This window comes from Nocardioides daeguensis, from assembly GCF_019192965.1.
Taxonomy (GTDB): Bacteria; Actinomycetota; Actinomycetes; order Propionibacteriales; family Nocardioidaceae; genus Nocardioides; species Nocardioides daeguensis.
The window spans coordinates 110,559-224,231 of sequence record NZ_JAHTKU010000004.1; the positions used below are offsets into that span (position 1 = coordinate 110,559).

At 71.3% G+C, this 113,673-nt stretch carries 110 protein-coding genes and 1 pseudogene (2 of these 111 running past the window's edge); 42 read left to right on the plus strand and 69 right to left on the minus strand.

Annotation, left to right across the window (positions count from 1 at the left end; all coding sequences use genetic code 11):
* The 7 genes from KU893_RS03440 to KU893_RS03470 form a co-directional block, all read left to right on the plus strand.
* Positions 1-342, plus strand: the 3' portion of a protein-coding gene (locus tag KU893_RS03440) for a flagellar biosynthetic protein FliO (RefSeq protein WP_218232920.1). The gene continues 141 nt to the left of window position 1, outside the view; 342 of the gene's 483 nt are visible here — the last part of the coding sequence; the start codon falls outside the window, past its left edge; it ends in the stop codon at positions 340-342.
* The gene (gene fliP / locus KU893_RS03445) at positions 339-1,100 is read left to right on the plus strand and encodes a flagellar type III secretion system pore protein FliP (protein ID WP_257440844.1); all 762 of its coding nucleotides are present in this window, start codon (positions 339-341) and stop codon (positions 1,098-1,100) included. Before KU893_RS03440 ends, fliP begins: the two co-directional genes overlap by 4 nt.
* 12 nt (positions 1,101-1,112) lie before the next feature.
* On the plus strand, positions 1,113-1,382 hold the full coding sequence (gene fliQ, locus KU893_RS03450) for a flagellar biosynthesis protein FliQ (RefSeq protein ID WP_218232921.1): 270 nt from the start codon (positions 1,113-1,115) through the stop codon (positions 1,380-1,382).
* 8 nt (positions 1,383-1,390) lie between these two features.
* Positions 1,391-2,158 (plus strand): flagellar biosynthetic protein FliR, encoded by a 768-nt coding sequence (locus KU893_RS03455; RefSeq protein ID WP_218232922.1) that lies wholly within the window; start codon positions 1,391-1,393, stop codon positions 2,156-2,158.
* 6 nt (positions 2,159-2,164) lie between these two features.
* Complete coding sequence (locus tag KU893_RS03460; protein WP_218232923.1) at positions 2,165-3,301, plus strand: EscU/YscU/HrcU family type III secretion system export apparatus switch protein; 1,137 nt, start codon at positions 2,165-2,167, stop codon at positions 3,299-3,301.
* A 205-nt stretch (positions 3,302-3,506) separates the two neighbouring features.
* Positions 3,507-5,573, plus strand: coding sequence for a flagellar biosynthesis protein FlhA (flhA, locus tag KU893_RS03465; RefSeq protein WP_218232924.1), 2,067 nt, complete (start codon positions 3,507-3,509; stop codon positions 5,571-5,573).
* Positions 5,574-5,584: 11 nt separating this feature from the next.
* Positions 5,585-5,968 (plus strand): hypothetical protein, encoded by a 384-nt coding sequence (locus KU893_RS03470; protein ID WP_218232925.1) that lies wholly within the window; start codon positions 5,585-5,587, stop codon positions 5,966-5,968.
* On the opposite strand, the gene KU893_RS03475 is transcribed toward KU893_RS03470, so the two are convergent.
* The 3 genes from KU893_RS03475 to KU893_RS03485 all read right to left on the minus strand — a co-directional run bounded on the left by KU893_RS03475 (position 5,949) and on the right by KU893_RS03485 (position 9,102).
* Entirely contained in the window at positions 5,949-7,529 is a 1,581-nt protein-coding gene (locus KU893_RS03475; protein WP_218232926.1) for a GAF domain-containing sensor histidine kinase, read from the minus strand. The two genes, KU893_RS03470 and KU893_RS03475, sit on opposite strands and share 20 nt — an antisense overlap.
* A 217-nt stretch (positions 7,530-7,746) precedes the next feature.
* The gene (locus KU893_RS03480) at positions 7,747-8,187 is read right to left on the minus strand and encodes a YiiD C-terminal domain-containing protein (protein WP_218232927.1); all 441 of its coding nucleotides are present in this window, start codon (positions 8,185-8,187) and stop codon (positions 7,747-7,749) included.
* A gap of 102 nt (positions 8,188-8,289) precedes the next feature.
* Positions 8,290-9,102 carry an alpha/beta fold hydrolase gene (locus KU893_RS03485; RefSeq protein WP_218232928.1) on the minus strand — a complete coding sequence of 271 codons (813 nt, stop codon included), beginning with the start codon at positions 9,100-9,102 and terminating at the stop codon, positions 8,290-8,292.
* A 253-nt stretch (positions 9,103-9,355) separates the two neighbouring features.
* Between KU893_RS03485 and KU893_RS03490 the strand changes: the two genes are divergently transcribed.
* Entirely contained in the window at positions 9,356-10,378 is a 1,023-nt protein-coding gene (locus KU893_RS03490; protein WP_218232929.1) for a hypothetical protein, read from the plus strand.
* A 58-nt stretch (positions 10,379-10,436) separates the two neighbouring features.
* Here KU893_RS03490 and KU893_RS03495 read toward each other — a convergent pair whose 3' ends face one another.
* Entirely contained in the window at positions 10,437-10,778 is a 342-nt protein-coding gene (locus tag KU893_RS03495) for a DUF2200 domain-containing protein (RefSeq protein WP_218232930.1), read from the minus strand.
* A 171-nt stretch (positions 10,779-10,949) separates the two neighbouring features.
* Here KU893_RS03495 and KU893_RS03500 point away from each other — a divergent pair, with 171 nt between their 5' ends.
* Both KU893_RS03500 and KU893_RS03505 read left to right on the plus strand, forming a co-directional pair.
* Entirely contained in the window at positions 10,950-12,530 is a 1,581-nt protein-coding gene (locus tag KU893_RS03500) for a fatty acyl-CoA synthetase (protein ID WP_218232931.1), read from the plus strand.
* Positions 12,531-12,576: 46 nt separating this feature from the next.
* The gene (locus tag KU893_RS03505) at positions 12,577-13,587 is read left to right on the plus strand and encodes a TIGR03617 family F420-dependent LLM class oxidoreductase (protein ID WP_218232932.1); all 1,011 of its coding nucleotides are present in this window, start codon (positions 12,577-12,579) and stop codon (positions 13,585-13,587) included.
* A gap of 66 nt (positions 13,588-13,653) precedes the next feature.
* On the opposite strand, the gene KU893_RS03510 is transcribed toward KU893_RS03505, so the two are convergent.
* From KU893_RS03510 to galE, 10 genes are all read right to left on the minus strand, one after another.
* Positions 13,654-14,682, minus strand: coding sequence for a hypothetical protein (locus KU893_RS03510; RefSeq protein WP_218232933.1), 1,029 nt, complete (start codon positions 14,680-14,682; stop codon positions 13,654-13,656).
* Positions 14,683-14,805: 123 nt separating this feature from the next.
* Positions 14,806-15,579, minus strand: coding sequence for an enoyl-CoA hydratase-related protein (locus KU893_RS03515; protein WP_218232934.1), 774 nt, complete (start codon positions 15,577-15,579; stop codon positions 14,806-14,808).
* Positions 15,576-15,956 (minus strand): VanZ family protein, encoded by a 381-nt coding sequence (locus tag KU893_RS03520; protein WP_218232935.1) that lies wholly within the window; start codon positions 15,954-15,956, stop codon positions 15,576-15,578. The genes KU893_RS03515 and KU893_RS03520 overlap by 4 nt, the downstream gene beginning before the upstream one ends.
* Complete coding sequence (locus KU893_RS03525) at positions 15,953-16,522, minus strand: rhomboid family intramembrane serine protease (protein WP_218232936.1); 570 nt, start codon at positions 16,520-16,522, stop codon at positions 15,953-15,955. Before KU893_RS03525 ends, KU893_RS03520 begins: the two co-directional genes overlap by 4 nt.
* Positions 16,519-16,992 carry a class III extradiol ring-cleavage dioxygenase family protein gene (locus KU893_RS03530; protein WP_218232937.1) on the minus strand — a complete coding sequence of 158 codons (474 nt, stop codon included), beginning with the start codon at positions 16,990-16,992 and terminating at the stop codon, positions 16,519-16,521. The genes KU893_RS03525 and KU893_RS03530 overlap by 4 nt, the downstream gene beginning before the upstream one ends.
* Entirely contained in the window at positions 16,989-17,846 is an 858-nt protein-coding gene (gene folP / locus KU893_RS03535; RefSeq protein ID WP_425575334.1) for a dihydropteroate synthase, read from the minus strand. Before folP ends, KU893_RS03530 begins: the two co-directional genes overlap by 4 nt.
* The gene (locus tag KU893_RS03540) at positions 17,843-18,790 is read right to left on the minus strand and encodes a glucosyl-3-phosphoglycerate synthase (RefSeq protein ID WP_218232939.1); all 948 of its coding nucleotides are present in this window, start codon (positions 18,788-18,790) and stop codon (positions 17,843-17,845) included. The genes folP and KU893_RS03540 overlap by 4 nt, the downstream gene beginning before the upstream one ends.
* Before the next feature lie 334 nt (positions 18,791-19,124).
* Complete coding sequence (locus tag KU893_RS03545; RefSeq protein WP_246591748.1) at positions 19,125-19,895, minus strand: baeRF2 domain-containing protein; 771 nt, start codon at positions 19,893-19,895, stop codon at positions 19,125-19,127.
* A 239-nt stretch (positions 19,896-20,134) separates the two neighbouring features.
* The gene (locus KU893_RS03550; protein WP_218232941.1) at positions 20,135-20,992 is read right to left on the minus strand and encodes an N-acetylmuramoyl-L-alanine amidase family protein; all 858 of its coding nucleotides are present in this window, start codon (positions 20,990-20,992) and stop codon (positions 20,135-20,137) included.
* The gene (galE, locus tag KU893_RS03555; protein WP_218232942.1) at positions 20,989-21,993 is read right to left on the minus strand and encodes a UDP-glucose 4-epimerase GalE; all 1,005 of its coding nucleotides are present in this window, start codon (positions 21,991-21,993) and stop codon (positions 20,989-20,991) included. Before galE ends, KU893_RS03550 begins: the two co-directional genes overlap by 4 nt.
* A gap of 224 nt (positions 21,994-22,217) precedes the next feature.
* Between galE and KU893_RS03560 the strand changes: the two genes are divergently transcribed.
* Both KU893_RS03560 and manA read left to right on the plus strand, forming a co-directional pair.
* Positions 22,218-23,645, plus strand: coding sequence for a sugar transferase (locus KU893_RS03560; protein ID WP_218232943.1), 1,428 nt, complete (start codon positions 22,218-22,220; stop codon positions 23,643-23,645).
* A gap of 73 nt (positions 23,646-23,718) precedes the next feature.
* Entirely contained in the window at positions 23,719-24,900 is a 1,182-nt protein-coding gene (gene manA / locus KU893_RS03565; RefSeq protein WP_218232944.1) for a mannose-6-phosphate isomerase, class I, read from the plus strand.
* Between the two features lie 34 nt (positions 24,901-24,934).
* Here manA and KU893_RS03570 read toward each other — a convergent pair whose 3' ends face one another.
* From KU893_RS03570 to KU893_RS03580, 3 genes are all read right to left on the minus strand, one after another.
* A complete protein-coding gene (locus tag KU893_RS03570; RefSeq protein ID WP_218232945.1) occupies positions 24,935-25,234 on the minus strand; it encodes a DUF2516 family protein in 300 nt (99 codons plus the stop codon).
* 110 nt (positions 25,235-25,344) lie between these two features.
* Positions 25,345-26,064, minus strand: a complete 720-nt coding sequence (locus KU893_RS03575) for a hypothetical protein (RefSeq protein ID WP_218232946.1) — start codon at positions 26,062-26,064, stop codon at positions 25,345-25,347.
* Positions 26,065-26,069: 5 nt separating this feature from the next.
* Positions 26,070-26,519: a helix-turn-helix domain-containing protein gene (locus KU893_RS03580; protein ID WP_218232947.1), complete on the minus strand. Its 450-nt coding sequence runs from the start codon at positions 26,517-26,519 to the stop codon at positions 26,070-26,072.
* A 150-nt stretch (positions 26,520-26,669) separates the two neighbouring features.
* Between KU893_RS03580 and cysC the strand changes: the two genes are divergently transcribed.
* Entirely contained in the window at positions 26,670-28,601 is a 1,932-nt protein-coding gene (gene cysC, locus KU893_RS03585) for an adenylyl-sulfate kinase (RefSeq protein WP_257440846.1), read from the plus strand.
* On the plus strand, positions 28,601-29,602 hold the full coding sequence (locus KU893_RS03590; protein ID WP_218232948.1) for a sulfite exporter TauE/SafE family protein: 1,002 nt from the start codon (positions 28,601-28,603) through the stop codon (positions 29,600-29,602). The genes cysC and KU893_RS03590 overlap by 1 nt, the downstream gene beginning before the upstream one ends.
* Positions 29,603-29,679: 77 nt before the next feature.
* Here the strand turns inward: KU893_RS03590 and KU893_RS03595 are convergent, their stop codons facing one another.
* The 3 genes from KU893_RS03595 to KU893_RS03605 form a co-directional block, all read right to left on the minus strand.
* On the minus strand, positions 29,680-29,817 hold the full coding sequence (locus KU893_RS03595; RefSeq protein WP_218232949.1) for a hypothetical protein: 138 nt from the start codon (positions 29,815-29,817) through the stop codon (positions 29,680-29,682).
* A gap of 200 nt (positions 29,818-30,017) precedes the next feature.
* Positions 30,018-31,184, minus strand: coding sequence for a nucleotide sugar dehydrogenase (locus KU893_RS03600; RefSeq protein ID WP_218232950.1), 1,167 nt, complete (start codon positions 31,182-31,184; stop codon positions 30,018-30,020).
* A 75-nt stretch (positions 31,185-31,259) separates the two neighbouring features.
* On the minus strand, positions 31,260-32,036 hold the full coding sequence (locus KU893_RS03605) for a DUF4143 domain-containing protein (RefSeq protein WP_218232951.1): 777 nt from the start codon (positions 32,034-32,036) through the stop codon (positions 31,260-31,262).
* A 162-nt stretch (positions 32,037-32,198) separates the two neighbouring features.
* Between KU893_RS03605 and cysD the strand changes: the two genes are divergently transcribed.
* Positions 32,199-33,113, plus strand: a complete 915-nt coding sequence (gene cysD / locus KU893_RS03610) for a sulfate adenylyltransferase subunit CysD (protein WP_218232952.1) — start codon at positions 32,199-32,201, stop codon at positions 33,111-33,113.
* Positions 33,113-34,372 (plus strand): sulfate adenylyltransferase subunit 1, encoded by a 1,260-nt coding sequence (locus KU893_RS03615; protein ID WP_246591750.1) that lies wholly within the window; start codon positions 33,113-33,115, stop codon positions 34,370-34,372. Before cysD ends, KU893_RS03615 begins: the two co-directional genes overlap by 1 nt.
* A gap of 184 nt (positions 34,373-34,556) precedes the next feature.
* Here KU893_RS03615 and KU893_RS23460 read toward each other — a convergent pair whose 3' ends face one another.
* From KU893_RS23460 to KU893_RS03680, 13 genes are all read right to left on the minus strand, one after another.
* On the minus strand, positions 34,557-35,978 hold the full coding sequence (locus KU893_RS23460; RefSeq protein ID WP_218232953.1) for an O-antigen ligase family protein: 1,422 nt from the start codon (positions 35,976-35,978) through the stop codon (positions 34,557-34,559).
* The gene (locus KU893_RS23760) at positions 35,975-36,790 is read right to left on the minus strand and encodes a polysaccharide pyruvyl transferase family protein (RefSeq protein WP_372449663.1); all 816 of its coding nucleotides are present in this window, start codon (positions 36,788-36,790) and stop codon (positions 35,975-35,977) included. Before KU893_RS23760 ends, KU893_RS23460 begins: the two co-directional genes overlap by 4 nt.
* A gap of 44 nt (positions 36,791-36,834) precedes the next feature.
* Positions 36,835-38,316 carry a lipopolysaccharide biosynthesis protein gene (locus KU893_RS03630; protein ID WP_218232955.1) on the minus strand — a complete coding sequence of 494 codons (1,482 nt, stop codon included), beginning with the start codon at positions 38,314-38,316 and terminating at the stop codon, positions 36,835-36,837.
* Positions 38,297-39,403, minus strand: a complete 1,107-nt coding sequence (locus KU893_RS03635; protein WP_218232956.1) for a glycosyltransferase — start codon at positions 39,401-39,403, stop codon at positions 38,297-38,299. The genes KU893_RS03630 and KU893_RS03635 overlap by 20 nt, the downstream gene beginning before the upstream one ends.
* A gap of 65 nt (positions 39,404-39,468) precedes the next feature.
* Entirely contained in the window at positions 39,469-40,314 is an 846-nt protein-coding gene (locus KU893_RS03640) for a glycosyltransferase family 2 protein (RefSeq protein ID WP_218232957.1), read from the minus strand.
* Positions 40,311-41,465, minus strand: coding sequence for a glycosyltransferase family 4 protein (locus KU893_RS03645; protein ID WP_218232958.1), 1,155 nt, complete (start codon positions 41,463-41,465; stop codon positions 40,311-40,313). Before KU893_RS03645 ends, KU893_RS03640 begins: the two co-directional genes overlap by 4 nt.
* 152 nt (positions 41,466-41,617) lie before the next feature.
* Complete coding sequence (locus tag KU893_RS03650) at positions 41,618-42,985, minus strand: tyrosine-protein kinase domain-containing protein (RefSeq protein WP_218232959.1); 1,368 nt, start codon at positions 42,983-42,985, stop codon at positions 41,618-41,620.
* Positions 42,986-43,015: 30 nt separating this feature from the next.
* On the minus strand, positions 43,016-44,776 hold the full coding sequence (locus KU893_RS03655; protein ID WP_218232960.1) for a DUF4012 domain-containing protein: 1,761 nt from the start codon (positions 44,774-44,776) through the stop codon (positions 43,016-43,018).
* A gap of 96 nt (positions 44,777-44,872) precedes the next feature.
* A complete protein-coding gene (locus KU893_RS03660) occupies positions 44,873-45,247 on the minus strand; it encodes a hypothetical protein (protein ID WP_218232961.1) in 375 nt (124 codons plus the stop codon).
* Positions 45,248-45,421: 174 nt separating this feature from the next.
* Positions 45,422-46,513 carry a CAF17-like 4Fe-4S cluster assembly/insertion protein YgfZ gene (gene ygfZ / locus KU893_RS03665; RefSeq protein WP_218232962.1) on the minus strand — a complete coding sequence of 364 codons (1,092 nt, stop codon included), beginning with the start codon at positions 46,511-46,513 and terminating at the stop codon, positions 45,422-45,424.
* Positions 46,510-46,977 (minus strand): adenylyltransferase/cytidyltransferase family protein, encoded by a 468-nt coding sequence (locus tag KU893_RS03670; protein ID WP_218232963.1) that lies wholly within the window; start codon positions 46,975-46,977, stop codon positions 46,510-46,512. The genes ygfZ and KU893_RS03670 overlap by 4 nt, the downstream gene beginning before the upstream one ends.
* Positions 46,974-47,411 (minus strand): Fur family transcriptional regulator, encoded by a 438-nt coding sequence (locus KU893_RS03675; RefSeq protein WP_218232964.1) that lies wholly within the window; start codon positions 47,409-47,411, stop codon positions 46,974-46,976. The genes KU893_RS03670 and KU893_RS03675 overlap by 4 nt, the downstream gene beginning before the upstream one ends.
* On the minus strand, positions 47,404-47,898 hold the full coding sequence (locus KU893_RS03680) for a heme-binding beta-barrel domain-containing protein (RefSeq protein WP_218232965.1): 495 nt from the start codon (positions 47,896-47,898) through the stop codon (positions 47,404-47,406). Before KU893_RS03680 ends, KU893_RS03675 begins: the two co-directional genes overlap by 8 nt.
* A gap of 35 nt (positions 47,899-47,933) precedes the next feature.
* Here KU893_RS03680 and KU893_RS03685 point away from each other — a divergent pair, with 35 nt between their 5' ends.
* The 4 genes from KU893_RS03685 (at position 47,934) to KU893_RS03700 (ending at position 50,782) form a co-directional block, all read left to right on the plus strand.
* Complete coding sequence (locus KU893_RS03685; RefSeq protein ID WP_218232966.1) at positions 47,934-48,296, plus strand: DsrE family protein; 363 nt, start codon at positions 47,934-47,936, stop codon at positions 48,294-48,296.
* Positions 48,297-48,308: 12 nt separating this feature from the next.
* Positions 48,309-49,181: an SGNH/GDSL hydrolase family protein gene (locus KU893_RS03690; RefSeq protein ID WP_218232967.1), complete on the plus strand. Its 873-nt coding sequence runs from the start codon at positions 48,309-48,311 to the stop codon at positions 49,179-49,181.
* Positions 49,182-49,192: 11 nt separating this feature from the next.
* The gene (gene dtd, locus KU893_RS03695) at positions 49,193-49,621 is read left to right on the plus strand and encodes a D-aminoacyl-tRNA deacylase (protein WP_218232968.1); all 429 of its coding nucleotides are present in this window, start codon (positions 49,193-49,195) and stop codon (positions 49,619-49,621) included.
* Between the two features lie 117 nt (positions 49,622-49,738).
* Complete coding sequence (locus tag KU893_RS03700; RefSeq protein ID WP_218232969.1) at positions 49,739-50,782, plus strand: putative endonuclease domain-containing protein; 1,044 nt, start codon at positions 49,739-49,741, stop codon at positions 50,780-50,782.
* Between the two features lie 33 nt (positions 50,783-50,815).
* Here the strand turns inward: KU893_RS03700 and KU893_RS03705 are convergent, their stop codons facing one another.
* The 9 genes from KU893_RS03705 to KU893_RS03740 form a co-directional block, all read right to left on the minus strand.
* Positions 50,816-51,274 (minus strand): DUF4395 domain-containing protein, encoded by a 459-nt coding sequence (locus tag KU893_RS03705; protein ID WP_218232970.1) that lies wholly within the window; start codon positions 51,272-51,274, stop codon positions 50,816-50,818.
* Entirely contained in the window at positions 51,274-51,891 is a 618-nt protein-coding gene (locus tag KU893_RS03710; RefSeq protein ID WP_218232971.1) for a TlpA family protein disulfide reductase, read from the minus strand. The genes KU893_RS03705 and KU893_RS03710 overlap by 1 nt, the downstream gene beginning before the upstream one ends.
* Before the next feature lie 104 nt (positions 51,892-51,995).
* Complete coding sequence (locus KU893_RS03715) at positions 51,996-52,304, minus strand: DUF1416 domain-containing protein (RefSeq protein WP_218232972.1); 309 nt, start codon at positions 52,302-52,304, stop codon at positions 51,996-51,998.
* Positions 52,304-53,152, minus strand: coding sequence for a sulfurtransferase (locus KU893_RS03720; protein ID WP_218232973.1), 849 nt, complete (start codon positions 53,150-53,152; stop codon positions 52,304-52,306). The genes KU893_RS03715 and KU893_RS03720 overlap by 1 nt, the downstream gene beginning before the upstream one ends.
* A 159-nt stretch (positions 53,153-53,311) precedes the next feature.
* Positions 53,312-53,392 (minus strand): putative leader peptide, encoded by an 81-nt coding sequence (locus tag KU893_RS23765; protein WP_372449664.1) that lies wholly within the window; start codon positions 53,390-53,392, stop codon positions 53,312-53,314.
* 138 nt (positions 53,393-53,530) lie between these two features.
* Positions 53,531-58,012 carry a LamG-like jellyroll fold domain-containing protein gene (locus KU893_RS03725; RefSeq protein WP_218232974.1) on the minus strand — a complete coding sequence of 1,494 codons (4,482 nt, stop codon included), beginning with the start codon at positions 58,010-58,012 and terminating at the stop codon, positions 53,531-53,533.
* Positions 58,013-58,023: 11 nt separating this feature from the next.
* Entirely contained in the window at positions 58,024-58,674 is a 651-nt protein-coding gene (locus tag KU893_RS03730) for a hypothetical protein (protein ID WP_218232975.1), read from the minus strand.
* Complete coding sequence (locus KU893_RS03735; protein ID WP_257440847.1) at positions 58,671-59,492, minus strand: HoxN/HupN/NixA family nickel/cobalt transporter; 822 nt, start codon at positions 59,490-59,492, stop codon at positions 58,671-58,673. Before KU893_RS03735 ends, KU893_RS03730 begins: the two co-directional genes overlap by 4 nt.
* A gap of 97 nt (positions 59,493-59,589) precedes the next feature.
* Positions 59,590-61,431: a DUF4012 domain-containing protein gene (locus tag KU893_RS03740; RefSeq protein WP_218232976.1), complete on the minus strand. Its 1,842-nt coding sequence runs from the start codon at positions 61,429-61,431 to the stop codon at positions 59,590-59,592.
* A 138-nt stretch (positions 61,432-61,569) separates the two neighbouring features.
* On the opposite strand from KU893_RS03740, the gene KU893_RS03745 reads away from it, so the two are divergent.
* A complete protein-coding gene (locus tag KU893_RS03745) occupies positions 61,570-62,985 on the plus strand; it encodes a tyrosine-protein kinase domain-containing protein (protein ID WP_218232977.1) in 1,416 nt (471 codons plus the stop codon).
* A 558-nt stretch (positions 62,986-63,543) separates the two neighbouring features.
* On the opposite strand, the gene KU893_RS03750 is transcribed toward KU893_RS03745, so the two are convergent.
* From KU893_RS03750 to KU893_RS03765, 4 genes are all read right to left on the minus strand, one after another.
* Positions 63,544-64,320, minus strand: a complete 777-nt coding sequence (locus KU893_RS03750) for a class I SAM-dependent methyltransferase (protein ID WP_218232978.1) — start codon at positions 64,318-64,320, stop codon at positions 63,544-63,546.
* A gap of 9 nt (positions 64,321-64,329) precedes the next feature.
* On the minus strand, positions 64,330-65,571 hold the full coding sequence (locus KU893_RS03755; protein WP_218232979.1) for a glycosyltransferase family 61 protein: 1,242 nt from the start codon (positions 65,569-65,571) through the stop codon (positions 64,330-64,332).
* 67 nt (positions 65,572-65,638) lie between these two features.
* On the minus strand, positions 65,639-66,685 hold the full coding sequence (locus KU893_RS03760; protein ID WP_218232980.1) for a glycosyltransferase: 1,047 nt from the start codon (positions 66,683-66,685) through the stop codon (positions 65,639-65,641).
* Positions 66,678-67,694 (minus strand): hypothetical protein, encoded by a 1,017-nt coding sequence (locus KU893_RS03765; RefSeq protein WP_218232981.1) that lies wholly within the window; start codon positions 67,692-67,694, stop codon positions 66,678-66,680. The genes KU893_RS03760 and KU893_RS03765 overlap by 8 nt, the downstream gene beginning before the upstream one ends.
* A gap of 104 nt (positions 67,695-67,798) precedes the next feature.
* On the opposite strand from KU893_RS03765, the gene KU893_RS03770 reads away from it, so the two are divergent.
* Positions 67,799-68,869 carry a class I SAM-dependent methyltransferase gene (locus KU893_RS03770; protein WP_218232982.1) on the plus strand — a complete coding sequence of 357 codons (1,071 nt, stop codon included), beginning with the start codon at positions 67,799-67,801 and terminating at the stop codon, positions 68,867-68,869.
* 435 nt (positions 68,870-69,304) lie between these two features.
* Here KU893_RS03770 and KU893_RS03775 read toward each other — a convergent pair whose 3' ends face one another.
* Complete coding sequence (locus KU893_RS03775; protein WP_246591836.1) at positions 69,305-70,366, minus strand: sulfotransferase family protein; 1,062 nt, start codon at positions 70,364-70,366, stop codon at positions 69,305-69,307.
* A 122-nt stretch (positions 70,367-70,488) separates the two neighbouring features.
* Here KU893_RS03775 and KU893_RS03780 point away from each other — a divergent pair, with 122 nt between their 5' ends.
* From KU893_RS03780 to KU893_RS03790, 3 genes are read left to right on the plus strand one after another with little or no spacing between them, the layout of a single operon-like run.
* Complete coding sequence (locus tag KU893_RS03780; RefSeq protein WP_218232984.1) at positions 70,489-71,190, plus strand: acyltransferase; 702 nt, start codon at positions 70,489-70,491, stop codon at positions 71,188-71,190.
* Positions 71,191-71,198: 8 nt separating this feature from the next.
* Positions 71,199-71,456, plus strand: a complete 258-nt coding sequence (locus KU893_RS03785; protein ID WP_218232985.1) for a phosphopantetheine-binding protein — start codon at positions 71,199-71,201, stop codon at positions 71,454-71,456.
* Positions 71,453-72,262 (plus strand): SDR family NAD(P)-dependent oxidoreductase, encoded by an 810-nt coding sequence (locus KU893_RS03790; protein WP_218232986.1) that lies wholly within the window; start codon positions 71,453-71,455, stop codon positions 72,260-72,262. The genes KU893_RS03785 and KU893_RS03790 overlap by 4 nt, the downstream gene beginning before the upstream one ends.
* An 11-nt stretch (positions 72,263-72,273) precedes the next feature.
* On the opposite strand, the gene KU893_RS03795 is transcribed toward KU893_RS03790, so the two are convergent.
* On the minus strand, positions 72,274-73,539 hold the full coding sequence (locus tag KU893_RS03795) for a phthiocerol/phthiodiolone dimycocerosyl transferase family protein (RefSeq protein ID WP_218232987.1): 1,266 nt from the start codon (positions 73,537-73,539) through the stop codon (positions 72,274-72,276).
* A gap of 147 nt (positions 73,540-73,686) precedes the next feature.
* Between KU893_RS03795 and KU893_RS03800 the strand changes: the two genes are divergently transcribed.
* A complete protein-coding gene (locus tag KU893_RS03800) occupies positions 73,687-75,051 on the plus strand; it encodes a class I adenylate-forming enzyme family protein (protein WP_218232988.1) in 1,365 nt (454 codons plus the stop codon).
* A gap of 42 nt (positions 75,052-75,093) precedes the next feature.
* Here the strand turns inward: KU893_RS03800 and KU893_RS03805 are convergent, their stop codons facing one another.
* On the minus strand, positions 75,094-76,431 hold the full coding sequence (locus KU893_RS03805; protein WP_218232989.1) for an MATE family efflux transporter: 1,338 nt from the start codon (positions 76,429-76,431) through the stop codon (positions 75,094-75,096).
* 151 nt (positions 76,432-76,582) lie between these two features.
* On the opposite strand from KU893_RS03805, the gene KU893_RS03810 reads away from it, so the two are divergent.
* Together KU893_RS03810 and KU893_RS03815 are read left to right on the plus strand one after the other, a co-directional pair.
* Complete coding sequence (locus tag KU893_RS03810) at positions 76,583-77,524, plus strand: hypothetical protein (RefSeq protein ID WP_218232990.1); 942 nt, start codon at positions 76,583-76,585, stop codon at positions 77,522-77,524.
* The gene (locus tag KU893_RS03815) at positions 77,521-78,258 is read left to right on the plus strand and encodes an SGNH/GDSL hydrolase family protein (RefSeq protein WP_218232991.1); all 738 of its coding nucleotides are present in this window, start codon (positions 77,521-77,523) and stop codon (positions 78,256-78,258) included. Before KU893_RS03810 ends, KU893_RS03815 begins: the two co-directional genes overlap by 4 nt.
* A 165-nt stretch (positions 78,259-78,423) precedes the next feature.
* Here KU893_RS03815 and KU893_RS03820 read toward each other — a convergent pair whose 3' ends face one another.
* The 3 genes from KU893_RS03820 to gmd all read right to left on the minus strand — a co-directional run bounded on the left by KU893_RS03820 (position 78,424) and on the right by gmd (position 81,196).
* Positions 78,424-78,765, minus strand: a complete 342-nt coding sequence (locus tag KU893_RS03820) for a GIY-YIG nuclease family protein (RefSeq protein ID WP_257440848.1) — start codon at positions 78,763-78,765, stop codon at positions 78,424-78,426.
* 447 nt (positions 78,766-79,212) lie between these two features.
* Positions 79,213-80,106 carry an FkbM family methyltransferase gene (locus tag KU893_RS03825; protein ID WP_218232992.1) on the minus strand — a complete coding sequence of 298 codons (894 nt, stop codon included), beginning with the start codon at positions 80,104-80,106 and terminating at the stop codon, positions 79,213-79,215.
* 94 nt (positions 80,107-80,200) lie between these two features.
* Positions 80,201-81,196 carry a GDP-mannose 4,6-dehydratase gene (gene gmd / locus KU893_RS03830; RefSeq protein ID WP_257440849.1) on the minus strand — a complete coding sequence of 332 codons (996 nt, stop codon included), beginning with the start codon at positions 81,194-81,196 and terminating at the stop codon, positions 80,201-80,203.
* Positions 81,197-81,274: 78 nt separating this feature from the next.
* On the opposite strand from gmd, the gene KU893_RS03835 reads away from it, so the two are divergent.
* Together KU893_RS03835 and KU893_RS03840 are read left to right on the plus strand one after the other, a co-directional pair.
* Positions 81,275-82,297 (plus strand): glycosyltransferase, encoded by a 1,023-nt coding sequence (locus KU893_RS03835; protein ID WP_218232994.1) that lies wholly within the window; start codon positions 81,275-81,277, stop codon positions 82,295-82,297.
* A 66-nt stretch (positions 82,298-82,363) separates the two neighbouring features.
* The gene (locus KU893_RS03840; protein ID WP_218232995.1) at positions 82,364-83,263 is read left to right on the plus strand and encodes a class I SAM-dependent methyltransferase; all 900 of its coding nucleotides are present in this window, start codon (positions 82,364-82,366) and stop codon (positions 83,261-83,263) included.
* Between the two features lie 19 nt (positions 83,264-83,282).
* Here KU893_RS03840 and KU893_RS03845 read toward each other — a convergent pair whose 3' ends face one another.
* Entirely contained in the window at positions 83,283-84,266 is a 984-nt protein-coding gene (locus KU893_RS03845; protein WP_218232996.1) for a GDP-mannose 4,6-dehydratase, read from the minus strand.
* Positions 84,267-84,582: 316 nt separating this feature from the next.
* Here KU893_RS03845 and KU893_RS03850 point away from each other — a divergent pair, with 316 nt between their 5' ends.
* The 3 genes from KU893_RS03850 (at position 84,583) to KU893_RS03860 (ending at position 87,601) form a co-directional block, all read left to right on the plus strand.
* A complete protein-coding gene (locus KU893_RS03850; RefSeq protein ID WP_218232997.1) occupies positions 84,583-85,566 on the plus strand; it encodes an NAD-dependent epimerase/dehydratase family protein in 984 nt (327 codons plus the stop codon).
* Between the two features lie 7 nt (positions 85,567-85,573).
* Positions 85,574-86,803, plus strand: coding sequence for a glycosyltransferase family 4 protein (locus KU893_RS03855; protein ID WP_218232998.1), 1,230 nt, complete (start codon positions 85,574-85,576; stop codon positions 86,801-86,803).
* Between the two features lie 90 nt (positions 86,804-86,893).
* Positions 86,894-87,601, plus strand: coding sequence for a sugar transferase (locus KU893_RS03860; protein WP_218232999.1), 708 nt, complete (start codon positions 86,894-86,896; stop codon positions 87,599-87,601).
* A gap of 165 nt (positions 87,602-87,766) precedes the next feature.
* Here KU893_RS03860 and KU893_RS03865 read toward each other — a convergent pair whose 3' ends face one another.
* The 4 genes from KU893_RS03865 to KU893_RS23465 all read right to left on the minus strand — a co-directional run bounded on the left by KU893_RS03865 (position 87,767) and on the right by KU893_RS23465 (position 91,036).
* Entirely contained in the window at positions 87,767-88,480 is a 714-nt protein-coding gene (locus KU893_RS03865) for a TylF/MycF/NovP-related O-methyltransferase (protein ID WP_218233000.1), read from the minus strand.
* A 44-nt stretch (positions 88,481-88,524) separates the two neighbouring features.
* Positions 88,525-89,274: an FkbM family methyltransferase gene (locus KU893_RS03870; protein ID WP_218233001.1), complete on the minus strand. Its 750-nt coding sequence runs from the start codon at positions 89,272-89,274 to the stop codon at positions 88,525-88,527.
* Positions 89,271-90,677, minus strand: a complete 1,407-nt coding sequence (locus tag KU893_RS03875; RefSeq protein ID WP_218233002.1) for an O-antigen ligase family protein — start codon at positions 90,675-90,677, stop codon at positions 89,271-89,273. The genes KU893_RS03870 and KU893_RS03875 overlap by 4 nt, the downstream gene beginning before the upstream one ends.
* Before the next feature lie 83 nt (positions 90,678-90,760).
* Entirely contained in the window at positions 90,761-91,036 is a 276-nt protein-coding gene (locus tag KU893_RS23465; protein ID WP_218233003.1) for a MoaD/ThiS family protein, read from the minus strand.
* A 130-nt stretch (positions 91,037-91,166) separates the two neighbouring features.
* Between KU893_RS23465 and KU893_RS03885 the strand changes: the two genes are divergently transcribed.
* Positions 91,167-91,907 carry a winged helix-turn-helix transcriptional regulator gene (locus KU893_RS03885; RefSeq protein WP_218233004.1) on the plus strand — a complete coding sequence of 247 codons (741 nt, stop codon included), beginning with the start codon at positions 91,167-91,169 and terminating at the stop codon, positions 91,905-91,907.
* Between the two features lie 213 nt (positions 91,908-92,120).
* On the opposite strand, the gene KU893_RS22510 is transcribed toward KU893_RS03885, so the two are convergent.
* Entirely contained in the window at positions 92,121-92,660 is a 540-nt protein-coding gene (locus KU893_RS22510) for a glutamate synthase-related protein (RefSeq protein WP_372449659.1), read from the minus strand.
* A 115-nt stretch (positions 92,661-92,775) separates the two neighbouring features.
* Positions 92,776-93,690 (minus strand): annotated as a pseudogene (locus KU893_RS23470) (glutamate synthase-related protein); the annotation flags it as partial.
* A 69-nt stretch (positions 93,691-93,759) separates the two neighbouring features.
* Between KU893_RS23470 and mshD the strand changes: the two are divergent.
* From mshD to KU893_RS03905, 3 genes are read left to right on the plus strand one after another with little or no spacing between them, the layout of a single operon-like run.
* Entirely contained in the window at positions 93,760-94,632 is an 873-nt protein-coding gene (gene mshD / locus KU893_RS03895) for a mycothiol synthase (RefSeq protein WP_257440850.1), read from the plus strand.
* Positions 94,633-94,662: 30 nt separating this feature from the next.
* On the plus strand, positions 94,663-98,598 hold the full coding sequence (locus KU893_RS03900) for a hypothetical protein (RefSeq protein ID WP_218233005.1): 3,936 nt from the start codon (positions 94,663-94,665) through the stop codon (positions 98,596-98,598).
* A complete protein-coding gene (locus tag KU893_RS03905) occupies positions 98,580-99,194 on the plus strand; it encodes a hypothetical protein (RefSeq protein WP_218233006.1) in 615 nt (204 codons plus the stop codon). The genes KU893_RS03900 and KU893_RS03905 overlap by 19 nt, the downstream gene beginning before the upstream one ends.
* 55 nt (positions 99,195-99,249) lie before the next feature.
* Here the strand turns inward: KU893_RS03905 and KU893_RS03910 are convergent, their stop codons facing one another.
* Complete coding sequence (locus KU893_RS03910) at positions 99,250-100,269, minus strand: alpha/beta hydrolase (protein ID WP_257440851.1); 1,020 nt, start codon at positions 100,267-100,269, stop codon at positions 99,250-99,252.
* An 87-nt stretch (positions 100,270-100,356) separates the two neighbouring features.
* Between KU893_RS03910 and KU893_RS03915 the strand changes: the two genes are divergently transcribed.
* The 3 genes from KU893_RS03915 (at position 100,357) to KU893_RS03925 (ending at position 104,343) form a co-directional block, all read left to right on the plus strand.
* Complete coding sequence (locus KU893_RS03915; RefSeq protein ID WP_218233007.1) at positions 100,357-102,528, plus strand: RNA degradosome polyphosphate kinase; 2,172 nt, start codon at positions 100,357-100,359, stop codon at positions 102,526-102,528.
* A 154-nt stretch (positions 102,529-102,682) separates the two neighbouring features.
* Positions 102,683-103,303 carry a DUF47 domain-containing protein gene (locus tag KU893_RS03920; RefSeq protein ID WP_218233008.1) on the plus strand — a complete coding sequence of 207 codons (621 nt, stop codon included), beginning with the start codon at positions 102,683-102,685 and terminating at the stop codon, positions 103,301-103,303.
* An 11-nt stretch (positions 103,304-103,314) separates the two neighbouring features.
* Positions 103,315-104,343 (plus strand): inorganic phosphate transporter, encoded by a 1,029-nt coding sequence (locus KU893_RS03925; RefSeq protein ID WP_218233009.1) that lies wholly within the window; start codon positions 103,315-103,317, stop codon positions 104,341-104,343.
* Positions 104,344-104,350: 7 nt separating this feature from the next.
* Here the strand turns inward: KU893_RS03925 and KU893_RS03930 are convergent, their stop codons facing one another.
* The 6 genes from KU893_RS03930 to KU893_RS23475 all read right to left on the minus strand — a co-directional run bounded on the left by KU893_RS03930 (position 104,351) and on the right by KU893_RS23475 (position 110,256).
* Entirely contained in the window at positions 104,351-105,097 is a 747-nt protein-coding gene (locus KU893_RS03930) for a response regulator transcription factor (protein WP_218233010.1), read from the minus strand.
* 19 nt (positions 105,098-105,116) lie between these two features.
* Positions 105,117-105,896 carry a phosphate ABC transporter ATP-binding protein PstB gene (pstB, locus tag KU893_RS03935; RefSeq protein WP_218233011.1) on the minus strand — a complete coding sequence of 260 codons (780 nt, stop codon included), beginning with the start codon at positions 105,894-105,896 and terminating at the stop codon, positions 105,117-105,119.
* An 11-nt stretch (positions 105,897-105,907) separates the two neighbouring features.
* Positions 105,908-106,963, minus strand: a complete 1,056-nt coding sequence (pstA, locus tag KU893_RS03940; protein WP_218233012.1) for a phosphate ABC transporter permease PstA — start codon at positions 106,961-106,963, stop codon at positions 105,908-105,910.
* Complete coding sequence (pstC, locus tag KU893_RS03945) at positions 106,960-107,928, minus strand: phosphate ABC transporter permease subunit PstC (RefSeq protein WP_257440852.1); 969 nt, start codon at positions 107,926-107,928, stop codon at positions 106,960-106,962. The genes pstA and pstC overlap by 4 nt, the downstream gene beginning before the upstream one ends.
* Positions 107,929-108,028: 100 nt before the next feature.
* The gene (locus KU893_RS03950; RefSeq protein ID WP_218233013.1) at positions 108,029-109,126 is read right to left on the minus strand and encodes a phosphate ABC transporter substrate-binding protein PstS; all 1,098 of its coding nucleotides are present in this window, start codon (positions 109,124-109,126) and stop codon (positions 108,029-108,031) included.
* Positions 109,127-109,395: 269 nt separating this feature from the next.
* Positions 109,396-110,256, minus strand: a complete 861-nt coding sequence (locus tag KU893_RS23475; protein ID WP_218233014.1) for an NUDIX domain-containing protein — start codon at positions 110,254-110,256, stop codon at positions 109,396-109,398.
* Positions 110,257-110,371: 115 nt separating this feature from the next.
* On the opposite strand from KU893_RS23475, the gene KU893_RS03960 reads away from it, so the two are divergent.
* Positions 110,372-111,421 carry a hypothetical protein gene (locus KU893_RS03960; RefSeq protein ID WP_218233015.1) on the plus strand — a complete coding sequence of 350 codons (1,050 nt, stop codon included), beginning with the start codon at positions 110,372-110,374 and terminating at the stop codon, positions 111,419-111,421.
* A 222-nt stretch (positions 111,422-111,643) separates the two neighbouring features.
* On the opposite strand, the gene KU893_RS03965 is transcribed toward KU893_RS03960, so the two are convergent.
* From KU893_RS03965 to KU893_RS03975, 3 genes are all read right to left on the minus strand, one after another.
* Positions 111,644-111,790, minus strand: coding sequence for a hypothetical protein (locus KU893_RS03965; RefSeq protein WP_174245183.1), 147 nt, complete (start codon positions 111,788-111,790; stop codon positions 111,644-111,646).
* Positions 111,791-111,938: 148 nt separating this feature from the next.
* Positions 111,939-112,142 carry a cold-shock protein gene (locus KU893_RS03970; RefSeq protein ID WP_218233144.1) on the minus strand — a complete coding sequence of 68 codons (204 nt, stop codon included), beginning with the start codon at positions 112,140-112,142 and terminating at the stop codon, positions 111,939-111,941.
* Positions 112,143-112,486: 344 nt separating this feature from the next.
* Positions 112,487-113,389, minus strand: coding sequence for a DICT sensory domain-containing protein (locus KU893_RS03975; protein WP_218233016.1), 903 nt, complete (start codon positions 113,387-113,389; stop codon positions 112,487-112,489).
* 57 nt (positions 113,390-113,446) lie between these two features.
* Here KU893_RS03975 and KU893_RS03980 point away from each other — a divergent pair, with 57 nt between their 5' ends.
* Positions 113,447-113,673, plus strand: the 5' portion of a protein-coding gene (locus KU893_RS03980; RefSeq protein WP_218233017.1) for a sigma-70 family RNA polymerase sigma factor. Its footprint extends 142 nt past the window's final position; only the first 227 of its 369 coding nucleotides appear in the window; its start codon is at positions 113,447-113,449; its stop codon lies beyond the right edge, outside the window.

Sequence of the window (113,673 nt, forward strand, 5' to 3'; positions counted from 1 at the left end):
CAGCGCCAGGCGCTCGGCCGCGGTCAGGGGGTCGCCGTGGTCTCGGTCGGCACCCGCATCCTGGTGCTCGGCACCACCGAGCAGCAGATCACCCTGCTCGCCGAGGTCGAGCCGGACGAGATCGGGCTGGACCTGAGCCCGACCGATCCGGTCGCCGCGGACGCCGACGTCGATGTCGATGCCGCTGTCGACGTCGACGCCGCCGTCGACGGGTACGGCCGCCCGGCGGGGCCGCGCCACGCACGCGTCGTTCCCGCCTCGAGCCCCCTCTCCGGCTCGGTGCTCTCGCCCCAGACGTGGAAGGACGCGATGGCGGCCGTCACCAGGAAGCGGGCGTCGTGACGACGCTGTCCCTGACGCTGAGCAGGGTGGCCTTGGTGCTGGCCGAGCCCAGCGGCCCGAACGGCCCCGACGGGCCCGGCAAGGGCGGCGGCACCGTGCAGATCGACCTGTCGGGGATGACCGACAAGCCGAGCAACAGCCTGCTGGTCTTCTTGGCGCTGACCCTGCTCAGCCTGCTGCCAGCGATCGTGCTGACCTGTACCAGCTTCACCAAGATCCTCGTCGTGCTCGGCCTGACCCGCAACGCGCTCGGCCTGCAGCAGACCCCGAACAACCAGGTGCTCGCCGGCCTCGCCCTGTTCCTGAGCCTGTTCATCATGTCGCCGGTCCTCTCCCAGGTGAACGACGACGGCGTGCAGCCCTACCTCGACGGCGACAAGACGACGCAGGCCGCCTTCCACGACGGCATGGAGCCGTTGCGCGCGTTCATGCTCGACAACACCGACGACGGCGAGCTGCAGCTGCTCACCAGCGTCGCCGACCGCAAGCTGCCCGAGAACCGCGACGACGTCTCGACCGCCACCCTGATCCCGGCGTTCGTGCTCTCCGAGCTCAAGGACGCCTTCGTCATCGGGTTCATCATCTTCATCCCGTTCCTCGTCATCGACATCGTCGTGAGCGGGGCGCTGATGAGCCTCGGCATGATGATGATGCCGCCGGTGATGGTGTCCTTGCCGTTCAAGCTGTTGCTGTTCGTGATGGTCGACGGATGGGCCCTGATCATCAAGGCGCTCGTCGCGTCGTACGGGACCGGTTAGCGAGGGACGACGATGACCGACACCGCGATCATCGAGATCGCCCTCAAGACCATGCTGGTGGCGCTCAAGCTGTCGGCGCCGATCCTCGCGACCTCGCTGGTCATCGGCTTCGCCATCTCGCTGTTCCAGTCGATGACGCAGATCCAGGAGTTCACCCTCTCCTTCGTCCCCAAGCTGGTGGGCGTCGGGCTGGCCATGCTGTTCTGCGGCAACTGGATGCTGCACACCCTGATGGCGTTCACCCGCGAGCTGTTCGACCTGCTCCCCGGCCTGCTCGCCTAGGCGACGTCATGGTCCTCTCCGTCGACGGAGCCGCGCTCAGCGCCCTGCTGCTCGCCTCGGTGCGGGTGGTGGCGTGGCTGGTCGTCGTACCCCCGTTCGCGACGCGGGGCATCCCCACCATGGCCAAGGTGGTCCTCGCGCTCGGCCTGTCGCTGGCGATGGCGCCGACCCTGGCCACCCAGGACCTGCCCGGTACGACGCCCGCGCTCGTGATGGCCACCGCGGCGCAGGCGCTGATCGGCGTGGGCATGGGCTACGTGACGATGCTGCTGTTCTCGGCGGTCGGCGCCGCGGGTTCGCTGGTCGACGTGTTCGGCGGCTTCGCGCTGGCCGCAGCGTGGGACCCGCTCGCGATGAACTCCAACACCGTCTTCGGCCGCTTCCACCAGCTGCTCGCGACCGCACTGCTCGTCGTGTCCGGCGGGCACCTGATCGTGATCGGTGGCCTGCTCAGCACCTTCCGGTACCTCCCGCTCACCGGCATGCCCGACCTCTCGAGCTGGGACGGCGTGCTGCTGACGGCGTTCTCGATGTTCTTCACGGTGGCGGTGCAGATGGCGCTGCCGATGATCGCGGTGCTCTTCGTCGCCGACCTGGCGCTCGCACTGCTCACCAAGGTGGCGCCGCAGCTCAACGCGCTCAGCATGATGTTCCCCGCCAAGGTCGGGCTCACCCTGCTCCTGCTCGGCCTGTCCTTCCCGATGATCCCGGATGCGCTCGACCGTCTCGTGACCTACGCCAACCAGGCGATGGCGACGATGGCAGGAGCGGGGTGATCGTCGGTGGCCGGTAGCGAGGAGAAGACCGAGAAGCCCACTCCCAAGCGGAAGAAGCAGGCCCGCAAGGACGGCCAGGTCCCGCGCACCCCCGAGCTCGGCGGCTGGCTGGGCCTGCTCGTCGTGTCGCTCGCGATGGGCCCGCTGCTCGACCACGAGCTCGGCGCGCTGCGCACGATGATGGCGACCTCGCTGCGCTCGGCCTCGGACCCGTCGGTGTCGCTGGCCCTGACCCTGCTCGGCGACGCCGGACGCCACGTCTTCCTCACCCTGCTGGTCCTGGGCTCGATGATCCTCGTGATCGGCGTCGTCTCGGCGCTCGCCCAGGGCGGCTTCTACCTCTCCCCGAAGCTCGCCAAGCCCGACCCCAAGAAGCTCGACCCGTTCAAGGGCGCCAAGCGCCTCTTCGGTCCGCACGCCCTGTGGGAGGGCGCGAAGGTGCTCGGCAAGAGCACGGTCGTCGGCTTCCTCGCCTGGGGCGCGGTGAAGTCGATGATGCCGCTGGTCGGTGGCCTGCTCCCGATCGGCGTGGTCATCCACCAGGTGAGCACCGAGGTCTCCCACCTCATCCTCACCGTTGCCCTCGCGGGGCTCGTGATGGCCGCGGCCGACTACGCGATGATGCGCCGCCGGATCGGCAAGCAGCTGCGGATGAGCCACAGCGAGATCAAGCAGGAGCACAAGCAGGCCGAGGGCGACCCGCTGGTCAAGAGCGCCATCCGCGCCCGACAGATGGCCGCCGCCCGCAACCGGATGATCGCCGACGTCGCCACCGCCGACGTGCTGCTGGTCAACCCCACCCACGTCGCCGTCGCCCTGCGCTACGACCCCGAGCAGGGCGCCCCCCGCGTCGTCGCCCGCGGCGCCGGCGCCATCGCCGCCCGGATCCGCGAGGTCGCCGCCGAGGAGCGGGTGCCGCTCGTGCAGGACGTCCCCCTCGCCCGGGCGCTCTACCGGCACTGCCAGGTCGGTCAGGAGATCCCCCGCGAGCTGTGGGCCGCCGTCGCGCAGGTGCTGGCCTTCGTGCTCAGCCGCCGCAACGCCGGCCAGTACGGCGGCGAGCACCGCACCCCCCGCCGTACCGACGAGCTGCCGGAGGTGCTCGCGCTCTCCCGGCGCCGGCGGGCGGCGGAGGGTGCATGAATCCCCGGATGTCCGGGGATCCCTACGGTTGTCAGGGGTTGCAACACCTGACAAGCGCATGAATCCCCGGATGTCCGGGGATTCATGCAGCACGTCAACCCCTCATCCACAGCCCTGACCTGCCGATGGAGCCTGCGACGCCAGGACGGCGACACCCCGCAGTGCCACGGACGGCGCGACCTGGTCGAGAGGCTGTACCCGCCGCATGTCCGTGAAGTCGCTGACCCGGCTCGGTGTCCCCCTGGGCATCGTGCTGATCGTCGTCATGCTCGTCGTGCCGCTGCCGGCGGTCGTGCTCGACCTGATGATCGCGCTCAACATCACCGGGGCCCTGCTCGTGCTGATGGTCGCGATGTTCATCCACAAGCCGTTGGAGTTCTCGGCGTTCCCGTCGGTCATCCTCGTGATGACGCTGTTCCGGCTGGCCCTCAACGTGAGCGCGACCCGGCTGGTCCTCCTCGACGGGTACGCCGGCAAGGTGATCGACACCTTCGGCCACTTCGTCGTCGGGGGCTCGCTGATCGTCGGGTTGATCGTGTTCGCGATCCTGCTCGTCATCCAGTTCGTCGTGATCACCAACGGTGCCGGCCGGGTGGCCGAGGTGGGCGCGCGGTTCACGCTCGACGCGATGCCGGGCAAGCAGATGGCGATCGACGCCGACCTCAACTCGGGCCTCATCGACGAGGAGGAGGCCCGGCGCCGGCGGGCGGAGGTGCACGCGGAGGCCGACTTCCACGGCGCGATGGACGGTGCGTCGAAGTTCGTGAAGGGCGACGCGATCGCGGCCATCGTGATCACCCTGGTCAACCTGCTCGGCGGCTTCGCGATCGGCGTGGCCCAGTACGGCATGCCGTTCGGCGAGGCGATCAACACCTATTCGCTGCTCTCCATCGGCGACGGCCTGGTCTCCCAGATCCCCGCGCTGCTGCTGTCCGTCGCGACCGGCCTGATCGTGACCCGCGCGGTCGCCGACTCCGACATGGGCTCCGACATCGTCGGCCAGATCTTCCAGCGCAAGATGCCGCTGCGGGTGGCCGGCTTCGGCGCGCTGGCCCTGTGCGCGATCCCGGGTCTGCCGAAGCTGCCCTTCCTGGTCGCGGGCGGCCTGATGCTGCTCGGCGCGAGCCGGATCGACGAGTCCGCCGCCGGTACGACGACCGCCGACGCCGACGCCACTGCGGGCGACCTGGCGCAGGTCCCCGACACCCCCGAGGCGCTGGTGGCCGAGATCCGGGTCGACCCGCTGGGCCTGGAGCTCTCGGCCGACCTGATCGACCTCGTCGACAGCCGGTCCGGTGGCGACCTGCTCGACCGGGTCAAGGCGTTGCGCCGCAAGGTGGCCGGCGAGCTGGGCATCGTGATCCCCCCGGTGCGCACCCGCGACAACCTCGAGCTGCCCGCCAACACCTACGCCATCACGCTCTACGGCGCCGAGGTCGCCCGGGGCGAGGCGCCGCGCGGCACCGTGCTGGCGATCGGCGAGTTCCTCGGTTCGCTGCCCGGCACCCCGACCCGCGAGCCGGTCTTCGGCCTGGACGCCAAGTGGATCCCGGCCGAGCTGCGGCACCAGGCCGAGATCGGTGGCGCCACCGTCGTCGACCGGGCCTCCGTCGTCACCACCCATCTCGCCGAGGTCGTGCACCAGCACGCCAGCCGCCTGCTGGGCCGCGAGGACGTCCGGCTGCTCACCGACGTCGTCAAGCGCACCCATCCGGTGGTCATCGAGGAGCTCACCCCGACCCAGCTCTCGCTCGGCGAGGTGCAGCGGGTGCTGCGTGGCCTGTTGGAGGAGCGGATCCCGATCCGCGACCTGGTGCGGATCTTCGAGGCGCTCTCGGTCCGCGCCGCGATCAGCAAGGACCTCGACGGCCTCGTCGAGGCTGCCCGCGCCGCGCTCGAGCCCGCCCTCGCCGCCCCCTTCGTCACCGACGGGGTGCTGCACGCGATCAGCTTCGAGCCGCGCCTCGAGCAGCAGATGCTCGAGGGCCTGCGCCCGACCGAGCAGGGCGCCGTCGTGGTCCTCGACCCCGACGTGGCCCAGCACGTACTGCTGGGCCTGGTCCAGGCGGCGCAGGCAGCGGAGAACACCGACGTGCAACCGGTGCTCGTCTGTGCGCCGGCCCTGCGGGCCGCCGTACGCCGCCTCGTGGCGCCGACGGTCGAGCGCCTCCCCGTCTTCTCGTACGCCGAGCTCGGCGCGGCCCGCGAGGTCCGCTCGGTCGCGGTGGTGTCGGCAGCCGGGGCCCGCCCGGCCCTCGGAGCAGGGGTCTAGGAGGACCACCCATGTTGCTCGACCTGCGCGTGTTCGTGCTCGCTGCCCTCGTGGCCTCCCCCGCCGGCTTCCTCCTCGCCCAGGGCGAGCTCACCCTGGACGAGGCGCTCACCCGGCTGCTCGTGGTGATGGTCGGCGCCACCGCGGCGGCGATGGCGGCACGCACGCTGTGGCCGCTGCTCGCGGGGACGACGCCCGAGCTGCGCGACGCCGTCCCGGACGACGTGGCGCGCGACGACCTGGCGTTCGACGGCCCGGCGTTCGACGGCCCGGCGTTCGACGGCCTGGCCGACCCGTCGGCGCTGCCGGAGGCGGAGCTGGTCGACGACCTGTTCGGGTTCGAGGACCTCGGGTCGTTCGGGAGCGTCGAGGAGCTCAGCCCACTGCCGGAATGACCCACTCCAAGGTGGTCCCCTGACCGGGCGCCGAGGTCACCAGCAGGTGGCCGCCCAGGCTCTCGGCCCGGGAGCGCAGGTTGCCGGTCCCGCTGCCGGACGTCACGGTGGTCGGGTCGAACCCGGCGCCGTCGTCGATGACCCGCAGCCGGAACCACGCCGACGACGCGGTCACCTCGACGGTGACCGTGGACGCCCCGGCGTGCCGGGCGACGTTGGAGAGCGCCTCGCGCAGTGTGCCCAGCACGTGCGCGCCGGCCTCGGGGACCAGGGCCCGGTCGACCGGTCCCTGGATCCGCAGCAGCGGCTGGAAGCCCAGCACCGGCGCGTACTCGGCCAGCAGCGTACGGACGTCGTCGAGCAGGGGACGGCCCGACTCGGTGCCGAGCTCGAAGATCACCGAGCGCAGCTCCCCGATCGCTCCGTCGAGCTCGGCGATGGCGCCGTCGACGCGGGTGCGGAGCTCGGTGGCGTCGAGGCCGCGCGCACCCTGCAGCTGCATCCCGGTCGCGAAGAGGCGCTGGATGACCAGGTCGTGCAGGTCGCGCGCGATCCGGTCACGGTCACGGGCCACGAGCAGCTGCGCCCGTTCCCGCAGCGCCTGCCCCCGGTCGAGGATCAGGCCCAGCTGGGTTGCCGTGACGGACACCAGGTCGAGCATGATGTCGCGCAGCGACGGGGTCTCCTCCGCGTGCTCGACGAGGATCGCGCCGGGCCCGGCGAGCCGGGTGGGCACCGGTACGACGAGGGTCGTGCGGTGGTGGTCGTGGGGAACCCGCTCCGGCATCCGGGAGGACGTCGCCTCGCGGATCTGCTCGCCGTACCGCTCGACGACGCGCGGCGCGGCCTCGGCGTCCCCGGCGACCTGCTGGACCTCGAGCAGCCCCGCGTCGACCCGGACGTAGGCGACGAGCCGGGCGTCGCACAGCTCACGCAGCGACTCCACGAGCTCGTCGACGGCGTCCTCGACGCTGGCGGTGCCGGTGAGGTCGCGGCCCACCTCCTGGGTGCCGGCGAGCCACCGGCGGCGCCACTCGACCTGCTCGTAGGTGCGGGCGTTGTCGATCATGGTGCCCGCGGCGCGGGCCAGGGCCTCGACCAGCGCCTGGTCGGTCGCGGTGAACTCCACGCCGCCGCGCTTGTTGCCGAGGTAGAGGTGACCGAATGCCGTGTCCCGCACCAGGACCGGCGCGCCGAGGAAGCGGTCGATCACCGGGTGGCTCTTCGGGAAGGAGCCGGACGACACCGGGTGCTCGGCGACGTGGTCGACCCGGATGGTGCGCCGCTCCCGCGGCACCAGCCCCAGCAGGCCGTGCCCCTTCGGCATCATCCCGATCTTGTCGAACTGCTCGCCGACGGCGGCGTTGGGCACCAGGTCGATGAAGTCGCCCTCGTCGTCGACGATGCCCAGGACGCCGTACTCGGCGTCGGTGAGTCGGCACGACGCCTCGACGATGCGGGTGAGCAGACCGCGCAGGTCCAGGCCGGAACCGATCGCGACCACGGCGTCGAGGAGCGCGCGCGCCTCCGCCGGCAGCTCGAGCTCCTGGTCCAGGTCCATCAGGCCTCGATCCCCTCCCACAGCGATCGCTGACCTTTCGAAGGCTATCCCTCTGGCACTCGCGCGACCACCCGCGCAGTGCGGTCATCGGCAGGGAGGTCGGGATCCTGAGGGGTCGGGCGACGATTCCCGCTCCACCTGTCACGGCGAACCGTCACCAAGCCGGGGCCCCGGCCGTGCCGGGAACCCTCACCCCCGCACGGGGCGGGCCGCAGGCTCAGAACCGGCGCAGCTGGTAGAGCCCCCGGGTCCGCGCGACGACCGTGCCCTCCTCGTCGGTGACCTCGGCGACCAGCTCGAAGTCGGACTTCCCGCGCTCGGCGTACTCCGCCAGGATCCGCTCGATCTCGTCGTCCTCGATCCGCGCGCGCGAGACCACGGCGGTGGTGGCGGGGCGCAGGAAGTCGATGGTCATCGACTTGAGCAGCGGGACGCCGCCCTCGGCGCTCAGCGACGTGCTCGCGTAGAGGCCGCCCAGCACCTCCGCGACGGTGAACAACGAGCCGGCGTACGCCGTACCGAAGTGGTTGACGTTGGGGCCGGCGGGCAGCCGGGCCGCGACCGCGTTGCGCCCGGCCTCGACCACCTCGACGCCCATGGCGTCCATGATCGGGATCATCGAGCGGACGTAGGTCGTGAGGTCAGCGGGCGTGGTCACAGCGTCACCGTATCGGCGCGCACTCTCCGCAGGGCGGCCGACGACCATGACCTCGGGCACCGCGCTGCGGGTGTCGCGCTGCAGGTGTCCCGCTGCGACCGGTCAGGCGACGTCGTAGGTCGCCTGGCCGAGTCGCGGGTGGGCGGAGCCCCGCAGCAGCACGTCGGCCACCAGGTCGACGTCGTCGACCATCGGGACGTGGCCGCACTTCGGCAGTGTCACGTGCTCGGCGTCCGGGAGGGCCCGCCGCGCGCGGCCGGCCTGGTAGGGCAGCAGGACGAGGTCGCGGGTGCCCCAGGCGACGGTGACGGGGATGGCCGGGTCGATCGGGCGGTCGAAGGGGAAGCCGCCGTCGATGATGGTCTCCAGCGCGGGCCGGGCGTGGACCAGCCCCCGCACGTCGCCGAGGGCGGCCACCGGGTCGAGCCGGTGGCCCTTGGTCATCAGCAGGCCGAAGGCAGCGGCCCGGCCGGGGGCCGTCTTGAGAAGGGCGGGGGCGAGCGGCTGGGCGAGCGCGGCGGCGCCCGTGAGCAGGGTGAAGACCCCCCGGATGTAGGCGAAGTCGACCTGGTTGCGCCAGAACCCAGCCGGGGCGAGCGTGGTCGCACTGCTGACCAGGCCGTCGGCCGCCGCCTCGAGCGCGATCCGGCCGCCGAGCGAGTTGCCCGCGATGTGGGGCCGGTCGAGGCCCTCGGCCGCGAAGAAGTCCTCGAGGATGTCGCGCAGGATGTCACGCACCGGCCGGCCGTCGGGCACCAGCGCCGGGGACTCTCCGTGCCCCGGCAGGTCGACGAGGATGACTTCGCGCTCCTGCGCCAGCCGGTCGACGAGCGGGTACCACGCCTGTCGTCGATGTCCGATCCCGTGGACCAGGACGAGAGGCTCTCCGGAGCCGATCCGTTCGTGGGCAAGCATGGCGGCCTCGCTCTCCCCGCACCGACGCTGGTGCGACAGATAGGTGCAACTGATAGTTGCGGATACCGAGGGTAGGCGAGGTGCTTGCTGGGTGCAAGCACCTGTTCGCACCTGTTCGCACCGGGCGCCCGGCCCGAGTCTTTACCTTGCATTCCTCCCGCGAGCGGCTCGGCGTCAGTAGGGTCGATGGCCGACGCGGCGGTCCGGGGGGAACGGTCGCGGTCTGGACCCCTCGGACAAGGAGACGCTCTTGATGACGCACACCCGTACCCGCCTGCTCGGCGCCGGCCTCACCGCCGCCCTCACGGCGGGCGCCCTGCTCGCCACTCCGCCCGCGGCCCACGCCGCACCGGTCTTCACCACGGTCGAGGTGGACCCTGCCGTCCAGTCGGCGCTCTCGGCCGGCGCGTGCACGGCCACCACGCCTCCCCCGGGCACGCCGGCCACCGTCCCGCTGACGGAGAACGGCCCCGCCGTCGCCACCAACCTCACCGCGACGCGCAGCTACGTCGCCAACGGGGACCCAGCCGACACCCTCACCACCACCGCGACGCTCGCGGCGTCGTCGCGAGCCACGACGGCCGGCGGCCTCCCGCAGTCGATCACGACCTCCTTCACGGGCTCCTTCCAGTCCGTCGCGGCCAAGCCCGGTGGCTCCACCTGCACGGCCAACGCCCTCGCCCAGATCCAGGTCGCCTTCGAGTTCACCCTGGCCCAGCCGATGTGGCTGAGCTGGACGCAGCACCACAAGGGCCCGGCCTACACCGACGTGTACATCTACGACGACAACGGTGACCCGTACGAGGACCACTACGGCCTCGGTTGGGACAGCTCCTCGGCCGGCACGATCTACCTGGTGCCGGGCACCTACCGTGGCTACCTCGAGAGCGAGATCTCCCGCACCTCCTCGACGAGCACGTCGCTGCCGATGTCCGGTAGCGCGGCGCTGAACTTCGCGCCCATCGGCTCGGCGTCCAAGGCCCCGTCTGGCAAGGCCGGCAAGTATGTCGCCCTCCCCGGCGCCCGCAGCTGCGCCACCCACAACGCCACCGCCACGCTGACCGCCAAGAAGAAGCAGGTCAAGCAGATCGAGAAGGTCACCTTCTCCGTCAACGGCAAGAAGGCCGCCACCCTCAAGGGCAAGAAGGTCAAGAAGGGCAAGGCCGTCGTCCTGCCCCTCGCCGACAACGCCGCCGCTGACATCACCGCCACCGTCGTCCTCGACAACGGCAAGAAGAAGACCGTCAGCGCCGGCTACCTCGCCTGCACCAGCTGACCCGACGCGACGAGGGCAGGTCCGGCGCGGCCGGGCCTGCCCTCGTCGCGTCCCCGCGTCAGCCGCGGAGCACCTTGTCCATCGCCTTGCCCCGAGCGAGCGCGGCGACCAGCTTGTCGAGGTAGCGGATCTTCTGCATCAGCGGGTCCTCGACGTCCTCGACCCGCACCCCGCAGACGACGCCGGTGATCAGGCCGGCCGCGGGGTTGAGCCGGGCAGCGGCGAAGAGCTCCTCGAACGTGGTCTCCGCGTCGAGGTGGGCCCGCAGCTCGGCCTCGGAGAACCCGGTCAGCCAGCCGATCACCTCGTCGAGCTCGGCCTGGCTCCGGCCCTTGCGCTCCACCTTGGCCAGGTAGAGCGGGTAGACCGACGCGAGGCTCGTCGAGAAGATGCGGTGCACGCCGTCGAGCCTAGTCGGATGTCACTCCGGTCACACCCGGCGCAGACCGGCGGGCACCGCGTCCGCCTTCCCCGCACCCCATGCGTTCTGGTCGCCAGAACGGCCTTTCCGCCGCCAAAACGCATGGGGTGCGGGGGTCGGGGCGCCTGAGGCGAGGGCTAGCCTCGGGCCATGAGCGACGTCTCCTCCGCCCGGCAGCACACCCTCGGCGACCTCCCCCGCCGCACCGCCCAGCGCGTCCCCGACAAGGTCGCGATCATCGACGGCGCGAAGCGACTCACGTTCGCCGAGCTCGAGGGGTACGTCGAGCGGACGGCCGCCGCGCTCGCGGAGGCCGGGCTCGCCAAGGGCGACCGGCTGGCCCTGCTCAGCCACAACTGCTGGCAGTTCGCGGTCCTCGACTTCGCCGCCGCCCGGGCCGGCGTGGTGCTGGTGCCGATCAACTTCATGCTCGGCGCCGACGAGATCGCGTTCATCCTCGACCACAGCGGCGCGGCCGGGTTCGTCGCCGAGGACGCGCTGGTCCCGGTGGCCGACGCCGCCCTCGCCGCGGCCGCCGAGCCGCAGGTCCGGGTACGGCGGGTGATCCGGCTCCTCGACGCGGAGGTGCCCGAGGGCTGGGACGACCTGACCGGCTGGCTGGAGCACGACGGCCCGGCGGCCGTCGTACCGATGGCCGACGACGACCCGGTCCGGATGATGTTCACCTCGGGCACCGAGTCCCGGCCGAAGGGGGCGCTGCTGAGCAGCCGGTCGCTGCTGTGGCAGTACGTGTCGTGCGCGGTGGACGGGTCGATGAGCGCCGACGACGTCGAGCTGCACACGCTGCCGCTCTACCACTGCGCCCAGCTGGACTGCTTCCTCGGCACCGACGTCTACCTCGGCGCGACGAGCATCATCCTGCCCGCCCCCGACCCGGCCACCGTGCTGCGGACGATCGCCGAGCACCGGGTCACCAAGTTCTTCGCGCCGCCGACGGTGTGGATCGGGCTGCTGCGGCACCCGGACTTCGACAGCACCGACCTGTCCAGCCTGCGCAAGGGCTACTACGGCGCCTCGCCGATGCCGATCGAGGTGCTGCGCGAGCTGCAGCAGCGGCTGCCGGACGTGTCGCTGTGGAACTTCTACGGCCAGACCGAGATGTCGCCGCTGGCCACCATCCTCGGCCCCGACGAGCAGCTGGCGTACGCCGGCTCGGCCGGTCGCGCGTCGATCAACGTGGAGACCCGGATCGTCGACGACGAGGACCGGCCGGTCCCCTCCGGCACCGTCGGGGAGATCGTGCACCGCAGCCCGCACGCGACGCTCGGCTACTACCGCGACGAGGCGAAGACGGCCGAGGCCTTCCGCGGCGGCTGGTTCCACTCCGGCGACCTCGGCTACCTCGACGACACCGGTCACCTCTACGTCGTCGACCGCAAGAAGGACATGATCAAGACCGGCGGCGAGAACGTCGCGAGCCGCGAGGTCGAGGAGGCGATCTACACACACCCCGACGTCGCGGAGGTCGCGGTCTTCGGCGTCAGCCACCCGCGCTGGGTCGAAGCGGTCGCGGCGGTCGTCGTACCCCGCGTGGGGGCGACGCTCACCGCGGACGACGTGCTCACGCACGCACGCACCAAGCTCGCCGGCTACAAGGCGCCGAAGTACGTCGTGATCGCCGAGGCCCTGCCGAAGAACCCGAGCGGCAAGATCCTCAAGCGCGAGCTGCGCGACGCGCACGCCGACCTCGGCTCCAGCGACGGCGCCTGATCCCGGTTCGGATGCGCAGCACGGGCCCGTCCGCTTGGATGGGCCCGTGCTCCTCGACCTGCAACTGGACGCCCGGCCGGACGCCGTACGCGAGCGCGCCCGCGAGCTCGCCGACGCCGGTGCCGCCGGCCTGTTCACCTTCGAGGGCCCGCACGACGTCTTCCTCCCTCTCGCCGCCGTGGCCGGCCAGGTCGACGCGGACCTGATGACCAACGTCGCGATCGCGATGCCGCGCTCGCCGATGCACCTGGCTCACACGGCGTGGGACCTGCAGCTGATGTCGGGCGGCCGGTTCCGCCTGGGCCTGGGCTCGCAGATCCAGCCCCACATCGAGAAGAGGTACGGCGCCCGCTGGTCGCCGCCCGCCGCGCGGATGCGCGAGATCGTCGGCGCCGTGAAGGCGATCCTGCACTCCTGGCAGTCCGGCGAGCGCCTGGACTTCCGCGGCGAGCACACCACGCACACGTTGATGCCGCCGACCTTCGTGCCCGGCCCCAACCCGTACGGCCCGCCGCCCGTCCTCCTCGGCGCCCTCGGTCCGCTGATGACCCGGACCGCCGCCGAGGTGGCCGACGGCCTGCTGGTCATGCCCTTCCACAGCCACCGCCACTTCCGCGAGCGCACCCTGCCGGCCGTCGCCGAGGGCCTCGCGCTCGCCGGCCGGTCCGCCGACGACTTCGCCGTCCACCCCCAGGCGATCGTGGCGATGGGCCGCACCGAGGCGGAGGTCGCGGCCGCCCGGGCGGGCGTCCGGGCGCTGCTCGCGTTCTACGGCTCCACGCCGGCGTACCGCCCGGTCCTCGAGGTCGAGGACTGGGCCGAGCTCCAGCCCGAGCTCAACCGCCTCTCCAAGACCGGCGACGTCGCCGCCATGACCGCCCTCGTCGACGACACGATGCTCACCACCCTCGCCGTCGCCGGCACCCCCGAGGAGTGCGCCGCCGAGATCCACCGCCGCTTCGGTGACGTCCCCGGCGTCGAGCGGGTCTGCTGCTACTTCCCGGGGTACGACCCGCCGCTGGAGCAGGTGGCTGCGCTGGCCTCCCGCCTCCGTTGACCGCACCCCATGCGAATTGGTCGCTGAAACGCCGGTTCGGGAGCCGATCCGCATGGGGTGCGGACCTCAGCCGGCGCCGCGACCCAGCCACCGTCGGCGATCGGCCTCCGTCAGGGCCCGGCGCGCGGCCACCGTCGAGGTGTCGACCCAGCCCTCGGGCAGGTCGGTGGTCCATGCGCGGCGCCGGGGCCGTTGGCCGGCCCGACGGTACGCCGACGCGAGTCGCCGCCCGAACGAGCGCAGGTCGCGCAGGTCGTCGGACACCATGGTCACCACCTCGATGTCGAGGTCGCGACAGCGATCGTCGCGGTCGACGTCACTGCGCTGGACCCTGAGCCTGCCGTGGACGGCGCCGTTGTACTCACCCGCGACGCCCGCCACCGGGTCGAACAGGTCGGGCGTCAGCACGTGGGTGCCGGAGCTGTCGAAGATCGGCGGGTTGCACCGCGGTCGCCGGAAGCCGCACGCGACCCAGTACACGAGCATGGTCGCCTCGAGCGGCGACCAGAGGTTCTCGTCGGACATCGCGACCGCGGCGGCGAACCGTCTCGTGAACTGCCGGCTGCCCAGCAGCCGGCGATAGGCGAGCAGCTCGTCGAGGCTGACCAGGTCGGCGCGGCAGGCCATCGAGATCGTCTGCACGGCGTGCTCGAGGCCGCGCGCTCGGCACACCTCGTCGAAGACGGAGCGCTCGGGCCGGGTCACCGGCAGACCGTCGACCGTGACGACGTCGTTCTCGAGGAGCCAGCCGTACCGCAGCTCGGTGCCCTCCCGCGCCCGGATCGGCTTGCGATCACCCAGCGCGACCGGCACCGGGCGTGGCCGCATCCGCGCGTCGTACCCGTCGAAGTAGTCGGCGCCCCGCCACCTCAGGCCCGCCCACCCGGTCGCCGCCGCCCGTTCCGGTGCTCCCGCGACCGCCTCGACGATGCGCTGGTCGACCAGGCTCGAGTCGACCTCGGCCGGCACGAAGCGGTTGGTCGAGGTCGCCCGCCATCGGGGGCCGCGGGCCTGCCCGCGGGTGGGTCCGGTCACGCCCAGCGGATCGACGGGCACCGGCACCACGAGGCCGGGCCGGGTGAGGTGGAGAGCCATCGCCGCAGCATGCGCCTTCTCCCGGCGTCGCGTCGGGCGCTCTCCACAGGCTCCGCGCCCCATGCGTTCTGGTCGTGAAATCCAGAGGATCGCGACCAGAACGCATGGGGTGCGCCAAACACCTCAGCCGCGAAAAGCCGGCTTCTCCTTGGCCAGGAACGCCCGGACACCCTCGGCGAAGTCCGGTCCGCCGTACACCTCGCGCAGCAGCGGCTCCTCGTCGGCCGGCGCCGTCTCGGTGATCGCGGCACGCCGGGCCAGCTGCTGCTTGGTGACGCGGAGCGTGACGGGCGAGGCCTGCAGGATCCCGTCGACCAGCCCGGCGACCTCGGCGTCGAGCGCGGCCCGGTCGGCGACCTCGGCCAGGATCGCCCCCGCGGCGTACGCACGGTCGGCGGTCACGAGGCGGGAGGCGAGCAGCATCTCGCGGGTGAGGGACTCGCCGAAGACCTCGGCGCAGCGGTACAGGACCGGCGAGGAGAGGGCGTTGCCGAGGGTGCGCGCGATCGGGTACCCGAAGCGCGAGGAGGCGGTCGCCACCCGCAGGTCGCAGTTCGTGGCGACGGCGAGGCCGCCGCCGACGCAGACGCCGTCGATCGCGGCGATGGTGACCTGCGGGAGCGCGAACAGGCCGTCGAGCATCTCGCGGATCCAGGTCTCGTAGTCGACCGCGTCGGCCTCGAGGAAGTCGGAGATCTCGTTGCCCGCGGCGAACGCCTTGCCGCCCTCGCCCCGGAGTACGACGACCCGCACCGACCGGTCCTCGGCGAGCTCGAGCCACAGCTCGCGCATCGCGGCGTACATCGCCTTCGTGAAGGCGTTGCGCCGCTCCGGACGGTTGAAGGTCACCTCGACCACGGCGGGACGGTCACGGTCGATCAGCAGGTCAGCACTCACGACCGCGAGGGTACGGCGGCCAGCAGTGCGTCGCGCAGCCGCGTCCGGCTGGTGAGGAGTCCCAGCCCCACGCCGAGCGCGTTGGCGACGGCGTCGCGCCAGTCCATCATCCGGTCGGCGGTGAGCGTGCCCTGCGCGACCTCGAGTCCGACGCCGAGCAGCACCAGCGCGGCGGCCACGGCGAGCAGGGGGCGGCCGGGACGGAACAGCTGGACGGCACCGACTGACAGCAGCCCGTAGACGAGCAGGTGCTGCCACTTGTCGCTGGCCGGCACGTCCGGGGCCGGGGGCGGTGAGCCGAGCGAGAGGACGACGACGGCGAGGACGAGCAGCAGCCACAGCGCCAGCCACAGCAGGGGCAGGCGCAGCGCCTTCACCTGGCCCGCTCCCGCACCGCGAAGGCGGCCACGACGCCGGCGAGGGCGCCGAACAGGTGCCCCTGCCACGACACCCCGGGGGTGCCGGGCAGCACGCCCCACAGCACGCCGCCGTAGACGACCAGCACCCCGAGCCCGACGACGATCTCGAGCGGCTCGCGGTCCACGAAGCCCTGGACGACCAGGTAGGTCAGCCAGCCGAAGATCAGTCCGGACGCGCCGAGGTGGATCGAGCCGCTGCCCGCGACCAGCCAGACGCCGAGGCCGCCGAGCAGCCAGATGATCGCGGTGGCCGCGAGCCCGCGGCCGATGCCGGTGGCGAGGGCGAGGAAGCCGAGCACCAGGGCGGGCACGGTGTTGGCGCCGAGGTGTCCCCACCCGCCGTGCAGCAGCGGTGCCGCGAGGATCCCGAGCAGGCCCTCGCCCGACCGCGGCCGGATCCCCCAGCCGTCGAGCCGGTGCGAGGCGGCGACGTCGACGACCTCGATCCCCCAGAGCAGGACGACGAAGCCGGCCACGCCGATCGCGGACAGCTGCCAACCGGGGCGAGCCCGCAGGTCGCTCACGCGGCGCGCCAGGTCGCGACCCAGTACTGCACGCCGAACGGCGCGTCGTCGTAGGTCACCTCGGCCTCGGCCAGCGGTGGCAACGCGCCGAGGCACGCCGTGTCCGCCCACAGCTCGGCGGCCAGCGCGGCGTCGATCCCGGCGAAGGACTCCCGCAGCGCCGCGTCGAAGGCCTCCGCCCGCGCGTCGAAGTGGCCGGGCGCCTTCTCGGTGCGCTTGGCCGAGCCGTTGCCGACGACGAGCACGCCGGTCTCGTCTTCGTCGACGACGCAGCCGCCGGCCGCCGACACCAGCGCCTCGGCCACCCGCACGCCGGACGGTCCGGACGCGAGCACCCGCACCCGCGGTCCCAGCGCAGCCACCGCGGCCAGACAGGCCGCCCGCAACCCGGCGACCGGGTCCTCCAGGGAGGCGTACGACGGCAGCAGGGCCAGCACGCCCGGCACCAGCGCCACGGGGCGGGTCGTCACTGGAGCCCCCGGATCGCCCGCAACGGCGGTCGTCGCCCGGCGATCGACCACACCATGTCGACACTCTGACGGGTCTCGACGACCTGGTGGACCCGGTAGATCCGGGCGCCGGCGAGGGCGCAGACCGAGGTGGCGGCGAGCGTGCCGAGCAGCCGCTCGCCCACGTCGAGGCCGAGGGTCTCGCCGACGAAGTCCTTGTTGGACAGGGAGACGAGCACCGGCCAGCCGGTTGCGACCATCTCCCCCAGCCGGCGGGTGACCTCGAGGGAGTGGAAGGTGTTCTTGCCGAAGTCGTGGGCCGGGTCGATCACGATCGACTCGCGGGCGACACCGGCGTCCAGCGCCCGCTCGGCGTAGGCGACGGTGTCGGCGATCGCGGAGGCGACCACGTCGTCGTACTCGATCCGGTAGGGCCGGGTCCGCGGCGTCACGCCACCGGTGTGGGTGCACACGATCGCGGCGTCGTACTGGGCCGCGACGTCGACCAGCTCGGGGTCCGCGCCACCCCAGGCGTCGTTGAGGAGGTCGGCGCCCGCCTCGCACACCGCGGCGCCGACCTCGGCGCGCCAGGTGTCGACCGAGATCACGAGCTCGGGATAGGTCTCGCGGACCCGGGCGACGAAGTCGACGACCCGGTCCTTCTCCTCGGCCGCCGAGATCTCGACGCCGGGCGCGGCCTTGATGCCGCCGATGTCGACGATCTCGGCGCCCTGGGCGACCACCTCCGCGACCCGCGCGAACGCGGCGTCCTCGGCCCACGTGGCGCCCTTGTCGAAGAAGGAGTCGGGCGTCCGGTTGACGATGGCCATCATCAGCGCCTCGTCGTCACCGAACGTATGCCGTCCGAGCCTCACAGGTACGCCTCCGCCGCCGGTCGTTCGAGGGTCGGTACGACGCGCTCCACCGGCTCGAGCCCGCGCAGGTACTGTCGCAGCACCGCCTCCCCGTCCGCCGCACCCCATCCGTTCTGGTCGTCAGATGCCGCATCTCCCGACCATTCCGGATGGGGCGCGCTCACACCGGAGCGCCGCAGCGCCGCCGCCAGGATCTGGGTCGCCATGCCGCCGAGGTCCCGCAGCGCCTGGTGCCGGTGGGCGCGGACGCCGAGGTCCACCTGGGCGATCGCCGAGGGTCCGGCGGCCCGCACCGTGTCGACGAGCGCCGCCAGCTCGACGGCGTACCCGGTCGGGACGGACAGCCCCGCGAACCAGGTACGACGCACCGCCCACTCCCCGGCCAGCGGCTGCACCAGCTCAGCCAGGGAGGGGAACAGCAGGGCGATCAGCGGCCGGGCGACGAGCTCGGTGACCCGGCCGCCCTCGAGGGGGCCCTCCGCGCCGGGCCGGTCGTAGAAGCCCTTGACCAGCTGGACCTCGGGGTGGTGCAGCAGCGGGCCGAGCAGCCCGGGCACGAAGTGGGTGTCCCAGTCGTGGAGGTCGGCGTCCATGAACACGACCAGGTCGCCGGAGGTGACGAACAGCGACTTCCACATCGCCTCGCCCTTGCCGGGGTGGGTGCCGAGGTCGGGGCGGATCTCCGCGGAGCGGTGCACCCGGGCGCCGGCGGACTCGGCGACGGCGTAGGTGTCGTCGTCGGAGTCGCTGTCGATGACGACCACCTCGTCGACGAGGGAGACGGTGTCCATCAGGGCCTCGCGGACCCGCGACACGACGGCGCCGACCGTGGCGGCCTCGTTGCGGGCGGGGACGACGAGGCTGACCCGCTGGCCGGTCTCCACCTTCTGCCCCAGCAGCCCCTCGAGGGCCCAGTCGTCCCAGTGGCCGGCCCGGATCCCCATGCCGGTCAACCTACCTCCCGGGCCTCGCCCTTCCGATCGCCTCCCCAACCCCGGAACCGGTGTTACTGTCGAAGGGTCTCGGGAAATTAGTGGGTGCTCCCTCACTCCTGGAGTTGGTCATGTCCTTCCGCCGCTTCCGACGCAAGGTGCGCTGCGTGCTCAAGCACGGGCCGCGCGGCTGTCCGCACATCGAGCGGCACACCCGCCGCCCGCGGCGAGCGGCCACCGAACCGCCGTCCGCCGCCCCCGTACGGGCGCAGGGTCAACCGTCGCCGGTGCCCCCACTCGGGAGACACGCCCGCGACTGAGCGGGTCGGAACGCCGGTCGTGGTGCTCAGCCGGGCGTGCGCTCGTCCCAGCGCAGCAACGCGACGACGCCCGCGGCCAGCGCGAGCTCGCGCGGCAACGGTAGGCTCGCCGGCACCACGGACACCTCCGCGTCGGTGAGGGCGGCCGCCGCCAGGAGCACCTGGTCGGCGGGCAGCTCACGTGCGTCGAGTGCGGCCCGCGGCAGCGCGAGGCCGGGGTGGTCGCCGGGCGCGATCCCGACGGCACGGGCGCCGTCGAGCTCGAGGAGCAGATGGCCGACCGCGCCGCGGGCCATCGCCTCGGCCACCGCGTCGGGCCCGCCGACGACTCGGTCCCCGACCGCGACACCGCGCGCGACCCGCTGCGCGAGGTCGTCGAGCGTGCCGGCCCGGATCGCGGCGAGGTGAGGGTGCAGCTCCGCCCAGAGGGCTTCGTCGGAGGTGCCGGCAGCGCGTCCGCCCGACTCGAGCTGGGTCACGCTCAGCCCGACGCGCTCGCTCAACATCCCCGCGACATCGGTGCGCGCCCGGACGTCGCCGGCGACGAACGCCACCCGCACGTCGTGGCGCCGGCGCCCGGTCGGCCGCGAGGTAGAGCTCGAGGTCGGCTCCGACCCGGTCGGCGCGGACCAGCAGGAACGGGACCTGGCCGTCGGCGGTGGCCAGCCACCCGGCCAGGTCGGGCAACGGACCGGCGGTGACCACCTCGGACCGTGCCCCGGTGCCCGCGCGTACGTCGTCGAAGAGCACGTCGTCGCCCATGGCGACCAGGGTGCGTCGGGCGCGTCCGGGCACATGGGTCGGGGTGCGCAGCCGTTCCTCGAGCTCCGCGCGCAGCCGCTCGGAGGCGCCGAGCCGCTCGAGCTCGTGCCGGGCGGTGGTCCACCGGCTGGCGATCTCCTGCCGCGCGTGCTCGCTGTCGCGGCTGACGTCGAGGTGCAACGTGACGAACGGTCCCGCCGCCTCGTAGAGGGGGCGCAGGGAGTCGAGCCTCATACGGGCGCCGTACCCCGGCTCCTCGCGGGCATACCGGTGCTCAGGGCACGAGGTAGGTGCGCACGGCGGCGACCACGGCCCGCGCGTAGCGACGTCGTCCGGCATCGCTCTCCATCACCGCGGCGTCGCCGGCGTCGCGCATGTTCCCCAGCTCGGCCATCACCACCGGGACGTCGGAGTGGTTGAGCGTGCCCAGGTCCGTACGGACGTCGATCCCGTCGTCGCCGAGGTACGTCGACGGCGTGAACCCCGCGCCGACCAGGGCGTCGCGCAAAGCGACCGCCAGCCGCTCGGAGGCAGCGAGCACGTCGTCGGTCCAGCCGGCCCGCTCACCGGGCCGGATCACGTGGAACCCGTGCGCCCGCCCGGGCCCGGTCGAGCCGGTCGCGACCCCGTCGGCGTGCAGGCTGACCCGTACGTCGGCGGTCGGGCCGGGCTCCCCGGGGTTGCCGATCCGGCCGCGCTCGTCGATGCACGGCCCCCAGGAGGCGGCGGAGTTGTCGTCGCGGGTCAGCACCACGCGCGCGCCCAGCGCACGCAGGCGGCGGCGGACCTCCACCGCGACCTGCCAGGTGAAGGTCGCCTCCGGGTAGCCGTCGTCGGTCGAGGTACCCGTCGTGTTGCAGGCCTTCTCGAAGCCACCCGCGTCCACCAGCCGGTTGACCTCGGCGGGGAACCGTGCGTTGCCGAGCCGGTGCCCCGGGTCGAGGACGACGACCCGGCCGGCGAGCGGAGCGGGCGCGGACGGAGTGCTCGGCGCGGTCGTGGGCGGGCTGGCCGGGACCGACTGCGTCGGCGAGGGCACCGGGGAGGGACCCGGCGTCCCGTCCCGGTCGCCCGTCGCACACCCCGCCGCGAGCAGCGCGACGGCGAGCAGGAGACCGGGCCGGGGACTCACGCGTACCCGAGCACGTCCTTGCGCTTCTCGCCCCACGCCAGCGCGGAGGAGATCGCCTCGTCGAGCGACAGCTCGGTGCGCCACCCGAGCAGCTGGAGGGCCTTGTCGGCGTTGGCGTACGCACCGGCCGCGTCGCCGGGGCGCGCCGGCGCCTCCACGACGGGCACCGGCTTGCCGACCACCCGCTCGACGGCGGCGAGCAGCTCGCGCACCGTCACGCCGTCGCCGGAGCCGAGGTTGATGTAGGTGTACGGCGCCGCGACCTTCTCCAGCACGGCGTCGAACTCCTCGATCGCGCGCACGTGCGCCCGGGCCAGGTCCCACACGTGGATGTAGTCGCGGATGCCCGTGCCGTCGCGGGTCGGGTGGTCGGTGCCGGTCAGCGTGAAGCTCTCGCGGAAGCCGAGCGCGGTCTGCGCCATCAGCGGCACCACGTGGGTCGCGTCGCGCAGGTGGTAGCCGGTGGTGAGGTCCGGGTCGGCGCCGATCGGGTTGAAGTAGCGCAGGATGATCGCGCGCAGGTCCGTGGCCTTCGCGAGGTCCTCGAGGACCTGTTCCATCATCCGCTTGGTGCGGGCGTACGGCGAGGTCGGGTCGACCGGGTCCTCCTCGGTCACCTCGAACTGCGGCGTGAGCGCGTACAGCGACGCCGTCGAGGAGAACAGGATCCGCGACTTGCCCAAGGCGGTGAGCTCGTCGAACATCTCCAGCGACTTCGCGACGTTGTCGCGGTAGTACTCGTAGGGCAGCGCGACCGACTCCGGTACGACGATCCGCGCGGCCATGTGCACGGTAGCGTCGAGGTCGGGGTGCTCGGCGACGATGCGGCGCAGCAGCGCGCGGTCGGCGATGTCGCCCTCGTAGAAGATCCGGTCGCCGACGTAGGCCCGCGGCCCGGTGAGCAGCGAGTCGAGGACGACCGGCGTGTGCCCGGCCTGTTCCAAGGCGCGGGCGGTGATCGATCCGAGGTAGCCGGCGCCGCCGGTCACGAGAACCTTCATGCCCCGACCCTACTGAGGCAGCCCGCGACCCCCGCCTGCCAGGCTTTACCGCGATTTCATCAAATCTGGGTATGCGGCGGCCGATCCGCTCCTATCCTCGTGACCGAGTCTGTTCGAGCCGGCTCGGCTTCCATGGGGGGAGCCGGGGACGCGCGGACGCAAACCAATCGGGTGGGGACAGGACGCGCATGACCGCGGTGGATCAATCCGGGCGAACCGCCCTGGTGCCCTACCGTCCGCGCCATCCTCTCGCCGGCTACACCCTCGGGGTGCTGGCCCTCGACGTCGCGATCATGGGCGCGGTCGGAGCGCTGGCCGTGTTCGGCCGCGAGACGCTCTCGGTGTTCGAGCGGTCCCTGGGTGTCAGCGGTCAGCTCGGCGTCGTGGGACCGGCCAGCATCGTCGCTTGGCTCCTGGTCACGGCGCTGATGGGCGGCTACCGCTCCGAGCTCCTCGGCGCGGGCGCCGAGGAGTTCAAGCGGGTGCTCCAGGCGACCATGATCACCGCGGGACTGCTCGGCGTCGGCTGCTACCTCGCCAAGTACCAGCTGTCGCGAGGCTTCTTCGTGCTCGCCTTCACCATCGGCCCGATCGCCCTGCTCCTGGGTCGCTGGGCGGCCCGCCAGGCGCTGCACGCGCTGCGTCGACGCGGTCGGCTGCAGGTCCACGTGCTCGTCGCCGGCTCCCCCCAGGGGATCGACGCGATGGCCAGGACGCTGGGCCGGGAGACCTGGCTCGGCTACTCGGTGATCGGCGGCGTCGTGCCGGAGGAGCAGGACCTCCGCGACGAGACCGACGGCGGGGTGCCGGTGCTGGGGCGGGTGGGTGCGCTCACCTCGCTCGCCGAGCAGCAGGGCGCCCACCTCGTCATCTTCGCCGACGGGAGCATCGCCGACGCCGCGGAGATGAAGGAGGCGATCTGGGCGCTCGAGCGGCACCGCGTCAAGGTCGCCCTCGCCCCGCGCCTCGACAACATCTCGCTGGAGCGGATCACCATCCGCCCGGTGAGCGGCGTACCGCTCATCCAGGTCGACTCGCCGACCTGGAGCGACGCGGGCGCCCTCGGGAAGCGCACCTTCGACATCCTCGGCGCCGCGTTCCTCCTCGCCGTGCTCGCGCCGCTGTTCGCGCTGGTGAGCGCCGTGATCTGGCTGCACGACCGCGGACCGGTCACCTTCCGGCACCGCCGGATCGGTCGCAACGGTGAGCCCTTCGACTGCCTCAAGTTCCGCACGATGTGCGTGGACGCCGAGTCGCTGGTCCAGGAGCTGCAGGACCAGGCCAGCGAGAGCGCGCTGTTGTTCAAGATGACCGATGACCCGCGCATCACCCGGCCGGGGCGGTGGCTGCGCCGCTACTCCTTCGACGAGCTCCCCCAGCTCGTCAACGTGCTGCGCGGCGACATGAGCCTGGTCGGCCCGCGCCCGCAGGTCGACCGCGAGGTGGCCCTCTACGAGGGCGCGATGTCGCGCCGGCTCCTGGTGCGCCCCGGCATGACGGGCCTGTGGCAGGTCTCGGGCCGCAACGACCTCGACGTCGCGGAGGCGATGCGCCTCGACCTCTACTACGTCGACAACTGGTCGATGCTGCAGGACCTCGCGATCCTGGGCCGGACGGTCCGAGCGGTCGCGTCGTCCGACGGCGCCTACTGAACCGCTTTCCGGCCCGCGCGGCGGTGGGGCGGATTAGGGTTCACCCCGCCCGCTCTCTCCCTGGAGGTTCCCTTTGTTCGCGCTCGAGTGCGCCACCCGGTCCTACGACTGGGGCTCGCCCGTCGCCATCCCGGACTTCCTGCGCCGTGACGCCGACGGCCGACGGGTCGCGGAGCTCTGGGTGGGCACCCACCCGCTCGGCACCGCCGAGGTGGTCGACGCCGCCGGGGAGAGGCGTGCCCTGACCGAGGTCGCCGGCGAGCTCGGGTTCATGCTCAAGGTCCTCGCCGCGGACCGGCCGTTGTCGATCCAGGTGCACCCCGACGCGGCCCGGGCCGCCGCGGGCTTCGCGGCCGAGGAGGAGGCCGGGATCCCGATCGACGCGCCCCAGCGGGTGTTCAAGGACCCGTACCCGAAGCCGGAGATGGTCTACGCACTGTCGACCTTCGACACCCTGGTCGGCCTGCGCCGCACCTCGGAGATCATGCGGGTCCTGCACGCGCTGGAGCACCCCCTGGCCGAGAGCCTGATGACCGAGCTGGTCGCCCACACCGGCTTCGCCGGCATCGTGCGGCTGGTCGAGGGCCTGCTCGCGGCGCCGCCCTCCCCCGAGGTCGTCACCGAGGTGGCCCAGGCCTGCCAGAAGGCGCTCGACGCCGGACGGGACGTCAAGCGCGCCTTCGAGACCGCCGTCGAGCTCGCCGAGGCCTACCCCGGCGACGTGGGCGTGCTCGTCTCGCTGCTGATGAACCGGCTCACGCTGCAGGCCGGCGAGGCGGCGTACCTGGCCACCGGCATCATCCACGCCCACCTGCGCGGGATGTGCCTGGAGGTGATGGTGTCCTCCGACAACGTGCTGCGCGCGGGTCTGACCCACAAGCACGTCGACCCGCGCGGCCTGGTCCGCTGCCTGGAGGAGGGCACCTCGCGGGCGGCCCGCGTGGAGCCGATCGTCTTCAACCACTCGACCGACGTGTTCAGCCCCGGCGGTGACTTCGGGCTCTCGGTCACGCAGAGCTCGCCGGCCGACCCCGCCGGCGTCGTGCTGCCCGCCTCCGGTCCGCGGCTGCTGATCTGCACCGGCGGCTCGGTCGCGCTGGTCAACCGGCGTGACGAGGTGCTCCGCCTCGGGCGGGGCGAGGTGGCGTACGCCGACGACAGCGACGGCGAGCTGCGCGTCGCCGGCACGGGCGAGATCGCCCAGGCGTTCGTCCCGGCCACGGACGCCCGCGGCCAGCTGTTCGACCTGCTCTGACCTCGGCGGCGGGTCAGCTCGGGTCAGCGCCGGGTCAGCGCCGGCGCAGCCCCGCGAGGGCCGGGCGGACGTCGGCGAGGTAGACCAGCGCGGCCACGGTCAGCGCCAGGTTCACGATCGACAGGTTGATCGGCACGACCTGCAGCAGGACGCCGACGCCGAGGATCGCGGTCCAGGACGCCTTGTTGAGCTTGTCGGCGGCGACGTAGGACTCGCTGGAGTAGAGCAGCGAGCTGACCAGCGCGAAGATCTTGATCACGAGCAGCGCGAAGGCGATGCCGACGTTGATCCACAGCTCGACGTCACTCACCGCACCCACGAAGCCACCGCTCATGGCCCCAGCGTAGTTGGCACCCGTCGGACCGGCGCGCCCAGCGGACCCCACCGGAGGCAGAACGGCCCCGAGGCGTCTGCCTCGGGGCCGTTCGAGCGGGCTGTGCCGGTTCAGCTGGCGGGCGTGGCCTTGGCGGCGGGCGCCTTCTTGGCGGCGGGGGCCTTCTTGGCCGGCGCCTTCTTGGCGGCGGGGGCCTTCTTGGCCGGCGCCTTCTTGGCGGGGGCGGCCTTCTTGGCGGCCGGCACCGGGGCGGCCGGGGCAGCCGGGGCAGCCGGGGCGGCCGGGGCGGCCTTGGCGGCGACCGGAGCGGCCTTGGGGGCCTCGCCGGTGCGCAGCTTCACGACGACGCCCTCACCGCGCTTGGCGAGGTCGGCGTACAGCGCGGTGGCGGTGGCGACGTTCTCGTCGTACGCGCCCTTGACGGTGCTCTGGACCTTGGCCGGGAGGGCCTTGGCGTCGGCCTGCAGGTCGGCGATGCGCGCCTCGGCCTGGGTACGACGCTCGGCGAACGTGGCGACGGCCTTGCCCTGGAGGGTCTTCGGCTCGGGGAACTCGAAGCCCTTCACGGTGTTCTGCACGCCGGCGACGCGAGCGGTGACGTCCTTCTGCACGTCGGTGACATAGGCGACCGCCTTGGCCTGCACGTCGGCCACGTAGGACTTGACCTCCTCGACGGCGAGGTCGATCACGCCGACGCCGGCGTAGATCGGCTTCGCGGCAGCCGCGGGGATCTCGGGAAGGTCGACCAACTTGCGGTCGAGGGTCGGGATGTCGATCTTCGGGATGTCGATCTTGGGGATCTCGATCTTGGGGAGCTCGAGCTTCGGCATTGGTTTCACCCTTCGTCGGTGACGGCGTCAGAGTCCGTCTCGGTGTTGGTTGGCGCGTCCTCCTGCGCCGCGACGGCCGCCGTGGAGCGATCCGTGTCGGCCGCGTTGAGCGCGAGGAACGATGCGTAGACATCGAGGAGCGACTGCTTCTGTCGCTCGGTGAGGCCGGTGTCGCTCACGATCGCGAGCTCGACCGATCCCCCCACGCCGTCATCAGGGCTGAGGATCCCGGCCCTGATGTAGAGCTGCTCGGCGGAGATCCGCAGGGCCTTGGCGATCTGTTGCAGCACCTCGGCCGACGGCTTGCGGAGCCCCCGCTCGATCTGGCTCAGGTACGGGTTGGAGACGCCCGCCTGGTCGGCGAGCTGCCGCAGGGAGAGACGGGCGGACACCCGCTGCTCCTTGAGGTAGTCGCCGAGCGACCCGACGGTCTTTCCCACCTTGCCCTTGGCCATAGGACCATGGTGCTAGCAATAGTTAGCAAAGTGCAAGCAGGCGCTGCGTGAACTCCTTCACAAGCGCTCCGCGACGCCGCCGTCGGTGATCGGCGTCCGCTTTCACTGTTCAAATCGGATCAACTCACTCGACTCTGTACGATCACCCGTGTGTCACGCCCGCCCCTGCCCCAGCACTGCCCGACGCAGCGCGAGCTCGACGACCTCGAGCTGCTGACGTCGGGCGCGGCCGACCCGATCCGCGGGTTCAACGAGCCGGGCAGCCCGCTCACGCTCTCCCTGCCCACCGAGCTCCTCACGCACCTCGACGAGGGCGACGAGGTCGAGCTGGTCGACCCCGAGGGACTGCCCCTCGCGCGGGTCTCCAGCGCGCTGCGCGGCCTGGCCGTCACCCCGCTGACCCACGCGCAGTTCGGCCCGTTCCGCCGGCTCTACCTGTCCCCCGCCGCGGTCCGGGAGCAGTACGCCGGGCGCACCTTCGTCCCCGTCACCGACCTGATGACCGACGTCCAGGTCGAGCAGCTGCGCGGCCTCGGCCCGGTCGTGCTGGTCGCCCTCGTCGGTGCCGGCACCCCGGCGATCAGCCCGGTCGGCCTGCTGCGCGCGACCCAGCGGGTCGCCGACGCGATCGGCGCCGCCGTGGTCGCGGTCCCGCTCGCCGACCACGCCTCGCTGGCCGACCCGGCGCTGCGCATCTCCGTGCTGACGTCGTACGCCGACACCGATCCGGTCGTCGAGCTCGCGTACGGCGGCCACCTGCTCCCCGCCCTCGCCGACATCAACGAGGCGGAGCGCCCTCGGCGCGACCAGCAGGGTCTGGTCCTGTTCTTCACCGGCCTGTCCGGCAGCGGGAAGTCGACGCTCGCGCAGGCCTTGATGGACCGCCTGCTCGAGCACGGCGGCCGGAGCCTGACCAGCCTCGACGGCGACGTCGTCCGCCGCAACCTGTCCGCGGGCCTCACCTTCTCCAAGGAGGACCGCGAGACCAACATCCGTCGGATCGGCTGGGTGGCCGCGGAGATCTCGCGCCACGGCGGGCTCGCGGTCTGCAGCCCGATCGCACCCTTCGACGACACCCGCCGGCAGGTCCGGGCGATGGTCGAGCAGGCCGGCGGCGCGTTCTTCCTCATCCACGTCGCGACCCCGCTCGAGGAGTGCGAGCGGCGTGACCGCAAGGGCCTGTACGCCAAGGCGCGGCGCGGCGAGATCCCCGAGTTCACCGGCATCTCCTCGCCCTACGAGGAGCCGCTCGACGCCGACGTCCGGGTCGACACGACCGGGCGCACCATCGAGGACGCCCTCGGCGACGTCGTGGCCGCCCTGCGCGACGCCGGCTACCTCGACCTGACGACCCCCGAGCCCGCTCCGGCGACCGGAGGCGCTCCGGCGCCGAGCCTCGAGACCACCGAGCTCTCCGGACGCGTCGCCTCGGGGCTCGCCGCGCTCCCCGCCGACGACAGCCGCGACGTCCCCGCCCCGAGCCCCGGGACCCGCGCCGCGGCCGACGGCGCCCGCCCGCTGCGGGTGCTCTTCGTCTGCACCGCGAACATCTGCCGCTCGCCGTACATGGAGCTGCGCTCGCGCGCCCTCGCCGGCGCCGACGGCGGCATCGAGTTCGCCAGCGCCGGCACCCACGGCTTCGACGCGCACCGGGTCGACCGGACCATGGCCGAGGTCCTCGCCGAGCGTGGCGTGGGCAGCGACCTGCTGAGCGGGTTCGCCAGCCGGCCGTTGACCGAGGACCTGATCGAGGCCGCCGACCTGGTGCTCACCGCCGAGGCGGCGCACCGGCAGTTCGTGCTCGAGGAGGTGCCGAGCGCCTTCCGCAAGGCGTTCACGCTCGGCCAGTTCGCCGAGTCCGTGGAGCGGGTCGACCCCGGCCTCCACGGCGCCGAGCTGGTCACCGCCGTCGGCCACCGCCGCGCGGGCACGGCCGAGCACCACGACATCCGGGACCCGTACCGCCGGGGCAAGGCTGCGGCCGAGGTCTCGGCCGACCAGATCGACGCGCTCCTCCAGGCCGTGCTGCGCCGCCTCACGCAGCCCAGCGCTCCCAGCACCGCACAGACAGGCGAGCAGTAGTGGACGACATCCTCACCCTGACCGCGCTCTCCATCGCGGCCGCCGGCTTCTTGGTCGGCATCGTCGTCGGCCTCACCGGGATGGGCGGCGGGGCGCTGATGACGCCCGCGCTGATCTTCCTCGGCGTGGGCCACACCGCCTCGATCGTCACCGCCGACCTGACCGCCGCGGCGATCTACAAGACGGGCGGCGCGATCACCCACGCCCGGGAGGGCTCGCCCAACCTGCGCCTCGCGGGCTGGCTGATCCTCGGCTCGGTGCCAATGGCCTTCCTGGGCCCGTGGCTGGTCAAGGCCGTCACCGACGACCCGACCGAGCTGGAGAAGACCCTCAAGCTCTGCATCGGCGTCGCGCTGCTGTTCGCCGCGTCGACGTACGCCCTGCGGCTCTACATCAACCTCAAGCGGGTACGCCGGGGCGGCTCGCGGCCCGACGACGACCCGCGCATCCGGCCGATCCCGACCCTGCTCGTCGGGATGCTCGGCGGCCTGCTCGTCGGCGTGACGAGCGTCGGCTCCGGCTCGGTCATCATGATCGCGCTGCTCATGCTCTACCCCGGCCTGTCGGCCGTCCGGCTGGTCGGCACCGACCTGGTCCAGGCCGTGCCGCTCGTGCTCAGCGCCGCGCTGGCCAACATCGCCATCCACGGCCTCGACTGGGACCTGCTGATCCCGCTGGTCGTCGGCTCCGTGCCCGGCACGCTGCTCGGCTCCCGGCTCGCGCCGCGGGTGCCGCAGTCGTTCATCCGCCGCGGCATCGTGATCGTGCTGACCATGTCCGGCGTGGCCCTGCTGTTCAAGGCCGGCCTGCACCCGTTCGGCGAGGGCCACGACACGCTCGAGGCCATGCTCGTCGCCGGCGTCGGGATCGCGATGCTCGTGCTGGTGCCGCTGGTGTGGGGCCTGCTGCGCAAGCAGGCCGGGCTCCCCGCCTTCGGCGCGCCGACGGTGGCCGAGATCGAGTCGTTGGGCAGCCCGGAGCGCAAGCGCACCCACACCTGACCGAACCGGTGGTTGAGGTGCGAGCGAAGCGAGCCTGACCGGTGGTTGAGGTGCGAGCGAAGCGAGCCTCGAAACCCTCAGCCGACCCGATGGAGCTCGCGCTGTCCCTCGGCGAAGAACGGACGCTCGGCGGCAGCGGCACGCGCCAGCCCGAACGTGAACAGAGCGGCGGCAGCGACCCACGTCGTACCCGCGGCGGCGATCAGCATCTCCATGGCAGTCCCCCTTGACTGCCATCCACGGTACCCCCGCCAGCCGGCTCGAGCCCTCGTCTGATCGGCGCGCACCCGCATGGTCATTTCGGGTGGGGTGCGCGGATCTACCGCGCAACGACCGGATTCGTCGCCCGAGGCGCTCCGCCACATCTCCGGTCGGCGCGACGCCACGACCGGCCCCGCCGGGTCAGCCGTGCCGGTCAGTCCCGGCCGTACAGGTCGCGGGTGTAGACCTTGTCCGCCACGTCGTCGAGGACGTCGGTGCGCCGGTTGGCGATGATCACGTCCGCCTTCTCCTTGAACGTGGCGAGGTCGTTGACCACCTTCGAGCCGAAGAACCGCTTCTGGTCCAGCTCGGGCTCGAACACGACGACCTTCACGCCCTTGGCCTTGATCCGCTTCATCACGCCCTGGACGGCCGACTCCCGGAAGTTGTCCGAGCCCGCCTTCATGGTGAGCCGGTAGATGCCGACCACCTTCGGGTTGCGGCGCAGCACGTCGTCGGCGATGAAGTCCTTGCGGGTGGTGTTGGCGTCGACGATGGCGCTGATCAGGTTCTGCGGGACGTCGCGGTAGTTGGCCTGCAACTGGCGAGTGTCCTTCGGCAGGCAGTAGCCGCCGTACCCGAAGGACGGGTTGTTGTAGTGCCCGCCGATGCGCGGGTCGAGGCCGACGCCCTCGATGATCTGGCGGGTCGCGAGACCGTGGGTGGCGGCGTAGGTGTCCAGCTCGTTGAAGTACGCCACCCGCAGCGCCAGGTAGGTGTTGGCGAACAGCTTGATCGCCTCGGCCTCCGTGGACCCGGTGAACAGCACGGGAACGTCGTCGTCGACCGCGCCCTGGAGCAGCAGCTTGGCGAACAGCCGGCCCGGCTCGGTGTCGGAGCCGACCACGATCCGCGAGGGGTGCAGGTTGTCGTACAGCGCCCGGCCCTCGCGCAAGAACTCCGGGCTGAACAGGATCGACGCGCCGGGGTGCGCCTCGCGCAGCGTGTTGGTGTAGCCGACGGGCACCGTCGACTTGATGACCACGGTGGCGGCGGGGTTCGCGGCCAGCGCCGCCTTGGTCACCCGCTCGACCGTCGAGGTGTCGAACCGGTCGGTCTCGGGGTCGTAGTTCGTCGGCGTCGCGACGATGACGTACGACGCGTCGGCGTACGCCGCCTTGGCGCTCCGGGTCGCCTGCAGGGACAGCCCGGGCCGGCGCAGGTGCTCCTCGAGCTCGGGGTCGACGATCGGCGACCGGCGCTCGTTGACCGCCTCGATCCGAGCGGCATCGACGTCGAGCACCCACACGTCGTTGTGCTGCGCGAGCAGCACGGCGTTGGACAGGCCGACGTAACCGGCCCCCACCACGGTGATCTTCATGCTTCCGAGGCTGAGCGCGGCGCCTGAACGGCCCCGGGAGGCGGGATGGCCGCCCGGTGACCGTCAGGAGACCAGTCACTGGTCCCAGATGGTCGCGATCGGCAGGCTCCAGCGACGCGGGCCGTAGACGTGGCCGCGGCCGGCGGTGTTGAGCACCACCCCGCCCCGGAACCGCCCGCCCGCGCGGCGCGCCAGCGCGTCCAGGCCGGCGAACTGGTGCGGCCGCAGGCTCGCCGCCGTGCGCACCTCGATGCCGTACAGGCTGTCGTCGGGCAGCTCGACGACCAGGTCGACCTCGAGGCCGTTGCGCTCGCGCAGGTAGGCCACCCGGTGCTCGACCGCGCTGGTCGCCTGCTGCCGGAGCAGCTCGGCGGCCACGAGCCCCCGCAGCAGCGGGGCGAGCCGGCTGCGTCCGGACAGGTCGGCCAGGTCCGCGGCCGGAGCACCGCTCAGGTGTCGCGCCACGGCGGGGTCGGCGAACACGGCCTGCGGGCGGCCGATCGCGCGCTTGGCGACCGCCGCCCGGCTGCCGGGCAGCAGCACCAGCACGCCGAGGCGCACCAGCAGGTCGACGTACGGCGTCAGGGTGGTCACGGGCAGTCCGGCGGCCTGCGCGATCCGGGCCTTGTTGAGCTCGGCCGCGGGCGGGTCCGCCAGCGCGGCGAGGACGGCCCGCATCCGGTCCGGGTCGAGGCGGCGCATCCCCCGCGCCCGTCGTACGACGTCCTCGAGCTCGTCGGCGACGCCGGGACGCTCCATCAGCGCGACGTAGTCGGGCACCGACCACGAGGTCCGCACCTCGCCCGACACCAGGGCGCGGGAGCCCAGGCGGGCGACGAGGTCAGCGGCCACGGTCAGCCAGCCTAGGGCTCCGGCGGCAAACTCGTCGATTTGTCTAGCGGGTCGCCACCGATGCCCCGCTGACAGGGAATGCGTGGCACGATGACCGGGGTCTGAGCGGTACCGATGACCGCACAGGCACGGAAACACCCCGAAAGGACAGGTCGCCCAGGCATGACTCAGACGCACAGCGACTACCGCCTCAGCCAGCTGGACCAGCTGGAGGCAGAGTCGATCCACATCTTCCGCGAGGTCGCGGCCGAGTTCGAGAAGCCGGTCCTGATGTTCTCCGGCGGCAAGGACTCCATCGTGATGATGCGCCTTGCGGAGAAGGCGTTCTACCCGGCGAAGATCCCGTTCCCGGTGCTGCAGGTCGACACCGGCTACGACTTCCCCGAGGTCCTCGCCACCCGTGACAACTGGGTCGACCGGCTCGGCGTGAAGCTGATCGTCGCCAGCGTCGAGCAGGCCATCAAGGACGGCATCGTCATCGACGACGGCAAGACCTCGCGCAACCGCCTCCAGATCGGCACCCTGCTCAACGCCATCGAGGAGAACGGCTTCACCGCCGCCTTCGGTGGCGGCCGCCGCGACGAGGAGAAGGCCCGCGCCAAGGAGCGCGTCTACTCCCACCGCGACGAGTTCGGCCAGTGGGACCCGAAGAACCAGCGCCCCGAGCTGTGGAGCCTCTACAACGGCCGCCTCCACGAGGGCGAGCACATGCGGATCTTCCCGATCTCCAACTGGACCGAGCTGGACATCTGGGACTACATCGGCCGCGAGGGCATCGAGATCCCCAGCATCTACTTCTCGCACCGGCGCCGCGTGTTCCAGCGCGACGGCATGCTGCTGTCCGAGAGCGAGCACAACCCGCTCCGCGACGGCGAGGTCGCCGAGGAGCGCACCGTGCGGTTCCGCACCGTCGGTGACCTGACCCTGACCGGCTGCGTGGAGTCCACCGCCAGCACCATCCCCGAGATCATCGAGGAGGTCGCGGTCGCCCGGGTCACCGAGCGCGGCGCGACCCGCGGTGACGACCGGTTCTCCGAGGCCGCAATGGAGGACCGCAAGAAGGAGGGCTACTTCTGATGTCCGCTACCAACATGGACCTCCTGCGCTTCGCGACGGCCGGCTCGGTCGACGACGGCAAGTCCACCCTCATCGGGCGCCTGCTGCTCGACTCGAAGTCGATCTTCGAGGACCAGCTCGAGGCGGTCGAGGCCACCAGCGAGGCGAAGGGGTACGACTACACCGACCTCGCGCTGCTGACCGACGGCCTGCGCTCCGAGCGCGAGCAGGGCATCACCATCGACGTGGCCTACCGCTACTTCGCGACGCCCAACCGCAAGTTCATCATCGCCGACACCCCGGGCCACGTGCAGTACACCCGCAACATGGTCACCGGCGCCTCCACGGCCGACCTCGGCCTGGTGCTCGTCGACGCCCGCCAGGGCCTCACCGAGCAGTCGCGCCGGCACGCGGTGATCCTCTCCCTGCTCCGCGTCCCGCACCTCGTGCTGGCGGTGAACAAGATGGACCTCGTCGACTTCGACCAGGCCGTCTACGAGAAGATCTACGCCGAGTTCACCCAGTTCGCGACCAAGCTCAACGTCCCCGACCTCGAGGTCATCCCGATCTCGGCGCTGCAGGGCGACAACGTGGTGACCCGCTCGGAGAACATGCCGTGGTACTCCGGTCCCACGCTCATGCACCACCTCGAGCACGTCCACGTGGCCTCCGACCGCGACCTGATCGACGCCCGCTTCCCGGTGCAGTACGTCATCCGCCCGAAGTCGGACGAGTTCCACGACTACCGCGGGTACGCCGGCCAGGTCGCCGGCGGCGTCCTCAAGCCGGGCGACGAGGTCGTCGTCCTCCCCTCGGGCATGACGTCGAAGATCGCCAAGATCGACCTGTTCGACAAGGAGATCACCGAGGCCTTCCCGCCGATGAGCGTCACGGTCCACCTCGAGGACGACGTCGACGTCTCGCGCGGCGACATGATCGCGCGGGTCAAGAACGCCCCGGTCCCCAGCCAGGACATCGACGCGATGATCTGCTGGATGACCACCACCCCGCTGCAGCCGCGGCAGAAGCTGGCGATCAAGCACACGACCCGCACGGGCCGCGCGCTGGTCAAGGACATCCAGTACCGCCTCGACGTCAACACGCTGCACCGCGACCAGGAGACCAAGGAGCTCGGCGTCAACGAGATCGGCCGCGTCACGCTGCGCACCACGGTGCCGCTGCTGTGCGACCCATACTCGAGGAACCGCACCACCGGCTCGTTCATCCTGATCGACGAGGCGACCGGCGTGACCGTCGGCGCCGGCATGATTAACGGCTGACGTCCGCGCAACGCCCAGCGGTGCCCGTCCATGTTGGACGGGCACCGTTGACGCTTCTCGGCTAGTCACGCCTGGGCGCATCCCACGGCCAGAGATTCCTTCGGCTCCGGAGCAGCGAAAGCCACGCAGAGCGAGGCGGGCTGGATCGGTACCGTACGAGCGGCATCCGAAGCGCGTCGATGCGTCAGGTGCCTGGGCTCCCCCTGCGCATCGTCGACCGAGCGGCCTCCATGGCACGTACCGAGCCGATCTCATCCCCAGCAATAGCGGCGCGCCGTTTGGCTGAGAGCTTTGGCGCGCCACCAGCCGAGCCCGCCGACTGCCGCTGCGCCGAATCGCCACTCGAAGGGCGTGTGATCAAGCCGTATCCAAGGCCCGCGACAAGGAACCACGCTGGAAAGACTGAACTGCCCAGCAGGCCCCAGCCGGTCCAGCCAATCATAAGAATGACTGGCGCCAGCGCAAGTACGGCCGTCGACGCCGCACCCTGAGGTCCCGCCTTACGCCGCGCACCGAGAGCTCGCATCACAAGGACGAGCAGAGGTACGGCCAGTAGCACCGAGCCAGCGATTCCGAGTTCTGCTGCGGCAAGGAGATAAGTGCTGTGCACGGGCACCCCGGACGCCGTCAGTTGGTCCGTCTGACCGACTGTCTCGACGTAGGAATTCGGCCCCACCCCGAACCAAGGAGCGTTTCTGATCGCACGATGCGCCACTGGCGTCAACTGGCTGCGGGCTCCGCCGCTCGGATCTTCGGCAAACCGAGCAGCGACCACCCCGAAACTCCCAGCAATGCCCAGCATGACGATGCCGATCATCGCCATCTTCTTAGCCCGGGAGAAGACTTCAGGAATCTGCAAGAGCGCCCAGAAAGCAACGAATGCGATCACGCCAATTATGACAGCGCGACCGCCTGTCATGACCGCGACCATGAGCGCAACCCCTGCCGCCAAGAACACATGAGGGCGCCTCAGTCCGGAAGAGCCATGCACTGCCGTCATAAAGAACGTGGCTAGCAGAAGAAGGACGATCTTTCCGAGATCATTGGGGTGAGAAATGGTCCCGTTGAAGCGCCCCTCCAATAGAGCCGCCTGAGCCGGCGCCATCGGGTTGATCGCATAGCCCAGCGCCTGTAGCGCGACCACGCCGAGTTCCAAGAGAAGCAGCAGCAGCGCGACTCTTCCAACAAATGCGCGAGCACGATCATCGACGGCTAGGCCCGCCGCAGCGGAACAGCCGACGATCCACGCGACGAGGCCCGACGCGACATGCATTAGCCCGGAAACCACTTCCGGCGTGCTCGGCCAGGCAATCGAGAATGCGACCAGCATCCACACAAAGACTGGAAGAACGAGAACGGCTCCTCTCACCCGCCCACTCAGGACGAATAGGCCCGTCATCAGCAGCAGAGCCACGAGCCAGGTTGCAATCGCCGGCTGCGCAGTGGAAATGCCCACATGTCGCGTCCGCCCACCATCAGTCAAGATATGCGGAGCAGCGACGATGACGACGAGCGGAATAACGACAGGTACCGCAGCCCGCAGGCGCCGAGGAATAGACAAGGCTGCCATTCCGACCAGCGCAGCAAACACGAGGGCCGTGATCACAGCTGATCGCCGAGGGCTCTGGTCAGATCGCCAGCACGGTCAGCGCACCGATCCGCACGAACAGCCGTCATGTCATAAGCGTCATCAACGGCGGCGCGGTCAAGTCCACCAACTAGGTCCCTCACGGAAGACGCCGCCGGGGCGGGCTCGTCAAGTGCAGAATAGAAATCCTGATACTTGAAATCCGGCTCTCCGTGGCCGTCGATATTGAACCGGATGGCCGGCCTGCCCAGCGAGTGAGCAACGATCAGCCCGTGCAGACTCGAGGACAGGACCAGCTCGCTCGCCGCGACCTCCCTGATGACGTCGCGAGGAGGAAGCGTCGGCGGAATTATGCGGAACCCCGAAGCACGCAAAGCTCGGACTGCCTCTCGGCCTGCTACAGAGTTCCAAGTTCGGAAATGTGGAATCGCCGACCGGCGACCACGCACGTGAGTTCCACTAGTTGTCGCGAATTCCGATGCGAGCACTCCCGGGTCTCCGACCGGCGTGCCACTCAGGCCAAGAGCAGTCGCCGACAATTGGCCCCTGACTGCTGCGAAGCTGATGCCGTCGCGGTCCTGCTGCGAAGATCTGCGGCATCCAGATCCCCACACCACACCTTGAAACCCACCGGCTATGAGCAACTCAACGATCGAGCCCACGGCCGCGAGCGCCGCCCGCTGCGGCGGGGCCCAAGTGACGCGGCGCCCAGTCACAAGCTCGACGACCATCGGCGACAGCTCGTCGCCGAAGTTGGTGCCGAGGCGACGAGGAACTTCGGCTGCGAGAGAGAGCCAGCCACGGCTCGCATGCCTAACCTCTGGCCACATTGCCCGAGGCGAGCGCCGAGGCGACCACCAGTAGACCTCAATGCTCACGTTCCGGCCCTTCCGTAGACACCGGGCAGTCGTCGGACAAGCGGCACGAGAGCGCCTCGTGCGCTTGGCACGGCTGCCAAGGACAGGTGGTAGACGACGCCCCAAGCTGCAGTTCCAACTACTAATGCAGAGGTGGGACTGTTCGCGAATTTGTCGGCTGCGATTAGACCGACCGTCGCGGCCATCAGGGCGGCCGCAACAACCGATGCCCCAACGCGCAGCTGCACCCCAGCGGATATGCCGGAAACGCGGCTCGCGCCCAGCCACACCATTGGCCAAGTGAGTGCCATCCCGACCGCGTAGCCAACAGCCACGCCAAGGCTTCCCCATGCACTTCCGCCGACCAGCGCTGCAACCGCGGCGACGCGCGTCAGGAACGAGATCCGCAGGTGCGTCGACGTCGCGGCCTCCGCTAGGAAGACCCAATAGCTAACATATCCAGCGGCCTGAAACATCCCTCCTACGGCGAGGATTTGAAACAATGGCGTCACGCCTGACCAATCCGAGCCGAATACCCATGGAACGACGCAGGGTGCCGCCGAAATTGCCAACCCAAAAGACCCGACGAAGACGTAACAGACGGCGGCCGACGTCTCGTTGACCTTGGCGATATAAGACACCCGATCTGCCCTTGCCACCGACAACAATGGCAAGGCAACAGAGGTCAGCGGCCCCAACCCTTGGGCCAACGGCGCCTGCGTCAACTGTGACGCGCGACTGTAGTAGCCCAACGCCCGCCCCCCTGCAATTGCGCCGACGAGAACACTGTCGATACTTCGCGAGAAGTAGACCATAAGCTGCGTGCCGGACAGCGTCACACCGTAGCGAAGCAGATCTCTCATGCCTGCTTCGCGGCTCGGTAGTCCAGGGATAAACCCCGCCAGAAGCCAGCGAGCCGCGAGCAGAAGCGCCTGTTGGGAGACAAGCTGGACGCCGATCGCCCAGTATCCGAATCCGGACAGCGCTAAGCCGATACCAATCGCCACCGCGGCGACTTGTGCCACCAGATCACTAAGCGAGAGGGCCAGGAACCTCAACTGCCGAGTGAGCGCGGCTTGGAACTGAGTCTGAAATCCGCTGAAGAGGAACTGCAACCCCAAGAAAGACGTTAAGGCAACGAGTCGCCCGTCCCCGTAGAGAAGCGCAACCAAGGGCGAACCGGCAGCGAAGATCACGCACAGGAAGATCCCGACGGCTCCGTTGATCCAGAAGAGGTTATCCCGCTGCTTGACGGTCAACTGCGAGGCTTGAACTGCCGCAGCGAGAAGACCCGACTCACGCAGTACCTCGCCGATTCCCAGTAGAGCCATCGCCATCGCCACTAGGCCGTAGGTCGACGGACCAAGAATGCGCCCCATGACGGCCAGGCCGCCAAACATCACGACTAGGCGCACAGACTGGGTGATCAGTGTCGTGATGGCGCCCCGCGCGGCAGCACCCTTTCGCGCGGAGGTGCCGTTATAGACGGCGTGCGACATCAGCTTTCCTCATCGCTTGCGCGACGCCCTCGGCAAGCGCGCGGCTCACGGCCATGTCCGAGTAGTTTGCCACCGTCCACGTGCTGGCGCGACCCGCCATTGCCAAAGCCAGGTCGTTATCAACTAATAGGCGCCGGATTGCGTCGCGCCACTCTTCGGCCGAGTCCGCGACAATTGTGTGCTCGCCATCTTCGACGCCGGCGCCGACTGCCACGACCGGAGTGACGACCGTCGGAACACCACACTCAAGAGCCTCAATGAACTTGAGTTGCACCCCGGTCGCACTTCTAACGGGAACGATGGCGATCTGCGCCCGGGAGTATTCCTCGGCAATTGACGGGACCCGTCCGGTCACCACGATCCCTGGTCGAGCAGAGAGCGCCTTTACCGCTCTGCTCGGTCTTTCTCCGACCACAACAAGCTCCACGCCAGGGAATTCTCTCGCCAGAGGCGGAAGGACCTGGTCGGCGAACCATGTCACTGCCTCGACGTTAGGTCGATAGCACTGCCGGCCGACAAACACGATCCGACCGGGGGTGGAGTCGCGCGGTCTCACGTCACCAGCGCTTTTGGGGCTACGAACGAGGATGTCGCGGCCGGGATCTTCGACGTCGACCGGAGAGGAATAGAGCACCGCCCCTGCTTGGCCCTCTGCGCGACGCTCCGCGCGTCGCATACGTCGCGCCTCTATGCGACCCAGCGCACGGGCCACGAAGCTTGTAGAAGTTCGCGAGGACAGTTCATAGAATCTGCTTCGGCGCTCGTCGAGGTCGACCATCGTCGCAGTCTCTGCCCCGACCAATGACAGGAACTGCGCGCTCCTCACAACGTTGAAGTAGACAATGTCTGGCGAAAGCTCAGCCAACTCGCGCCGGAGGACCCTCCGGAAGCGGGGGCTCGACGTGTAGGCCTGCTGTAGGGAGCGTTGTGTGAAGACTGCGGCGGCAACCCGCACTACTGCTGCCCACCGAGAGCCGCGCACTGACGTCACGCTGTTGACGAAGTTCAGCCGGTCGAACTCGGCGCCCTCCTCATCGCTCCAAGCGATTCCCACTACGTGCACCTCGTGCCCTTGGGCCTTCAACATCCGCAGCAGTCCTAGACTCCGGGGTCGGACACGACACGGAGCCCAAGGCGTCACAAACAGAATCTTCATCGTTGCATCAGGCTCGCGAGTCGTCGGCCAGCCCGCAACCTGTACTTGATGGCGTACTGCTCGAAGCCAGCCCAATAGAGTCGGCTCTTTCCCGCCCGCTCCGTCGAGGTGCTTTCCACATGCTCGACCTCAACGCCCCCGAGCACGAGCAGCTTAAGGCCGCACGCGGCGACTCGTCGGCAGAGGTCCACGTCCTCGAAGTAGAGAAAGAACGACTCATCGAATCCGCCTGCTTGTTGAAAGACCGTTCCTCTGATTCCCATGCAGAACCCACTCACCCAGGCAAGAGCAACGTCATCGGCAGATGTGACCGACGCCCCATATGCGCCCCACGGAAGCCGGCCGCCCGCGCCTGACAGCACGTAGGACCTGACACGCCTGGGCATCAAATCGTCGACTCTCGTCGCTGCCAGCGCCTCCTTGATGACCGACGGCCGAGATCCACCGGCAATACCCCTCCGTCCATCGGGGTACCGCATCCCGGGCGCGACTGCGCCCACCGACGGATCTGCGAGCCGGTCGCGAATCCTAGAAACTGCCGCCTCGTTGACGAAGCAATCGGGGTTCACGAACAAGAGATTCACGCCCGCAAGGTCGCCCAAAGTATCGACGGCCCGGTTGATTCCCCCACCGAAGCCGTGATTGACCCCATCCCCGAGTCGGCGCACACGAGGATCGCCGAGAGTCGCCTGACACCACGGCTTCCGCGGCGCTGGCGAGTTGTCCCAGACCAGCACCGACTCAACACCCGCCTCCAACAACGCCGTCAGGCACCGGGGCAGCAGTTCCTCCGAGTCGAACGCAACCACGACGGCAACAAGGGGAGTGGGATCGGCGCTCATCGGAGAATCACTCCTGACATCTCCCTCGCGTAGGATGACCACGAGAACCGACTCTCAATGAACGCCTGGCCAATTTCTCCGGCGCGCCTTGCTTCCTGTGGATCCGTAAGCAAATCGATGACGCATCGGGCAAAATCCTCCGCGCTTTCGCCCACCAGCATTCGCGCTCTCATGTCTGGCTCAAACGCAGCGGCACTGGCGTTGTTCAGCACCACAGGAGCCCCCAACGCGAGGGCCGACACAGCCTTAAGCAAGATCCCTGCAGGGGCAAGTGTCGGCGCCATGACCACACGCGAGGCTCGATAGACGTGTACGGGGTCTGGGACATCGGCCTCAATTCGAACGCGAGGATGGTCGCGAAACTCTTCCACCATGGCTCTCGGTGGCCGCGCTCCCGCGATCACGAGATGAGCGTTAGGCGCGCTACCCCACACCTTCGGCATTACCCGTTCAACGAGCCAACGGGCCGCGACCTGATTCGGCTCACGCCATAAAGCCCCCATAAAGCAAACTTGGTTAGGATCCGATTCGGCCAGAGTCCACGGCGATGACGGGATAGTCGTCCCGAGACGCAGGACAGTGCTGTCGACTCCGGATGAAGCCAACAGCTGCTGGTCGGCTTCCGACAAAACGAACACACCGCGGGCGCGGCGCGTCACCTGGGACTCGACCCGCTCGGCGCGCAATTGCTCGATCAGTCGGTAGACCGACTCCTGAGGAGTCCGGGACCAGGCACGTTTTGAGCGCATGAACTCTGCGGTGAGGTCGTGGAGAGTGATCGTGAACGGCCGCTTTGCGCGCATGACGAGTTCGGCAGGCTGGAGGTACTCAGCGTGAAGATGGTCCGGATCGACCCGATCCACTACCGCTAGGGCGGCTCGCGTCATCGCCTTACTCCAGGAATGACGCAGAGCCCAGGGATAGCGACCGACCACCGAGGCCCGCGACGACTCGGCGACCCTGCATGCGTGCACCGTCACGCCGGGCGGTATTGGTGTGGACGCTGCGTTCCCGGTGCTAGGACCGACGACATGAAGATCGAAGTGGTTCGCAAGGCTCCCGTAGTACGCAAACACCAAGTCGTCTGCGGCGTGCCCATGGACACGCCCCGGAAGGTACGGCGTCGCCACAAGCAGTCGCGGCTTGGGCATCAGAGCTCACCCCTCACCATTGTCGCGTTCCACCCTTGACACTCTCAACCACGACAGGGCCGCAAAGGTCCGCGCCCGCCAACATCGACCGGATATCAGCTAGCCGTCGAGATCGGACATCCAAATGAAGATGACTCACTGGAGTTCCTCACTTAGCTCGCCTCGATATCGGCGGGGCTGTACCCGTAACCGTAGCCATAGCCGTAACTCCTGCCCTTGGCCGGAACCTTGTTCAGCACCAGACCAGCAAGGTGCGCGTCGACCTGATCGAGCCGCTCGATCGAGTGCCGCACCTGCTCGCGGGTGACCTTGCCGTGGCTCAGGATCACGAGCGCGCCGTCTGCCTTGGCGGCCAGCAGGGCGGCGTCGGTGACGGGGAGGAGGGGCGGGGCGTCGATGAGGACGATGTCGTACTCCTCGCGGGCGTACGCCAGGAAGTCCTCCATGGCGTTCGACTGGATGAGCTCGGCGGGGTTGGGCGGGATCGGGCCGGAGGCCACGAAGGACAGGCCCGAGTCGTCGTGGGTCTGGACGACGTCGGCCGCCTTGATCCTGCCGACCAGGACGTTGGTGAGGCCCACGGCCTCGTCCATGCCGAGGCGCTTGGCCGCCATCGGGCGGCGCAGGTCCGCCTCGACGAGCAGGGTGCGGTTGCCGCCCTGGGCCAGGCTGAGCGCGAGGTTCACCGCCGTCGAGGTCTTGCCCTCGCCGGGGACCGCGGAGCTGACCACGAACACCTTCTGCGCGCTGTCGACGTCGACGAACTGCAGGTTGGTCCGCAGCACCCGGAACGACTCCGCGCGCGGCGAGTGCGACGGGATCTGGGTGAGCAGCGGTGTCTTCGCGGCCGTGGCGTCGTAGGCGATGGTGCCGAGGGTCGGGGCGTCGGTGATCTCGGCGACGTCGTCGAGCGACTTCACCCGGGTGTCCAGGAGCTCGCGCAGGACCGCAAGACCGAAGCCGAGCATCAGGCCGAGCACGAGACCGAGCGCCAGGTTGCGCTTCGGCTGCGGGGAGACCGGGGTGTCGGAGAACGACGCCGCGTCCACGATCGTCGCCTTGATCGGCGCCTCGGTCTGGCCCGCCGGCGTCTCGAGCTCCCGGACCAGGTCGGTCAGCTGCTCGGCGTACGACTGCGCGATCACCTGGGCCTGATGGGCGTCGGGGTCGGTGACGGTGATCTCCAGGTTGACCGTGTCGAGGACCGCCTCGGCGCTCACCCGGTCGGTCAGCTCCCCCGGCTCCAGCTTGAGGCCGGTGTCGTCGATCACCCGCTGCGCGAGCTCGCGGCTGGTGATCAGGTCGGCGTACGACTTCACCCGCTGCGCGGAGAACTGGCCGCCCTGCAGCAGTTGGGTGTCGTTGGCCTGCGAGGTCGTGACGAACAGGCGCGCGGTCGAGGCGTACTGCGACGTCTGCAGGGCCGTGAACGCGCCCGCCGCCGCCGTCACCGCGACGGTGATCACCAGGATCGACACCCAGCGCCGGCGCAGCACCCGCAGGTAGTCACGCAGCTCCATGGTCGGCACCCGTCTCGTTCGTCGTCCTCATCATCGTCCCCCTGCGCAGGCGCTCGGCAGCGTGCGCGTGCTGTCCTTCCGCTCGATCGTCGGTGTCACGGCCAGGGCGGTGTCCCCCGTCTGGCCCGCCCCGCTCTTCATCTTCCATGCCAGGTCGACCGTCTGGCCCGGCGTCAGCTGCACGTAGGTCATCGCGACCGGGCGGCCGTCCTGGTCGACCTCGACGGCCTCCGATGCCACGCCGTTGAACTCCAGGTCGGAGACCTCGCCCCCGACCGGGCCGAACACGCGCACCGCCAATACCTGGGTGCCCGGCTGCGGGCCGTAGGTGCCGCCGCCCGTGATGTAGTCCGGCAGCGTCGCCGCCTCGGGCGGCGCGACCGACGAGATCCGTGCCTTCGCGCTGTAGGTCTGCGCCGAGCCACGGCAGGCGGTGGCAGAGACGTCGACGTCGTAGCGCAGGTAGTACGACATCTTCGCGCCGGTCATGTCGTTGAGCGTCACCGCCACCTGCGCGTCCTCGGACTCCGGGTCGGTGGCCAGCTCCCCCGCGATCGGCGTCCCCGCCAGCTCCTGCTGCACCGCGTCGTCGAACGCGTGGACCAGGACCCGGCGCTCGTCGGTGGCGCGGCCCAGGGCCTCGAGGACCCCGGTCGGGTTCCCCAGCCCGGAGGTGAACTTCGCGAACGTCGCCGCGGCGACCTCGGCGAAGAACGCGTCCTGACGGGCCGGCTCGGGCAGCCGGAGGTAGGTGGTGTGGAGCAGCTCGTCGACGGCGTTCGCACCGGTGATCTGCACGCCGTCGACGTTCACCGGTCCCGTCGCGTCCAGGAGGTAGCCGATCGCCAACGCGTCGAGCAGCACGACGCCGTCCACCCGCTGCCCCGGGAACTCCCGCTCCCAGCGGGCCTTCAGCAGCGCCGCCGCCCGCGGGGCGTCGGGCGTCATCGTCGCGTTCATCGCGTAGGTGCCGAGCACGTCGCCGTACAGCTCCTGCTCGGCGCCGCTCAACGGCAGCACCGGCGCCGGGGCCTCGCCGAGCGACGAGGCGGCGACATGGCCGCGGAGCTCGAGTCGGCCGTCCGCGGCCTCGACGTACGACACCGCGCCCGCCAGGCCGCCGGTGCCGCGGATCTCGGCGTTGTTCTCGAAGACCAGCAGGTAGCGGCGCGGGCCCTCGGCGCCCAGCATCGTCGGCAGCACCCGGGTCGCGGTCTCGGCCGACCCGAGCGCATCCGACGCCTCGGCGACCTGGTCGCGGAAGTCGGTGAACTGGCGGTGCAGCCGGCCCACGAAGCCCGACGCGTCGACCGCGGTCAGGTCCGCGTCGGCGGCGGCGAACGCGCGGTGCGCACGGGCCACCGGGTCGGCCAGCTCCTCAGCCACCCCGACATCGAGCGCGCCGCCCCGCGGCAACAGCTCCTCGAAGCGGTCCGAGGCACTCACCAGCGGCTCGACGCCGTCGCGGGCGAGATCGGCCAGCACCCGGCTGGTGGTCTCGATCCCGCGGGCGTCGTCGCCCAGGACCGGCACCCTGCCCAGGACCGACCAGGTGAACCCGGAGGTACGGTCGGCAGCCGCCGCGCTCGCCTCGCGCAGAGCGGTCAGCTCACGGTCGAGGCTCGCCGTGTCCCTGGCCTCGACCGCCGCCTGAATCGCGTGCCCGCGCGCCACCGCCTCATCGAGGTCCCGGTTGACCTGCCAGGCGGTCCACCCGCACCACAGCAGGCCGAGCACGGCGACCGCTCCGGCCGCTGCCCCCAGGGCGCGCGGCGTACGCAGCCACGACATTCGACTTCCCTCCCACCGATCCTCGGTCAGACATGACAGAGGGCCCCGGGGCTGCTGCCGCCGGGACCCTCAGCCTTCGTCACGCGTGAAGACGCGTCACTTCACCTTGACCTTGACCGTGGCGGTCGAGCTCTTGTAGATGCCGGACCCGGCGAAGGTGACCTTGCAGGTCCACTTGCCCTTCGCGAGCTTGCCGGTCTTGACGGCGCCCGACGCGTCGAGCGTGCCCTTGGACTTGACCTTCGCCTTGCCGCTGGCCTTGCAGACGACCGTGGCCTGGCCGGTCGGGGTCAGGTTGCCCGACGCCGGGGTGAGGACGATCTTCGCCTTCTTGCCGGGCTTGGCCTTGACAACCGCCGGAGCGGCCACCGCGACCGTGCCCGGGTACGGGTCTGCCTGCGCCGACGGTGCTCCGACCAGGCCGAGCGTCACCAGTGCGGCCACGATCAGGCCGAGAACGAGCTTCTTCATGCGCAATGCCCCCTAAGACATCTCCGGTTCCCCGCACCGGATTCCTCGTCCGAGTGCGAGCGCGGTCCCACTATTACATGGACCTGACCGCAGTTCAGGCAGTTGACACAAGAAGTTAACTTCGGCCCGACAGCTGGAGCCGGTCGGGCAACCTTCCCAGGACGATGTCCTGTCTCAGCGTGCGGGACGGAAGTGCAGCCCGACCTCGGGGTCGACCACTACCTCCTGGGCGGCGGGCAGGCCGTCGACGACGAGCGGGGCGCTCACCTCGGTGTTGCGCTTGAGCAGGGCCAGCGCGATCGGGCCGAGCTCGTGGTGGCGCGCCGACGAGCCGACCACGCCGAGGGGTCTCGATACGCCGCCTCGTTCCTCGGCGGCTACTCGACCATCTCGGACCTCGGCGCCGGGCGCCGGGAGCCGGTTCTCCGAGCCGTCGAGGTGGAGCAGGGTCAGCCGCCGCGGCGGCTTGCCGAGGTTGTGCACCCGGGCCACCGTCTCCTGGCCGCGGTAGCAGCCCTTGTCCAGGTGCACCGCGCCCCACGGCCGGTCGGCGATCCAGCCAACCTCGTTGGGGATGGTCCGCTCGTCGGTGTCGATGCCGAAGCGCGGCTCGCCGCGCTCGATGCGCAGCGCCTCGAAGGCCCACAGGCCCGCGGCCGGACCCGCCGCCGCGGCGTACGACGACAGCTGGTCGCGCGGGACCAGGTCGTAGCGTGCGGGACGAGCTCCGGGGGTTTCGAGGCTCGTCGCTAGCGCTCCTCGCACCTCAACCACCGGAGCAGCACTCGTCGCTAGCGCTCCTCGCACCTCAACCACCGGAGCAGGGCGCCAGGCGACCGCGAGGTCGGCGGTCACGTCGGTGATCTCGACGCGCATCATGAACCTCATCCGCTCCAGGAACCCGATCAGCGCCGCGGCTCGGCCCGGCTCGGTGTGGGCGGTGAAGGCCTCGCCGTCGTCGACGCCGGTGAAGGCGTGCTCGACGTGCCCCTGCGGGGACAGGACGAGCGCGGACACCCAACGGCCGGGCTGGAGGCCCTCGAAGTACTGGGTGGTCAGCGAGTGCAGCCAGGTCAGCCGGTCCGGACCGGCGACGCGGAGCACGTCGCGGTGGGACAGGTCGACGAAGCCCTCGCCGGCCGCGAGAGCCCGCTGCTCGCCGTACAAGCTGCCGTAGTGGGCGGCGACCCCGGCGTCGATGCCCTCACCGGCGACGGCGCCGGGGAGGTCGAGGAGGGGGCTGGTGCGGGTCGGCTGGGTGGTCATGTGAGGTCCCGGTAGTGCTCGAGGAGGCGGGTGAGGGTGCCGAGGGCTGCCTGCATCTCCTCGATGTGCGCCGGGTCGAGCGTGCGGAGCATCTCCTTGATCTCGGTGCTCGACACACCCGAGGTGCGCGGCAGGTACCTCACCTCGCAAACGTCGGACAGCTCGTCGAACTTCCCGGCCCAGTCGTCACCCATCACGAACAGGTCGACGCCGTGCTCGACGATGTCGGCACGCTTCTGGTCCCAGGAACGCTCGGGGATCACCAGGTCGACCCCCTTGATGGCGCCGACGATGGCGGCACGGTCGTCGTAGGAGACGACGGACTTCTTGCCCTTGCCGGCGTTGAACTCGTCGGTGGACACGCCCACGACGAGGCGGTCGCCGAGCCCCGCGAGGCGCTCGATCAGCCGCAGGTGGCCGATGTGGAACAGGTCGAAGGTGCCGTAGGTCAAGACGGTGGTCACGCGGATTCTCCTTCGCAGCGGGCGCAGCGGCCGAAGACGGTGAGGTGGCCGAGGTCCGGGACGAAGCCCCGGCCCGCCAGGACGGCGACGAAGGGCGCGGCCTCCTGCTCGTCGACGGAGATGACGTCGCCGCAGCCGCGGCATACGAGATGGAAGTGCACGTGCCCTCGGGTCGAGTGGTACGTCGGAGCGCGGTCGGAGAGGTGCGCGTGCCGGACCAGGCCCAGCTCCTCGAGCACCTCGAGCGTGCGGTAGACGGTCGAGGCGTTGATGGTGCTCACCGTCTGCTGGACGTGGGCCAGCACCTCGTCGGGGGTGGCGTGGCCGAGGGCGTCGACCGCACCGAGGATCAGCTCACGCTGGGGCGTGAGGCGGTAGCCCTTCTCGCGAAGGGCCGCTCGCCAGTCCTGACTCCCCGACGGGTCCTCAGGCACGCTTGAGCCTCGCCCACAGGTGCGGCTGCAACGGCTGCCCCATGGCGGCCATGTCGAAGGCGTAGAGCAGGTCGCCCTCCACGTTGCCGTAGAGCCGCTTGCCCGCGGTGTACTCCTTGGCCGTCTCGGTGCGCGCGACCGCGTCGGTCGTCCACTCGAGCTTGCCGTTGTCGGCCTCGCCGTGCCAGATCTCGGCGATGCCCGTGTTGTGGGTCAGCAGCATCTCGAAGCGGCCCTCCCCGACACCGCGGATGAACCCGGTCTCGATCGCCGCGTCGCGCACCTTCTGCTTGTCCTCGTCGATGATCCACGAGCGCGCCATGTAGTGGAAGAACGGCCGCCCGTCGTGGGCGAAGATCAGCTCCTGGCCGAACTGGAAGGACTCGATCGTCGGGTAGTCGCCGTGGCCGTTGCCGCGCCAGGTGCCGAGCATCCACGCGATCGGAGCGCAGTTGGGGTGCAGGTTGTCGGGGAGTTCGAAGGCCACGACCGGCCATTCTAGTGCCGCGTAGGCTCTGCCCCATGTCGCGCAGCCTCGTCGTGAAGGTCACCTGCGGAACCGACGAGCCCGAGCGCTGCAACCAGGGGTTCACCGTGGCCGCCGCAGCGGCCGTCTCCGGTGTCCCGATCTCGCTGTGGCTGACCGGCGAGGCCTCCTGGCTGGCCGTCCCCGGCCGCGCCGGCGAGCTCGACCTCCCCCTCGCGACACCGCTCGCGGACCTGCTCGAGGCGGTCCTGGCGACCGGCTCGGTGACGGTGTGCGCCCAGTGCGCGGCACGACGCTCGCTGACGCAGGACGACCTGCTGGCCGGCGTACGGATCGCGGGGGCGCCGGTGTTCGTCGAGGAAGCGCTGGGCGAGGGCGTCCAGGCGCTCGTGTACTGAGAGAGTCCTCCCATGCGTCGCGCCTCCGCCCTGCTCCTGGCGGCCGCCCTCGTCGCGGTCACGCTGAGCGCCTGTGAGAAGTCCAGCAGCTCCGAGCCCGAGTACGTCGCCCTCGGCGACTCCTACACCGCCGGCCCCCTCATCGGCCGGCCCGACGGGCGCAACGGCTGCGTGCGCTCGCACAACAACTACCCCCACCTGCTCGCGAAGAAGGCGGACCTCGACCTCACCGACGTGAGCTGCTCGGGTGCGGCCACCGACGCCGTCGAGGGCGAGCAGCGGGTCCGGGCCCGCTCCATCGCGCCGCAGATCGACGCGGTGAGCAAGGACACCGACCTGGTGACGATCGGCCTGGGCCTCAACGACCTCGGCCTGTCGGTGCGGGTGTTCATCAAGTGCGTGCAGCTCGGCAAGAGCGACCCCACCGGCGCGCCCTGCACCGAGGCCGACCAGGCCGCGGGCGCCAACAGCATCCAGGCGGCCCTCGACCAGATGGCGGACCGGATCGGCGGCGTCGTCGACGTGGTCACCGCCCGGGCGCCCAAGGCCCAGATCGTGCTCGTCGGCTACCCGACGATCTTCCCCGCGGAGGGAACCTGCAGCGAGCTCGCCATCGCGGCGGCCGACGTACCCCTCGTGCAGCACGTGGTCGACAGCATCAACGCCACGATGGCCACCGTCGCCGAGGACCGCGGGGCGACGTACCTCGACACGGCGACACCGAGCAAGGGCCACGACATCTGCGCCGACGACCCGTGGATCGCCGGCACGGCGGCCGCCAAGGGCCGGCGCGGCCTGGCCTGGCACCCGTACGCCGAGGAGCAGGTCATGGTCGCCGACCTGCTCGCCGACCTGGTCACCGACCTGCTCGCCGACCGGGCCTGAGGAGCCGCAACGTGCGCGCCGTACTCCAGCGGGTCAGCTCTGCCTCGGTCGTCGTCGACGGGAAGGTGGTCGGCGCCATCGACGCGCCCGGCCTGCTCGTCTACCTCGGCGTCACCCACGACGACGGCGACGCCGAGGTCGCCTGGATGGCCCGCAAGATCCGCGACCTGCGCATCCTCGACGACGAGCGCTCGGTCGGCGAGACCGGCGGTCCCGTGCTCGTCGTCTCCCAGTTCACCCTGTACGGCGACGCCCGCAAGGGCCGCCGCCCCACCTGGATCGCCGCCGCCCCCGGCCCGGTCAGCGAGCCGCTCTACGAGGCGGTCTGTGCTGCCCTCGCCGCCGCCGGGACCCCCGTGGAGAAGGGTGTCTTCGGCGCCGACATGTTGGTGAGCTCGGTCAACGACGGGCCGTTCACCGTGCTGCTCGAGACCCCCTGATCGTCGTACCGGACATCTGGGTCGCGGAAGAGACCGCATGACGACTCAGATGCCCGGTACGACGAGCCCTGTGGAGAGCCCGCGCAGGGGCCCGGCCGATCAGCAGATCCTCTCCGGATGGACCTTCACCTCACCCGACCTGGCGTCGTGGCGCCGTCGCGCATCGACCTGCGAGGACTGACCGGGCCGACTCCCGGCCAGGCGCGCGGCCGGAGCTGGGTCCGCGTCGGTCCGTCCCTCTACCGGCCGGCAGACGTGGCCGACACGGTCGCCCAGCGGATCGTCGAGGTCGTGGCGGCCATGCCCGAGGGCAGCGCGGCGACGGGATGGGCCGCGCTGCACTGGCAAGAGGCACGCTGGTTCGACGGGCTGGCCGCCGATGGATCGCGGTTGCCGATCCCGGTGGCGGTGGGCGATCGCCACGCGAAGCGTCGATTCGCGGGGGCCAAGGTCTCGGAGGACTGGCTGTTCGCCGGGGACGTCATGCTCGTCGATGGGCTCCCGGTCACGGTGCCGGTGCGATCGGTCACCTACGAGGCCCGCGTGGCTCGCGATGACACCGGCGCGCTGCAGGCCATCGAGATGGCGGCGTACGACGACCTGGCCAGCGTCGCGGAGCTGCAGGCCTACACCGCACGCCTGGTCAGCCGCCCCGGCAAGCGTCGCCTCGAGAAGGCGTTGGAGGTTGCGGACGAGAACGTCTGGTCACCGATGGAGGTCGTGATGCGGCGCTGGTGGCAGGCACGGGTGCCACGGGCGCTGCTGTGCAATCAGCCGATCTTCGACCTGAGCGGCAACCACCTCTTCACACCGGACCTGCTCGACCTCGAGGCCGGCGTCGCGGGCGAGTACGACGGCAAGGTCCACGACACCGGGCCGCGGCGGAGCAAGGATCTCGACCGCGACGAGCTCACCCGACGACTCGGCATCGAGGTCGTCAGGGCGATGGCCGGTCGCGGCGAGGAGTCCCGGTTCCGGCGCCGTCTCCTGGGTGCCTACGAGCGAGCGGACCCCGATCGACCCCGGCCGTGGACCATCGAGCAGCCCGCCTGGTGGGTCGACACGTCAACCGTGGCCCGACGCCGTGCGCTGAGTCCGACCGACCGCGAACGCTGGCTCGGGCATCGTCGTACCGGACAAAACGGTCGTGACGTCGCGTGAATCACGACCCAGATGCCCGGTACGACGATCAGATCAGGCCGTGCGACGAGAAAGACGCAACCCCAGCAGGTACATCTCGCAGCCCAGGCAGAACGCGAAGACGGCGTTGAGGAAGGCGGCGACGAACGCGAACGCGGCGAACACCTGGCCGAGCAGGACCGCGCCGGTCGCGAAGCCGATCGTGGCCACGACGGCGAACACGAGGCCGACGGCCTGGGCGAAGCGCGGCGGAGCCGGGTCCTCGAGGTGGTCCGGCGGCGCGAGGCGCGGACGGACCAGGGAGCGGAACAGCAGGCCCGTGGGCGTCTTGTGTACGCCGAGGCCGGCGCCGATCGCGAAGAGCACCGCCTGGACGCCGGTGATCACGGCGGCCACGCCGGGGGCGGCGTCGGAGAGCAGCAGCGCGACGGCGAACACGACGAGCGTGATGGCTGCGGTGAAGCGCGGGCCGCGCGGGTCGACGCCGGCGACGGCGGGAGCAGTGGTGGTCATCAGGACCCCTGGAGGGCGGGAAGGGCGGCGAGGACCTGCTCGCGGCGCGGGGCCCCGGCAGCCCGGGTGACCTCGTGACCGTGGCGGTCGAGCACCAGCGTGGTCGGCGTACGACGGACGTCGAGTGCGCGGACGAGCTCGAGGTGCTCCTCGGCGTCGATCTCGACATGGGCGACGCCGTCGACCTGGCCGGCGACGTCGGAGAGCACCACCCGGGTGGTGCGGCAGGGAGCGCAGAACGCGCTGGAGAACTGCAGCAGGGTGGCCCGCTCCCCCAGCTCCGCGTCGGGCACGGAGGCGGCGATGCTCGACCACGCGGCGGAGGCGGAGGGGCCGGAGGTTTCGAGGCTCGGCGCTGGGGCGCCTCGCACCTCAACCACCGGTCGGCCATCGGCCACGGAGGCGCCGCGCGCCTCAACCACCGGACGGCCGTCGGCGGAGGCCGCGCCTCGCACCTCGACCACCGGACGGCCGTCGGCGGAGGCCGCGCCTCGCACCTCGACCACCGGGCGGCTTGCCGCCGGGGAGGCGAAGGTGCCGTCGGTGCGGCGGCGGTACAGCCCGAAGCCGACCGCGGCGACCACGGCCAGCACGAGGATGAGGATCCCGGGGTTCACAGTTCTCCTTCAACGACCGGCGGCGGCCCTCGGATTCCGAGAGCCGCCGCCGCGTCTCGATGCGCCCGCTCGTTCCGAGCGGGCTACTCGACGATCGAACGCCCTCAGAGGGTGATGAGGACCTCGGCGACCGAACCGGTCTGCGCCTGCACGAGGCGGTCGACCGGGTCGGCCTTGGGGGCCAGGGTGCGCAGCGTCCACTGGCCGTCGCCGGCGAAGAACCGGAAGTGGCCGGTCGCGGAGGTCGGGACCTCCGCGGTGAACTCGCCGGACTGGTCGAGCAGCCGGACGTAGGCGCTGGCCACCGGGGTGGCGTCGTCGCCGGTGCCGCGCACGACCTGGCCCTGGATCACGGCCTCCTTGGCGACGTTGACCCCGTCAAGCGACAGGCCGCCGACCTTCGCGCCGCACATCAGGCGTCACCGGGCTCGTCGCCGAGCGCGATCGGAACGCCGACGAGGGAGCCGTACTCGGTCCACGAGCCGTCGTAGTTCTTGACGTTCTTCTTGCCGAGGAGCTCCTGCAGCACGAACCAGGTGAGCGAGGAGCGCTCACCGATGCGGCACAGGGCGATGGTGTCCTTGTCCTCGTCGAAGCCGACCTCGTTGTACAGCGCCTGCAGGTCCTCGTCGGACTTGAAGGTGCCGTCGTCGTTGGCGTTCTTGCTCCACGGGACGTTGACCGAGGTCGGGATGTGACCGGCGCGCTGCGACTGCTCCTGCGGGAGGTGGGCCGGGGCGAGCAGGCGACCGGCGTACTCGTCGGGGCTGCGCACGTCGACCAGGTTCTGGGTGCCGATCGCGGCGACGACGTCGTCACGGAAGGCCCGGATGGAGCGGTCCTGCTCCTGGGCGGTGTACGACGTCGCGGCGCGCTGCGGCAGCTCGTCGGTCAGCTCGCGACTGTCGAGCTCCCACTTCTTGCGGCCGCCGTCCATGAGCTTGACGTCCTGGTGGCCGTAGAGCTTGAAGTACCAGTAGGCGTAGGCCGCGAACCAGTTGTTGTTGCCGCCGTAGAGGACGACGGTGTCGTCGTTGGCGACGCCGCGCGAGGACAGCAGGGCCTCGAACTGCTCCTTGTTGACGAAGTCGCGGCGGACCTGGTCCTGGAGGTCGGTGGTCCAGTCGAGCTTGATCGCGCCCTTGATGTGGCCCTTGTCGTAGGCCGTGGTGTCCTCGTCGACCTCGATGATGACGACCTTGTCGGTGTCGAGGTTGTCCTCGACCCACTGGGTGGAGACGAGCGAATTCTCGCGGCTCATGATGATTCCTTACTGGTGTTCGCGTGGTGGATGCGATGGTGCGGTACGACGGACGGTGCTGATGCGGCAGCACGACGAGCGCACAGGACAGCGCCTGGGCGCGCGAGAGCGCCACGGAGGCGACGGGTGAGGTGGCAGAAGGCCGGACTCAGAAACCCGTCAGCAGGGTCGACACAGCGCCGAGCTGACGCGGCAGTTGTCCACCGCGCGCCGCTTGGTCAGCAGCAGGGTCGTCGACATGAGGAAGAGACTAGGCGGCTTTCCCGGATCCACGAACTCGAACGCCCAAATGATGAGACGCGTGTTCAAATAATGAGACCGCCGCCCGGCGGGACCCCGCGGGCCCGCCGGGCGGCGGTCGTCAGATGGCGTGCCCGGTCAGCGCTTGCGGACCGTGAACACCGCCTTGTCCGCCGCGTGCGAGGCGCTTCCGGCGTACGTCGCCCGGACCTTCCAGGTCCCCCGGCGCAGGCTCCGCGGAGCCGTGCAGGTGGCGACACCGTCACGGATCGTCGCGGTGCACAGCACCCGACCGCCGCTGCGGAACACGACCTGGCCGCTCACCCCGGCGCCGACGGTCGCCCGCAGGACGACCCGCTTGCCCGGCGCCAGCGAGGACTTCTTCGCCTTGGCCTTGAGACCCGGGTCGGCCTTCGCCGCCTGGTCGGCCACCTTCAGCACGAAGGTGCGCTGCGCCGGCTGGTGGCCCGCGTCGCCGACGTAGTCCGCGACGACCACGTAGTCACCCGGCGGCGGCAGGGTCCGCACGGTGCACGACGCGGTGCCGTTGACGGCCATCGCCTCGCACAGCGTCTCCTCGCCCTCGAGGAAACGGACCAGACCGGTGGCCGAGGACGGCCCGATCTTCGCGGTCAGGGTCGGCTGCTGGCCGAAGGTGACCGAGGTGTTCGCCACGGTCACCGTCGCGGCCGCGCGGCTGTCGGCCGCCTTGACCACGTGGACCACCCGCGAGGCGATCGCCTGATTGCCGTTCTTGTCGGTCACCAGGTAGGTCAGCGGGTAGCTGCCGGCCTTCGTGGTGTCGACCGCACCGACGAACCCGACCGCGGCGGTGAGGTCACCGTCGGTGTCGTCGCTCGCGCTCACGCCGGCCTTCGGGTCGAAGGCCTCGCCGACGCTCAGCGTGGTCTCGGCCGGCACCGTGATGGTGGGCGCGTTCGTGTCGGTGCCGGCGGCCGTCGCCCGGAACACCGTGCCGAACTGGCGCAGCGAACCGATCCGAACGCCCGACTCGGTACGGCTCTCGGCCGTCCACGCGTAGACGTCGCCTGCCTTCAGGCCCTGCCACTCCACGCTCGCCGGCCAGCCCGACTTCGCGGTCTGGACGCCGATCACCTCGCTCGTCGGGGTGACCACGGTCAGCCCGTCGGTGGCGAAGGTCGTGGTGCGGCTGGACAGGTCGACCGGCAGGGTCAGGTTGTCCTCGGCACCGTTGTAGCGCTTGCGGTCGTCGTACTCGGTCGCACCGAAGTTCTTGAAGTGCGGCGAGTAGGTGTCGATGCTGACCTCGGAGCGGTCCACGTCGAACTGCAGGAGCCGCATCCAGCTGGCCCCGAACTGCAGCAGGTCGGTGGCCTTGTGGTCGGTGGCGCCGTCGCCGTCGAGGTCGATGTTGCCGGCACCGTCGACCTTGTCGGGCCACAGCTCGCTCGCGGGCACCTTGTAGAACTGGTAGTCCGCCAGCAGCTCGACCACGTTGTGCTTCACCGTCGCGCTGGCACCCGTCTTCAGGTTGGTCCCGACGCCGTGCTCGTGGCCGGCGAGGATCAAGAAGACGTTCGGGTTGGCCGTGACGACCTCGTTGTAGAGCTTCGAGCCGTCACCGGAGAAGCTCGCACCGCGGCCGTCCTTCGCCGTCGACGGCGCGAGGTAGGCGTGGGTGAGCAGGATCCCGTTGCGGTCGGGGTAGCGGGCGAACACCGAGCTCGCCCAGTCGGCCTCGGCCTGCGTCACGCCGTAGGACAGGCCCACCGCGACGAAGTCGAGACCGCCGGCCGAGAACAGGGCGTAGTTGTTCTGGTTGTCCTGTCCCGGGGTGCTGACCGCACCCTGGGCGTCGGTCGTCTCGTCCCAGGCGTGGTACGACGCACCGGCCGGCCACGACTGCGCAGCGCTGTAGTAGCGGCTCGGCCCGTAGTACTGGTTGAACCGCGACGTCGGACCGGTCTCGTTGCCCAGCTGGTTGTCGTGGTTGCCCGCGATCACCTGGTTGGGCACGCCCGAGCCGTCGAGGGTGGCCTGCGCGTCGGAGGTGAACTGGAACTCCCGGGTGACCTGGGCGTCGAGGCCCGGGTAGAGCAGCTGGCCGGTGCCGTTGGTCGCCAGCGGGTTGTAGTAGTCGTTCTCGATCACGTCACCGGTGTGTCCGGCCCACTTGATCTTGCGGGCCTCCGCCTGATCGGCGATCCAGTCGGTCGTCGCCCGGTAGGCCTTGGCCCAGATCGCCTGCTCCTCGGCCTTCATCAGGTCCGTGGACTCGGCCTTGCCGTCCCAGTCGTCGTAGGTGCCGCCGGCGGCACCCTCGGCGAGGTACTGGGTGTCGGTGAAGTGGGCCAGCGAGAAGTCGTAGTCCTCCGGCTTCTCGAAGGAGTCCTTGTCCTTGGTGGCGCTCTCGTCACGCGGGGAGAGGTCGTCGGCGAAGGGGTCGGTGCCGAGCACCAGCAGGTGCACGGTGCCGCCGTCGATCATCGCGGGCTTGACCGCGGCGTTGAGGACGGTGTCGCCGTCACGGACGCCGCGCGCCGTGGCGAGCTCGACCCACGCCGACGTCTCGGTGTTCCAGGCCCGCAGGGTGACCGACCGCTCGGGGTCGACGATGCCCTTCCAGACGACCTGCTGACCGGCCACGGCCGGGCCGACCTGGACGTCGAAGCGCTGGAAGGGGAGGTCGCCGCTGGACGGGCTGGCCTTCCGCTCGTCGTCGTCGGGGACGAGACGACCGGTGATCGGCTGCCCGCCCTCGTGCTCGAACTCGAGCGTCGTCGGGACCTGCTTCACCACGCCCTGCACGCCGCCGTCCGCGACGGTCGCGGTCGCCTTGCGGAAGGTGGTGGTGACGTCGCTGCCGTCGGGGCTGGTCGCGATCGCGGACAGCCGGACGACGCCCTTGCCCTCACCGGAGCCGGTGCCGCCGCCCGTGGCGATGGTGTCGGACTCGAAGGGGACCTCGAAGCGCAGCTCCTTGCCGAACACGTCGACCGCCGTGATGGCGAGCGTGTGCGCGCCGGCCTGGAGGCCGGGGCCGACCAGGTCGCCCTCCGCGACGGGCTTGCCGTCGAGCAGGTAGGTCCACGCGCTGGCGTTGTCCTGGTGCGCGATGTCGAGGTCGAGCTCGACCGGCTCGGTGAGGTGCGCGCCGGGAGCCGGCACGGAGCTGGTCAGGGCGACCCCGGCGTTCGGGTAGTCGCCGAAGGCCGCGATGTCGAGCGCGCGGATCTCGGAGTCGCTCAGCGCCCGGCTGTAGATGCGGGCGTTGGCCACCTTGCCCTTGGTGTAGAACTGGGCGGCCGCGTTGGGGCCGGAGTCGCCGCCGACGGTCCAGGCACGGGCGGTGTCCTTGGGCAGGGTCAGCTTGCCGGTGGCCGGCGTGGTCGCGGCGAGCACGCCGTCGACGTACAGCTTGATCTCGGTGCCGTTCCACACGCCGACGACGTGGTACCAGCGGTTCGGGGCGATGGTGGCGCGGGCGGTCTTGTAGCCGCCGCCGATGTGCGCCATCAGGCCGACCTTGTCGTCGTTGATGTAGATCGAGTAGCCGCCGGACTCCTTGCCGGAGCAGATCGACGCCTCGGCGCTGGGCGGCAGCGCGCCGTCGTAGCGGAAGGTGCACTCGATGCTGACGGCAGCCGAGATCTCGCCCCAGTGCGGGGCGAGGTCGTAGCCGTAGGCGTCGTCGCCGCTGAGGGACACGACATCACGCTCGAGCGCGCTGTCGCGGCCGATGCTCGGGTCGCCGAAGGTCTTGATCGCGAGGTCGCGGACGCGCTCCTTGGGCGTGCCGTCGGCGAAGTCGACGTCGAGGACGTCGGCCGCCGGGACGGCGATCTTGGTGTCCCACTGCGCTGCCAGGGCCTTCACCTCGTCGGCGGTGACCGCACGGGAGAAGACGCCGGAGCCGGCGAAGGTGCTCGGCGGGGCCGGCTGGCCGATGCCGGTCGGGCTGGCGTCGGCGCCGACGACGAACCGGCGGGAGGTCGCCACCGGGAAGGTGAGGGCACCGGTGGCCGCGGTCGTCTGGGCCAGCTGGCCGTTGACGTAGAGCTTGATCTGGCTGCCGTCCCAGGTCGCGACCGCGTGGTACCAGCGGTTGCCCTCGATCGGCGTGAGCGCGCTCTTGTAGCCGCCGCCGACGTGGGCCATGAAGCCCAGGTTCTCGCCGTTGACGTACATCGAGATGCCCCCGGCCTCCTTGTCGGAGCACAGGTCCTTCTCGCCGTTCACGGGCAGCGCGGTGTCGATCCGGAACACGCACTCGACGCTGACGCCGGTCGTGAGCTTGCTCCACTGGTCCTCGAACGCGAAGCCGACCGCGTCGTCGACGCCGTCGACGGTCATCACCGGGCCCTGCTTGGCGTCGGTGCCGTACGTCGGGGCGCCGTAGGGGATCGGCGCCAGGGACTGGGCGGCGTCGGTGGGGACACCGCCCGGGAAGGCGACGTCGAGGACGTCGGGGGTCGGCGCCGGTTCGGCGGCCGCTGCTGCCGGGGCCTCCGGCACCAGGCTCGGGGCCGCGGGAGCGGCAGCCTGGCTCGGGGTGGCCAACAGGCCACCCGAGGCGACGGCCACGGCGACCACGGGGGTCGCGAGCAGCCGGAGCCTGCGCATCGGTCGTGCGGGCACGACGAGTCTCCTCAAGGGTTGGGGGTGATGGGAGTTGCCTGCCGCCGGCGCCGGACCACGAGGGTCCCGGCGACGACGACGAGGAGCACGGCGCCGAGAACACCGCCGATCTGGAGGGCAGCGCTGGCGCCGGTGCTGGCACCGGTGCTGCTGCCGGGGGTGGCGCCGGTCGCGGCGCCGAGGGCCCAGTCGTGGACGGGCGCATCGGCGCCGTACACCTGGTGCTGGCCGTCAGGACCGGTCGCGAGGGCGCGGTACGCCGGGTGCAGGTCGGTCAGCGTGCTCACCGTGACGGTGGCGCTCGCCACGGGCTGCGAGCAGGTGAACACCAGGTCGGCGCCGTCGGTGATCAGGTCGCCCGAGGCGTCCACGCGGCCGTCGCACGACTGGCCGCCGGCGGCCACCTCGACGTGCTCGAGCAGGTAGGAGTGCACCTCGGGGGCCTGCTGGACGAGGGCGGCGTCGCCCTCGTCGTAGTCGATGGCGCCGTCGAGCATCACCCGGTCCTCGGGCAGCACGCCGAGGTGGATGCCCAGCAGGGTGAGGTCGTCGGCGGCCCCGACCTTCCAGGTCACGTGGACCATCGCGGGGTCGGTCGGGTCCGCGGCGACCTCGACGGTCTGCGGGTCGCCGAAGGGGTGGGCAGCGATCGAGCGGGTCATGTCGCCGCCACCAGCTGACCGACGGCGGTGGTGGTGACGACGCAGCCGATCACGGTGATGCTGGCCGCGGCCAGCACGGGCGCGACCCGGGTCGCGGCGGTGACCAGGGCCCGCGACTCCGCGGCCCGGACCACGACGCTGCGCCCGGCCAGGGCGAGCAGTCCGACCGCGAACAGCACCGTCGCCAGGCCCAGGCCGAAGGTGATCACGAGCAGCAGCGCGAACCCGGCGCGGCCGGTGAAGAGGCCGGTGACCAGCACCAGGAACGCCGCCGGTGACGGGGTGAGGCCGCCGGACATGCCGAGGAGGGCCAGGCCGGGGCGGCTCACCCCAGCCGGTTCGTGGCCGTGCCCGTGCCCGTGGCCATGCCCGTGGCCGTGGCCATGCCCGTGGCCGTGGCCATGGCCATGGCCGCCGGCGCGGAGGTGGCGGCGGAACAGCCAGACGCCGACCCCGATGACCATCAGCCCGGCGACCAGCTGCAGGCCGCTGGTCAGCTGCCCGAGGGAGACCAGGTCCGAGAGCGAGAGGAAGGTCCAGGCCACCGCGACGACGAGCACCGACACGGTGTGCATGACCGCGACAGAGGCCCCGAGCCACGCGGCGTCGCGCACCTTGCCGTCGGCGCCGACCAGGTACGCCGCCGCGAGGCTCTTGCCGTGGCCGGGACCGACGGCGTGCGCGGCGCCGGTCGCGAAGGCGAGCAGGAAGGCCACCGGCACGAAGCCGGGCGACTCGACCAGGTCGACCAGGCGGTCATCGAGGGAGGAGGCGAGCACGACGTCGGCCGAGCGCGCCAACCAAGCGGTGTGGGGCACGGGCAGCCATGCTCGCCATGCCGGATGACCTCAGCGCTGATGGTCCGTGGCCCCGGGATGACTCGAAGGTAAAGAAAAGGGGTGAGACCTCACCATTTCATCGGGTGCGGCAGGCGGAGCTGGCCGTGGCGTTCGAGCTGCCCGGCGCCACACCCGGCGACATCTCCAGTCGCGGGTCGGCGCTCTCCCCCTTCGCCGTCCGCAGCAGGACGTCGACCGTCCGGGACTGGCCGGGGTCGAGCAGCAGGCCGATCGTCGCGACCTCGCGGCCGGCGTACGTCGTCACGGTGGGGTCGCCCGCGGACTGTCCGTCGATCGTGACCTCCTCGACGCTGCCGCCGACCGGAGCGCTGACGTAGACGACGAGCAGCTGCTGCCCCGGGTCGGTCCGGTTGCCGGGGAAGAACTCGCCGGTGATCGCGTCGGGCAGCTCGTCGGCGCGCGGCGGCGTCGCGTTGGTGAACGTGAGGGTGGTGCCGAGCTCCTGGCGCCCGCCGGCGCAGGAGCGGGAGAACAGCTGGGCCCGCTGCCGCAGGTAGTACTGCATCTTGGTCGGGCCCGCGTCGTTGACGTAGACGCCCACGACCGGTGGGGTCTCGGCGCGGTCGACGAACTCCCCCGCGATCGGGGTGCCGGCGATCTCCCGCTGCGCCACGTCGGAGAAGAAGTGCATCCGCACCCGGCCCTCGTCGACGCCGGCGACGAGCGCGCGGATCACGTCGGCCGGACTGCCGTAGCCGTCAGAGAAGACGTCGAAGACCGCCTTGGCCACGGCCTCCTGGTAGTCGCTCTGCGCCTCGGTGCCGGCGGTGAGCGCGTAGATCTCGTTCTCGACCCGGCTGACCACGTTGGCCGCGCTGACCGGGGCGTACCCGGCCACCGGCACCGGGCCGATCGCACGCAGGAGGTAGGAGACCACCACCGGGTCGACGTACAGGACCCCGTCGAGGCGCTGCCCGCGGACCTGCTCCCAGCGGGCGCGGATCAGGTCGGAGGCGCGCGGGAAGTCGGGCGTCATGGTGGCGTCGACGCCCACCGTGCCGAGGATCTCGCCGAACAGCTTCCGCTCCTCGTCGCTGAGCGGCAGCACCGGGCGGCCCGGGGTCGCGCCGAGCTCGGCCATGTCGACCTGCTCGGTGATCTCGACCTTACCGTCCCGCGCGTGGATGAGGGACAGCGAACCCGGGAGACCGCCGCTGCTGCGCGACTCGGCGTTGTTCTGCAAGACCATCAGGTAGTTGCGGGCGTCGCCCTGGCCGAGCATGCGGGGCATCAGCCGGGAGGCGCGATAGGTCGACTGCAAGGTGCCGCGCGCGTCGTCGACGAGAGCCTCCAGGCTGTCGAACGCCGTACCGATCGGGCCGAGGAAGCCGGAGGAGTCGACCTCCGCCAGCCGGGCGCCGGCCGCGTCGAACGCCTTCTCACTGCGCGCCGCCGGCTCCTCGAGGGCCGCGATCCGCTCCAGCGGGAACGTGTGGGCGACCGGCCGGAAGCTGCCGGCCGTCACCTCGTCCGCCGCGTCGGCCACCGGCGTCAGCCCGTCCCGCCCGAGGTCTGCCAGCACCTCGGCGACCGTCGCGACACCCTCGGCGTCGTCACCGAGCAGCGGGACGGCACCGAACACCGACCAGGTCACGCCGTGGGTGGTGTCGTCCGCGGCATCGGCCGCCTCCTGGTACCTCTCGAGCGCGGCGCGGGCACCGACCGCGTCGCCCCGCACCAGCGCCGCGCGCATCACGCGCGCCTGGCTCTCGACCTCCTTGAGGTCCCGGCCGGCACCGAGCACGACCCACAGCGACCACAAGAACGCGACCAGCACGACGGCACCGACCACGATCGCGAGCGTCCAGCGAGGGTGGTCCTGACGAAACCGGCGTACCTGCCGCTGCAGCCGCCGGAAGCCGCGAGACCGGCGCCGACGCCGGATCTCGGGCGACATGCCCGGGAGACTAGCAGCGCACGATTGGTCGCCATGGGACAGTGACCATCGACCGTCCGGCCCGTTGGGGTACTGGAGCGTGGCCTAGGATCGGCAATCGGTCGGGTCGGGACGTATGTCACAAGTAAGGGACGGGACTTGGACTTCAAGCAGTTTCTGACGGTGCTCCGGCGCCGTTGGACGAGCATCGTGACGATCATCCTGCTCGCACTCGGGGTCAGCGCTGCGATCACGTTCACGCGCACGCCGATGTACGAGTCGAAGACGCAGATCTTCCTCACCGTCGACGTCCGGGACACGACCGACGCGTACGCCGCGCTGCTCTTCGCGTCGAACCGCGCCGCGTCGTACGCCACCGTCGTGAAGAGCACCGAGCTCGCCGAACGGGTCATCGACCAGCTCGACCTGGACATGACGCCGGAGCAGCTCGCCTCCCGGATCGACGCGGAGGTCGTGGAGAGCACCTCGCTCATCCAGATCACCGTCAAGGACGAGAACCCGCGGGACGCGCAGACCATCGCCGACGTCACCACCGAGGAGTTCACCAGCTACGTCGCGGGACTCGAGACGCCCGGCGGCAGCACCGACGAGTCGCAGATCCGTGCGCAGATCACCGACAAGGCGTCGTACAACGCCAGCCAGGTGAGCCCCGACGTCGTCCTCAACCTCGTGGTCGCCGCCCTGATCGGCATCCTGCTCGGCATCGGCCTCGCCGTCGCCCGGGAGATCCTGGACCGCACCATCCGCACCGCCGACCACGTCGCCGAGCTCACCGAGTCGCCGGTGCTCGCCAGCATCGGCTTCGACGGCGACATCCGCTCCGCGCCGCTGCTCACCGACCTCGGTGGCTTCGCGGCCCGGACCGAGGCGTTCCGCTTGCTGCGCACGAACCTGCAGTTCATCGACCTCGACCACCAGCCGCGCTGCCTGGTGATCACCAGCGCCGTGCCCGGCGAGGGCAAGACGATGACCTCGACCAACCTCGCGGTCGCCCTCGCCCAGACCGGCCGCAACACGCTGATCATCGACGCCGACCTCCGCCGCCCGCGCGTCGCCAGCACCCTCGGCCTCGACCCGGCGATCGGCCTCACCACCGCCCTGGTCGGCAAGACCGAGATCCACGACGCGATCCAGGTCCACGAGGCCAGCGGCCTGCACGTCCTCGCCAGCGGCGCCAAGCCGCCGAACCCGACCGAGATCCTGCAGTCGAAGATCACCCACGACCTGATCCGGCGGCTGCGGTCGTCGTACGACATGGTCATCATCGACGCCCCGCCGCTGCTCCCCGTCGCCGACGCGTCGGTGCTGGCCAAGCTCGCGGACGGCGTGATCATCGTCGTCCGGCACGCGAAGACGACCAAGGACCAGGTCAACGAGGCCATCAACCGTCTCAACCAGGTCGGCGCCCGCCTCTACGGCGTCGTGGTCAACATGGTCGCCAAGCGCGCCATCGGCTCGTATTACTACTACTACTACGAGGAGACCAGCCCGTCTGGTCGCTCGGGCAAGTCCGACGCGAAGGCGCCGGCCGGCTCCGGACGCCGCCGGGCCTGAGGCCCACCACCGCACAACGGCACGAGCCGCCGGGGACCTGGTCCCCGGCGGCTCGTTCGTTCTGTCGGTGCCAACCGGTGGTTGAGGTTCGAGGCCGCCCGCGGCCGAGCCGTGCCGGTGGTTGAGGTGCGAGGCCGCCCGCGGCCGAGCCGTGCCGGTGGTTGAGGTGCGAGGCCGCCCGCGGCCGAGCCTCGAAACCACCCACCCCGACCCCGCGAAGCCACCATGACCAGGTACCGGCAGCACCCCCAGAGGTTTCGAGGCTCCTCGCTAGCGCTCGTCACACCTCAACCACCGGGGAGCCCAACCGGTGGTTGAGGTGCGAGGCCGCCCGCGGCCGAGCCGTGCCGGTGGTTGAGGTGCGAGGCCGCCCGCGGCCGAGCCTCGAAACCACCCACCCCGACTCCGCGAGGCTCCCATGCCCGCCACCCAGCAGCGGGCCCGGTGGTTTCGAGGCTCCTCGCTAGCGCTCGTCACACCTCAACCACCGGGGACGCTCCTCGCTAGCGCTCGTCACACCTCGACCACCGGCCAGGCGCCTCAACCACCGGGGAGGCCTCAGCCCTTGCGGACGAACACCATCAGGGTCGGCGCCAGGGCGGGCGGGGTGAGGCGGTCGACGAGCTGGGCGACTCGCCAGGCGGGGGCGTTGGAGCCGAAGTAGGTGGGCTCGGAGGCGTGGCCGTAGACGACCAGCTCGTGGGGCGGCGGGAAGAGCGCGGCCAGCGAGCGGCGGGTGTTCATGCTGTAGCGGACCGGGAAGACGTCCTCGGCCTTGCGGTGCGGCTGGAGCCGCTTGAGCACGCGCGTGTGCAGGTCGTTGGGTACGGCGCGCGCGCCGACGCCGATGATGCCCCACTTGTTGGGGGTGCGGGCCGCGAGCCAGCCGCCGGGCTTGAGGACACGGAGCAGCTCGGCGGAGACCCGGGGGGCGTCCTCCTCGGCGACGTGCTCGAGGACGTGGTCGGCGACGACCAGGTCGAACTCGGCGTCGCCGAAGGGCAGGGCGCCGCCGGGCTCGATCACCTTCGCGGAGGCGAGCGTGGGGTTGTCGAGGACGACCGGGTCGACGTCGACGCCGTGGACCTCGGCGACCCGCTCGTGGAAGCCGCGCAGCTTGCGGTGCAGCTCCGGGAACGGCTCGATCGCCCACAGGCCGCGGCCCGCGCCGAAGTCGAGCACCCGGCTGTCGGCGTCGAGCAGCGCGTTGACGCGCGTGTAGAACTCGATGAACCCGTCGTGGCGGGTGTATCCACCCGCACGGACCTCCGGGTAGAGCCGGGAGAGGGTCTCGCCCGGGCGGAACGTCGAATCTGCGTTGTTCCCGTCGTTCACGGCCACACCTTATTTCTCGAGGTCCGCGAGCAGGGCGTCCACGGACGCCAGCACTCGCGCTGGGGGGATGGTGACGTCGTCGAGGACGCCCTGGTTCGGGCCGTTCGGCCCGGCGGCCGGCTCGGCGACGAGGTAGCGGTAGTCGGCACCGACGGCCTGGCAGATCGCCCACAGCCCCAGGTGCACGTACGTCGACGCGAACATCTCGAGCACCCGGACTCCCGGGCGGGAGAAGGTGAGGTTGGTCAGGGCCGCGCCGTGGGGGGACACGACGACGTCGGCGCCGTGGAACAGGTCGATCTGCTCCTGGACGCTGTGCTGGCCCGGGTCGATGCGGGCGAACCCGCGCCGCTCCAGCTCCGGCCACAGCGCCGCCTCCTCGACGTACCTGCGGGTGCGGGGGGTGGTGCCGCGGGTGACGTAGAGGCGGCGCGGGGTGTCCGTCGCGCCCGACGGGGGCAGCCGGTCGCGCAGCCACCGGACGGTGGCCGGCGGGGCCTGCAGCGCCCAGTTGGGGTTGCTCGGGACGAGCAGCCGGTCGGCGGAGACGGTGCGGCCGCGCTCGGGCTGGATCAGCCGGGTGGTGACGCCGGCGAGCTCGAGCAGCTGCTTCTGGTAGCGCGTCCGGTGCGGTACGACGACCGCGTCGGCCTCCTTCAGCGCCTGCTCCCCCAGCGTCTCCTCGAGCACCGCCAGCCGGCCGAGGGCGTCGTAGAGGAAGTGGTAGTAGTTCTCGGACGTGCCGCGGGCGGTGAGGCTGAGCACCGTGCCGTCGACGTGCTCGGTGGGTCCGAGGCTCGGGCGCAGGAAGACCGGGTGCTCGCGCCAGTCGAAGACACCGAAGTAGGTGCTGGTCTCGTGGTCGAGGACCTTGGTCGGCGTGGTCGCCGCGGCGTAGTCGCCGCTCAGCCGGCCGCCGGCGATCTCGAGCGTGAACGTCGCCGGGATGGTGGTCGCCGGGACCTTCGGGGTCGGGACCGTGGCGGCATGGATCGCCTCGAACAGCCAGTGCCCGGCGGGCTCTCCGAGCGTCGCGGGCCGCACCCAGCTCTCCTCGGGGCTGCCCGGGTGCAGGGTGACGCCGGGCTCCCGCGCGGTCTCGACCGCGATCTCGGTCGCGCGCCGCGGCACTCCCCGGGCACCGAGCAGCGGCGACACCGCGCGGAACAGGTGCCCCAGCAACCGGGTCACCAGCAGGTGCAGCCGCTTGAACAGCGGCCACCAGGGGCGCAGCCAGGTGGGAAGGCTCATCGGGGTCCCCGCAGAGTTGTGTGCCGGAGGAGCGAAGCGGGGGAGGTGCAGAACTCGGTGGGGTGGTTCATCGTGCGACCAGCCGGCGGACCACGGCCCACACGGGACGGAACCGCACGATCCGTCCGATGATCACCCGCATCCACAGCGGCTTGATGATCCGCTTGACCGCTCGCGAGAGGCGGCCGTCGATCTGCAGCAGGACCAGCTCCAGCTCGGCCTCCGCCCTCTCGTTGAGCTCGACCGCCGGCGGGTGGACGAGCGGGAACGGCATCGCCTGCGCGGGCATCGGCTCGCGGGCCGTGTGGGTGTGGGTGGCGTCGGGCCCGAACCCGTCGTTCTCGACGAGGTTGAGCGAGGGCGTGATCGACAGGCCCCGGCGCGACATGATCGTCACCCACCAGTGGTGGTCCCAGCCGCGCGAGTCGCCGTCGCGGTCCCCCGCCACCTGGGTGAAGTGCCGCAGCGCGGCCTCGGTCGCGAGGGAGTCGGGGTGCGGCAGCACCTCGACCGGGCGTACGGCGTCCGCGGTGCGCGGCGTGTGGCCGACCCGCTCCTCGGCGCCGGCGTGGTCGCGCGGGAAGACCTCCCGGTGCGCGTGCCAGCGGTCGGCCCAGGTCGCCCAGCCCCACACGCTCGCCCACGTGGTGAACGCGTAGCTCTCGGAGCCGAACATCGCGCGCGGGATGCCCTTGTTGTCGCCGGCGACCTGCCACACGCGCGGCTCGTCGGCGTACCGGTCGAGCAGCTCGACGCAGAAGTCGAAGAAGGTGGGGTGCGGGATGCAGTCGTCCTCGAGCACGATCGCCCGGTCGACCTGGGAGAACACCCAGTCCAGGCCGAGCTCGACGTTGGCCTCGAGGCCGATGTTGCGCTCGGCGAACCGGGTGTGGACCCGCCCCGGCCAGGTCGCCGACGTGAGCAGCTCGCGGACCTCGGCGCACCGCGCGGCGTCCTCCGGGTGCGTGGAGCGGGGGCCGTCGACGACCAGGAAGACGTCGGCGGGCCGGGCGGCGATCACCGCCTCCACCGTGCGGCGTACGACGGCCGGCCGGTTGAACGCCACGATCACGACCGGCGTGCCCAGCGGAGCAGCGGGTCCAGGCTCAGGCACGACGGCTCTTCTCTCCCAGGTGGCTCACGAAACGGTGGGCGGCGGTGGCGGCCCGGCTGTTGACGGCGGTGCGGGCGGCGTGGCGCAGCCGCGGCGAGCGCAACACCTGGCGCGCGATGGTCGCGGCCCGTCCCCCGACGCGGTTGAGCACCAGCTCCAGCTCGCGCTCGACGTCGGTGTTCAACGCGACCCGCGCCGGGTGGTGCAGCGGGAAGGCGACCTCCTCGGCGGCGTTGTCCCGCTTGCCGGGCGCGACGCCGTGGGTCGCGTCGGCCCCCCAGCCGACGTTCTCGACCAGGTTGACGGCCGGTGAGATCGCCAGCCCGTCGAAGGTCATCATGGTCAGCCACCAGTGCTTGTCCCAGCCGTGGGTCACGGTGTCGTCGGATGCCGCGGCGTCGGCGAAGTGCTGCTGGCCCGAGCGGGTCACGAGCAGGCCGGGCTGCTGCACGGCGGGCACCGTGCGCACCGGGGCGTCGCCGTGCGCGTGATCGCGCGGGAAGACCTCGCGGTGCCGCTGCCAGCGGTCGGCCCAGGTCGCCCAGCCCCACACGCTGGCCCAGGCGGTGAACGCGTAGCTGTCGTCGCCGAACAGCCGGCGCGGCACGCCGAGCCCACTGCCGGAGACCTGCCACACGCGCGGGTCGTCGCGGTAGCGCTCGAGCAGGTCGGCGGCGTAGCGGAAGAACGTGGGGCCGGCCTGGCAGTCGTCCTCGAGCACGATCGAGGCGTCGACCTGCCCGAACACCCAGTCCAGGCCGAGCTCGACGTTGGCCTCGAGACCGAGGTTCTCCTCGGCGTACCGCCGGTGCACCTCGCACGGCCAGTCGATGTCGTCGAGGACGGCGCGGACGGCGGCGCAGCGCTCGACGTCGTCGGCGTTGCCGGGGCGTGGGCCGTCGGCGACGAGGAACAGCCGGGTCGGCTGTGCGGCCCGGATCGCGGCCAACGTCCCCGACGTCAGGTCGGGTCGGTTGAACGCGATCAGCGTCACGGGGGTGGTCAGCAAGCGGATCCTCGGGGGGGGTGCGGATTCTGCGGTTGGCCATCAGCGGAAACTCATTCCACCAGATGCAGAACGACCCGCAACTGATGCGGTTACAGTTGCCCACCGTGCCCCCGATTTCTGCCGACGAGCTCGTCGCCAAGGCCCGCCGCGCCAACCCGGAACTGGTCGCCGGCTGGCTCCGGCGGCGCGTCAAGTCCGGCGCCGCTCGCGCCGGCGTCATGGTCAGCCGGATCGACGAGGAGGGCCGCCGCTACGTCGCGGTGACCCACAACGACAAGGTCGCGCTGCCCGCCGGGGCCGAGGCCGAGCTGCGCCAGGACAACCCCCGTCTGGTCGAGCTGCAGGCGACGTACGACGCCCTCGACCTGCCGTCCGCGGTCCACACCCAGTGGCGCCAGGGCTTCTTGAAGAAGAACCTCTCCCTCGCCTGGTTCCGCGGCGACAACGCCTACGTCTGGCAGTTCCGCCAGCTCGGCCACGCCGCCCGGATCCGCATGTACCTCGCGATGCTCGACGTCCAGGAGCGCGACTCGCTCGGCCTGTTCAACAAGCTCGAGGAGGACGGGCTGTTCGGCGCGTTCACCTTCGAGTTCGGCACCCGACCGGCGGTCAGCCGCGACCTGCTCGACAGCATCAACGAGATCAACTACCTCGACGACCAGATGGGTCTGGCGTCGATCGACGGCCTGCGCGTCCTCGACATCGGCGCCGGCTACGGCCGCCTCGCGCACCGCATGTCGACCGCCTTCCCCGATCTCGCCGCCTACGACTGCGTCGACGCCGTCGCGACCTCGACCTTCCTGTGCGAGTACTACACGAAGTTCCGCGGGCTGCCCGACACGGTGCGCGTGGTGCCGCTGCACGAGCACGAGAAGCTCGCCGATCGCTACGACGTCGCCGTCAACATCCACAGCTTCTCGGAGGCCTCCCACGAGGCCGTGTGCTGGTGGCTGGACCGGATCGCCGAGCGCGACATCCCGTGGCTGCTCATCGTCCCGAACACCCCCGACGAGCTGCGCAGCACCGAGCTCGACGGCTCGATGAAGCCGTTCCGCCAGGACGTCCTCGACCGTGGCTACGAGCTGGTCGACGACCGCCCGATCCACCAGTCCGACGAGCTGCGCGAGCTCATCGACCTGCACGACCGGTTCTACCTGTTCCGCAAGAAGGCCTGACGCGACTGTCGGTGGTTGAGGTGCGAGGCGCGCCAGCGCCGAGCCTCGAAACCACCGACCGCGACACCGCGACGCCACCGGTGGTTGAGGTGCGAGGCGCCCCAGCGCCGAGCCTCGAAACCACCGACCGCGACACCGCGACGCCACCGGTGGTTGAGGTGCGAGGCGCCCCAGCGCCGAGCCTCGAAACCACCCACCGTGACACCGCGACGCCACCGGTGGTTGAGGTGCGAGGCGCCCCAGCGCCGAGCCTCGAAACCACCCACCGTGACACCGCGAGGATCCCATGGGCGGGTCCGAGCAGCGGGCCCGGAGGTTTCGAGGCTCCTCGCTAGCGCTCGTCACACCTCAACCACCGGGGCGGCTCCTCGCTAGCGCTCGTCACACCTCAACCACCGGGGCGGCTCCTCAACCACCGGGAGACGCCGGGGCGGTTCAGAGCGACCAGGTGGCGAACGACTGCCCGGTGAGCTCGCGCAGCCGGTCGACCTCCGGTTGCAGCGCGGCGCGCAGCGCCGCCTCGGTCTCCGGGCGCAGCGTCGGCCGCTCGAGCAGGTTGCGGTCGCTGCGCCACATCCGCTGGGTGACCAGCTGGCGCGGGCCGGCCGGCAGGCGGCGGAAGGCGCGCAGCAGTGGGCCGCGCCGCAGCGCCAGCAGCCACCCGGGCACCTGGTGCTTCTCCTCGCGGGTGTTGTAGCGCCCGTAGTCCTCGGCGGACGCGTCGGGCACCGGGAGGTCGAGGAAGCCGAACACCCGCGCCATCGTGCCGACCACGTCGGCGCCGAGGTCGGCGAGGTCGACGACCAGCACCTGGTCGGGGCGGAACCGCCGCAGGATCTCCTCGAGCTGGGTCGCGTAGCGGCTCGACGCCACGAGGGCGTTGCCCGGGGCGGCCGGGTCGGCCAGCTCCTCGTCGAGGCTGAGCCGCGTCGCGCGCCACTGCAGCTGCTCGACGTACTCCGCCACCACCCGGTCGACGGGGTCACGCACGAGGTAGATCAGCCGGGCGTCCGGGACGAGGTCGGCCATCCGGTCGACGACCCCGGGGATGCAGGGGTACTTGGTGTAGTGCGGCGAGGACTCGACCCGGTACCGGGTGCCCTCGGGGAAGTGGTCCTGGTAGGCACCCACCCAGGTGAGGCACCGGGGGTCGGAGAAGAAGCGCATCTCCTTCTCCGTCGACACCGCGACGTCCGGGTGGACGTCGAGGTAGTTGTGCATGCTCGTCGTCCCGCCCTTCATCGCACCGACGACGACCACGTTCGGCAACCGGGCCGGGTCCGGGACGACCGGCGGGACGTCGCCGCGGGCGACCCGCTGCCGCGGCGCGACGTGGGCCGAGCAGTTCAGGCACGCGTCGAGCCGCTCCCCCCGGGACGCGAGCGACCAGCCGTTGCTGGCCAGCTGGGCGGGGGTGTTGACGGTGAGGACGGGCGGGACGCAGATGTCGCACTGGATGGAGATCTGGCCATCGGCCAGCTCGGCGAGGACGGCCATCCGCCTCACGCCGTCTGGTTCGGGAGACGAAGCACGCGGCGAGGATAGCCGTCAGGAAGCGCCACCGGAGCAGGTCCGCGGTTACGCGTCGCGCCGCTTCCGGCCTGTGTAGGCTGCGCCGCGTGCGCCAGGCCCTGACGACCCTTGTCTTCCTGCTGCCCCCGAGCAGGCTGAAGAACCGGCTGCTGCGCAGGTTGGGGCATGCCGTCCCCGACACGGCCGTCGTGGGCATCAACCTGGTCCGTCGCGTCGACCGGTTCGAGCTGGGCGAAGGGGCGCTGATCAACCACTTCAACCTGTTCCGCGACCTGCGGCTGGTGAAGCTCGGCGTCGGCTGCCGGATCATGCTGTTCAACCAGGTGGTCGGCGACTCGGGCTACGAGCCGGGCGCCACCCAGACCGAGGACCTGCGCACGCTGCGGATGGGCGACGACTCCCACATCATCAGCCAGCACTACCTCGACTGCGGCGGCGGCATCGTCCTCGGCGACAACACCTGGGTCACCGGCATCCGCTCGACCCTGCTGTCCCACGCCTTCGACCCCACCAATGGCGGCATCATCCTCGATCCCGTCACCATCGGCGACCGGGCCGTGGTCGCGACCTCCTGCACGATGCTGCCGGGCACCGTCGTCGGCGAGGGTGCGCTGATCGCCGCCGGCTCCACGACGTGGACCGGCCAGGAGGCGAAGGGCGCCCACCTGCACGGTGGCGTCCCGGCCCGCCGGCTGGCGCCGATCGACATTCCGCGACACGTCTACGACCGCGCCCGTTACCAAGGACCCCGTGGCGTCGTTGGCCCTGCGAACCCCCCATCTGAGTAGAGGTCGCCATGAACGACATTGAGTCCCGGATCGTCACCATCGTCACCGAGCTGCTGGAGCGCTCGGACCGCGAGGACAAGACGGTCTCCCTCGGCGCCACGCTCCACGGCGAGGACGGCCTCGGGCTGGACTCCCTGGAGACCGCCGAGCTGTCCGCCATTCTCGAGGACGAGTTCGGCACCGACCCGTTCGGTGCCGGCCTGCTGCCCGAGACGGTGACCGACATCGTCGCGTTCTACGCCGACGCGACCGCTGCGTCCGCATGACCAACCCAGAAAGCTCTTCGCCTCCCCCGCTCCGCTCCTCCGCCGGACAACTTCCCGGGGCCCCCGAGTCAGCGGCACCCCGCACGGTCATCATCACCGGCGGCAGTCGAGGTCTCGGCGAGGGCATCGTCCAGCACTTCCTCGACGCCGGTGACCGGGTCGCCACCTGCGCCCGCAGCGAGACCGACGCGGTCCGCGCCTGGCAGTCGGACCCGGCGTACGCCGACCGCTTCTTGTTCCGCAAGGCCGACATGGCCGACCGCGACCAGTGCACGGGGTTCTTCAAGGACGTCGTGGCCGAGTGGAAGTCGGTCGACGTGCTGGTCAACAACGCCGGCGTCGCCCGTGACGGCATCCTCGCGCTGTTCAGCGACGAGGACTCCGACACGGTGATCGACCTCAACCTGAAGGCGACCATCCACCTCACCAAGCAGGTGGTCCGCAACATGCTCGCCCACGGCGGCGGCCGGATCGTGAACATCTCCTCGATCACCGGCCTGACCGGCTACCGGGGCCTGAGCGTGTACGGCGCCACGAAGGCCGCGCTCGACGGCTTCACCCGCGGCCTGGCCCGCGAGGTGGGCTCGCGCAAGATCACCGTCAACAGCATCGCCTCGGGCTACCTGAAGACCGAGATGAGCCACGGCCTCGACGACGGCCAGCTCAACCAGATCATCCGCCGTACGCCGGCCGGCCGGCTCGGCGACCCCGAGGACATCGCCCGCGCGGTGTCCTTCCTGGTCGACCCGGCCAACGACTGGATCACCGGTCAGGTGCTGGTCATCGACGGCGGCCTCACCGCCTGACCAGTCCCTGATCACTCCCTGATCGTCGCGTCGTCCACGCCGATCAGCGTGAGGTACTCCTTCACGAGGGCCTCGCGCTGGTCGGGTGCGACGCGGTTGTCGTCGGTCGCGAAGGTGTGCACCAGCCGGCCCCGGTAGGAGGTCAGCGCAAGGAACACCACCTGGTTGGGCGCGGCCACCAGCTGCCCGTGCACGCTGCGCAGCCAGTCCGGGTCGGTGCCGGGGTCGACGACGCCCATGTTGCTGACGACCACCGACGGCGGTCCGGCGCTCAGCGCGGCGGCGATCCGGTCGCGTCCGACCGCGAGGTCGCTGACGTTCTCCAGCCGGGCGAGGTGGAAGAAGAGGTCGCCCTCCCCCCGCTCCAGCGCCTCGACCACGGCCGCCTTGACCTGACCGGCCAGCGACCACCGGTCGTCGACCGCGACCTCGAACGGGTGGGCCAGTACGGCGATCGCCATCGCCGGCGCCTGGTTCGGATCGCTCGGCGGGGTGCCGAGGTCGGCGGGCGCGGCGAGCTGGAGGGTCGCGTCGCCGCCGCAGAGCACCCGCGCGGTGCTGGCGAGCAGCGCGGACACCACGTTGGCGAACGGGTTGGCGCCGTGCGCCCGGCCGTCGGCGACGACCCGGGCCGAGGTCTCGGGACCGATCTCGACCTGCCGCAGCCAGGACCGGCGCGGCACCGAGCTGTCCGGCCACGCGGCCGGCTGCGGGGCGCCGTACGCGGCGTTGCGAGCCTTGAGCTCGCGGAGCAGGTCGATCATCGCCGTCCGGCTCTGCTGCCAGGCGTGCGGCTGCGCCGGCACCGCGGGCTCGGAGAGCAGCTGCTGCTCGGGGACGTCCTGGCCGTCGAGCAGCCGAACGAACCACTGCAGCTCGGTGATCCCGATCCGGCCGTCGATGACGGCGTGGTGGCCGTTGAAGATCACCCGGGAGCGGCCCTCCTCGGGACTGCTCAGGTAGTGGCAGCGCAGCGGGACACCGAGGTCGCAGGGCGTGTCACCCTCCTCCTCGAACGCCCGGTCCCACGCGGCGCTGGGCAGCACGTCGCTGCGGAAGGTGTCCTGGTCGATGCCGACGTCGGCGATGGTGAGGTCCTCGGTGGCCGCGGCCCGGGCCAGCACCCGGCGGGTCCGGAACTCCTGCCAGACGCGGTCCACCTCGTCGGGGTCGAAGCACCGGTCGAGGTCGGCGGAGATCATCGCGGTGCTCGGCCAGGCCTGGTCGAGGAAGGTGTAGTACTTCTCCGCGACCGTCATCGGACGATGGGCACCCACGCGCACTCCAGCCTCTCGGGACACAGGACGATCCTGTCCCCTGCCCAACTGATCGGCGGACTGCGGGTGACGGCCGCGTCCCATGCGCGATACTCGCCCCGGCCCGTCGTCCTCCCCCCGGACGGGCCGCGAGAGGAGTCGACGCCGATGATCGGGTTGCTGGAGGAAGCGGCGGCCGCACGGCCGCAGCAGGTGGCCGTCGAGACCCCCGAGAGCACGCTCACCTACGCCGAGCTGTACGACGGCGCCCGCCGCGTCGCCGCCGGGCTTCGCGAGCGCGGCATCGAGCGCTTCGCCGTGCTCGAGCCCGACGCCGCGTGGATCCTGCGCCTGCTCGGCGGTGCTGCCGCGATCGGCTGCGAGCCGTGCCAGTACCAGCCGGACCTCGACGCCACCCAGTTCGCCGAACAGGCGGCCGCGCTGGGCCACGACACCGTCGTCACCCGGCGCACGGACCTGCCCGCCACGCTCACGGTCCTGCGGCCCGACGAGCTCGACGGCGACCCGGCCGGCCTGCCGTCGTACGACGGTCCGCAGCCGCTGATGATCCGCACCACCGGCACCACCGGCCTGCCCAAGGCGGCCCGTCACGACTGGGCGGTGCTGACCCGTCGCGGTGCCACCACGTCGCCGCGGCCCGAGCAGCGCTGGCTGCTGGCCTACGGCCCGCAGCAGTTCGCCGGCGTCCAGGTGCTGCTGCACGTGATGGCCGCCCGGGCGACGCTGGTCGCGCCCTTCCCGCGCCAGCCGCGCGACGGCCTCACCGCGCTGCTGCGCGACCGGATCACCTGCGTCAGCGCGACCCCGACCTACTGGCGCTTCCTGCTCGCCGAGGCCCGCAGCAGCGGCGCGGAGCTGCCGCCGCTGCAACAGATCACGCTCGGCGGCGAGGCCAGCTCCCCCGACCTGCTCGTCGACCTCGAGGCGGCGTTCCCGGCCGCCCGGATCTCGCAGGTCTACGCGTCGACCGAGTTCGGCTCGATCGCCTCGGTCCGCGACGGCCGGCCCGGTCTCGCGACCACGAGCCTGTGGAGTCCCGAGAACCCCGACGCCGTGCTGCGGGTGCACGACGGCGAGCTGCAGGTCCGCGCCGGAACCGGGATGCTCGGCTATGCCGGTGACACCGCCGGTGCGCCCGAGGAGCACGACGGCTGGGTGTCGACCGGCGACCTGGTCGAGGTCGTCGACGACCGGGTGCTCTTCCGTGGCCGGTCCTCGGAGGTGATCAACGTCGGCGGCGTGAAGGTGCACCCGCTGCCGATCGAGGAGCGCGTCGGCGCCGTACCCGGTGTCCGGCTGGCGCGCGTCCACGGCCGCAGCAACCCGATGGTCGGCGCGGTCGTCGCGGTCGAGGTCGTGCTCGCCGGCGACGCGGACGAGAGGGCGGTCAAGGACGCGGTCCGGACGGCGTGCGCCGACCTGCCCCGCGCCTGGCAGCCGCGCAGCATCAAGGTCGTCGACGAGGCCGCGCTGGCCGCCGCCACCAAGGGCGGCAAGATGGTCCGGGGCTGATCCGGGCCCCCTGGCTGCGGTCGGGCGGCGGGCGGGCGGCGCTCAGGCGCGATGCTTGCCCGGCGCCACCCGGACCGGTCGCGCGAGCACCGGCTCGGCGGTCTCTTCGGCTGCCTCTTCGGCGGTCTCGCCGGCGGCCTCGTCGGCGGTCGCGGGCAGCTCCGGCAGCGGGCCGCGGCCCTTCCAGATCACCGCGATCCACCAGCACACGGTGGAGACACCGGTGCCGACGGCCATCGCCCACAGCGCGCCCTCGGCGTCGCCCCAGGCGGCGCCGAGGACCATGCACGCCCCGACCAGCACGATCGACACGATGTCGGTGACCATGGCCGCCTGGATCCGGTGCGTCCCGATCAGCGAGGCCCGCAGCCCGCTCTGCGCCGCCATCAGCAGCACCTTGAGGCTGAGCGCGAGCATGAGCGGCTCGACGACGTCCCACGCCTCGCCCAGCACGGCATGGCCGAGGACGTCCGGCAAGAACACCAGCACGACGAGGTTCAGGACGCCGACGGCCGTCGCGATCGCGATCGCCCGTCGGACGTGGTGCCACACCGCCCGCGGATCGGTCCGCTCCCGGGCGATGTCCGCCGCCGCGGAGATCCCGACCGCCATCTGGACGGCGGTGCTGGGCGCGCCGAGGAGGGTCGCCGCCCGGAACGCGGCGACCGCGAGCGGCCCGCTGAACAGCGTCATCAGCGACGCGGTCGCGAGCGCCGTACCGCTGGCGGCGAGACCGCTCACCGTCGAGCGCCAGGAGAAGTCCCAGCGCTCGCGGAGCCAGCGCACGCCCCCGCCGGTCGGCGCGCCGCACTGCACGAAGACCCACAGCGAGGCGATGACGCCGGAGCCGGTCCAGGCGGCGATCAGCCAGGTCAGCGAGTCCAGGCCCGCCGCACGGGTCCCGATCAGGCCGACGGGCAGCAGCAGGAACCAGATCCCGTCGAGGACGACGGCGCCGCCGGGGCGCTGCCGGGCGATCGCGAGATAGCGACCGACGTCGTGCAGCACCAGGAAGGGCAGCGCCAGGCCGAACACGAGAATCGGCCCGCCCATCGCGCTGTCGGACGACACCAGCGCCAGGCCGGCGGCCGAGCACAGCGCGCCGGCACCGATGCCGAGGACCAGCGTGGAGCCCAGGATCGCGCCGGGGCGGGCGTCGACGTCCTCGGGGTGCACGACCGCGGTGGTCGCGATCAGGCTGCGGAACACCACCTGCGCGACGGTGTAGACCATCACCACCAGGCTGAAGCGGCCGAAGTCGATCGGCTCGAACGCGTGCGCGACCCAGATCAGGGCGGCGATGTTCGACAGGCTCGACAGGATCTGGTCGACCGTGACGAGGCTCAACCGACGGTTCGCGGAGCCTTCCTGGGCGGTCATCGGCGACGCAGCCTGTTGCCGGGGGGAAGCACGGGCCAGATCATTGCACGCAGCAGGCAGGGCCGTGCCGGTAACGACAATCCCCCACATCCGTTGTGTCATCGTGACCACCGTGGCCCTCAGTTCCGCACTCCACCGAGCACAGGGCTCGGTGCGCGTGCAGCGTCAGCTCAGCAAGATCCGCCGGCTCCGCAGCCGGATGATCGACGTGCCACTGCGCCAGGTCGAGCAGGCCCGGCGTCGCCTCGAGACCGAGGACGTGGACGTGCTGGTGCTCGGCGACAGCTCCACGCTGTGCTGGTCGCTGCGCGACACCGACCGCACCCGGCTGCCGGAGCTGCTCGGCCAGCGCCTCGGCAACGTCGTCAACCTCGCCGGCCCCGGCTTCGGCGCCCCCATCCACAGCGAGGCGGTCCGGCTGCTGACCGCGCTGGACCGCCGCCCGAAGGCGGTCGTGTTCACGCTCGCGCTGCGCACCAGCACCGCGACCCACATCGTCGCCGACCCGATCACCGGCTACCACCGCTCGCTGGCCGCGATGGCCAAGGTGCCCGGCGCCCACCGCAAGGTCCGCTACGTCGGGCGCGGCGGCGCGGTCGCCACCGACGAGGAGCGCGACGTCTTCCTCGCCCACCCCGTCGAGAGCCGGTGGAACGGCCTGCGCACCATCGGCTGGTACCGCGAGCAGCTGGTCGGCACCGGCATGGCGCCGTGGCCGATCGAGCTGGAGCGGCTCCGCTTCGACTACTTCTACGGCGAGCAGCTGCGCGCCGACAGCCCGCGCCTCGACGCGCTCACGACACTGGCCCGTCGCCTGGAGGAATACGGCGTCCCGGCCGTCGGCGTGTGGACCCGGCCTCCGATGCAGCGCGGCGAGATGCACTTCCCCGGCGAGTTCGAGGCGCACGTCCGCTCCCACAAGGCGCTCCAGGACGACGCCCTCGCCCGCGGTTCCTCCTCGATCGGTCCGATGCTCGACATCCACCTCGAGGACGAGGACTTCGAGGACAGCTTCAACGCGACCGAGCACTTCGCCTACGAGGGCCGGGTCAAGTACGCCGACGCGATCGCCGACGCGGTGCGCTCGCGGTGAACGCCGCCTCCCTGCGCGCGTTCCTCCGGCTGCGCCGGGCCCGGCTGCGCGGCTGGATCGCGCTGTTCCGGCTGCTGCTCGCCGCCCTGCGCGGCCAGGTCGACGAGGTGTGGGTCGGCGACTCGCACTCGGTCACCTTCAACACCGAGCACTCGCCCCTGCCCGGCATCCTCCGCACCGGGGAGCGCCGCTGGACCTGGCACCTGGGCCCGCGCGTCATGTACTCCATCGCCCGCGACGACTTCCCGCCCACGCTGCGGCGCACCGCACGCCTGATCGCCCGCATCCCCGGCGCCCGCGACGCCGCCTGGTTCTTCTCGTTCGGCGAGATCGACATCCGCTGCCACCTCGCCCCGCGCCTGACCCAGGGCGCGGACGTGGGCTTCGTGTCGTCGTACGTCGAGCGCGTGCAGGGCCTGGTCGAGCGCCTCGGCACCCCGGTGGGCACCATCGTCGTACCGGTCCCGCCGTGCCTGGACAGCTACGACCACGCCGCCTTCCCCGTCGCCGGCTCCCCCGAGGAACGCCTCGCCGCCCACCGGGCCGTCCGCTCGGCACTCACCCTCGCCGTCAGCGCCGCCCCCGCGCACCCGCCGCTGCGGCTGCTCGACATGACCGACGCGTTGGCCGGCCCGGACGGACTGATGCGCGACGAGCTCACCGACGACGGCTGCCACACCAACGCCGCCGGCCGGGACGTCGCCCGCCGGGCCGTCGCCACCCTGCTCCCCTGATCCGCCCGCGGCCGAGCCCCCTCCGACCACGATTCCGCGAGGCTCCCGCGGCCAGGTACCGGCAGCGGGCCCGGAGGTTTCGAGGCTCCTCGCTAGCGCTCGTCGCACCTCAACCACCGGGAGGGCTCGCTAGCGCTCGTCGCACCTCAACCACCGGGAGGGCTGTCAACCATCCGCAGCGCTGTCGGACTCGGCTTCCCGGCGCTGGACAGCAGCCCGGCGGGAGAGACCGGGCAACGCGGTGTAGTCGTCGCGGATCAGGGCCTCCCGCTTCTTCCGGCTCCAGCCCTGGACCCGCTTCTCGAAGAGGTAGGCGTCCTCGATCCTGTCGAACCAGGCACTCCAGACCAACGCGACCGGACGCCGCCGACGCGTGTAGGTGGCGCCCAGCTCGTCGCTGTGGTTGTGCTGCCACAGCCGGGCGTCGATGTCCCACGTGCTGCCGACGTAGTAGGAGTCGTCGGAGCAACGAACGATGTAGGTCCACGGCATGACTGTCCGTGCCACGGCGCGATGCCCACCAAACAGCACTCCACGCGCCCTGTGGACAAGAGCGGCAGTGCCGGTGGTTGAGGTGCGAGGCCGCCCGCGGCCGAGCCCCCTCCGGTGGTTGAGGTGCGAGGCCGCCCGCGGCCGAGCCCCCTCCGGTGGTTGAGGTGCGAGGCCGCCCGCGGCCGAGCCTCGAAACCACCGACCGTGATTCCGCGAGGCTCCCGCGGCCAAGTACCAGCAGCGGGCCCGGAGGTTTCGAGGCTCCTCGCTAGCGCTCGTCACACCTCAACCACCGGGGAGGCCCTCGCTAGCGCTCGTCACACCTCAACCACCGGGACAGGCACCACGGTCAAGTACCGGCAGCAGGCCCGGAGGTTTCGAGGCTCCTCGCTAGCGCTCGTCACACCTCAACCACCGGGGAAGCCTCGCTAGCGCTCGTCGCACCTCAACCACCGGGAGGTTTCAGGCCAGCGGGTCGGGTACCAGGTCGGTGATCGCCTTCAGGCCGTCGGCGTCGTCGCGATGGACGACGGCGACGTCCCAGTAGATCCGGGAGCGGGCGCGGCCGCCGGGGACGTCGTCGAGGACCCGGGCCTGCTGGGCGATGCGGTCGGTGGTGGTGCGGCCGACGACGAGGCCGCCGTTGTCCCAGACCGCGACGTGCTCGTAGCCGAGCTCGGCGAGGCGGGTCCAGACCGCGTCGGGGTCGAAGCCGGCGAGGCGGGTCAGGTAGGGGTCGTACTCGAAGAAGAGGACCGGCTGGGCGTCGTGCCAGGCCTCGGCGATCGCGGGGACCAGGTTGACGTCGTACCCGTCGGTGTCGGACTTGACCAGGCGCAGCCGCTCGAAGTCCGGGTGATCGGTGCGCAGCGAGGTCGGCGAGACCGTGGGCATGGCGTCGCCGGTGGCGCCCTCGACGAAGCGGGTGGTGCCGCCGGTGCGGACCGCGGTGGTGCCGCTGTCGGCGCCGTCGACGGTCAGCAGCGCCTCGACGACGGTGACCCGGGCATCGCGGTCGACGTTGCGGTGGAGGAAGTCGAGGTAGGCCTTGTCGGCCTCGATGCACAGCACCTTGCCGTCGGCGGCGTTGAGGATCTGTACGGCGGAGTCGCCGACGTTGGCGCCGACGTCGAGGACCGTCAGGGGGCCGGTGGCGGCGAGCAGGCGGCCCAGCTCGACGAGGTTCTGCCCGTACGTCGGCTGCCACACCGCGTAGTCCGGAAGGCGGTGGGACCAGGGCAGGACGAGCTCGACGCCCTGGACCTGGCGCACCACGGGACGGAACGGGAAGCGGTCACGGACGACCCATCCGATGCGTCGCTTGGCGGTGGAAGCAAGGGTTCCGAGTCCGGTCACGCGCGGAACCCTAGCGCTCCCGGCGGGCTCGCACGCCGGGTCGCCACAATTGCCGGCCCGTCGGTCGAGCGCACCGGAGAAGCCGCCCGCGTGGTCAGTCGGCGAGCTCGCGCTTGTGTCGGACCAGCCGGCCGAGGTGCTCGACGTCGGCGTCGACCATCAGCTCGGCGAGTGCCTTGGCGTCGGTGCCGGCCTTCCAGCCGAGGACGTCGTGCGCCTTCGAGGCGTCGCCGATCAGGGCGTCGACCTCGGTGGGTCGCTCGAAGTTCTTGTCGTAGCGGACGTGGTCCTCCCAGTCCAGCCCCGCGTGGGCGAAGGCGTACTGGCAGAACTCACGGACCGTCGTACCGATGCCGGTGGCGAGCACGTAGTCCTGCGGCTCGTCGTGCTGCAGCATCCGCCACATGCCCTCGACGTACTCCGGTGCATAGCCCCAGTCGCGCACGGCCTCGAGGTTGCCGAGGTCGAGGTGGTCGGTGATGCCGAGCTTGATCGAGGCGACACCGAGGGTGATCTTGCGGGTCACGAAGCTCTCGCCGCGCCGCGGCGACTCGTGGTTGAACAGGATCCCGGAGACCGCGAACAGGTCGTAGGCCTCGCGGTAGTTGACGGTCACCCAGTGCGAGTAGAGCTTCGCGGCGCCGTACGGCGAGCGCGGGTAGAACACCGTCGACTCGTTCTGCGGCGGCGGGGTCGCGCCGAACATCTCGGACGTGGACGCCTGGTAGAACCGGCAGTCCAGCTTGGCCGCGCGGATCGCCTCGAGCAGCCGCAGCGTGCCGACGGCGTCGGTCGAGGCGGTGTACTCGGGCAGCTCGAAGGAGACCTTCACGTGGCTCTGGGCGCCGAGGTTGTAGACCTCGTGCGGCTCGATGTCGCGCAGCTGGTTGCTCAGGCTCACCCCGTCGGTGAGGTCGCCGTAGTGCAGGTGGAGGTCCGCGGTGCCGTGGAGGTGGTCGATCCGGCTGCGGTTCAGCGTCGAGGACCGTCGGACCAGTCCGTGCACCTCGTAGCCCTTGCCGAGAAGGAGCTCGGCGAGGTAGGAGCCGTCCTGGCCGGTGATCCCGGTGATGAGTGCGCGCTTGGTCACGGGGGCACAGTATCGTCGCGCCTCGTGCATCTGGTCGTAGATTCCGTAGTCGTCCGCACCGGAAGCGTGACGATCGTGATGGAACACCTCGTCCGGGCCTGGGCCGAGACCTTCCCGAACGACCGGATCTCGGTGCTCTTCGGCCCCGAGGGCCAGACGTTCCCGCTCCCCGAGGGCGCGCACGCGGAGGTCCTCGACCAACCGGGCGGCCCGCTCGGCGGCCTGTGGCTGCGTTCGGTGGCGGTACGACGCGCCGCGCGCCGCCTGGGTGCGGACGCGGTGCTCGCGGCGGTGCCCGCCAGCGGCCTCCTCGGCTCGCGCAGCCCGCGCGGCGTGATCCTCTACGACCTGCGCTTCGAGCTGCGGCCCGAGCAGTTCAGCCGCAAGACCCGGATCGCCCGCAAGGTGTCGTGGCTGTGGAGCCTGCGCCTGGCCGACCGGATCTTCACCATCTCCGACCGTACGCTGCACGACCTGGCCGACCTGCACCCGTCGCTGTCCGCCCGCGCCGAGACCGCGGCACTCGGGTCCGACCATGCACTTGCCTGGCCGCAGCCCGACGCCCCGGACCCCGAGCACCCCTACGCCATCGCGTTCGGCCACTACGGCAACAAGAACGCGAACGCCGTGATCGACGGCTGGGCGCGCTTCTGCGCGGCCCACTCCCCCGAGGCCGACGGCTGGCGGCTGCGCCTGGTCGGGATGGGCGCACGCGACCGGGCCGCGGCCGAGGAGCAGGTGCGCCGCCTCGGCGTCGGCGACCGGATCGAGCTGATGCCGTGGCTCGACGACGACGCCTTCGCCCGTGCCTTCGCCGGCGCCGGCCTGGTGGTGTTCCCCTCCGACTTCGAGGGCTTCGGCCTCCCGGCGGCCGAGGCGATCCGGCTCGGCATCCCGGCCGTGATCTCGACCGACCCCGCGCTGGCCGAGGTGACCGGTGGGCACGCCGTCACCGCGGCCTCCACCACGCCGGCCGACCTGGCGACGGCGTTCGCGGCCGCGCTCGCGCTCACGCCCGAGCAGCTGGCGGCGGGGCAGGCCTTCGCGGCGGCGTTCACCTGGCGTCGTACGGCGGCGGTGATCCGGGCCGGTCTTTCCTGACCGGCCCCGCGCCGCCGCTCGAACCCCTAGCCTTGCCCCGACCCGAACCCTGCCTCGGAGGACTCGATGCCCGTTTGCCCGGCCTGCGCCGGTTCCCGCGTCCGCACCGGCCCGGCCTCCGGCGCCACCGGACGCCAGATCACCGCGTGCCGCGACTGCGGGGTCCACTACTGGGCCGACCACGAGGCGGCCGAGCGGCAGGAGGCGATCGAGCTCCAGACCGAGCTGACCGCCGAGGGCTACAGCGACTGGGTCGACATCAAGCGTGAGCAGGCCGGCCCGGAGGCGTGGCGCGACGCGATCACGTGGATCCGCAACGCCCTGCCGAAGGACGCCGGCCGCGGCGGCGCGCCGGTGATCTACGACGTCGGCGCGGGCGACGGCCACTTCCTGAGCCTGGCCCGTGACGAGGGCGGCTTCGCCGTCACGGGCAACGAGATCGCCAAGGGCGCCGTCGAGCTCGCCAAGGAGCGCTACGACGTCGACCTCGACCTCGGCGTGCTCGAGGACCTCGGTCACGTCGAGGACGGCGACGCCGCCACGCTGTGGTGCGTGCTCGCCCACGTCCCGGACGGCGACCAGCTGCTGAGCGAGGTGCACACGATGCTGCGGCCCGGCGGGGTGCTGTTCCTGCAGACGCCGCACTGGACGGCCGCCGACGGCGCCGCGCTCGGCGTCAAGAACCTGACCCGGGGCCGGGTCGCGAAGGTGCCGGACCGCCGGATCGCCCAGCACCACTGGATCCTGCACACCCGCCGCAGCATCACGGCCCAGCTCAACCGGCTCGGCTTCGTCGACGTCGTGGCCGAGCCCAAGCTGCGCTACACGCTGACCTCGCGCGCCTACTTCGCGTCGATGAACCCGCCGCAGTGGACCATCGGTCCCGCCTCCTGGCTGCTCGACAAGGCCGTCGCCAGCCGGCTCGCGCCGCGGATCGTGCTGGACGTCCGGGCCCGCAAGGGCTGATCCCGGGCGCCGGGCCGGCTCAGGCCCGGATGCCCGTCGGCAGGAGGTAGTCGACCGCCTCCGGCACGCCGCTGCGCAGCCGCTCGAGGTCGACGCGCACCATGTGCTCGACCAGGGCGTGGAAGCCGACCTGTGCCCGCCAGCCGAGCGCGGCCGCGGCCGGTTCGGGGTCGGCGACGAACACCGAGGTGTCGGAGGGCCGGAGCAACGCGGGGTCCTGGACGACGCGGTCGCCGGGCTCGCCCAGGCCGGCGGCGGCGAACGCCTGCTCGAGCAGGTCCTGCAGGGAGTGCGCCCGACCGGTGCCCAGCGGGAGGTCGAGCGGCACGTCGTGGGCGAGCTGGAGCCGCATCGCCTCGACGTACTCGCCGGCGAAGCCCCAGTCGCGGCGTACGTCGAGGTTGCCGAGGCTGACCGTGTCGCGCAGGCCGAGCGCGATCTCGGCAGCGCTGAGCGTGATCTTGCGGGTGACGAAGCGCGTCGACCGCAGGGGGCTCTCGTGGTTGTGGAGCACGCCGCAGACCGCGAACAGGTCGTGGTCGGCCCGCGCCCGGCGGACCACCTCGTCGGCCGCGGCCTTGGCCCGGGCGTAGGGGCTGTCGGCGGCGCTGCCGTGCACCTCCGCGGAGGAGGCCTGGAACAGGCGGGCGTCGTGGCCGCGCTCGGCGCGCAGCCGGAGCAGCGCGGTGACCAGGTGCTCGACGGGCGCGGCGTTGGTGGCCGCGGTCAGCTCCGGCTCCTCCCAGCTGCGTCCGACCGAGCTCAGCGCGGCGAGGTTGTAGACCTCGTCGGGCTCGACTGCGGCGACCAGCGCCTCGAGCGCCGCGCCGTCACGGACGTCGAGGGGGCGCAGGTCGACCCCGTCGAGGTAGACCCGGCGCGGGTCGTCGGCGCCGAACCCGGGCGCGACGGTCCCGACGACTGCAGTGCCGGCGGCGCGGAGGGAGCGCGCGAGATAGATCCCGTCCTGCCCCGCGACACCGGTGACGAGGGCGGTACGCACGCCCCTCACCCTAGGGCGTGTCTCCCAAGTGAGCGCCGTCGCGAGCGGCGTTTGCGGCCGATCTGGCAAGGCGGCGGAGCGAAGTCGTGCCGGATCGCCCTTCGAGCGACGCCAACGCCGCCAGATCGAGTCGGAAACGTCGCGGAGCAGGCGGGGACTTGGGAGACACGCCCTAGTGGGCCGCGCCGGACCGGGCCCTTGGTCCCGACTTCGCACGGTCGTCGACAAACGCCGACGCCAGGGCGTGACGCCCCCGGTCGCATCTCGTTGGTCACACGACGCTGGGGGGCGGATCCAATCGACATGAGGAGTGCGCATGAACTCGGGCCCAGTTGATGTTCTCGTCGCCGGTGGCGGCGGATTCATCGGAGGTCACCTCGTCGCTGACCTCCTCGCCCAGGGCAAGACGGTTCGTTCGGTCGACGTGAAGCCGATCGACGAGTGGTACCAGGTCCACCCGGACGCGCAGAACTCCGTCGGCGACCTGTCGTTGCTCGACCAGGCCGAAGCCGCGACCAAGGGGGCGCGCGAGGTCTACATGCTCGCCGCCGACATGGGCGGCATGGGCTTCATCGAGAACAACAAGGCCCTGTGCATGCTGACGGTGCTGACCAGCACCCACATGCTCCAGGCAGCGCAGAAGTACGACGTCGAGCGCTACTTCTACTCCTCCTCGGCGTGCGTCTACGCCGCCGACAAGCAGACCGACCCGTCGGTGACCGCTCTCAAGGAGGCCGACGCCTACCCGGCCATGCCGGAGGACGGCTACGGCTGGGAGAAGCTGTTCACCGAGCGGATGGCCCGCCACTTCCGCGAGGACTTCGGCCTCACCACCCGGATGGCCCGCTACCACAACGTCTACGGCCCGGAGGGCACGTGGACCGGTGGCCGCGAGAAGGCCCCGGCCGCGGTGTGCCGCAAGATCGCCGAGGCGGTCATCTCCGGCCGGCACGAGCTCGAGATCTGGGGGGACGGCGAGCAGACCCGGTCCTTCATGTACGTCGACGACTGCGTCAAGGGCACCCAGATGATCCTCGCCGGCGACCACGAGGACGCCATCAACCTGGGCTCGGCCGAGCTGGTCTCGATCAACCAGCTCTACTCGATCGTCGAGGAGATCGCCGGCATCAAGTGCGAGCGGAAGTACGACCTGTCCGCCCCGCAGGGCGTGCGCGGCCGCAACTCCGACAACACACTGATCAACGAGGTCTTCGGCTGGGAGCCGTCGATCAGCCTTGCCGACGGACTGGCGACGACCTACGCCTGGGTCTACGACCAGGTGAAGCGCGCGCAGGGCTGACCGGCCGGTGCGGATCCTCGTCCACGACCACAGCGGGCACCCCTTCCAGGCCGAGCTCAGCCGTGAGCTGGCCCGGCGCGGGCACGACGTCACGCACTCGTACGTCGAGGGCTACGTCTCCGGGAAGGGGCGCCTGGCAGCGGCCCCGGGTGAGTCGATCGTCTTCGAGGCGATCGGCGGCGCGAAGAAGGTCGACAACCAGCGGATGGCACAGCGGCTGGTGCGCGAGGTCCGCCGCGGCTTCGAGCTGGTGCAGCACGTCCGCAAGGTCGACCCCGACATCGTGATGCTGTCCAACGTGCAGATCCCGACCCTGGTGATCTTCTCGTTCGTGATGGCGCTGCTCCGCCGGCCGTGGGTGCTGTGGCACCAGGACGTGTACGCCGTCGCGGTGCGGTCGTTCACCGGCAGCAAGCTGCCGAAGCGGTTCGCGTTGGTGGCGTGGGCGTTCGAGGTGGCGGAGCGGTGGTGCTCGCGGCGCGCCGCCGCGATCGTGGCCATCGCGCCGTCCTTCGTGCCCGTCCACGAGAAGTGGGGCACCGCCGACAAGGTCACCGTCATCCCCAACTGGGCCCCGCTGGACGAGATCGTCCCCACCGAGCGCAAGAACGACTGGGCGATCGAGCACGAGCTCGACGACGTCGCGACGCTGGTCTACTCGGGCACCCTCGGCCTCAAGCACAACCCCGCGCTCCTGGTCCGCCTGGCGCGCGCGGTGCACGACGCCGGGAAGCCGGTGCGCCTGGTGGTCGTCAACGAGGGCCCCGCGGTGGAGGTGCTGCAGGACGAGGCGCGCCGGCTCGACGTACCCGTCACCCTGCTGCCGTTCCAGCCCTACGAGCGGTTGCCGGAGGTGCTCGGCAGCGGGGACGTGCTCGTGGTGCTCCTCGAGCAGGAGGCCGGCGCCTTCTCGGTGCCGTCCAAGACGCTGTCCTACCTGTGTGCGGGGCGTCCCGTACTGGGCCTGATGCCGGGCGAGAACCTCGCCTCGTCGCTGGTCACGCGCGCCGGCGGTCTCGTGCTCCCGCCGGCCGACGGCTCGCTGCACGAGGCGGCGAGCTGGGTGAGCGGCGTCCTGGCCGACTCCGACCTCCGCACCGAGCTCGGTGAGGCCTCCCGGGACCTGGCCGAGCAGGAGTTCGCGCTCGAGGGGTGTGCGACGAGGTTCGAGCGCCTGCTTGCTGCTCAGGCGGGCGTCCCGGCCGGTGATCGGCGATCCCTCGCAAAGTTCTCGTGAGACGCGTATCTCCCACGGCACTCGGTCGTTGAGAGGTTCGCGGGACCGCCTCACCCGCATTCGGGGACACATTTCTGGTGGAGGTCACTGGTGAAGAAGCGGGCGTTCGACGTCGTCGTCATCTGCCTGGCTGCTGTGGTGTGGGTGCCTGTCGTGGCACTCTCCGCGGTTGCCGTGCTGGTGCTGTCCGGTCGACCGATCTTCTACAAGTCGCGGCGCTGGGTGGGTCCCAGTACCGCCATCGAGATGATGAAGCTGCGGGTGATGGTGCCCAACGCCAACAAGGTGACGGCGCCCGTCGAGGCAGGCCGCTTCCTGAACACGCCGCCGGACTCGCCGCTCTACACGCCGGTCGGCCGCGTGCTCGACCGGCTCGGGCTCAACGAGATCCCGCAGTTCGTCCATGTGCTGCGCGGCGAGATGAGCATCGTCGGCGCCCGCCCGCTGACCGACGTCGTCCGCGACGCGCTGCGTGACCAGCACGGCGACATCGACGCGCGCTGGGTGACCCCGGCGGGCCTCACCGGCCTCCCCCAGCTGATCGGCCGCCACGGCATCGACGACCAGCAGCGGCTGGCCCTGGAGTCGGCGTACTCGATGCGCGCGGCCACGGCCCCCAGCCTCCGGCTCGACTTCATGATCCTGCTCCACACGGTGCTGATCACCTTCGGGCTGCGCAAGCCGATGACCTACGAGAAGGCGCTGCGCCTCGCCGAGCCGCGCCGCCGCCGCGTGCACACCCACGAGCTCGCCCCCCAGCGGTACGTCGCCCCGGCCGCCGAGGCCGACGTCGCCTGAGCGAACAGTCGAGCCCGCGAGGAACGAGCGGACTCGACGTGGTGAGCGAAGGTTGAGCAAGCGCCGCGGCTGAGCTCGCGAAGCCGCGACACGCGCGTCGAAACCCACCCTGCAACGAGAGAACCCCAGGCCTCGGCCTGGGGTTCTCTCGTTGCAGGGTGTCGCTCAGCGCATCTGGATGGCGAGGTGACCGAAGTAGTGCCACGCGGAGGCGAGCACGTCGTACTCCCGCATGTAGGCGGAGCAGTAGTTGTCGAGCGCCTGGAACTCGTTGAGCACCGAAGAGAACTCGTCGAAGACCACGATCGTGCCCGGGGCGAGCAGCGCGTCGAGCCGGGTGAGCACGTAGAGGGCCGAGGAGTAGAGGTCGGAGTCCACGTGGACGACGAGCTGTCCCTGGGGCTCGAACTTCTCCAGGAAGGAGTCGAGGGTGTGCTGGAACCAGCCGGGCACGAAGGAGACCCGCTCGTCGTCGATGTCGGGCAGCGCGCCGTCGACGTCGAAGTGGGCCTTGACCATCTGGCCGTCGAAGCGCTTCCAGTCCTCGGGCAGGCCCTCGAACGAGTCGAACCCGTAGAAGCGGGACTCGGGGTTCTTGTTCAGGCTGGACCAGTGCCGGATCGAGTCGCCCTGGAAGACGCCGAACTCGAGGTAGTCGATCGGCGCGTCGCCGATCAGCTGCGCGTGCACGTGGTCGTACATCTCGGTGCGCTCGTCGAAGGCGGGGGTGCCGGCGGGGACGTGCTCACGTCGCCAGGTCTCGATCTTCGGCAGGTTGACCAGGGTGTCGAGGCGACGGCTGTCGACACCGACCTTCGCGATCGCGACCTTGGACTTGATCCGGAAGCTGGCCAGGGCGTCCTGGAGGGAACGTGCCACGAGAGGTGGTCTCCTGTCGGTGGGGGTGGAGGGAGCGGGGTGGGTCAGTGGTCGCGGACCACGAGGACGTCGCACTGCAGCAGGCGTCCGGTCGGGTCGGAGAACCCGGTCTCGAGGCTCTGCAGGCGGTAGCCGTGCTCACGCAGCACCGCGATGGTCTGCTCGGCCAGCTGCTGGCCCTCGTAGAGCTCCACGAAGGAGACCTCGAGCTGCATCGCGTCGAAGCGGCCGAGCAGGTCGCCGGCACCGGCCATCACCTCGGCCTCGTAGCCCTGGGTGTCGATCTTGAGCAGCGTGCGGGAGGGCTCGATCGCGAACCTCTCGACGAGCGCGGCGACCGTGGTCACCTCGACCCGCTCGACCGCGACGTACGCCGAGTCGGGCGCGCCGTCGAGGTGGGCCTGGGTCATGCCGAGGATCGAGGAGGAGTAGGAGTTGGCCGCGACGTTGATGTCGGTCTCGCCGGGCTCCCGTCCGACGGCGGCATTGACCGCGTGCCAGTGCGGGTCCTTCGCTGCACGGCGGGAGAGCTCGCCGAACGCACCGGAGAGGGGCTCGCAGCTGACGATCCGTCCGGTGTACCCGGAGCGGCGCAGGCCGAGCGCGTACTGGCCGACATTGGCGCCCACGTCGAGGACGGTGTCGATGCCCCTCGCGTCGAGGGTCCGGGCGACCTGCCGGGTGAAGATGCCGCGGCTGACGTCGAGGTCGAGGCGGTGCAGCCCGCCGCGGACGGCGAGCTTGGCTCGCTCCCGGACGCGGTTCTTCAGGCTCTGGTCGGGGCCGTTGCTCATCGAGAGGTCTCCGTCAGGTCGGTCGCGGTGGTCACGGGGAGGGCGAGGTCGGCGTCGTCCTCCCCCTCGGTCTCGGGGCCGTCGGTGTCGCCGGTGTCGTCGGTGCCGTCGCGGTCGGGACGCATCCCCATCGCGAGCAGGATCGCCGGGGCCATCGGCACCCACAGGGTGCGGTCCTCGAGGGCCGGCACCGTGGGCGTGATCGCGATGAACGCCCACACGAGGTAGCCGATCCGGCGGTTGACGTGGGTGCCGATGATCGGCCGCGCCATCGTGAAGAGCACCATCAGATAGCCGAGCAGGCCGAGCAGGCCGATGCTCACCGCGACGCCGAGCACCACGTTGTGGACGTAGATCGCCTGGGCGAAGCCGTTGCCGAGCACGGGGTGCTGGAAGAAGAGGTCGAGGCCGAAGTTCTGCGCGTTGAGCCGGGCCTGGTCGGCGACGAGGGCGTCCCCGGTGCCGGCGAGACGGCTCAGCGCGGAGGTGTCGCCCGAGGAGTCGATGAGCAGCGGCAGCGCGACGATGCCGATCGCGATGAGCATGGCCAGGACGAAGCCCTTGACCGCCGAGCGCTCGACGAAGGGCACCATCAGCACGAGCCCGGCGACCACTGCGGCGGCGGCCCGGCTGCCGCTGGTCACGACCGAGGCCAGGGAGGCGGCCACGCAGGCAGCGACCAGCAGGCGGTACCAGAGCGACGTGCCCTGGCGCCACAGGTACATCAGGGCCGCGAAGGCCATCACGCCCGCCTCGCCGAAGGCGTTGGGGTGGTGCGTCAGGCCGACGCTGCGGCCCGCGATCGAGTCACCGATCGGCGAGTAGAGGACGCTCGCCATGTGACCGGCGACGTAGCTCCACAGCAGCAGGTCGACGGTGCGCCATCCCGGCGCCCAGATCGCCATCAGGCCGACGAGGCCGACCAGCACGATCAGCCACTGGACGAACTGGAAGGCGCTGACGACAGGGGCCGGCGAGAAGACCGTCGACAGCGTGCCGGTCGTCAGCACGAGCAGGACGCCGAGCACGTAGCCGAGCGGCAGGTGGACAGGCCGTCCCAGGACGGTCGGGAGCAGGAGCAGCACGGCGAGGCCGAACAGGCCGTCCGTCGGGGTGATCGCCATGTCCGGGCTCGGCGCGACGCCCTTGTACATCGGCGCGGTCGCGAACGCCGCCATCATCACCAGCAGCGCCACCCGGTCGCGGCCGAGAACGGCGAGCGCGGCGACGAACCCGGCGAGGGCGACCCCGACCAGGGCCATGATCGGCCCGCGGGCGGACACGGCCGCCAGCACGACCGCCAGCAGCACCATCGCGACGGTGACCGCACGGCGCTCGACGACACCCGTGCTGCCGTCGCCCCTCGCCGCCGTGGGCGGTCGCGCGGTGGTCTGGTTGGGCACTGGTCTCCTCGTCGGGTCCGTTGTCGTCGTACCGACAACGGCGGAAGGGAGTCTAGGCGACGGACTTTCTCCTCCGCCGGTGATCAACCGCCTGCGAAGGGAGGCAGGAACTCGACCGTCTCGCCAGGGTGGACGACGACCGCGGCCGGGTCCTCCGAGGACACCGGACGCTCGCCGACGAGCACCGAGCAGACGCCGACGACGTCCGGCAGCCGGGTGCCCGGGTGCCGGCCGACCACCTCGGCGCGCAGCTCGGCGAGGGTCACGGGACCGGTCACGGCCACCTCCTCCTCCGCGATCCCGGCGGCCGCGCGGGCGGCGGCCCAGTAGCGCACCCGAATGACCTGCGTCTCACTCACCTCGTCGCCCCTTCCCCGTTGCCCACATGTTTCGGTATCGTCCCTCACCAGAAAACTGGCCGTTGCCCAGCGTTGCGTTTCGGTCTCGACCCGGTGCCGCCGTAACGGCCGCGCCGTTGAGGAGGCCAGGATGAGCACTCTCCTTCTGCTGACCAGCGCACTGCAACCCTCGGCCGAGGTCCTGCCCGGTCTCGCGCTGCTCGGCCACCAGGTGAAGATCCTGCCCGCCGAGGGCAGCGCGCTGCTCGACGCCCCCGGCTCGGACCTGCTGCTCGTCGACGGCCGCCAGGACCTCGCGGGCGCCCGCGACCTGTGCCGGCTGATCCGCACGACCGGCAGCGACGTCCCCGTCGTGCTCATCGTGACCGAGGGCGGCCTCGCCGTCGTCAACCACGACTGGGGCATGGACGACGTCGTGCTGCACACCTGCGGCCCCGCCGAGCTCGAGGCCCGGATCCGGATGGCGATCGGCCGCCTCAACGCTGCGCGCGACGCCGCCGACCCGGACTCGCACCTGATCCGTTCCGGCGAGGTCGTCGTCGACGAGGCGACCTACACCGCCAAGGTGGGTGGCCGCACGCTCGACCTGACGTTCAAAGAGTTCGAGCTCCTCAAGTTCCTCGCCCAGCACCCGGGCCGGGTGTTCAGCCGGCAGCAGCTGCTGCAGGAGGTCTGGGGCTACGACTACTTCGGTGGCACCCGGACCGTCGACGTCCACGTCCGGCGGCTGCGCGCCAAGCTCGGCCCCGAGAACGAGACCCTGATCGGGACCGTGCGCAACGTCGGCTACCGGTTCGTCCTGCCGTCCAAGGAGGCAGCGGCCGAGGCCGACGCCGCCGCCGTCGTCGAACGCGACGAGCAGCGCGCCTGAGGCCGCCGCGGGTGAGCCTGCGAACCCGCGGATGACGGCCGGAGGTTGAGGAGCGTCGGCTAGGGCCGAGCCTGCGAGGCCCCAGCGACGCGTCTCGAAACCTGAGGCCGCCGCGGGTGAGCCTGCGAACCCGCGGGAGCTCGTCGAGTAGCCCGAGCCCCTGGGCGAGGGCGTATCGAGACGTCTCGATACGCCGCTCGCTGGCGCTCGCGGCTACTCGACGAGCTCAGGGCGCCACGACGTGCGCCCCTGCTCGTCGAAGTGGTCGGCGGTGCCCATCAGCCGCAGCACCTGCTCGCGCAGCTCGGGCCCCAGCTCGCCCCACCCGTCCTTGTAGCCGTAGACCGACGCCAGCGACCGGGCGTCGTAGTCGCCGTTGAAGACGTCGACGTCGGCGCAGGTGATCAGGGACGGGTGCGCGACGCCGACGGCGGCCGACACCCGGGTGAGCTCCTTGCGCAGGGTGCGCAGGTAGGCGGCGCACCGCTCGGCCTTGGACACCGGGTCGAGGCCGTGGACCAGCCACGGGTTCTGGGTCGCGATGCCGGTCGGGCAGTGGTCGGTGTGGCACTTCTGCGCCTGGACGCAGCCGATCGAGAGCATGGCCTCCCGGGCGACGTTGATCATGTCGGCGCCCAGCGCGAACGCGACGATCGCATTGTCGGGCAGCCCGAGCTTGGCGGAGCCGATGAACGCGACGTCGTCGGTCAGCCCCATCTCCGCGAACGTCCCGTAGACCCGGGAGAAGCCCATCCGGTACGGCAGCGCGACCGAGTCGGCGAAGATCAGCGGCGCGGCGCCGGTGCCACCCTCTCCCCCCGTCGACGGTGACGAAGTCGACCCCGCGGTCGCGGGGCGACATCAGCCGGGCGAGCTCCTCCCAGAAGTCCATCGCACCCACCGCGGACTTGATGCCGACCGGCAGGCCGGTCTCGGCCGCCAGCATCTCGACGAAGTCGAGCATCGAGTCGACGTCCCGGAAGGCGGTGTGCCGCGACGGCGACGAGCAGTCCCTGCCCTCCGGGATGCCGCGGATCTCTGCGATCTCGGCAGTCACCTTCGCTGCCGGCAGCAGTCCGCCCAGGCCGGGCTTCGCGCCCTGGCTGAGCTTGATCTCGAGCGCCTTGACCGGCGCCGAGGCGATCATCTCCTTCAGGCGCGGCAGCGAGAAGTCGCCGTTCGCGTCGCGGCAGCCGAAGTACGCCGTACCGATCTGCAGGACGAGCCCGGCCCCGTTGCGGTGGTACGGCGAGATGGCGCCCTCGCCCGTGTTGTGCAGGCATCCGGCCGCGGCGGCGCCCTTGTTGATCGCGGTGATCGCGTGCGACGACAGCGAGCCGAAGCTCATCGCGGACACGTTGACGACCGAGTCCGGCCGGAACGCCTTCGCGCGCCCCCGCGGACCGCCGAGCACCTTGGCCGCCGGCAGCGTCCAGTTGTGGTCCTGGTCGCTGGGCAGCTCGTCGGCGAACGTGCGCTGCTTGATGTAGGCGTGTCCCTGGACGTGCTCGACGTCGACGTCGGTGCCGAACCCGAAGTAGCTGTTCTCCCCCTTGCTGGAGGCGTAGACCCAGGTCCGCTGGTCGCGGCTGAACGGCCGCTCCTCCTCGTTACTGGTCACGATGTACTGACGCAGCTCGGGACCGATCGTCTCCAGCCAGTAGCGGAAGTGCCCGATCACCGGGAAGTTGCGCTGCAGGGCGTGCTTCTTCTGGGCGAGGTCGCGAGCGGCGAGCGCCCCGAGCGCCACGGCCGCCCCGCCCACGGCGTGGCTCAGCTTCATGGAGGAAGTCCTACCGTGTCGCGATGTCGCGTGTACAACGGCGCCAGGGCGGCCGGATAGCGTGGCGAGGTGACCTCGGAGCTCTCACTGTTGACCGACACCCCGGCCCTCGACGCGATCGGCCGGGTCCGCGCCGCGTGCCGGGAGCAGGACGGGACCGACCCCGTCGACGAGGCGGTGACCCTCCGGCTCAAGCACCACGGGCTCGCCGGGACCGGTGCCTGGGTCGCGCGGGACGGCTTCGCGCTGCGCCACGACGACGCGCTCGACCTCGCCGTGGCACCGGCCGCCCGCGGGCGCGGGCTCGGTGCGGCGCTGGGCGCGCTGGCGCTCGCCGAGCCCGGTCCACTGACCGCGTGGTCGCACGGCGACCATCCGGGCGCCGCCGCGCTCGCCCGCCGCTGGGGGTTCGTCCGTACGAGGGAGCTGTGGGTGATGCGGCGGCCCGCCGCCGTACCGCTGCCGGGGGTGGAGCCGCCCCCCGGCGTCCGGATCCGCGACTTCGGCGAGAACGACGCCGCCGCGGTGCTCGCGGTCAACGCCGCGGCCTTCGCCCACCACCCCGAGCAGGGCGCGCTCGACGCCGCCGGCCTGGCGGAGCGGATGGCCGAGCCGTGGTTCGACCCGGCCGGGTTGCTGCTCGCGGTCGACGACGACGGCGAACTGCTGGGCTTCCACTGGACCAAGCAGCACGACGCCTCGCTCGGTGAGGTGTACGTCGTCGGCGTCTCCCCCGCCGCCCAGGGGCGCGGCCTCGGCCGCGTGCTCACGGTCGCCGGACTGCACCACCTCGCGGCCCGCGGCGTCGCCGAGGTGCAGCTCTACGTCGAGTCCGACAACACCCCTGCCCGGCGGCTCTACGAGGATCTCGGCTTCCAGCACGCGGCCGCCGACACGCACGTGCAGTACCAGCGGGCGGACGTCCCCGAAGTTTCCGCGTAACCCCCTTGCGGATGAGTAGATTGACCCACCATGAGCTCTGTCACCGATGGCGAGCCGGGTCCCGAGGACTCCCGGCTGGCCGAGTCGCGCCCGGGGCGCGGCCGGGGACGGAGAGGCCTCCCGTGGCGGCGCCAGGAGCTCGACGGGCCCGTCGTCGGTGAGCTCGACGCCGAGGACCTCGAGGAGCTGTTGCGCCGGAGCAACACGTCCGTGCCGCCCGAGGCTCCGGTCGACCAGGACCCGGTCGACGAGGACTCGGCCGACGAGGACCTGACCGAGGCGGAGCCGTACGACGACATCGCGGCGCGCGTCGGCGAACGGGCCGCGGCACCGACAGCCGCCGCCCCCGACAACTCCGACGAGGACGTCGACTGGGGCGCCGTGGTCGAGCCCGACCGCCCCGGCGACGGTGGCGACGGTGGCGACACTGCCGCCGCGGACCGGTTCGGCCCGGGCCCCACCAGCGACTGGGGCAGCATCATCGACCGCTCGCTCGGGCGGCCGCTGACCGAGATCGCACCCCACGAGTTCGAGGCCGGCTCCACCGCCACCACCGAGGACCCGACGCTGCGCGGCACCCTGACCGATCGGCTGGACCGGATGCGCTCCGCATCGGTCGACGAGCCCGCTGAGGAGCCCGCCGAGGCGCCGGTCGTCGCAGAGCCGGCCGCCGAGGAGCAGGTCGAGGCGACCGCGCTCGAGGGCACCGACGTCGACTCGGCGGAGTCGGGCGACTGGACCAGCATCATCGACCGCGCCACGCAGCGCCGGTTCCGCGACGCCCACCAGCCGATCGCGCCGGAACCCGAGCCGGAGCCCGAGATGGAGCCTGAGCCGGGCATCACACCGGAGGCCGCCGAGCCGGAGGCCGCCGTCCCCGAGGCCGCCGGAACCGCCGAGCCCGCGGCCGCCGCGGAGGCCGAGCCGGAGTCCGAACCACACCCCGTCGTACCGGCAGCCGAGCGGGGGCTGCCCGACCACCGGCTGACCGACGAGGAGGCCGGCCAGCGCGTCATCGCTGCCGCCGTGGACGGTGGGTTCGCGGAGCCGACGCCGGTCCCGCAGCCCAAGGGCCTGGCCCGGCTGCGTCGTCGCCCGGGGGCAGGGGCTGCGCCGAAGCCGCAGGCCCGGCCGCTTCCGGAGGTCGTCGAGCCGCCGCTGCTCGAGGAGCCGATCCCGGACATCGACGGGACCAACGACGTCCCGCGGCGCCCGGAGGAGGTCCTCGCCCACGCGCGGGCCGAGATCGAAGCCGAGCTGGTGGCGCCGGTCGGGGCCGTCGACGGCGTCGCGACCGAGGAGCCCGCCGCGCCCGACAACGCCGAGGTCGTCGCGGCACTGGCCGCCCGGCTGCGGCGCGACGCCGAGCTGGCCGCGGCCGAGCAGGCCGCCGAGCGGCTCGCCGCCGAGGAGGCCGCCCGGCTCGCCCACGAGGCCCGGGCCGAGGCCGACCGGCTCGCCAACGCCGCATCCGCCCAGCGCGAGGCCGCGGAGCTGCGGGCCGTCGAGCAGGCGCGGCTGGCGTCCGAGGCACACCAGGCACGCGAGGCGGCCGAGGCCCGCGCCCGGGTGATGGCCGAGGCGGCGGCGGTGAGCGCCGCCGAGCACGCCGAGTTCGCCCGCCGGGTGCTCGAGGAGCGCGAGGCCGCCGAACGGACCTCCGCCGAGATCGCCCAGGCCCGTGCACTTGCCGAGGAGGCCGCCCGCCAGCAGGCCGCCCTCGCCCAGGACGCCCATCGCGCCGCGGAGGCCGCCGAGGAACGCGCCCGCGCGCTCGCCGAGCAGGCCGCCGCGAGCGCCGAGGAGCACGGCGCCCTCGCCCGCCAGGCCGTCGAGGAGCGGGCCGCCGCCGAGCAGGCCGCCGCCGAGCACGCCCGGCTCGCCGAGGAGGCCCAGGCATCGCGCCGGATGGCCGAGGAGGCCGCGCTGGAGCAGGCCGAGCTGGCTCGCCTGGCGCTGGAGACGGCGGAGGCCGCCGAGCGCCGGGCCGGCGACGCCGCGGCCCGCGCCGAGGAGCAGTCGGTTGCCCGGGTGGCCGCCGACGAGTCCGCCACGCAGCAGGCCCGCCGTGCTGAGGAGGCCCACGAGGCGCGTCTCGCCGCCGAGGAGGCCGCCCGCCAGCAGCTCGAGCTCGCCGCCGAGGCCCAGGCCGCCGCCGCGGCCGCCCACGCCTCGGCCGCCGCCCTCGCCGAGGAGAAGAAGGCCGCCACCGAGGCGCTCGCCCTGGCCTCCGAGTTCGCCACCGAGGCGACCCTGGCCCGGACCGAGGCCGAAGAGCGCGCCGCCGCGGCCCTCGCCGAGCTCGAGAAGTCCGCCGCCGCCCACGCCCGCGCCGTCGAGGGCCTCCGCTCCGACCTCGTCCAGGCAGAGCAGCGTGCCCTCGAGCACGCCCGGGCCCGCGCCGAGGCCGAGGCTCGCGCCGCCGAGCTCGCCCAGGAACGCGAGCGCGCCCTTGCCGAGGCCGCCGCCCTCGCCCAGCAGGTGGCCCAGATCCGCGCCGGACTCATCACGGACGACGCCGCCGTGACGCCGGACGCCGAGGGGCCCGCGGTCGAGGCGACCTCGATCGTCGAGGAGCCCGCGGCCATCGAGCCGGAGCCGGTCGTGGAAGACGAGGTCGAGGTCGAGGCCGAGCCCGTCGTGGAAGACGTGGTCGAGGCCGAGCCCGAGCCCGTCGTGGAAGACGTGGTCGAGGCCGAGCCCGAGCCCGTCGTGGAAGACGTGGTCGAGGCCGAGCCCGATCCCGTCGTGGAAGACGTGGTCGAGGCCGAGCCCGAGCCCGTCGTGGAAGACGTGGTCGAGGCCGAGCCCGAGCCCGTCGTGGAAGACCTGGTCGAGGCCGAGCCCGAGCCCCCCGTGGAAGACCTGGTCGAGATCGAGCCCGAGCCCGCCGTGGAAGACCTGGTCGAGACCGAGCCCGAGCCCGCCGTGGAAGACCTGGTCGAGGCCGAGCCGGCGACCGACGTCCCTGCCGTCAGCGACCTCGCTGCCCAGATGGCACAGATCCGCGCGCGGCTGGCGGATGAGAGCGGCCAGGCTCTGGAGGTCGAGGCCGAGGTCCAGCCCGAGTCCGAGGTCGACACCGAGTCCGAGGTCGAGCCGGAGCCCGAACCCCCTGTCGTCACCGGGGTCCTGGGCCGCCACGCCGACCGCGTCCCGTCCCTGATGGAGCAGTGGCGCGCGACGGCGAGCACGCCGCAGCAGACCGACGAGACCGAGGAGTTCCTCGGCGACCTCGAGGCCCTCGACGTCGCCGCCGAGGACGCCGACGAGCCGGTCACCGAGGGCCTTCCCACCCCGGAGCAGCTTCAGGAGCAGCTCCAGGAGCCGGTCGTGGAGCCGGTGGTCGCGCTCGAACCCGACACCGTCATCGAGCCCGAGCCGGAGCCCGAGCCGGAGCCCGAGCCGGAGCCCGAGCCGGAGCCCGAGCCGGAACCCGAGCCGGAGCCCGAGCCGGAACCCGAGCCCGAGCCCGAGCCGGTTGCTGCCGCCGTACCCGCGGCCCCGAAGCAGCCCGCGGCCACGCCCGTCGTCAAGCACGTCCCGTTCCACGCGAAGCGCGGCACCGACAGCCTCGCCCCGCTCGCCATCCTTGCCGCGCTCGGCCTGGCCGCGGTGGTCGGCATGCGGGCGGTGAGGGGCACCCTGTGGGACGACATCACCTTCAGCGCGACGCTCACGGTCGTCGCGGCGATCCTGCTGGGCTACGCGCTCAAGGCGAGCAACTCCTCGCGCAGTGTCAGCATCGACGAGGTCGGCGTCCTCAAGGTCACCCAGGGCGACACCAACAGCACGTTCGACCTGACCAGCCCGAACACCAAGATCGAGCAGACGGGTACGCCCGGCTCGCGAGCCTGGCGCGTCCTCATCCTGCGGCGCAGCATGGCGCCCGTCGTGATCGACGCGCGGATGGTCGACGCCCACACCTTCTTGGAGGCGCTGCGCCAGTGGCGAACGGACCTCTAGACGTCGACCCGGTCGTCGCGCTCCGCCTGGAGCGCGACGAGCTGGCGCGCCGACTGGCGGCCAGCCAGGACGAGGTCGCCCGGTTGACGGCCGAGCTGCAGCGCTCGCACGCCGAGGTCACGGCCCTGGCGTCCGGCGACTCGCTGTCGCTGTTCGACGGCGAGCCGCAGGCCGGGGACCGGTTGACCGGTGACGGCAGCGACCCGCGCGTGCTGTCGATGGTGCTCGGCGCCACCGCGGTCGTGGCGGGCATGGTGGCGCTGTTGACGTTGCTCAACGGCAAACTCGGCACGCCGTTCGGCGTCGTCATGGTCCTGGTCACGATCGGCCTCGGCTGGGCCGCGGCCCGCACCCGCGTGGTCCCGGTCGAGGTCAGCGTCGTCCGGGGAGTCGTGTACGTCGAGCAGGGCGAGTCCACGCACCGCTTCGACGTCCGCCGGCCGGAGACCGCCGTCGAGGTGATCGGCCGTCCGGGCGAGCCGGGCTGGGCCGTCCGCTTCCCGCGCAAGGCGCTGGAGCCGTTCGTGATCGACGGTTCGATGGTCGACGCCGAGGAGTTCCTCCGCCAGCTGCGCGAGCACCGACCCGAGCTCTGACCTCGGTTCACGCCTGGGCTCAGCCCGAAGACCAGCCCGAAGACCAGCCCAGAACTCAGCCCAGGGCGACGCGCAGCCGCCCCGCGATCTCCCGGACGGCGGCCCGGCTGGTCCGGCCGACACCGGTGATGTTCAAGAACCCGTGGATCTGGTCGACGAACCGCTTCAGCTCGACCTCCACACCGGCATCGACCAGCCGGCGGGCGTAGTCCTCACCCTCGTCACGCAGCGGGTCGAACCCGGCGGTGGCGACGTACGCGGGCGCGAGACCGGCGGGCAGGTCGATGTCGAGCAGGTTCACCCGCTCGTCGACCCGGTCCTCGGGCCGGGGCAGGTAGGTGTCGTTGAAGGCGGCGATCGACTCGGCGGTGAGGTACAGGCCCTCGCCGAACAGCCGCAGGCTCTCGGTGCCGCGGTCGGCGTCGGTACACGGGTAGACCAGGAGCTGGAAGGCCAGCGGCAGGCCGGCGCGGGCCGCGGCGATCGCGGTGTACGCGGCGAGGTTGCCGCCCGCGGAGTCGCCGGCGACGCCGATCCGCTGGGGGTCCACGTCGAGCTCGGCGGCGTTCGCGTGCACCCAGCGCAGCGCAGCCTCGGCGTCGTCGAAAGCCGCGGGGAACGCGGCCTCGGGGCCGACCCGGTACGCCACCGCCAGCACCCGGACGCCGGACTCCTCGGCCAGCAGCCGGCAGGGCGCGTCGTGGGAGGCGAGGTCGCCGTACAGGAACCCGCCGCCGTGGAAGAAGAGGAGCAGCCCGCTGCCGGAGGGCCGCGAGGGCTCGTAGAGCCGCGCGGGCAGGTCGGCGACCGCGAGGTCGCGGATGCTGCCGATCGGCTGCCGGCCGCCGACGAGGGCGGCGTTGGCCCGCATGGCGGCGCGCCCCTCGACGACGCGCTCACCGGCGAGGTCGCCCTTGCGGGCCAGGCGCTGCAGGGTCAGCATCACCTGCAGGTCGGGGGCCAGGGTCTGCCCGTCGAGAACGAGGGCACGCCCGCCCACCAGTCGTTGCGCGCCGGCCGGCAGGCCCATCAAGGTCGACAGGGCACGGGCCTCGATCGCGGTACGGATGCTCACGGGCCTCAACCTACTTCGGGTACGACGACTCGCGGGGTCCGGTCCGGCGTCACCTCGCGTTCACCCGGAGGTGCCACACTCGCGATCATGTCGACCGAGCAGCAGCCGACGTCCCTCGTCCCCGACGCCGAGACCGGCGCCCTGGTCGCCGTGTCCGACGACCAGGCACTCGAGGCCCCGGCGTACGTCCCCGACCCGGCGCTGGTCGCGGGGATCGAGTCCGTCGACAACCGCTTCGTCGACCGGGAGCTGTCCTGGCTGCGGTTCAACGAGCGGGTCCTGGAGCTGGCCGAGGACGAGAGCCTGCCGCTGCTCGAGCGGGCCCGGTTCCTGGCGATCTTCACCAGCAACCTCGACGAGTTCTTCATGGTCCGCGTGGCCGGCCTCAAGCGCCGGATCGCGACCGGGCTCGCGGTGCGGGCCGCCAGCGGCCTGATGCCCCTGGAGGTGCTGGAGGCCATCTGGCGCCGCTCGGCCGAGCTCAGCCAGCGCCACGCGCGGGTCTTCCACGACCAGGTCGTGCCGGCGCTGAGTGGCGAGGGGATCGAGCTGGTCCGCTGGGCCGACCTGGACCGCGAGGAGCAGAAGGAGTGCAAGCGGCTGTTCAAGGACCGGATCTTCCCGGTGCTGACGCCGCTGGCCGTCGACCCGGCCCACCCGTTCCCCTACATCTCGGGTCTCTCGCTCAACCTCGCGGTGGTGCTGCGCAACCCCAAGACGGGCAAGGAGCTGTTCGCCCGCGTCAAGGTGCCGTCGAACTTCGACCGCTTCGTCTCGCTCGGCAACGCCCGGTTCGTGCCGCTGGAGGACGTGATCGGGGCCCACCTGCGCCGGCTGTTCCCCGGCATGGAGGTCCTCGAGGCGCACACCTTCCGGGTCACCCGCAACGAGGACCTCGAGGTCGAGGAGGACGACGCCGAGAACCTGCTGGCGGCGCTCGAGAAGGAGCTGCTGCGCCGCAAGTTCGGCCCGCCGGTCCGGCTCGAGGTGGAGGAGTCGATCGCGCCGTCGGTGCTGGAGCTGCTCGTCTCCGAGCTCGACATCACCGAGAACGAGGTGTTCCGGCTGCGGGGTCCGCTCGACCTGCGGGGGCTGCACTCGATCGCCGACCTGCCGCGCGAGGACCTCAAATACCCCTCCTTCGTGCCGAGCACCCACACCCGCCTGGCCGACTTCGAGTCGGCCGCGCCGGTCGACGTGTTCAAGGCACTGCGCCGCCGCGACGTGCTGCTGCACCACCCCTACGACTCGTTCTCCACGTCCGTGCAGCGGTTCATCGAGCAGGCTGCGGCCGACCCGCACGTGCTGGCGATCAAGCAGACGCTGTACCGCACCTCCGGCGACTCCCCCATCATCGACGCCCTCATCGACGCCGCCGAGGCCGGCAAGCAGGTGCTGGTGCTCGTGGAGATCAAGGCCCGCTTCGACGAGCAGGCCAACATCCGCTGGGCACGCAAGCTCGAGCAGGCCGGCTGCCACGTCGTCTACGGCCTGGTCGGACTGAAGACCCACTGCAAGCTGGCGATGGTGGTCCGCGACGAGCCCGAGGGCATCCGCCGCTACACCCACATCGGCACCGGCAACTACAACCCGAAGACCTCGCGGATGTACGAGGACCTCGGCCTGCTCACCACCAACGAGACGATCGGCGAGGACGTCGCCCACCTGTTCAACAACCTGTCCGGCTGGTCCCGCAAGGCGACCTACGAGCAGCTGCTGGTCGCCCCCGACTCGGTGCGCAGCGGACTCATCGACCAGATCATGCGGGAGATCGCACACGCGAAGGCCGGACGCCCCGCCGGCATCCGGTTCAAGGCCAACTCGGTCGTCGACGAGGAGACCATCGACGCGCTCTACCTCGCCTCCTGCGAAGGGGTGCCCGTCGAGCTGCTCGTCCGCGGCATCTGCGCGCTGCGCCCCGGCGTCGCCGGCCTGAGCGAGAACGTCAAGGTCCGCTCGATCCTGGGCCGCTTCCTCGAGCACAGCCGGGTCTTCTCCTTCGAGGGCGCCGGCGAACCAGTCACCTGGATCGGCTCGGCCGACCTCATGCACCGCAACCTGGACCGCCGGGTCGAGGTGCTGGTCCGCCTGCCCGACGCCAGCCGCGACGAGGTACGACGGCTGCTGGACCTCGCGTTCGCGCCGACCACGCAGGCGTGGGAGCTGGGCTCCGACGGTGAGTGGAAGCGCAACGCCGGCACCGACCACCTGCAGGAGACGCTGATCGAGCAGCAGCGCAGGCGCCGTACCGCCGACTGATCCGTACTGATCCGGGGCGCAGAACCCGCCTCTGACCTGCGACAACGCCTGGCCGTGCGCTGTGCCACAGCCCGGCGGGGCGGCCGCAGTTGCGTTCACGCGCGCGTGGTCCCCTAGCATGAGCGCGTTCGCCTCCGCCTCAACGGGAGTCCATGTGGGTCTGCGTCTGCGTCCGGTCGATACCTCCTTCTACGACCTCTTCACCCAGTCCGCCCAGCACCTCGTGGGCGGCGCCGAGCTCCTCGCCGAGATGTTGTCGGAGTCCTCGGACAAGTCCGACGTCGCCGAGCGGATGCGTGCCGCCGAGCACGCCGCCGACGAGACGACCCACGAGATCGTCAAGAAGGTCAACAGCACCTTCGTGACGCCGTTCGACCGCGAGGACATCTATGCCCTCGGCTCGGGCCTCGACGACGTCATGGACATGATGGACGAGGCGGTCGACCTGATCCTGCTCTACGAGGTCCAGGTCGCGCTGCCCCCCGAGCTGTCCGAGCAGGTGGAGGTGCTCCAGCGCTGCGCGGAGCTGACTGCCGCCGCGATGCCGCGCCTGCAGTCGATGAAGTCGCTCGACGACTACTGGATCGAGATCAACCGGCTCGAGAACACCGGCGACCGCAACCACCGGCGCACCCTCGCCAAGCTGTTCTCCGGCGAGTACCCGACCCTCGAGGTGCTCAAGCTCAAGGACATCGTCGAGTCCCTCGAGGCTGCCATCGACGCGTTCGAGCGAGTCGCGAACACGGTGGAGCAGATCGCCGTCAAGGAAGGCTGACCGGTCCTCCCATGACCCTCACCCTGGCGATCGTCATCGCCGTGGTCGTCATCGCTCTGGCGTTCGACTACACCAACGGCTTCCACGACGCGGCGAACGCGATCGCGACGTCCGTGTCGACCCGCGCCCTCACCCCGCGGATCGCGCTCACCCTGGCTGCGCTGATGAACTTCATCGGCGCCCTGCTCGGGCAGGAGGTCGCGAAGACCGTCGCGGACGTGATCACGATCGAGGACGCCAACGGCAACCTGCAGGTCGGCGTGCACCACGGCCTGGTCATCGTGATGGCCGGCCTGCTCGGCGCCATCATCTGGAACCTGATCACCTGGTACTTCGGCCTGCCGTCGTCCTCCTCGCACGCCCTCATCGGCGGTCTGGTGGGCTCGGCGATCGCCGGCGGCGTCAGCGTCAAGTGGGACACCATCGTGCAGAAGGTGCTCATCCCGATGGTCATCTCACCGCTCTTCGGCTTCTGTGCCGCCTTCGTGGTGATGACGGCCATCTTGTGGATCTTCCGCCGGGGCAACCCGCACCGGGTCAACCGCGGCTTCCGCGGCATGCAGACCATCTCGGCCGCCGCGCTGGCGCTCGGCCACGGCCTGCAGGACGCGCAGAAGACGATGGGCGTCATCCTGCTCGCCCTCGTGGTCGCCTACCCGGCGACGTACGACATCGACACGCTCCCGATCTGGGTCGTCCTGGCCGCCGCCGGTGCGATCTCGGCCGGCACCTACGCCGGCGGCTGGCGGATCATGCGCACCCTGGGCCGCAAGATCATCCACCTGGACCCCCCGCGCGGCTTCGCCGCCGAGTCGGTCGGCGCGGGCGTGCTCTACACGACGGCGTTCGTCTTCCACGCCCCGATCTCGACCACTCACACCATCACCTCCGCGGTGATGGGCGCAGGCGCGACGAAGCGGTTCTCCGCCGTGCGCTGGGGCATGGCGCGCACCATCTTGTTGGCGTGGGTCTCGACGTTCCCGGCGGCCGCACTGGCCTCGTGGGGCTGCTACGAGGTCCTCCACTTCATCCTGCTCTGAGGCCGGCTCAACCCACGGTCAGGCTGTAGCCCCGGCCGCGGATCCGGCGTACGTCGGCCGCGGTGCCGAGGCGCGCGCGCAGCCGGGTGACGTGCATGGCGATCGTGTTGCCGCCGGGCCGCTTGCCGTCGGTGCCCCACAGCGCGTCGCGCAGCTCGTCGTCGGTGACGACGCCCGGCGCGGCGAGCAGCAGGGCCCGCAGCAGCTCGAACTCCTTGAGCGGCAGGTCAGCGATCCGCTGCCCGTCGACCCGGACGCTGTACGCCGTCGCGTCGAGCGCGATCGGGCCGAACTCGAGCCGCGCATGCTCGGACAGCGAGCGCGGCGCGTGCGTGAGCAGGTCCCACAGGTGCTGCGGTGCGTAGGGCCGGACCGCCACCGCCGAAGCGCCGGCCAGCATGAGCGGGCCCACGCCGTCCGCTCCCGCGTCGTCGCCGTCGCGGGTCCCCGCGATGACGTACGGCGAGCCGTGCTGGCGGATCACGTCGACGAACTCCTCCGCCGGGATCCCCGGCGCCCCGGGGCTCACCACGACCGCGTGGGGGTCGGTGCGGCCGAACTCGACGAGGCCGTCGAGCGTCGACCCGACCCAGGTCACGTGCACGCCGCGCCCCGCCATCGCCTCCGCGAGCGCACCGCCGTCGTCGCTGGGGTCGACCACCAGGAGCTGTGCTCCGGAGGACTCGACCCAGCGGTGGAGGTGGGCGCGCACGGACTGGCGACGGGCGTCGCGGCGCCCGTCCCGTGTGCCCATCGGACCGTCGCGTCCCGACTCAGCCGAAGCGGCCGGAGATGTAGGCCTCCGTAGCCGGGTCGTCGGGGTTCGCGAACATCTTCTTGGTCGGATTGAACTCGACCAGGTGGCCCGGCTCGCCGGTGGCCTTGAGGTTGAAGAAGCCGGTGTCGTCGGACACGCGCGCCGCCTGTTGCATGTTGTGGGTGACGATCACGATCGTGAACTCGTTCTTGAGCTCGTGGATCAGGTCCTCGATCGCCGAGGTCGAGATCGGGTCGAGCGCGGAGCACGGCTCGTCCATGAGCAGGATCTGCGGCTCGACCGCGATGGCGCGGGCGATGCACAGGCGCTGCTGCTGGCCACCGGACAGGCCCATGCCCGGCTTGTTGAGCCGGTCCTTGACCTCGTTCCAGAGGTTGGCGCCGCGCAGCGACTTCTCGACGATGTCGTCGGCCGCCGACTTCTTCATCTTGCCGGCGTTGAGCTTGAGGCCCGCGAGCACGTTGTCGTAGATCGACATCGTCGGGAACGGGTTCGGGCGCTGGAAGACCATCCCGACCTGGCGGCGTACGGCGACCGGGTCGACGCCCGGCTCGTAGAGGTCCTGCCCGTCGACGACGATCTTGCCCTCGACCCGCGCGCCCGGGATCACCTCGTGCATCCGGTTGAGCGAGCGCAGGAAGGTCGACTTGCCGCAGCCCGAGGGACCGATGAAGGCGGTCACGGCGCCGGCGCGGATCGTCATGTTGACGCCCTCGACGGCGAGGAAGTCGCCGTAGTAGATGTTGACGTCGGAGACGTCGATGCTCTTGGCCATGGTGTTCCCTCTCAACCCTTCTTCGGGGCGAAGATCTTGCCGACGATGCGTGCTGCGAGGTTGAGCACCATCACGATGACGATGAGGATGAAGGCGGCGCCCCAGGCGATCGCCTCGGCGGGGGCGTCGCCCCGCAGGTTCTGCCCGTAGATGAGGACCGGGAGGGTCGTCATCGCGCCGTCGAACAGGTTCATGTTGGTCCGGTCGGTGGCGCCGGCGATGAGGAGCAGCGGCGCGGTCTCGCCGATGACGCGGGAGATCGCGAGCGTGATCCCGGTGAGGATGCCACCGATGGCGGTGGGGAGCACGATCCGCACGATCGTCTTCCACTTCGGCGTGCCGAGCGCGTACGACGCCTCCCGGAGGTCGTCCGGCACGAGCATCAGCATCTCCTCGGTGGCCCGGACCACGATGGGAACCATCAGCAACGACAGGGCGACCGATCCGCCGAGCCCGGAGACGTAGGCCGGACCGAAGATCAAGGTGAACAGCGCGAAGGCGAACAGGCCGGCGACGATCGAGGGGATGCCGGTCATGACGTCGACCAGGAAGGTGATCGCCTTGGCCAGCTTGTTGCCCTTGCCGTACTCGACGAGGTAGACCGCGGCCATCACCCCGACCGGGACCGAGATGATCGCGGCGCCGAGGGTGATCAGCAGGGTGCCGATGATCGCGTGGTAGACGCCGACCGGCTGGTCGATCTGGGTCTTGAAGAAGGAGTAGCTGAGGAAGGTGCCGTCGATCCGGCCGACGCCCTTGCTGACGACCCGCCAGATCAGCGAGACGAGCGGGACGACGGCGATCGCGAAGGACGTCCAGATCAGCCCGGTCATCAGGCGGTCGGTGGCGCCGCGGCGGCCCTCGACCATCAGCGACCAGGACGGCAGCACCACCAGGAACGCGAGGACGCCGAGCAGGACGGAGCCGACGACGCCCATGCCGAGCACGAGCAGCAGGCCACCGAAGGCGGCGGCGATCACGCCGACGATGACGCCGGCCTGGCGCGGCAGCCGCGGCTGGACGAGCGGCACGTGGACCCGGGTCTGGACCTCTTCGAGGGTGCTCATCGCGCCATCCGCCTCTCGCTGCGGCCCACGATCCAGCGGGCGATGAAGTTGACCAGGAAGGTCATCAAGAAGAGCACCAGACCGGTCGCGACGAGGACGTTGAGCAGGTCGGCGCTGCGCTCCTTGTACTTGAGCGCGATGTTGGCCGCGATCGAGGTCGGGCTCGAGGTCGCGATGATGTTCCACGACAGGTCGAAGCCGACCGAGAGGACCATGGTCACCGCCATCGTCTCGCCGAGCGCACGGCCCAGACCGAGCATCACGGCCGAGACCATGCCGGAGCGGGAGTAGGGGAAGACCGTCATCCGCACCATCTCCCACCGCGTCGCGCCGAGGGCCAGGGCGGCCTCCTCGTGCAGGCGCGGGGTGCGCGAGAACACCTCGCGGCTGATGGCGGTGATGATCGGGAGGATCATGATCGCGAGCACGATGCCGGCGGTCAGGATCGAGCGACCGGCCGGGTTCGGCTCGCCGAACAGGTTGCCGATCACCGGGATCGGGCCGAGGTTCTCGTGCAGCCACACGTGCATCGGGACCAGCTTCTTCGCGAGGAAGAAGGCCCCCCACAGGCCGTAGACGACCGACGGAACGGCGGCCAGCAGGTCGATCACGTAGGCGACCGGCACCGCGACCCACTTGGGCGCGTAGTGGCTGATCACCAGGGCGATCCCGAAGGCCAGCGGCACCGCGATGATCAGCGCGATGATCGAGGCGGTGAACGTACCGACGAGCAGGGGCACGACGTAGCCCACGAAGCTCTCGGCGTGCGGGCCGTAGACCTCGGCGGGCTTGGTGAAGCCCGAGGCGCCCTTGATCGCGAGGAAGATGAAGACGCCCGCCAGGGCGGCCAGGATCATCAGGCCGGCGGCGCGGGCCGCACCGGCGAAGATCCGGTCGCCGACGCCGGCGCGGGCCGTCGCCCAGTTCGCGGAGGCGTCCTCGACCTCGGCGGTGGGTGCTGTCACTGCTGTCACCTCATGCTCGGGTGCTGCTCGGGGTGCTGCTTCGGGAATGCGGCGTGAGGGGTGAGGCCGGGGATCGCCCGTCCTCACCCCTCACCAGGGCTCACTTGGCGGAGATGCCCGCCACGATCTCCTGGACCTTGCTGGCGGTCGCGGGCGCGAGCTCGGCGGAGCCGGCGAAGTCGGCCGCCTCGGCCTGGCCCTCGTCGGAGACGATGTACTCGAAGTAGCCCTTGACGTTGGCCGCCTCGGCGGCGTCGTCGTAGGTCTCGCAACCGATCAGGTAGGACAGCAGGATCACCGGGTAGGCGCCGGCCTCGGTGGTGGTGCGGTCGACGTCGACGGCGACGTCGGTCGCGTCGCGGCCCTCGACGAGCGGGGAGACCTCGACGGTCTTGGCGGCACCCTCGGGCGACGGGGCGACGTACTCCTCGCCGACCTTCACCGAGACGTGAGCGAGATCGGCGGTCTGGCTGGCGTCGGCGTAGCCGATGGCGCCCTCGGTGTCACCGATCAGCTTGACGACACCCGAGGTGCCCTCGGCGGAGAGACCGCCGGAGACCGGGAACGGGTCAGCCGGCTCGTACGACCAGGCGTCCGGGGCAGCCTTGGCGAGGTAGTCGGTGAAGTTCTTGGTGGTGCCCGAGTCGTCGGCGCGGTGCACGGGCGCGATCTTCAGGTCCGGCAGGGTCGCGTCGGGGTTCTGGTCCGCGATCACCTTGTCGTTCCAGTTGGCGATCTTGCCGTCGAAGATCTTCGCGATCGTGTCGGCGTCGAGGTTCAGCTCGTCGACGCCGGGGAGGTTGAACGCGATGGCGATCGAGGAGATGTAGGCCGGGACCTCGACGATGGTGCCCCCGCAACGCTCCTTGGCGGCGTCGAGCTCCTCGTCCTTGAAGTAGGAGTCGGAGCCGGCGAAGGACAGCGCCTTGCTGACGAACTGGCCGCGGCCGTCGGTCGAGCCGAGCAGCGCGTAGTCGATGGTCAGGCCGCTGTTCTTGCCCTGGAACGCGGTCTTCCACGCCTCCTGAGCCTTCTCCTGGGCGGTCGAGCCGCCACCCTTGAGGTTGCCGCTGAGGCTGCTGCCGGAGTCGCCGTTGTCGCTGCCGCCGTCCTCGTTGGACGCGCCGCAGGCGCTCATGAGCAGGGCCAGAGCAGCGATGCCGGGTACCGCGGCGTTGCGGATGGACTTGAGGTTCAAGGAACTGCCTCTCAGAGGTGAGGGGCTCTCGTTCCTGGCCCCTCGATGCGTACTGGACGATCTCGAAGTTAGGCAGCGTCGGTAACGCAACTCCCCGGCCGATCTGAACGAACGGTGAACAGTGGCGGTCGGGGTGGGAACGATCCGTGGCCCGCGTCACCCCTGCCGTTGACTTGCCGAAAACTCACCGTTGACTTGCCGAAAACTCACCGTCGAGTGCCGAACTCAACGGTGAGTTTCCGGCAGCTCAACGGTGAGGTCGAGGAAGGTCAACGAGGGTGGTGCCGCTCGACGGCCACCACGCGGCCCTTGCGCACGTGCAGCACCAGCATCTCGGCCGGGGCCAGCCCGGCATCGGGGGCGAGCTCGATCCCGAGCGCGTCGTAGACGTGGCTCAACACGGGGCGGTGGGTGCACAGCACGCTGCCCCCCTCGGCGGCGAGCAGCTCCTCGACGATCTTCTCGACCGCGCGCGGGGTGGCGTTCTCCTCGCTGAGCCGTGGACGAAGGTCCAGCGGGAGGCCGGCCGTCTCGGCGTAGGGCCGCACGGTCTGCACGCAACGGGTGCTCGTCGAGGTGGTGATCCGGGTGACGTCGTACGCCGCGAGGAGGGGGACGAGGCGGTTCGACTCGAGCTCACCCACCTTGAGCAGGGGACGGCCGGCGTCCGGGCCGCGCCAGGTGCTGCGCGCGCGGGCCTGGGCGTGGCGGAGCACGACGACGGCGTGGGTCTTGCGACGTACCCCGAGCGCGGCGGCCAGGGTCTCCCGGTCGTGCTCGTAGGTCAGCTGCTTCGGCGCGTCGTCCACGGACACCCAGGCGACGGCGTCGATCTCGTCATTGGGCCGGTACGCCGATACGTCGTCGTTGCCCACCACCCGGCCGGTCCAGTAGTGGACCGTCTTCATCCGGCGCGCGACCGGGTAGCGCTGCGACGGCAGCGCGGGCCCGAGGCGGACGTGGACACCGGTCTCCTCGGCCACCTCGCGGACGGCGGCCGCGGTCGGGTGCTCGCCGCGGTCCAGCTTCCCCTTGGGGAACGACCAGTCGTCGTACTTCGGTCGGTGCACGAGGAGCACCTCGCGTCCGGGCCGGAACACGACCACGCCGGCAGCGAGGATGTCGGGCACGGGCCCAAGGGTATGGCCCCGGGCGGCCCGGCGTCGCGAGCGGTGCCTCGCGCCCCGGCGGCCCGGCACCACCGCAGCGCACACGGCGCCCGGGGCGTGCCCTTAAGGTACGGGCATGCGTCGCCGCTGGATCGTGCTCCTCGTGGTCGCAGCGCTCGTCGCGACGACGGCCGTACTGGTGGTCTGGCGGCTGCGCTCCGAGGACCGCTCGCGGCTCGCGACGGCGCTGGCCCTGGCCCCGACGTCCGCGGCCCGGTTCAGCTGGACCGACTGGGCGGCGGTGCGCGCGGAGCTGGACGCCGACCTGTCGGCGTCCTCGACCGGCAACGACGTGACGGCCTTCCTCAGCGACGCCTTCGACCGCGACCTGGCCTCGACGACCGCGCTCGACGAGTCCGCTCCGACCGTGCAGGAGGAGCTCGGCTTCTCCCCCGCCACGCTGGACTGGGAGCTGTTCACCCAGGGCAAGGACGGCGCGCTGGTGCTGATGGGACTGCCCGACGGCTTCGACGTGGCCGCCCTGCGCGACCGGCTGCGGTCCGTCGGGTTCGAGGAGCCCGACGACGCCGACGGCGTGTGGCGCGGCGGCGTCGACCTGCTCGAGAACCTCGGCGGCCCGGTCACCCCGGAGCTCGCCGCCCTGCAGGTCGACGAGGAGGACGGCCTGCTCGTCGGCAGCGACGACCCCGACTTCCTCGAGCAGCGCGCCGACCTGGCTCGCGGCGATGACGAGGACGGCGTCCGCGACGTCGTCGACGCCGTCGGCCCGGCGCTCAGCGCCGCCGTGGCGACCGGCGACCAGGCCTGCTCCGCCCTCGCCATGACCGACGCCGACCCGGCCGACCGGACCCGGGCCTCCGAGCTGGTCGACCGGGCGGGCGGCGTGCATCCGATGACCGGTTTCGCGATCTCGGCCCAACCCGGCGGCGACGTCCGGGTGGCGATGGCCTTCGAGTCCGACGACCAGGCCCGGGCGGACGCCGACAGCCGGTCGACGCTGGCCGCCGGTCCCGCCCCAGGTCAGGGCGGCAGCTTCCCCGAGCGGTTCGCGCTCGGCAAGGTGGTCGCCTCCGGGCGGGTGCTGACCATGGCGCTCAAGCCGGTCGAGGGCGCCTTCGTGCTCTCCGACCTCAGTCACGGACCGGTGCTGTTCGCGACCTGCTGACAGGACGAGCGACGAGCGCCCGCGGCCCTACAAAGCGGCCAGCGGCGGAACCGCCGCACGAGGAGGCGCAGGGAGCGACGAAGGAGCGACCGGAGCCGAGGAGGGCGCCGCTTTCCGACGTGCCGCCGGCTGACCGCCAAGCCCACTCCATTCCCACGAAAAGCCGACCGCGAGCGCGGCAGCGCGGCGGAGCGAAGCGACGACGGGCTCGCGCCATCCAGTTCAGTGCAGGACGCCGAGGATCCGGTCGATCTCCTCGACCGAGAGCCGTTCGTCGGAGTTGCTGGCCGCGATGATCAGGTTGGTGGTCAGCTCGACCTCGGTGAGGAGGTCGCCGTCCTCGAGGGTCACGTCGAACTGATCGGCCATGCTTCCCTCCCTCGAGCCGGACCAACGCATTTGTCCGGTTCCATGATCCCCCGCGCAGGCACCGGCAAACCAAGAAGTTCCAGAAAAATTCGTGGGGCCCCGCCGATCGGCGGGGCCCCACGGAAGACGAGGTCTCCTCGGAGGTGACTCAGAGGGGACGGACGTTCTCCGCCTGCGGACCCTTCGGGCCCTGGGTGACGTCGAACTCGACCTTCTGGTTGTCCTCCAGCGACTTGTAGCCGGTGGACTGGATCGCCGAGTAGTGGACGAAGACGTCGTCGCCGCCGCCGTCCTGCTCGATGAAGCCGAAGCCCTTCTCGGCGCTGAACCACTTCACGGTGCCCTGAGCCATGTTGCTCATTACTCCTCGTATCGGGGCGAGAACCGCCACCTCGACGGCCCACAGCGGCTGCGATGACACGTCGCTCCGATGCGTGATGACCACACCACAAACCAGATACGCCGTCGGCCACAGACTCCGCAGGCGTTCACCTTCGAGAACTGCATCCGCTGCGGAGTCGACATTACCAATCCGCGGCGACAGCGGAACCTCTCCTGCACCACGAACTTCACCGCGGCCATGAAGGTTCTGCAACGCACGTGTGACAGCGGAGAAAACCCCTTCGCGGGCGGGGCGACGTCGTCCCCGCGACGCCGCTAGCCCCACGGGCCGGTTCGCGACGAGCGGTACCCGGCTCAGACCAGCCGGTCGACGTACGCGACGACCCGGTTGAAGAGCGCGGTGACCGCCGGCGCGGTGATCGGCGCTGCCGGCGGCTCGGCGAGCTCGTACAGCAGCGAGGTCGCCTCGGCCAGGCCCGCCTCGGCGGCGACGGCGGCCGCGACTCGGGCCGCGTCGCGGACGGCGGCCGGGTCCACCGTCCAGACCGCCTCGAAGAGCCGGTCGCGGTCCGGCGTCCCGGCTTGCCCGGGGATCTCCCACGCCGACAGGCAGGCGGTCGAGTCCGGCGCGTCGCAGACCACGGCCCACTCGCGCCGCATCGGCGCGTCGGCCGCCAGGTCGACCCGCAGCGGCCCGCGGGTCGCGTGCGCGCCGGGGTCCCACTCGTCGGCGAACACGACCGCCGAGCGGGCGACCCGGGCGAGCTCGGTCCAGCGTCCCGCGGAGGCTTCGTAGAACCGCCCGCGCTGGAAGGCCCCGAAGAGCACCGGGTGATCGGCGACCGCGCAGCACTCGTCCTCGATGGCCCACGACAAGGCGATGAGGGTGGACTTGCGCAGCCGGTGGACCGCGAGCGCCGGATGACGGCGGCGCAGCTCGGCGAAGATCGACGGGCTCGCGGGCGGCGTGCTCGCCGCCGCCTCGGCGATGGCCACCTCGAGCCGGGTCCCCGCGGCCTTGCGCCGCAGGACATGGCGGACCAGCTCCACGTCCGCGTCGGTGTAACGACGATGGCCGCTCGCCAGCCGGCGCGCCTCGGGGAACCCGTACCGGGACTCCCACATCCGCAGCACCGCCGTGCTGACGCCCGCGCGGCGCGCGAGGTCACCGATGGTGAGCTCGCCGCCGCGACCGGATTCGCCGGTTCCCGCCCGTGCCGGGGGTTGCGCCGCGCCGAGGTCCTGGTCCATGCTCATAGCCTAATCTTAAACAGATTGTTGATGTTCTTGTCGAAGTAAGCACCGGGAGGTTCGATGAGCAAGGCGACCGTGACCACGCTGCACCCCCACCTCCTGGCGGACCGTGCGGCACGGCCCACACCGGAGGACCTGGCCGACCCCGACCTGCGGCGCCTGTTGGCGCGCGCGGCGGGCGGCGACCTCGAGGCGTTCCTCGACTTCTACGACGCCACGTGCTCCGTCACCTGGCGCCTGGAGATGTGCCGCCACGGCGAGGAGGGATGCGCGCGAGCAGCCACCGT

Excerpts from the sequence above, each read along its gene's own strand:
- KU893_RS03510 (WP_218232933.1), bottom strand. The coding sequence starts at position 14,682 with ATGGCTCTCCACCTCACCCGGCCCGGCCTCGTGGTGCCGGTGCCCGTC.
- KU893_RS03600 (WP_218232950.1), bottom strand. The coding sequence starts at position 31,184 with ATGAAGATCACCGTGGTGGGGGCCGGTTACGTCGGCCTGTCCAACGCC.
- KU893_RS03925 (WP_218233009.1), top strand. The coding sequence starts at position 103,315 with ATGACCCTCACCCTGGCGATCGTCATCGCCGTGGTCGTCATCGCTCTG.
- KU893_RS03635 (WP_218232956.1), bottom strand. The coding sequence starts at position 39,403 with ATGTTGAAGGCCCAAGGGCACGAGGTGCACGTAGTGGGAATCGCTTGG.
- KU893_RS03575 (WP_218232946.1), bottom strand. The coding sequence starts at position 26,064 with ATGCCGAAGCTCGAGCTCCCCAAGATCGAGATCCCCAAGATCGACATC.
- KU893_RS03775 (WP_246591836.1), bottom strand. The coding sequence starts at position 70,366 with ATGGCCGTCCTCGCCGAGCTGGCCGATGGCCAGATCTCCATCCAGTGC.
- KU893_RS23765 (WP_372449664.1), bottom strand. The coding sequence starts at position 53,392 with ATGTCGACGACCCTGCTGCTGACCAAGCGGCGCGCGGTGGACAACTGC.
- KU893_RS03630 (WP_218232955.1), bottom strand. The coding sequence starts at position 38,316 with ATGTCGCACGCCGTCTATAACGGCACCTCCGCGCGAAAGGGTGCTGCC.
- KU893_RS03690 (WP_218232967.1), top strand. The coding sequence starts at position 48,309 with ATGCGTCGCGCCTCCGCCCTGCTCCTGGCGGCCGCCCTCGTCGCGGTC.
- KU893_RS03470 (WP_218232925.1), top strand. The coding sequence starts at position 5,585 with ATGTTGCTCGACCTGCGCGTGTTCGTGCTCGCTGCCCTCGTGGCCTCC.
- KU893_RS03570 (WP_218232945.1), bottom strand. The coding sequence starts at position 25,234 with ATGAGCGGTGGCTTCGTGGGTGCGGTGAGTGACGTCGAGCTGTGGATC.
- KU893_RS03740 (WP_218232976.1), bottom strand. The coding sequence starts at position 61,431 with ATGTCGCCCGAGATCCGGCGTCGGCGCCGGTCTCGCGGCTTCCGGCGG.
- KU893_RS03730 (WP_218232975.1), bottom strand. The coding sequence starts at position 58,674 with ATGACCCGCTCGATCGCTGCCCACCCCTTCGGCGACCCGCAGACCGTC.
- KU893_RS03655 (WP_218232960.1), bottom strand. The coding sequence starts at position 44,776 with ATGTCGTGGCTGCGTACGCCGCGCGCCCTGGGGGCAGCGGCCGGAGCG.
- KU893_RS03685 (WP_218232966.1), top strand. The coding sequence starts at position 47,934 with ATGTCGCGCAGCCTCGTCGTGAAGGTCACCTGCGGAACCGACGAGCCC.
- KU893_RS03595 (WP_218232949.1), bottom strand. The coding sequence starts at position 29,817 with ATGGAGATGCTGATCGCCGCCGCGGGTACGACGTGGGTCGCTGCCGCC.
- fliQ (WP_218232921.1), top strand. The coding sequence starts at position 1,113 with ATGACCGACACCGCGATCATCGAGATCGCCCTCAAGACCATGCTGGTG.
- KU893_RS03870 (WP_218233001.1), bottom strand. The coding sequence starts at position 89,274 with ATGAGCAACGGCCCCGACCAGAGCCTGAAGAACCGCGTCCGGGAGCGA.
- KU893_RS03660 (WP_218232961.1), bottom strand. The coding sequence starts at position 45,247 with ATGAAGAAGCTCGTTCTCGGCCTGATCGTGGCCGCACTGGTGACGCTC.
- KU893_RS03785 (WP_218232985.1), top strand. The coding sequence starts at position 71,199 with ATGAACGACATTGAGTCCCGGATCGTCACCATCGTCACCGAGCTGCTG.
- ygfZ (WP_218232962.1), bottom strand. The coding sequence starts at position 46,513 with ATGACCACCCAGCCGACCCGCACCAGCCCCCTCCTCGACCTCCCCGGC.
- cysD (WP_218232952.1), top strand. The coding sequence starts at position 32,199 with ATGACTCAGACGCACAGCGACTACCGCCTCAGCCAGCTGGACCAGCTG.
- KU893_RS03790 (WP_218232986.1), top strand. The coding sequence starts at position 71,453 with ATGACCAACCCAGAAAGCTCTTCGCCTCCCCCGCTCCGCTCCTCCGCC.
- KU893_RS03700 (WP_218232969.1), top strand. The coding sequence starts at position 49,739 with ATGGACCTTCACCTCACCCGACCTGGCGTCGTGGCGCCGTCGCGCATC.
- KU893_RS03915 (WP_218233007.1), top strand. The coding sequence starts at position 100,357 with ATGTCGACCGAGCAGCAGCCGACGTCCCTCGTCCCCGACGCCGAGACC.
- KU893_RS03615 (WP_246591750.1), top strand. The coding sequence starts at position 33,113 with ATGTCCGCTACCAACATGGACCTCCTGCGCTTCGCGACGGCCGGCTCG.
- KU893_RS03850 (WP_218232997.1), top strand. The coding sequence starts at position 84,583 with ATGAACTCGGGCCCAGTTGATGTTCTCGTCGCCGGTGGCGGCGGATTC.
- KU893_RS03705 (WP_218232970.1), bottom strand. The coding sequence starts at position 51,274 with ATGACCACCACTGCTCCCGCCGTCGCCGGCGTCGACCCGCGCGGCCCG.
- KU893_RS03485 (WP_218232928.1), bottom strand. The coding sequence starts at position 9,102 with ATGCTTGCCCACGAACGGATCGGCTCCGGAGAGCCTCTCGTCCTGGTC.
- KU893_RS03645 (WP_218232958.1), bottom strand. The coding sequence starts at position 41,465 with ATGCCCAAGCCGCGACTGCTTGTGGCGACGCCGTACCTTCCGGGGCGT.
- KU893_RS03540 (WP_218232939.1), bottom strand. The coding sequence starts at position 18,790 with ATGGGGATCCGGGCCGGCCACTGGGACGACTGGGCCCTCGAGGGGCTG.
- KU893_RS03965 (WP_174245183.1), bottom strand. The coding sequence starts at position 111,790 with ATGGCCGATCAGTTCGACGTGACCCTCGAGGACGGCGACCTCCTCACC.
- KU893_RS03475 (WP_218232926.1), bottom strand. The coding sequence starts at position 7,529 with ATGGACCTGGACCAGGAGCTCGAGCTGCCGGCGGAGGCGCGCGCGCTC.
- KU893_RS03650 (WP_218232959.1), bottom strand. The coding sequence starts at position 42,985 with ATGGAGCTGCGTGACTACCTGCGGGTGCTGCGCCGGCGCTGGGTGTCG.
- KU893_RS03640 (WP_218232957.1), bottom strand. The coding sequence starts at position 40,314 with ATGAGCGCCGATCCCACTCCCCTTGTTGCCGTCGTGGTTGCGTTCGAC.
- KU893_RS03715 (WP_218232972.1), bottom strand. The coding sequence starts at position 52,304 with ATGTGCGGCGCGAAGGTCGGCGGCCTGTCGCTTGACGGGGTCAACGTC.
- KU893_RS03580 (WP_218232947.1), bottom strand. The coding sequence starts at position 26,519 with ATGGCCAAGGGCAAGGTGGGAAAGACCGTCGGGTCGCTCGGCGACTAC.
- KU893_RS22510 (WP_372449659.1), bottom strand. The coding sequence starts at position 92,660 with ATGGGCTTCTCCCGGGTCTACGGGACGTTCGCGGAGATGGGGCTGACC.
- galE (WP_218232942.1), bottom strand. The coding sequence starts at position 21,993 with ATGAAGGTTCTCGTGACCGGCGGCGCCGGCTACCTCGGATCGATCACC.
- KU893_RS03900 (WP_218233005.1), top strand. The coding sequence starts at position 94,663 with ATGAGCTCTGTCACCGATGGCGAGCCGGGTCCCGAGGACTCCCGGCTG.
- KU893_RS03885 (WP_218233004.1), top strand. The coding sequence starts at position 91,167 with ATGAGCACTCTCCTTCTGCTGACCAGCGCACTGCAACCCTCGGCCGAG.
- KU893_RS03800 (WP_218232988.1), top strand. The coding sequence starts at position 73,687 with ATGATCGGGTTGCTGGAGGAAGCGGCGGCCGCACGGCCGCAGCAGGTG.
- pstA (WP_218233012.1), bottom strand. The coding sequence starts at position 106,963 with ATGAGCACCCTCGAAGAGGTCCAGACCCGGGTCCACGTGCCGCTCGTC.
- KU893_RS03930 (WP_218233010.1), bottom strand. The coding sequence starts at position 105,097 with ATGGGCACACGGGACGGGCGCCGCGACGCCCGTCGCCAGTCCGTGCGC.
- flhA (WP_218232924.1), top strand. The coding sequence starts at position 3,507 with ATGTCCGTGAAGTCGCTGACCCGGCTCGGTGTCCCCCTGGGCATCGTG.
- KU893_RS03720 (WP_218232973.1), bottom strand. The coding sequence starts at position 53,152 with ATGAGCCGCGAGAATTCGCTCGTCTCCACCCAGTGGGTCGAGGACAAC.
- KU893_RS03970 (WP_218233144.1), bottom strand. The coding sequence starts at position 112,142 with ATGGCTCAGGGCACCGTGAAGTGGTTCAGCGCCGAGAAGGGCTTCGGC.
- KU893_RS03960 (WP_218233015.1), top strand. The coding sequence starts at position 110,372 with ATGCGTCGCCGCTGGATCGTGCTCCTCGTGGTCGCAGCGCTCGTCGCG.
- KU893_RS03545 (WP_246591748.1), bottom strand. The coding sequence starts at position 19,895 with ATGTGCCCGGACGCGCCCGACGCACCCTGGTCGCCATGGGCGACGACG.
- KU893_RS03835 (WP_218232994.1), top strand. The coding sequence starts at position 81,275 with ATGGAACACCTCGTCCGGGCCTGGGCCGAGACCTTCCCGAACGACCGG.
- KU893_RS23760 (WP_372449663.1), bottom strand. The coding sequence starts at position 36,790 with ATGTGGCCAGAGGTTAGGCATGCGAGCCGTGGCTGGCTCTCTCTCGCA.
- KU893_RS03805 (WP_218232989.1), bottom strand. The coding sequence starts at position 76,431 with ATGACCGCCCAGGAAGGCTCCGCGAACCGTCGGTTGAGCCTCGTCACG.
- KU893_RS03455 (WP_218232922.1), top strand. The coding sequence starts at position 1,391 with ATGGTCCTCTCCGTCGACGGAGCCGCGCTCAGCGCCCTGCTGCTCGCC.
- KU893_RS03840 (WP_218232995.1), top strand. The coding sequence starts at position 82,364 with ATGCCCGTTTGCCCGGCCTGCGCCGGTTCCCGCGTCCGCACCGGCCCG.
- pstB (WP_218233011.1), bottom strand. The coding sequence starts at position 105,896 with ATGGCCAAGAGCATCGACGTCTCCGACGTCAACATCTACTACGGCGAC.
- KU893_RS03755 (WP_218232979.1), bottom strand. The coding sequence starts at position 65,571 with ATGAGCCTTCCCACCTGGCTGCGCCCCTGGTGGCCGCTGTTCAAGCGG.
- KU893_RS03975 (WP_218233016.1), bottom strand. The coding sequence starts at position 113,389 with ATGAGCATGGACCAGGACCTCGGCGCGGCGCAACCCCCGGCACGGGCG.
- KU893_RS03490 (WP_218232929.1), top strand. The coding sequence starts at position 9,356 with ATGACGCACACCCGTACCCGCCTGCTCGGCGCCGGCCTCACCGCCGCC.
- KU893_RS03500 (WP_218232931.1), top strand. The coding sequence starts at position 10,950 with ATGAGCGACGTCTCCTCCGCCCGGCAGCACACCCTCGGCGACCTCCCC.